Origin of the sequence: Nocardia nova, from assembly GCF_002933465.1 — a bacterium.
Taxonomy (GTDB): domain Bacteria; phylum Actinomycetota; class Actinomycetes; order Mycobacteriales; family Mycobacteriaceae; genus Nocardia; species Nocardia nova_B.
In genome coordinates this window covers 1-99980 of sequence record NZ_PSZE01000025.1, presented here as the reverse complement: position 1 = coordinate 99980, position 99980 = coordinate 1, and the positions used below count along the sequence as shown (strand labels likewise).

General features: G+C 67.1%; 92 protein-coding genes, 2 pseudogenes and 1 riboswitch. Of the genes and pseudogenes, 31 read left to right on the top strand and 63 right to left on the bottom strand.

The annotated features are described in order from the left end of the window. Positions 1 to 139: 139 nt before the first annotated feature. The 9 genes from C5E41_RS25170 to C5E41_RS34100 all read right to left on the bottom strand — a co-directional run bounded on the left by C5E41_RS25170 (position 140) and on the right by C5E41_RS34100 (position 13695). The gene (locus C5E41_RS25170) at positions 140 to 712 is read right to left on the bottom strand and encodes an HD domain-containing protein (RefSeq protein ID WP_219823240.1); all 573 of its coding nucleotides are present in this window, start codon (positions 710 to 712) and stop codon (positions 140 to 142) included. Further along, on the bottom strand, positions 705 to 1457 hold the full coding sequence (locus C5E41_RS25165; RefSeq protein WP_146097677.1) for a hypothetical protein: 753 nt from the start codon (positions 1455 to 1457) through the stop codon (positions 705 to 707). Before C5E41_RS25165 ends, C5E41_RS25170 begins: the two co-directional genes overlap by 8 nt. A gap of 5 nt (positions 1458 to 1462) precedes the next feature. Beyond that, positions 1463 to 9190 (bottom strand): toxin glutamine deamidase domain-containing protein, encoded by a 7728-nt coding sequence (locus C5E41_RS25155; protein ID WP_146097676.1) that lies wholly within the window; start codon positions 9188 to 9190, stop codon positions 1463 to 1465. Between the two features lie 15 nt (positions 9191 to 9205). Next, positions 9206 to 9532, bottom strand: a complete 327-nt coding sequence (locus C5E41_RS25150; RefSeq protein WP_104378210.1) for a WXG100 family type VII secretion target — start codon at positions 9530 to 9532, stop codon at positions 9206 to 9208. Positions 9533 to 9616: 84 nt separating this feature from the next. Further along, positions 9617 to 10051, bottom strand: coding sequence for a YbaB/EbfC family nucleoid-associated protein (locus C5E41_RS34110; RefSeq protein ID WP_181063411.1), 435 nt, complete (start codon positions 10049 to 10051; stop codon positions 9617 to 9619). A 59-nt stretch (positions 10052 to 10110) separates the two neighbouring features. Continuing rightward, a complete protein-coding gene (locus tag C5E41_RS34105) occupies positions 10111 to 10755 on the bottom strand; it encodes a hypothetical protein (protein WP_181063410.1) in 645 nt (214 codons plus the stop codon). 71 nt (positions 10756 to 10826) lie between these two features. Beyond that, positions 10827 to 11201 carry a hypothetical protein gene (locus C5E41_RS25140; RefSeq protein WP_104378208.1) on the bottom strand — a complete coding sequence of 125 codons (375 nt, stop codon included), beginning with the start codon at positions 11199 to 11201 and terminating at the stop codon, positions 10827 to 10829. Next, entirely contained in the window at positions 11198 to 13387 is a 2190-nt protein-coding gene (locus C5E41_RS25135; RefSeq protein ID WP_104378207.1) for a hypothetical protein, read from the bottom strand. Before C5E41_RS25135 ends, C5E41_RS25140 begins: the two co-directional genes overlap by 4 nt. Then, positions 13387 to 13695: a hypothetical protein gene (locus tag C5E41_RS34100; RefSeq protein WP_181063409.1), complete on the bottom strand. Its 309-nt coding sequence runs from the start codon at positions 13693 to 13695 to the stop codon at positions 13387 to 13389. The genes C5E41_RS25135 and C5E41_RS34100 overlap by 1 nt, the downstream gene beginning before the upstream one ends. 315 nt (positions 13696 to 14010) lie before the next feature. Here C5E41_RS34100 and C5E41_RS25130 point away from each other — a divergent pair, with 315 nt between their 5' ends. Beyond that, positions 14011 to 14991: an NAD(P)-dependent oxidoreductase gene (locus tag C5E41_RS25130; RefSeq protein WP_181063408.1), complete on the top strand. Its 981-nt coding sequence runs from the start codon at positions 14011 to 14013 to the stop codon at positions 14989 to 14991. 18 nt (positions 14992 to 15009) lie between these two features. Here the strand turns inward: C5E41_RS25130 and C5E41_RS25125 are convergent, their stop codons facing one another. Both C5E41_RS25125 and C5E41_RS25120 read right to left on the bottom strand, forming a co-directional pair. Next, positions 15010 to 15210: a DUF397 domain-containing protein gene (locus C5E41_RS25125; protein ID WP_439956548.1), complete on the bottom strand. Its 201-nt coding sequence runs from the start codon at positions 15208 to 15210 to the stop codon at positions 15010 to 15012. Next, positions 15210 to 16094 carry a helix-turn-helix domain-containing protein gene (locus tag C5E41_RS25120; protein ID WP_104378204.1) on the bottom strand — a complete coding sequence of 295 codons (885 nt, stop codon included), beginning with the start codon at positions 16092 to 16094 and terminating at the stop codon, positions 15210 to 15212. Before C5E41_RS25120 ends, C5E41_RS25125 begins: the two co-directional genes overlap by 1 nt. Before the next feature lie 217 nt (positions 16095 to 16311). Here C5E41_RS25120 and C5E41_RS25115 point away from each other — a divergent pair, with 217 nt between their 5' ends. The 5 genes from C5E41_RS25115 to C5E41_RS25095 all read left to right on the top strand — a co-directional run bounded on the left by C5E41_RS25115 (position 16312) and on the right by C5E41_RS25095 (position 20827). Continuing rightward, complete coding sequence (locus C5E41_RS25115; protein ID WP_146097674.1) at positions 16312 to 16680, top strand: hypothetical protein; 369 nt, start codon at positions 16312 to 16314, stop codon at positions 16678 to 16680. Continuing rightward, positions 16681 to 17310, top strand: coding sequence for a DUF3558 domain-containing protein (locus C5E41_RS25110; protein ID WP_104378202.1), 630 nt, complete (start codon positions 16681 to 16683; stop codon positions 17308 to 17310). A gap of 2 nt (positions 17311 to 17312) precedes the next feature. Further along, on the top strand, positions 17313 to 18650 hold the full coding sequence (locus tag C5E41_RS25105; protein WP_104378201.1) for a hypothetical protein: 1338 nt from the start codon (positions 17313 to 17315) through the stop codon (positions 18648 to 18650). Beyond that, entirely contained in the window at positions 18647 to 19375 is a 729-nt protein-coding gene (locus tag C5E41_RS25100; RefSeq protein ID WP_104378200.1) for an ESX secretion-associated protein EspG, read from the top strand. Before C5E41_RS25105 ends, C5E41_RS25100 begins: the two co-directional genes overlap by 4 nt. Before the next feature lie 75 nt (positions 19376 to 19450). Beyond that, positions 19451 to 20827, top strand: a complete 1377-nt coding sequence (locus C5E41_RS25095; RefSeq protein WP_258081243.1) for a serine/threonine-protein kinase — start codon at positions 19451 to 19453, stop codon at positions 20825 to 20827. Between the two features lie 87 nt (positions 20828 to 20914). Here C5E41_RS25095 and C5E41_RS25090 read toward each other — a convergent pair whose 3' ends face one another. The 4 genes from C5E41_RS25090 to C5E41_RS25075 all read right to left on the bottom strand — a co-directional run bounded on the left by C5E41_RS25090 (position 20915) and on the right by C5E41_RS25075 (position 24758). Further along, positions 20915 to 21538, bottom strand: coding sequence for a hypothetical protein (locus C5E41_RS25090; protein WP_181063407.1), 624 nt, complete (start codon positions 21536 to 21538; stop codon positions 20915 to 20917). A 97-nt stretch (positions 21539 to 21635) separates the two neighbouring features. Continuing rightward, on the bottom strand, positions 21636 to 22646 hold the full coding sequence (gene yhjD / locus C5E41_RS25085; protein WP_104378197.1) for an inner membrane protein YhjD: 1011 nt from the start codon (positions 22644 to 22646) through the stop codon (positions 21636 to 21638). A gap of 54 nt (positions 22647 to 22700) precedes the next feature. After that, positions 22701 to 23723, bottom strand: coding sequence for a tryptophan--tRNA ligase (trpS, locus tag C5E41_RS25080; protein WP_104378196.1), 1023 nt, complete (start codon positions 23721 to 23723; stop codon positions 22701 to 22703). Between the two features lie 102 nt (positions 23724 to 23825). Beyond that, positions 23826 to 24758 carry an oxygenase MpaB family protein gene (locus C5E41_RS25075; RefSeq protein ID WP_104378195.1) on the bottom strand — a complete coding sequence of 311 codons (933 nt, stop codon included), beginning with the start codon at positions 24756 to 24758 and terminating at the stop codon, positions 23826 to 23828. Positions 24759 to 24856: 98 nt separating this feature from the next. On the opposite strand from C5E41_RS25075, the gene C5E41_RS25070 reads away from it, so the two are divergent. After that, positions 24857 to 25546, top strand: a complete 690-nt coding sequence (locus C5E41_RS25070; RefSeq protein ID WP_258081242.1) for a TetR/AcrR family transcriptional regulator — start codon at positions 24857 to 24859, stop codon at positions 25544 to 25546. A 13-nt stretch (positions 25547 to 25559) separates the two neighbouring features. Here the strand turns inward: C5E41_RS25070 and C5E41_RS25065 are convergent, their stop codons facing one another. Beyond that, positions 25560 to 26084: a barstar family protein gene (locus C5E41_RS25065; protein WP_104378193.1), complete on the bottom strand. Its 525-nt coding sequence runs from the start codon at positions 26082 to 26084 to the stop codon at positions 25560 to 25562. Beyond that, on the bottom strand, positions 26084 to 26590 hold the full coding sequence (locus tag C5E41_RS25060; RefSeq protein WP_308706064.1) for a ribonuclease domain-containing protein: 507 nt from the start codon (positions 26588 to 26590) through the stop codon (positions 26084 to 26086). The genes C5E41_RS25065 and C5E41_RS25060 overlap by 1 nt, the downstream gene beginning before the upstream one ends. A 423-nt stretch (positions 26591 to 27013) precedes the next feature. Between C5E41_RS25060 and C5E41_RS25055 the strand changes: the two genes are divergently transcribed. Beyond that, on the top strand, positions 27014 to 27520 hold the full coding sequence (locus tag C5E41_RS25055) for a DUF5753 domain-containing protein (RefSeq protein WP_104378191.1): 507 nt from the start codon (positions 27014 to 27016) through the stop codon (positions 27518 to 27520). A gap of 101 nt (positions 27521 to 27621) precedes the next feature. Here C5E41_RS25055 and C5E41_RS25050 read toward each other — a convergent pair whose 3' ends face one another. Continuing rightward, a complete protein-coding gene (locus C5E41_RS25050; RefSeq protein WP_104378190.1) occupies positions 27622 to 28410 on the bottom strand; it encodes an exodeoxyribonuclease III in 789 nt (262 codons plus the stop codon). A gap of 14 nt (positions 28411 to 28424) precedes the next feature. Between C5E41_RS25050 and C5E41_RS25045 the strand changes: the two genes are divergently transcribed. Next, positions 28425 to 29357, top strand: a complete 933-nt coding sequence (locus C5E41_RS25045; protein ID WP_258081241.1) for an alpha/beta fold hydrolase — start codon at positions 28425 to 28427, stop codon at positions 29355 to 29357. A gap of 63 nt (positions 29358 to 29420) precedes the next feature. Here C5E41_RS25045 and C5E41_RS25040 read toward each other — a convergent pair whose 3' ends face one another. From C5E41_RS25040 to C5E41_RS25000, 9 genes and pseudogenes are all read right to left on the bottom strand, one after another. Continuing rightward, the gene (locus tag C5E41_RS25040; RefSeq protein ID WP_104378189.1) at positions 29421 to 30707 is read right to left on the bottom strand and encodes an acyl-CoA dehydrogenase family protein; all 1287 of its coding nucleotides are present in this window, start codon (positions 30705 to 30707) and stop codon (positions 29421 to 29423) included. Between the two features lie 18 nt (positions 30708 to 30725). Beyond that, positions 30726 to 31235: pseudogene (locus tag C5E41_RS25035) on the bottom strand (SDR family oxidoreductase); the annotation flags it as partial. A gap of 57 nt (positions 31236 to 31292) precedes the next feature. Further along, a complete protein-coding gene (locus tag C5E41_RS25030; RefSeq protein ID WP_104378188.1) occupies positions 31293 to 32174 on the bottom strand; it encodes a MaoC/PaaZ C-terminal domain-containing protein in 882 nt (293 codons plus the stop codon). A 10-nt stretch (positions 32175 to 32184) separates the two neighbouring features. Continuing rightward, the gene (locus C5E41_RS25025; RefSeq protein ID WP_104378187.1) at positions 32185 to 32619 is read right to left on the bottom strand and encodes a type II toxin-antitoxin system Rv0910 family toxin; all 435 of its coding nucleotides are present in this window, start codon (positions 32617 to 32619) and stop codon (positions 32185 to 32187) included. Between the two features lie 41 nt (positions 32620 to 32660). After that, positions 32661 to 33878, bottom strand: a complete 1218-nt coding sequence (locus C5E41_RS25020; protein WP_104378186.1) for a lipid-transfer protein — start codon at positions 33876 to 33878, stop codon at positions 32661 to 32663. Positions 33879 to 34135: 257 nt separating this feature from the next. Continuing rightward, positions 34136 to 34780 carry a TetR/AcrR family transcriptional regulator gene (locus C5E41_RS25015; RefSeq protein ID WP_104378185.1) on the bottom strand — a complete coding sequence of 215 codons (645 nt, stop codon included), beginning with the start codon at positions 34778 to 34780 and terminating at the stop codon, positions 34136 to 34138. Positions 34781 to 34819: 39 nt separating this feature from the next. Then, the gene (locus C5E41_RS25010; RefSeq protein ID WP_104378184.1) at positions 34820 to 35359 is read right to left on the bottom strand and encodes a potassium channel family protein; all 540 of its coding nucleotides are present in this window, start codon (positions 35357 to 35359) and stop codon (positions 34820 to 34822) included. Positions 35360 to 35452: 93 nt separating this feature from the next. Next, complete coding sequence (locus C5E41_RS25005) at positions 35453 to 36760, bottom strand: MFS transporter (RefSeq protein WP_258081240.1); 1308 nt, start codon at positions 36758 to 36760, stop codon at positions 35453 to 35455. A 288-nt stretch (positions 36761 to 37048) separates the two neighbouring features. After that, entirely contained in the window at positions 37049 to 38266 is a 1218-nt protein-coding gene (locus C5E41_RS25000; protein ID WP_063029381.1) for an NADP-dependent isocitrate dehydrogenase, read from the bottom strand. Between the two features lie 314 nt (positions 38267 to 38580). Continuing rightward, positions 38581 to 38692: riboswitch (SAM riboswitch) on the top strand. Between the two features lie 13 nt (positions 38693 to 38705). Here C5E41_RS25000 and C5E41_RS24995 point away from each other — a divergent pair. Beyond that, positions 38706 to 38990: a hypothetical protein gene (locus C5E41_RS24995; protein WP_146097673.1), complete on the top strand. Its 285-nt coding sequence runs from the start codon at positions 38706 to 38708 to the stop codon at positions 38988 to 38990. Beyond that, positions 38987 to 40153, top strand: coding sequence for a homoserine O-acetyltransferase MetX (metX, locus tag C5E41_RS24990; RefSeq protein ID WP_181063406.1), 1167 nt, complete (start codon positions 38987 to 38989; stop codon positions 40151 to 40153). The genes C5E41_RS24995 and metX overlap by 4 nt, the downstream gene beginning before the upstream one ends. A 2-nt stretch (positions 40154 to 40155) precedes the next feature. Here metX and C5E41_RS24985 read toward each other — a convergent pair whose 3' ends face one another. After that, positions 40156 to 40401: a DUF3017 domain-containing protein gene (locus C5E41_RS24985; RefSeq protein ID WP_104378224.1), complete on the bottom strand. Its 246-nt coding sequence runs from the start codon at positions 40399 to 40401 to the stop codon at positions 40156 to 40158. A 197-nt stretch (positions 40402 to 40598) separates the two neighbouring features. Here C5E41_RS24985 and C5E41_RS24980 point away from each other — a divergent pair, with 197 nt between their 5' ends. Beyond that, on the top strand, positions 40599 to 41063 hold the full coding sequence (locus C5E41_RS24980; protein ID WP_104378223.1) for a tRNA (cytidine(34)-2'-O)-methyltransferase: 465 nt from the start codon (positions 40599 to 40601) through the stop codon (positions 41061 to 41063). A 34-nt stretch (positions 41064 to 41097) separates the two neighbouring features. On the opposite strand, the gene C5E41_RS24975 is transcribed toward C5E41_RS24980, so the two are convergent. Further along, positions 41098 to 41328 carry a DUF167 domain-containing protein gene (locus tag C5E41_RS24975; protein ID WP_104378181.1) on the bottom strand — a complete coding sequence of 77 codons (231 nt, stop codon included), beginning with the start codon at positions 41326 to 41328 and terminating at the stop codon, positions 41098 to 41100. Between the two features lie 49 nt (positions 41329 to 41377). Next, complete coding sequence (locus C5E41_RS24970; protein ID WP_104378222.1) at positions 41378 to 44719, bottom strand: error-prone DNA polymerase; 3342 nt, start codon at positions 44717 to 44719, stop codon at positions 41378 to 41380. Positions 44720 to 45131: 412 nt separating this feature from the next. On the opposite strand from C5E41_RS24970, the gene C5E41_RS24965 reads away from it, so the two are divergent. Next, on the top strand, positions 45132 to 46481 hold the full coding sequence (locus tag C5E41_RS24965; protein ID WP_104378180.1) for an MFS transporter: 1350 nt from the start codon (positions 45132 to 45134) through the stop codon (positions 46479 to 46481). Positions 46482 to 46566: 85 nt separating this feature from the next. After that, on the top strand, positions 46567 to 47547 hold the full coding sequence (locus C5E41_RS24960; RefSeq protein WP_104378179.1) for an SDR family NAD(P)-dependent oxidoreductase: 981 nt from the start codon (positions 46567 to 46569) through the stop codon (positions 47545 to 47547). Between the two features lie 109 nt (positions 47548 to 47656). Here the strand turns inward: C5E41_RS24960 and C5E41_RS24955 are convergent, their stop codons facing one another. The 4 genes from C5E41_RS24955 to C5E41_RS24940 form a co-directional block, all read right to left on the bottom strand. Further along, positions 47657 to 48553 carry a sucrase ferredoxin gene (locus tag C5E41_RS24955; RefSeq protein ID WP_104378221.1) on the bottom strand — a complete coding sequence of 299 codons (897 nt, stop codon included), beginning with the start codon at positions 48551 to 48553 and terminating at the stop codon, positions 47657 to 47659. A 65-nt stretch (positions 48554 to 48618) separates the two neighbouring features. Next, positions 48619 to 49443: an alpha/beta fold hydrolase gene (locus tag C5E41_RS24950; RefSeq protein ID WP_104378178.1), complete on the bottom strand. Its 825-nt coding sequence runs from the start codon at positions 49441 to 49443 to the stop codon at positions 48619 to 48621. A gap of 34 nt (positions 49444 to 49477) precedes the next feature. Next, a complete protein-coding gene (locus C5E41_RS24945) occupies positions 49478 to 51082 on the bottom strand; it encodes a DNA polymerase Y family protein (protein WP_104378220.1) in 1605 nt (534 codons plus the stop codon). Continuing rightward, positions 51082 to 51813 (bottom strand): hypothetical protein, encoded by a 732-nt coding sequence (locus C5E41_RS24940; protein WP_104378219.1) that lies wholly within the window; start codon positions 51811 to 51813, stop codon positions 51082 to 51084. The genes C5E41_RS24945 and C5E41_RS24940 overlap by 1 nt, the downstream gene beginning before the upstream one ends. Positions 51814 to 52215: 402 nt before the next feature. On the opposite strand from C5E41_RS24940, the gene C5E41_RS24935 reads away from it, so the two are divergent. Continuing rightward, positions 52216 to 53361, top strand: coding sequence for a serine/threonine-protein kinase (locus tag C5E41_RS24935; RefSeq protein WP_104378177.1), 1146 nt, complete (start codon positions 52216 to 52218; stop codon positions 53359 to 53361). Between the two features lie 7 nt (positions 53362 to 53368). Here the strand turns inward: C5E41_RS24935 and C5E41_RS24930 are convergent, their stop codons facing one another. The 3 genes from C5E41_RS24930 to C5E41_RS24920 form a co-directional block, all read right to left on the bottom strand. Continuing rightward, positions 53369 to 54031, bottom strand: a complete 663-nt coding sequence (locus C5E41_RS24930; protein ID WP_036498325.1) for a response regulator — start codon at positions 54029 to 54031, stop codon at positions 53369 to 53371. Between the two features lie 166 nt (positions 54032 to 54197). After that, positions 54198 to 55697 (bottom strand): ATP-binding protein, encoded by a 1500-nt coding sequence (locus C5E41_RS24925; RefSeq protein ID WP_104378176.1) that lies wholly within the window; start codon positions 55695 to 55697, stop codon positions 54198 to 54200. A gap of 99 nt (positions 55698 to 55796) precedes the next feature. After that, positions 55797 to 56156, bottom strand: a complete 360-nt coding sequence (locus C5E41_RS24920) for a DUF6223 family protein (protein WP_104378175.1) — start codon at positions 56154 to 56156, stop codon at positions 55797 to 55799. A 238-nt stretch (positions 56157 to 56394) separates the two neighbouring features. On the opposite strand from C5E41_RS24920, the gene C5E41_RS24915 reads away from it, so the two are divergent. The 4 genes from C5E41_RS24915 (at position 56395) to C5E41_RS24900 (ending at position 60461) form a co-directional block, all read left to right on the top strand. Continuing rightward, positions 56395 to 57651, top strand: coding sequence for a sensor histidine kinase (locus C5E41_RS24915; protein WP_104378218.1), 1257 nt, complete (start codon positions 56395 to 56397; stop codon positions 57649 to 57651). Beyond that, a complete protein-coding gene (locus tag C5E41_RS24910) occupies positions 57648 to 58340 on the top strand; it encodes a response regulator (RefSeq protein WP_104378174.1) in 693 nt (230 codons plus the stop codon). Before C5E41_RS24915 ends, C5E41_RS24910 begins: the two co-directional genes overlap by 4 nt. Before the next feature lie 104 nt (positions 58341 to 58444). Further along, a complete protein-coding gene (locus tag C5E41_RS24905; protein ID WP_104378173.1) occupies positions 58445 to 60247 on the top strand; it encodes a PspC domain-containing protein in 1803 nt (600 codons plus the stop codon). Continuing rightward, on the top strand, positions 60240 to 60461 hold the full coding sequence (locus C5E41_RS24900) for a hypothetical protein (protein ID WP_104378172.1): 222 nt from the start codon (positions 60240 to 60242) through the stop codon (positions 60459 to 60461). The genes C5E41_RS24905 and C5E41_RS24900 overlap by 8 nt, the downstream gene beginning before the upstream one ends. An 88-nt stretch (positions 60462 to 60549) precedes the next feature. Here the strand turns inward: C5E41_RS24900 and guaA are convergent, their stop codons facing one another. Beyond that, on the bottom strand, positions 60550 to 62133 hold the full coding sequence (gene guaA, locus C5E41_RS24895) for a glutamine-hydrolyzing GMP synthase (protein ID WP_439956421.1): 1584 nt from the start codon (positions 62131 to 62133) through the stop codon (positions 60550 to 60552). A 216-nt stretch (positions 62134 to 62349) separates the two neighbouring features. Between guaA and C5E41_RS24890 the strand changes: the two genes are divergently transcribed. Beyond that, positions 62350 to 63147 carry an alpha/beta fold hydrolase gene (locus tag C5E41_RS24890; protein WP_104378217.1) on the top strand — a complete coding sequence of 266 codons (798 nt, stop codon included), beginning with the start codon at positions 62350 to 62352 and terminating at the stop codon, positions 63145 to 63147. Positions 63148 to 63159: 12 nt separating this feature from the next. On the opposite strand, the gene C5E41_RS24885 is transcribed toward C5E41_RS24890, so the two are convergent. Then, complete coding sequence (locus C5E41_RS24885) at positions 63160 to 64329, bottom strand: GuaB3 family IMP dehydrogenase-related protein (RefSeq protein ID WP_104378170.1); 1170 nt, start codon at positions 64327 to 64329, stop codon at positions 63160 to 63162. A 417-nt stretch (positions 64330 to 64746) separates the two neighbouring features. Beyond that, positions 64747 to 66291: an IMP dehydrogenase gene (gene guaB, locus C5E41_RS24880; protein WP_258081238.1), complete on the bottom strand. Its 1545-nt coding sequence runs from the start codon at positions 66289 to 66291 to the stop codon at positions 64747 to 64749. Positions 66292 to 66557: 266 nt separating this feature from the next. On the opposite strand from guaB, the gene C5E41_RS24875 reads away from it, so the two are divergent. Then, complete coding sequence (locus C5E41_RS24875) at positions 66558 to 66971, top strand: DUF5319 domain-containing protein (RefSeq protein WP_025347353.1); 414 nt, start codon at positions 66558 to 66560, stop codon at positions 66969 to 66971. Between the two features lie 171 nt (positions 66972 to 67142). Here the strand turns inward: C5E41_RS24875 and C5E41_RS24870 are convergent, their stop codons facing one another. The 3 genes from C5E41_RS24870 to C5E41_RS24860 all read right to left on the bottom strand — a co-directional run bounded on the left by C5E41_RS24870 (position 67143) and on the right by C5E41_RS24860 (position 69925). Next, positions 67143 to 68339 (bottom strand): anti-sigma-D factor RsdA, encoded by a 1197-nt coding sequence (locus tag C5E41_RS24870; protein ID WP_104378169.1) that lies wholly within the window; start codon positions 68337 to 68339, stop codon positions 67143 to 67145. Next, complete coding sequence (locus tag C5E41_RS24865; RefSeq protein ID WP_104378168.1) at positions 68332 to 68910, bottom strand: sigma-70 family RNA polymerase sigma factor; 579 nt, start codon at positions 68908 to 68910, stop codon at positions 68332 to 68334. The genes C5E41_RS24870 and C5E41_RS24865 overlap by 8 nt, the downstream gene beginning before the upstream one ends. 127 nt (positions 68911 to 69037) lie before the next feature. Then, the gene (locus C5E41_RS24860) at positions 69038 to 69925 is read right to left on the bottom strand and encodes a hypothetical protein (RefSeq protein ID WP_104378167.1); all 888 of its coding nucleotides are present in this window, start codon (positions 69923 to 69925) and stop codon (positions 69038 to 69040) included. Positions 69926 to 70571: 646 nt separating this feature from the next. On the opposite strand from C5E41_RS24860, the gene C5E41_RS24855 reads away from it, so the two are divergent. From C5E41_RS24855 to C5E41_RS24845, 3 genes are all read left to right on the top strand, one after another. Next, on the top strand, positions 70572 to 70865 hold the full coding sequence (locus tag C5E41_RS24855) for a WhiB family transcriptional regulator (RefSeq protein WP_030513510.1): 294 nt from the start codon (positions 70572 to 70574) through the stop codon (positions 70863 to 70865). A 420-nt stretch (positions 70866 to 71285) separates the two neighbouring features. Next, positions 71286 to 71861, top strand: a complete 576-nt coding sequence (locus C5E41_RS24850) for a sigma-70 family RNA polymerase sigma factor (protein ID WP_104378166.1) — start codon at positions 71286 to 71288, stop codon at positions 71859 to 71861. Position 71862: 1 nt separating this feature from the next. After that, positions 71863 to 72171, top strand: coding sequence for an RskA family anti-sigma factor (locus C5E41_RS24845; protein WP_258081237.1), 309 nt, complete (start codon positions 71863 to 71865; stop codon positions 72169 to 72171). Positions 72172 to 72409: 238 nt separating this feature from the next. Here C5E41_RS24845 and groL read toward each other — a convergent pair whose 3' ends face one another. Together groL and groES are read right to left on the bottom strand one after the other, a co-directional pair. Beyond that, the gene (gene groL / locus C5E41_RS24840; protein WP_104378165.1) at positions 72410 to 74017 is read right to left on the bottom strand and encodes a chaperonin GroEL; all 1608 of its coding nucleotides are present in this window, start codon (positions 74015 to 74017) and stop codon (positions 72410 to 72412) included. 184 nt (positions 74018 to 74201) lie between these two features. Further along, complete coding sequence (groES, locus tag C5E41_RS24835) at positions 74202 to 74504, bottom strand: co-chaperone GroES (protein WP_030513506.1); 303 nt, start codon at positions 74502 to 74504, stop codon at positions 74202 to 74204. Between the two features lie 688 nt (positions 74505 to 75192). Here groES and C5E41_RS24830 point away from each other — a divergent pair. Then, on the top strand, positions 75193 to 76776 hold the full coding sequence (locus C5E41_RS24830; RefSeq protein ID WP_146097672.1) for an Hsp70 family protein: 1584 nt from the start codon (positions 75193 to 75195) through the stop codon (positions 76774 to 76776). A 27-nt stretch (positions 76777 to 76803) separates the two neighbouring features. Here the strand turns inward: C5E41_RS24830 and tsaD are convergent, their stop codons facing one another. The 6 genes from tsaD to alr all read right to left on the bottom strand — a co-directional run bounded on the left by tsaD (position 76804) and on the right by alr (position 82073). Further along, the gene (gene tsaD, locus C5E41_RS24825; RefSeq protein ID WP_104378164.1) at positions 76804 to 77838 is read right to left on the bottom strand and encodes a tRNA (adenosine(37)-N6)-threonylcarbamoyltransferase complex transferase subunit TsaD; all 1035 of its coding nucleotides are present in this window, start codon (positions 77836 to 77838) and stop codon (positions 76804 to 76806) included. Continuing rightward, positions 77835 to 78368: a ribosomal protein S18-alanine N-acetyltransferase gene (gene rimI / locus C5E41_RS24820; protein WP_104378163.1), complete on the bottom strand. Its 534-nt coding sequence runs from the start codon at positions 78366 to 78368 to the stop codon at positions 77835 to 77837. The genes tsaD and rimI overlap by 4 nt, the downstream gene beginning before the upstream one ends. Beyond that, entirely contained in the window at positions 78365 to 79054 is a 690-nt protein-coding gene (gene tsaB, locus C5E41_RS24815) for a tRNA (adenosine(37)-N6)-threonylcarbamoyltransferase complex dimerization subunit type 1 TsaB (RefSeq protein ID WP_104378162.1), read from the bottom strand. The genes rimI and tsaB overlap by 4 nt, the downstream gene beginning before the upstream one ends. 268 nt (positions 79055 to 79322) lie before the next feature. Beyond that, positions 79323 to 79808: a tRNA (adenosine(37)-N6)-threonylcarbamoyltransferase complex ATPase subunit type 1 TsaE gene (gene tsaE / locus C5E41_RS24810; RefSeq protein ID WP_104378161.1), complete on the bottom strand. Its 486-nt coding sequence runs from the start codon at positions 79806 to 79808 to the stop codon at positions 79323 to 79325. Next, on the bottom strand, positions 79801 to 80931 hold the full coding sequence (locus tag C5E41_RS24805; protein ID WP_104378160.1) for an alpha/beta fold hydrolase: 1131 nt from the start codon (positions 80929 to 80931) through the stop codon (positions 79801 to 79803). Before C5E41_RS24805 ends, tsaE begins: the two co-directional genes overlap by 8 nt. Next, complete coding sequence (alr, locus tag C5E41_RS24800) at positions 80931 to 82073, bottom strand: alanine racemase (RefSeq protein ID WP_258081236.1); 1143 nt, start codon at positions 82071 to 82073, stop codon at positions 80931 to 80933. Before alr ends, C5E41_RS24805 begins: the two co-directional genes overlap by 1 nt. Positions 82074 to 82233: 160 nt before the next feature. Between alr and C5E41_RS24795 the strand changes: the two genes are divergently transcribed. Further along, entirely contained in the window at positions 82234 to 83052 is an 819-nt protein-coding gene (locus C5E41_RS24795) for an SDR family oxidoreductase (protein WP_104378158.1), read from the top strand. Positions 83053 to 83154: 102 nt separating this feature from the next. Here C5E41_RS24795 and C5E41_RS24790 read toward each other — a convergent pair whose 3' ends face one another. Beyond that, positions 83155 to 84654 carry an NAD(P)H-hydrate dehydratase gene (locus C5E41_RS24790; protein WP_258081235.1) on the bottom strand — a complete coding sequence of 500 codons (1500 nt, stop codon included), beginning with the start codon at positions 84652 to 84654 and terminating at the stop codon, positions 83155 to 83157. 175 nt (positions 84655 to 84829) lie between these two features. On the opposite strand from C5E41_RS24790, the gene C5E41_RS24785 reads away from it, so the two are divergent. After that, entirely contained in the window at positions 84830 to 85261 is a 432-nt protein-coding gene (locus C5E41_RS24785; protein WP_104378157.1) for a plastocyanin/azurin family copper-binding protein, read from the top strand. Here C5E41_RS24785 and C5E41_RS24780 read toward each other — a convergent pair. After that, entirely contained in the window at positions 85248 to 85739 is a 492-nt protein-coding gene (locus tag C5E41_RS24780) for a MarR family winged helix-turn-helix transcriptional regulator (protein ID WP_104378156.1), read from the bottom strand. The two genes, C5E41_RS24785 and C5E41_RS24780, sit on opposite strands and share 14 nt — an antisense overlap. Positions 85740 to 85875: 136 nt before the next feature. Here C5E41_RS24780 and C5E41_RS24775 point away from each other — a divergent pair, with 136 nt between their 5' ends. Then, the gene (locus C5E41_RS24775) at positions 85876 to 87066 is read left to right on the top strand and encodes an MFS transporter (protein WP_104378155.1); all 1191 of its coding nucleotides are present in this window, start codon (positions 85876 to 85878) and stop codon (positions 87064 to 87066) included. 15 nt (positions 87067 to 87081) lie between these two features. Here the strand turns inward: C5E41_RS24775 and glmS are convergent, their stop codons facing one another. Beyond that, positions 87082 to 88950, bottom strand: a complete 1869-nt coding sequence (gene glmS, locus C5E41_RS24770) for a glutamine--fructose-6-phosphate transaminase (isomerizing) (protein ID WP_104378154.1) — start codon at positions 88948 to 88950, stop codon at positions 87082 to 87084. A 130-nt stretch (positions 88951 to 89080) separates the two neighbouring features. On the opposite strand from glmS, the gene C5E41_RS24765 reads away from it, so the two are divergent. After that, entirely contained in the window at positions 89081 to 89947 is an 867-nt protein-coding gene (locus C5E41_RS24765) for a dienelactone hydrolase family protein (protein ID WP_104378153.1), read from the top strand. A gap of 537 nt (positions 89948 to 90484) precedes the next feature. Here the strand turns inward: C5E41_RS24765 and C5E41_RS24760 are convergent. Further along, the gene (locus C5E41_RS24760; protein WP_104378152.1) at positions 90485 to 90793 is read right to left on the bottom strand and encodes a DUF6802 family protein; all 309 of its coding nucleotides are present in this window, start codon (positions 90791 to 90793) and stop codon (positions 90485 to 90487) included. Positions 90794 to 90948: 155 nt separating this feature from the next. Further along, the gene (locus tag C5E41_RS24755; RefSeq protein ID WP_104378151.1) at positions 90949 to 91140 is read right to left on the bottom strand and encodes a PspC domain-containing protein; all 192 of its coding nucleotides are present in this window, start codon (positions 91138 to 91140) and stop codon (positions 90949 to 90951) included. Between the two features lie 147 nt (positions 91141 to 91287). Between C5E41_RS24755 and C5E41_RS24750 the strand changes: the two genes are divergently transcribed. Both C5E41_RS24750 and C5E41_RS24745 read left to right on the top strand, forming a co-directional pair. Beyond that, positions 91288 to 92949: an ABC-F family ATP-binding cassette domain-containing protein gene (locus tag C5E41_RS24750; protein ID WP_104378214.1), complete on the top strand. Its 1662-nt coding sequence runs from the start codon at positions 91288 to 91290 to the stop codon at positions 92947 to 92949. A 59-nt stretch (positions 92950 to 93008) separates the two neighbouring features. Then, positions 93009 to 93380 (top strand): hypothetical protein, encoded by a 372-nt coding sequence (locus C5E41_RS24745; RefSeq protein ID WP_439956420.1) that lies wholly within the window; start codon positions 93009 to 93011, stop codon positions 93378 to 93380. 77 nt (positions 93381 to 93457) lie between these two features. Here C5E41_RS24745 and C5E41_RS24740 read toward each other — a convergent pair whose 3' ends face one another. The 7 genes and pseudogenes from C5E41_RS24740 to C5E41_RS24710 form a co-directional block, all read right to left on the bottom strand. After that, positions 93458 to 94465, bottom strand: coding sequence for a hypothetical protein (locus C5E41_RS24740; protein WP_146097671.1), 1008 nt, complete (start codon positions 94463 to 94465; stop codon positions 93458 to 93460). Further along, positions 94452 to 95831, bottom strand: a complete 1380-nt coding sequence (locus C5E41_RS24735; protein ID WP_104378149.1) for a hypothetical protein — start codon at positions 95829 to 95831, stop codon at positions 94452 to 94454. The genes C5E41_RS24740 and C5E41_RS24735 overlap by 14 nt, the downstream gene beginning before the upstream one ends. Beyond that, positions 95828 to 96235 carry a hypothetical protein gene (locus C5E41_RS24730; protein ID WP_258081234.1) on the bottom strand — a complete coding sequence of 136 codons (408 nt, stop codon included), beginning with the start codon at positions 96233 to 96235 and terminating at the stop codon, positions 95828 to 95830. Before C5E41_RS24730 ends, C5E41_RS24735 begins: the two co-directional genes overlap by 4 nt. A gap of 302 nt (positions 96236 to 96537) precedes the next feature. Next, positions 96538 to 97905, bottom strand: a complete 1368-nt coding sequence (gene glmM, locus C5E41_RS24725) for a phosphoglucosamine mutase (RefSeq protein WP_104378148.1) — start codon at positions 97903 to 97905, stop codon at positions 96538 to 96540. A 206-nt stretch (positions 97906 to 98111) separates the two neighbouring features. After that, a complete protein-coding gene (rpsI, locus tag C5E41_RS24720; protein ID WP_030513474.1) occupies positions 98112 to 98624 on the bottom strand; it encodes a 30S ribosomal protein S9 in 513 nt (170 codons plus the stop codon). Next, a complete protein-coding gene (gene rplM, locus C5E41_RS24715; protein ID WP_030513473.1) occupies positions 98621 to 99064 on the bottom strand; it encodes a 50S ribosomal protein L13 in 444 nt (147 codons plus the stop codon). The genes rpsI and rplM overlap by 4 nt, the downstream gene beginning before the upstream one ends. 176 nt (positions 99065 to 99240) lie before the next feature. Further along, a pseudogene (locus tag C5E41_RS24710) lies at positions 99241 to 99980 on the bottom strand (hypothetical protein); the annotation flags it as partial.

The following is a 99980-nucleotide window of genomic DNA, read 5'->3' as shown; positions in this document are numbered from 1 at the left end:
CGTAGCAACGGGAATCTGCGCACGATCGGGATCATCGGCGGGTTGGGGTTGGCGATTGTGCTGGGGTTGTTCGGGTGGTCACGCATGGGGCGGGCGCGGCGGTAGATCGCGATCGTCACGCCTAACGGCATGCCCTAGGCTAGCTGCGATTCAGCCATTCGAAGTCGCGCTGCCAGTTGCTGAACCACTCGTCGAACCATGGATGCCGACGTGCAAGCGGCACGATCCATTGAACCGTTTCGGCGTAGTACCGGGCACGCTTTTCTGGACGTGGATGGGTGTCGAGGCGTTGAACATTGCTCAGTCGATCGGCGAGCTTCAACAACACGACATCAGATGGAGCATCCGCAAGCCGCGCGAGGTATGCCCTCTTATCTTCTTTCGGCCCCTTTGTGACCCAACCGACCAGGGCAGCAACAGAATCGCCGAATTCTTCGCGTATCTGGTCAATCGTCGTGTCAGTATCCTCGACGACGTCGTGCAGAGCTGCGGCCACAAGCAGATCTGCGTCCGTAATGCCGAGCCCGTCGACCAATACGGAAATCACTTCACGAAGGTGTTCGACATAGGGCTCACCCGCAGGGCGCCGTTGTGGACCGTGCGCACGCTCGGCGAACTGCAGCGCGCAAGACAAGCGGGGTTCGGTCTCCGACGACAACCGTAGCTTGCACTCCGGACCGAAGGTACGAAGGACAGATCGACGCTCAGTCACCGTCACTCCCTCGTGTTTGTTTGGCCACCACCTCGAACGACCTGGTCTTTCCCACCAACTTCAGTGCGCCTGATCTTGCGGTGTATATCGCCGTGACACTGTCGCCGCCGCGCTCCGCAGGGAGCACCAGATCGGAGTCATAGTGTTCTAGCCCTCCGACAGTCCAACCGGACCTTGACAATGAATCGGCAACCGCGGCCATCGTCGTCCCACCGTCCTCCGCACGGTGACGTATGGAAACCGTTGCGTCGCAACCATACGTTTCTCCCACAGCGCCGATACGAGCAGGACCCCGCCGCCGTACAGCGCTTTCTCGGGACACGGTTACATGGCCGGACGGAACGGCCTCGGCGGCAATAGTCAACAACTCGTCTCGAAGCTTTAGACCGGCGGATTCAGCTGCCGCAACAGTTTCGGGCAACGACGTTTCCGGTGTTTGCGGGGAGAAAACCGGCAACGTCGGCCTAGGCTTTCCGTCCGGCAGCTCGCGATCCCGCCACTCCGGCCAAGATGGCAACGAAAGGCGAGGGCTTCTCGCTACGATCGTTTCGTTCTCGACCTCGGCAATGATATGGGCCTTGCTCAACGCATCCGATGCTGCTGCGCGATCCGCGGACGCCGTCTCGCTGTCCGGATAGTCCCGGCCGTCGATGACGAACACTGCGGTCAGGTCGTCGTAGGCAGCCCCGATGTAGAACACGAATCGGTGGAACCTTCGACTCGCCTGCTCGGCTACGGCCATCATCTCCGTCACTCTCGTGTCTCTGCTTGATCCTGCGCGGCCGCCTCGGCCATCAGACGCAATATGAGATCCTCCTCGTACGATGATATCGAAACATAAGGCTTGTAGAAGGTATTGTGCTCGATATCCGCCGCAATAGATGCACGCTGCGTCGTCAACTGGAGTTCGAATGTATACGGCATACCGTTGACCTCGGATTTGATGATCATCGGAATTACGCGATACGAAGGCGCCTTAGATTTGGGGTGCGCATACATATTTTCTATTTCGAGTATCCGTCCGGCGTCTCCGGTTCCGAAGTGATTCTTCACACGCTCGAACACTGCGGCCAGCGCCTTCATATCGTGCACGGTGATTCGGCCACCTACTGCGTCGATGACGTCACCGACCTCGTAGTTCGGCCTTCCAGGGGCACCGGCTCGACCGAGCAGCATCCTCTGCACCTTGTCGAGCAATCCGTCGCCGTCCTTGCTACGCACGCTGACCGTCATATCACCGAATTCTTTGCGCAAATCCTCCGCAATAGCGTTCAACTCATTTTCGACCGACGGTTCTACCAGACCGGCGAGTCGATGTGCATATTCGTTGACGGCCGCTCGATCGGCTTCGGAAGGATTGCGGCCCACCGTCCGCGCTTCGTCTCGCAACTTCGCGGCCGCTACATACTCGTTCTTGCGGGAGCGACCATCGGCATCCATATTGATGTGCGGCTCGATCGATTCGAAAAGTGGGCCACGCCCTGGATTTTCCGACCGATACGCCTCCAGATCGTCACCGTATCGTGTGAGTTCCCGAAAGGAGGTCAGTCCGGCGACCAATTCGACAGTCCTGGCATGCATGTGCGGATCCCGCAGCGCCGAGGTGATCCCCAAGGGGTGCGGGTCTGCCACCAGCCGATTCAGAACCGAGGCCAGTGCCGAGGAGTGTTGACCGATGCTGTCTTGAATCGCCCGCTGAACCGACTCCAGCGGAAGTTCATGTGCGCCATTGTCTGCCGATGACTCCGGCATCACCCCATCGTCCGGCTGCCATTCGCCGGGCGCCTCGCCGTGACGCGCAAACGCCCCTGCATCATCCGGTACGGATCCAGAGTTCTCCCCGCGCTCCCCTAGCTCTCCCAGGTCCCCTCGGTCGGCCAGACTCCGTCCCGGCTGCTCCGCATCTCCGCCCAGGCTATGACGTTGTCCGCCATCGGCGCCGGCGGCTGGTACTGGAACGTGGTCTTGTCGATCGTCAGCTGATATTCGGCGTTCTCCTGCGGAGGATCGGTCAGTGAAAGGATCTGAACGTCGTATTGGATCGTTTCCGGAGTCTCGTCGATCCGTTTGATGCTCAGCCGCCATTGGCGCGGGTAGATTTGATACGCCGTCGGCGGGCGACCGGTCCGCTTCGCGTCCCGGAAGTCGTCCGCGATCATCATGCCGCTCCAACTCGGGTACTCGAATACCGTCCCGTTGTCCGCGTCGATCACCAGATTGGTCATGCCCACGTTCTGGCCCGTATCGATCTCCTGCTGGGTTGGGATCGACTGAACCAGCCAGCCGATCTCGAACGGATACAGGCGAAATCTGCGCTCGGGGTTGAAGATGCGGGCCAGGTACTCCTCCACCTGTTCCTGAGTGCGGTACTCCGCCATGTGTTCCTCCTCGCGGATCCGGGATGGGCGTAAACCACAAACGCAGTGAACCACCCGCCATGTGTTCCGGTGGGTGCGCCGACATCGTCCCTGCTTGCGGATCCCACCACACCGGTCCAGTCGCGTCGTGGGGGTAGACGATGACGGTCGCGTGGGTGCCACCCGGGGTAGGCGACCCGTCGCGCTCGTAAAGAAGCTCGCCCGTCATCAGGTCACGAGCGTGCCATTCGTTGACCACCAGCGCCGACGAACCGGGCCCCATCTGGTTAATCGTGTCGTGCAGAGCCACAAACTGTTCAGGCAGCGGGCGTCCGTCTGGGAACTGATACAGCCTGTCGCCGATCCAGTTCGCAGCTCTCTCCACGCCGTGGATCTCACCGCCGCGCCTGTCAATCGTGCTGTCGGGCAGCACATCCGGCCACCTCGGTGCTGCGACCTCCGGCCGTCCGTAAAATGAAGCCAACGCCGACAAGGAACAATCCAGACAGTTGTTGCCGCGCCCTTGAACCCGGGGGCCCCCATCGTTGATCAGACGGCCGTAACCATTGGTGCGCGGATCCGCGCCGACCTGGAACCGATCACCGTCACGGAGGGCATCCTCCACCATGGCCTGATACTCGGCGCGCTCGACCGGCCGCAGATTTCCGGTTCCGTAATTGCGATGTTGCGCCGGACTTTCGACCGCCGAGTTCGTATTCGCGTGAGCGATATCGTTACTCAGCTCACGCACACTGCCCGGCCCGAGGCCGAGATGCGATTCCGGTGAAAGCCCGAGTTGCTGGTGCAATTGTCGCGCGATCGCCTCGGGCGGGGTTCCCGGATGCCAGCTACCGGGCGAATCACTCACATGCATATGGATATTCGCTGCGTTGGGGTCGGCCGTATGGACCAGATCCACAAGCACCCGATCACCGGACAGCAGCCGCCAGCCAGTGTTGAAAGCTCGGTCGGTAGCGAATTGCGCGTTCTCCCACAGGCGCTGGACGTCATGAGGTGAGACGTGACCGTCATGCGTGACATTCACGCGCAGACTCACGACGGTTACCGGGCCACCAGGAGCATGCGGATAGCGTCGGACGTCGTAGGCGGGCCGTTGACTGTCGCGGTCTGTACGGACCGGCGTGATCCGATCACCCTCCGGCCGTTGGTTCCGATAGAACTCACGCTCGCGACGCGCTTGCCGGGCACGCTGCACCTCAGGGGAAAGGGGCCGCTGAGGCGGGTGACCCCCGTCGTTTCGGGGACCGTGCGGACTGTTGGCACTGTCCCGCGGCGCCGGCGCGGACCTCTGCCGCGGATCATGCGGCGGTGTGTGATTCGGCGGGGCCTCGCTCGACCGAGGAGCAGATCGCGGGGGCTCATGGTTCGGAATCGAGCGAGTCGGAGGCCGATCCACCGGGCGATGCGGCGGCGTCGGATTCGTATGCCCATGCTCGGTGAAGCCGCGCGTATTCGGCCTGTGCTGCATGGGCGACGGAGCTTCCGGGTGAGGACGCACAGGTCCCGGTGCCGGCCGAGGATGTTCTACAGGACGAGGCGGCGTGCTGTTGACCCATGGCGGGGTCGGACTCGATCCACGCCCGTAGTTGTGGTCGGGCGGATTCGACTCCGGTGCCCGATTATCCGGAAGCGGAGTGGGCGTGCGCGGTTCGGGCTGCCTGGGCGTATGCACGGGTTGGTGCGGGCCCGGTCCATCATGCAGCGGTGCGCGCGTTGCCGATTCGCCTGTGTGTGGTGCGCGGAGATGCTCCGGCGGGCGGTTGGACAAGGGCGCTCGGTCAAGCGTCGGGTCGACCGAGTGCGGCTCCTGTCGAGGTGTCGGCGCACCGTGACGCGGCTCGTGTGGCGGTATCGGCGAATCGGATTCGGGTGCGCGCGAGGACAACCACGGCTCGGACGGCCGATTCCGCGCCTGCACCGGTTCCGTTGGATTGTGTTGCGATGCAATAACTTCAGGTTCAGGGAGATTGTGTGTCTCGGCGAATCGCGGATTATCGAGATGCGTGAAATTCGGGTTGTAAATCGGTTCACCCACGGAGACCGATACCTGATTTCCGTCACGGTCGAGAATGAGCTCCCGTGGCCATATTCGATAGATCGTGTCGCCGGTGATGCCTCCGGGCGCGAGGATCTCAGCTTCCTGATGAGTGCCTGCGAAACCGTACTTCGATGAACTGTGTGCGGTCGCGTCATGGAACGTCGCGTCCACATCGATGCCGTACGGGTGATACAGCTCGTGCATGTAGCGGATCTGCCGGAAGTTGCCGTCAGGCAACTTCTCCAGGAGGCCCCGACCAGCGAGTTCCTCCATATCTCCGGTCATGCCCGGTTCCCGGCTGACAGTCCGCTCAGGACTGGTCGACAACGACAGCAACCCGTCCGGAACACCGCCGGCGGTGCCGACGTGCTTAGCGATATTCAGATTGTTCGGATCCCGCGAGGCAAATCCCGAAGAAAAGATCTCCGGACCTCGTGAGTCCATCCGGAACAGAGCATTCTTCGCGTCCAAGAACTCGGAATCGGCGCTGAGGTCCCGCCAAAGAGGAACGGCCCCATCACCGATTTGACCCACTATGAATCCGTTCGGGTCGACCGCTGCGACTGCTTGGTCCAACGCACCGACGGGCATATCACGGGTCAGATGGCGAGGGAGCTGGTCCGCCGGGCAGCCCGCATCGAAGACCGTAGGTTCGAGGCTGGCATACCGACGCTTGTTGCGTGGGTCGAAGATCCTCTGCTCGGCAACCTCGGTGAGGTATTCCTTTGTGAGAACTTCGGGGGTCTCGTAGACGGTCCGGTCGACAGCGATGTCGGAGCGGACCCGCTCGTAACCCCAGTTCCCGTAGACCACCCGCCCCTCGCGGATACCGCGAACGACCTCTTCGATCGTCCAGCCGTGTTCCCACGCGAATTTCCGGACGGCCTCTCTTTCCGTGAAATCCAGTCCGCTGAGATCTGGACCCGAAGTGGAATGACCGGGTTCAGGTACCGAGGTCGTCGGTTGGGCGAGAACCGGAGGCGAAAGTTCCGGAGGATCGCTCAGGCTTGAATCCCGCCCCCGCCCGGCCAGTTCGGGTCGTTCCCCTTCCGCGCCAGGATGCGTCCGGCCACCTTCGTCACCAGCGGGTCGTCCGCCGCCTTGACGGCCGGGCCGTTCTTCTCGATCACCAGCTCGCGGTTCAGTTCCGTCTCGCTGCTCCCGAACCGGTAGGTCACCTCGGTCTCGGTTTCCGCTGTCTTCCGGTAGAGCACGTACAGAACCATCTTTTTCTCCGGAACCCCGCTCGTTCTCGTCACCGCTCAGGAAGCGATCACTCCGTTGCTGGGCCACTGCTTCTCGCGTTTGGCCCGGAGCATGATCTGGCCCGCGGCCGATCGGAAGATCACGTCCTCCGGTTGGTCCGTGCGGGGCGTGTTGTTCGCCTTGTCGATCGTCAGGGTGCGATCCAGGGCTTCTCGCGTCTCCCCGAACCGGTACTCCACCTCGTCCGGGGTGTTCCTGATTTGGTTGTAGTAGATCAGTAGCGCCATCGTGTGACCCCCAGAATGTGTCGTACCGCTCGCCTGAGCGCGGGGCCGCGACCTCGGCCCAGTTGTGGTCAATATTGGCATGCGCATGCGCGTCCTGATACAGCGCGCCCGGGTGGTCGCGGTAGTGGTTGGCCTCCGCGAACTCGTGCTCCAGCAGTACGAGGTCCGCCGGATCAGGACGGCCCGACCGCAACCGGATCCAGGCCTCGGCAATGTCGGGGTCCGCGTCGTAGCGCCGGTGAACAACCTCACCGTCGTAGTCGCGTATCGGATGTTCCTCTCGGAACAGGTGGTCCTTGATCCGGCGAATATCTTCTCGCGAAAAATGACTACCGTCGGCGCGCGGATGATCAGCGAGAACCCGAGCCATGTGGTCGATATCGCTGTCGTCACTCCGGAAGCGTTCGTAGGCGTCGTCAGCCCATTCGAATGCGGCGAAATCGTCACGCGGCCTGATCACACCGCCGGCATTGACCTCCGGTGGGCTGTCGGGAACCCCTTCGTGCGAGGCAGTCTCGGCCGGCTTCGCGTTCGTGGGGCGATCGTCGACGGGACTGTGCACAGGCGGCGAAACGGCAACCGGGACCGGTTGCGCTTGCTGCGCGGCGGGGGTGCTGAGCGGATCGCCGATGATCTCGGGTCGCCCGTTCGGCTGGTGATCGCTGTGCGAAAGACCTTGCCGGGATTCATTTTCGGGAGCACCGTGCTGCGGTTCCGCAAGCGTGCTCCCGTGCCCGGAATTTCGAGGAGCCGAATCCCTTCCCGAATCCGGTGGAGCAGAAGTGACCGTTCGCGGTCCGCCCTCCGAGACATGCTGCGGCCCAGCGGTGTTGCGCGAGCTCGGCCCATCCGCCGTGCGGCCAGGGATGTCGGGTCGATGCTGACGCGGCGGCGCGCCCGAGGGCCGCTCGGCAACGGACGGTCGATGCGATGCCTCGGGAACCGGCCGGACGGCGGCATCGGGCCGAGCTGTATGGACCGGCCGGGCGGGTGTGGGCTCCGGACGCGAAGTGGGCCCGGCGGCCGGTGGCTCGGTAGTCCGGTGCACGGACGCATCGGCTGCCGGTGAGCGCGGAGGTTCCGGAGCCCGCTGGGGTGAGGCCCCGCGGTCCGCAGCCGGCCCCGGCGTATCCGGACGCGCCGGGACCTCGGATGTGGGACGTGCCGCAGGCACTGGTCGCTCGGCACCCGCAACGTTCGGGGCCTGCGAAGGAGAAGGCGCCGCACGATCCGAGGACCCCGCCGGCGCGGAGGCCGGCTGATTCGCCGGCCCGGGTTCGGGAGTTGTCTGCGACCCGGAGTTCACGCGCGCTTCGGACGGAGGTCTGGAGTCGCCGCTCTGGTGTGTGCTCGAATCAGGTTGGGCGGCAACGGATGTCTCATGCCCCGCAGCCACTGTGGCCGCGCGATCCGCGCCGGTTGCCGGAAGGGTTTCCGCCGGTACGGTACCCGGGTCCTGATGGGTGGTACTCGACGGATGTGTGCCGTCGGCGGCGGAGGGAGTTTCCGCGTCCGAAGGCGAAGGCCGCGAGGGCGGCTCGGCGTTCGGCGCGTGATCCGAGCTGCCGACGGCAGGCTTGTCCGGCGTCGACTCCGGGTGCGGGCCCGCCGAAGAATCACCATGGCCGGACGAGGCGTTGTGCTCGCCGGGCTTACTGGCCAGGCCACCTCCGGCGCCCTCCAACAAAGTGCCCGGATCGATCGAGTGATCGGGGTTGGTCGCCAACTGAGCGGCGGCATTGCCGACGACGTTGCCCGGGAGCTCGGCAACGTTCTGGTCGACGTACCGGCCGGCGAACGACGCCAACTTCCCAGGGTCGCCGTCTCTGGTAAGAGCGGCGGCAACTCCGTCGTCGAGTTTGCCGGACAGCAATCCACTCGCCGGCGCGGCGATCCCACCCGCGATCGCGCCCGAGGCCGCGGCTGTGCCCAGCGAGCCCCAGTCGAATCCGTCCTCCCGATGTCCTTCCATGAGCTCGATCGCTTGCGCGGCGGCATCTGTGCCCGCACCGAAAGCCGTGCCGACGACCGCGCCCACACCTACCTTGACAGCCACGCCTGCCATGCGCTCGCCGAGAAAGACCGCCCCTTTGGCGGCTATCTTGCCGATCAGCTGCTGAACCGCCTTTTGGATGGCGATTTTGGCGCCCACCACAGCCCCGGCCTCGGCGACCTGACCAACCCCCGGCACAAACGTCCACAGCAGACTTGCCAACATCGCCATCGCAGAGATGTAGATGGTGAGTTTGGCGTGCTCGGTATCGGTAGCCCCGTGTTCGAGCTGCTTCGCGAAGCTTTCGCAGTCGTTGATCAGTTTCTGCAGGTCACTGCCGTCGCCGCCGGCAATGTCCTGCCAATAACTCGACATGGCATCGTGTGCTTTGCCGTCGATCGCCGACAGCGTTTCGGCCATTGCCTGGCCGGCCGGGTGCTGCAGCTTCTTCAGCGCCTCGGCCATGTCGGACCAATGCTGGGCCGCACGCCGCATGGCGTCCTCGTCGCCCTCCGGCCAGTGCCCCAGAATGAAGTCCGACAAATAGGGAATCTGGGGCGGCTTCCACAACGTCACGCGACCGCTCCCCCGCTATACCTTGCGAATACCGTCGGCGCTGGCCTGATCCTGATTCTGAACGATCGCGGCAGTCCCGGTGATCTTGTCGCCAGTCGCCTTCAACGCCGCCGCCAACTTTGCCAATCCGTCCAGCGTCTGATTGACACCCCCGTCGCCGTCCTGCGGATAGTTCTTCTCGAACTCTTTACCCGGCCCGTCTCCACCCCAGCAGCGTCCCTCTGCAGCCAGCCCGGTCCGCAACTTCTCCAGGGCCGTTTCGACTTCCTCTCCCAGAGCCTCGAACTGAGGCGATATTGCCCGCAACCGCTCCGGGTCAGCAAAAAAGTCGACCACGACCACCCTCCCTCATCGCCCTACGCCGCCCTTCACTTCGACGTGGCAACCTCGGCATCGGTTCCACGAATCTTCCAGCACGCCAACGAGTTACTCGGTTCTGGTTCGAGACTCCGACAACCGTTCGCGCACTTCGCGCATGCTGGGCACGCCCGGCATGACCTCATCGATGTCGGCCATACCGTCGACTACCGATTGGATGGGTTCGAGGATCTTCGCCCGAGCCTGAGCGGCCGCCTCGACACCACCGCGAATGGCCGCGTTCAGATCCTCGGTCAACTGCCGCGGTGTGCTGCGCCGGAAAGCATCCTCGGCAATCGTGATCTCAGTGACGATTCCGGACCCGTCGACCGTCACCCGTGCGAGATCGTTCGGCGTCGTCGCCCGCACCCGCAACGCGGCGAGCTTTCCTTGGATCTTCTCCAGTTCGCCTATCTCACGCTCGAAATCGTCCTGCATCGAATTCAGGGTCGAGCGCAACCCGTCGTTGGCCGACCGAACCTGTTGACGCTCCCACTCATCCACCACCCCGCTCCTTCCCTGCGACGCAACGGAGCCACTGCATATCTCTACGCAGCCGACGATCACTCGGTGCCGGCATCGCGCCCATGACGATCGAGCCACTGCCGCCACAGGTCGAGGAGATCGGTTCCGGGAATTGTCATCACGGCCGCCTCGCCAGGATTCACGACCACGCTCATCCCCGGACGGGGGCATATGTCCTCGAGCAGTTGCATACCTGAAATTTCCCGGCGCAGCCAAGGATTCACATCCTTACGCAGCTGGGCGGCGGAGGAGTAGACCGTAATCTCTGGCTTACCATTCCACATCTCGATCGGCCAGCCTCGCTCACCGTTCGGATCGTCCTCGGGAAGGACCGTGATGAACTGCTGACGGCTGAACAACTCGATGAATCTTTCGAAGGTCTGATGTCCGCGAATAGTCCGCCACATGACCAGTTCGAACTCGTTGGTCAGCGGCTGAAACGCATACTCAGGACTCGGCACATAGTCCGGGTTCAGCCATGCCCGGTTGATCTCCCCGTTCTCGTCGGAGCCCCAACCACACACGTAGTCGTGCGGCCACCGTGCCTCACCCGGCTTGATGCCCGTCTCCGTGTAGTAACGGAACTTGCCGGGATTGGCGCGTGCCCACTCGCGATCCTCATCCGTCAGCGGTGGCATCGCAGACCACGGATCGCGGTCCACTTTTCCAGTCAGTTCCAGCATTTCCCTACCCCATGCATCGTCATCATCGAATCGCCCACAACCCCGTCCGCCGGAAGACTGCGCCGAAAACGCTACCGCAGCCAGGATTCCGGCGGACCGTAGCCCTCAGCCCGGGCTTCGTCCTCATCGGTCCAGTCCGAAGGCATGACGACCACGTCTCGGCCGACACTCTGCGGCTTGCGTCGTTCGGCCGCCCGCATCCTCGCGCGCTCCGCCGCCTCGGACAGCAGACGGTCACGCTCGGACCGTTCGTCTGCCGCCACCTCTCCCGGAGTTTCCGATCGCTCCTGCTGCTCATCTCGCAGTTTTTCCCGCAGCTCCGCGAACAGTTCCGCCCCACCGCTCGTAGTTCGCGCATCCACCTCCAGGAAGTGTTCCTGGACGCCACGTGAACCGGCCCGATAGTCGGCGAGGATTCGGTCGAATTCCGCTGCGTAATCAGTCATTTCGCGTCACCCGTGTCAATTTCGATCTTCACACCGGCAGTAGACGGCCGCGTCGCCGCCGAGTCCACGGTCGCGGCGACCTGGCTGGGCCCGGTAGGCGCCGATCGGACGCTCTCCAACGGACCCACCGTGGCCAATTCGGGACCGGCAGGGGGCGATTGCGACGCACCCCCCTCCAACGGACCTACCGTCGCCAGTTCGGGGCCTGGGCCGTCGGGCCCCGCCGGCCCGTCGGGTATCTGTCCGTCGCCACCGGGGACCGTTGTCCACAACGGCTTCGGAGGAACGATCCCGCTCGGCTGACGCTCGGAATCCGGCGCGGACTTGCCTCCGCCTCCCGGCGCGTGGGGCATTCCACTCATCGGCATACCGGGTGTTGCAGGGGCGTTCGTTCCCGCACCGGACCCCGTGCTCGGGTTCTCAGCTCGAGGCTCGACTGCATGTCCGGGCACCGAGCCCGGCGTAGCGGTTCCCGAGGGCGCCGGTGTCAACGACTGCGCCGAAGACCCCGCCGCAGAAGCACCGCCGGGCCCGGGGCCAGGGCCAGACGACCGCGCACCGCCCGGATGCGAACCCTTCTCGTCGGAAGGTCCGCCCGCGGCGGGATCTGCCGACTCGTCCGGCCCGGGCATCAAGAACGGCACACCATCCTTGATTCCCATCGAATACTCCTGCGACTTCCCGTCGGGCCCGGTAACTTTCGCTGTTATCGTGCCGTTCGGCGACTGCGTGAACGTGAGGTTTCCACCCAACGCGCTGAGATTGGCCAGCTCTTTCGAGCCGGGCAGATTCTTCACATCGGTCAGCTGCGAACCGACGCCGGACAGCTGAGACCCGAGGCCGGAGAGGTTGCTGCCCAGCGACCCCAAACCTTGCTGAGCGACGTTTTGGATCTGGCTGAGACCTTGCTGCAGGGTCTGGGTCAGCCCCTGCTGGACGGTTTGGCTTGCCTGGCTCGCGATTCCGGACAGGATCTGAGCTGGGTCGAACTGTGTAGCAGCAGGATTGGTTGCAGTCGGAGTGAGAGACGACGGCGTTGTCGGCAATGTCGGAGCGGCGGACGTGGGCGTAGTTGGCGCGCCCGGCCCCGTAACTGCCGAACCTGGCCCGGTATTGGACGGCTGATTCGGATTCTGCCCGCCGGGCGGTTGCGGGAACGGGGTTGTGTCGTGACTGTCGAGTAGGTCCATCACTGGTTTGTAAGCCTGGCGAATGTAGTAGTCAGCGAGCGCGCACTGATGCACCAGGGCGGTAAATGCCTCGCGGACTGCGTACGCGAAATGATCCTTTAGCCAGTTCTGGCAGGCAGTGCGGATTTTGTAATTATCATCGCCGCCCTTGCTCGCGCCCACTCCCTCGATATGAAATTGGGCGATCGCTACTTCGTTTTGCTTGCTGTGCAAATATCCCCAAGTCGTGCTTTCCGCTGCAACAGTGATTATCGTGCTTACGGGATCTTCAGCGCCATCCAACCGCATCGCGTGGCCCGCGACTGGACACTGGGGGCTGTCGAATGAGCGAACAAAGTTCGCTTTGTGCATGACAATCTCCCGCAAGACCTCCGGCAAACCCTCCAAGGCTGAGGCCACAGCCTCCAAGTACTGGGCTTGTTGGTCAGCATGTGCATGAAACCCTGCGAGATGATCCTTTGCTGCGTCTCCGCCTCGGCCCTCCCACACCTCCGGCACAGCGCCCGCAATACCGGCCAGATCAGCTGCGATATCTGCCGCCTTCGAGTGATCGCCATTACCGAACGCTGCCGCTTTTACCGCAGACGCCAGGTTCTGCAAGCCGGGGAGGTTCATATGACGCTGTTGGTCATACCACCTCCCCTGTAGTTCTAGCATCGAATTGTCCGGATCCGCCTCCGTATTGATCTCCCAGGCACCGATGGATTCGCCGCCAATGTTGAGCGGCGGGATGATAATCCGGTTGAAGCCTTCGTAACCCAATACGTCCCAGACGCGGTGATACCGAATCAAGGCGAGTCGGAACCACCCGAGCCCGAAGGCCCCGTTGTCCAGCAGGGCATTGACGTCTCCGGCAGTGACCGGAGGTTTGTCCGTCCAAATCTTCTTGGGGTCGAAGACGTTAGTGCCGTCATCAGTAAGGAAACGTGCGAGAGCGTTTTTGGCGTCATCACCGGCGCCCTGATACTGCTGCGCGTATTCTTGTGCCTTGGTCATCAGGACGTGGTCACACCTGTTGAGGCGTCGATCTGAGCACGGTTACCTTGGTCGGTCGCCACCGTCAGTTCCACAACTTGTCGCAATGCCCCTGCAGTCGCCTCCGATGCATCGGACCAGGACTGCAACATATTGACTAGCCCCTCGACTCCGGCCGAAATCTTCTTACCCTCGGCCTCATAGTCCTGCCCCGCATGCGACGGATCGAAGCCCACATTGGCGATGTTTGTCGCGTGTGCCTTCGTCGCACCGACGGCCGGATCCAACATCTGCGCCATACCCAGCACAGATTCGGGAACGAAACGCATGACCCCCTCCTGGTCTTCGATCTCGATGCATCGAGCGGCTCGCATCAGTCGAGCAGCCGCCGCTCGATCATCGCAGATCGAGCGGCGTGGTCGCCAGGTGGACGGTTCGAGCAAACGCGACGACCACCGGCCCAACCCACGCAAACATTCCGCCCCTTCCTGTCGCCCACCTGGCATGGTGGCCCGGTGAACCGTCCGACGCCTACTCACCCCCGAGTCCTCGTCATCGATCCCGCGCCGAGCGAGTTGGCAGTGGCTGAACTCGAAGGCTTGGCCCGGCTCGGTCTCGTCCCGACGGTCAACCTACGTCGAGTTGTGGATCGAACTGTTCGTTCCAGGATCGAACGGCGCTGGGATCGCACAGATTTCAATGGATTCAGCGCGGAAGAGATCCTGGCGGCCTTCGATCGTGGTGGCGGGTACGACGCGCTGAAATGTCGCGCAGGAATTCCGCTGAGCCGCACGGTCTTCGAGCAGATGACTACCGATCGGCACGAACAACCACTGCGCCTGGTCGCCAAGGCCGCCTCGGGGCTGGACAGTTTCGATCTCGATGCGGCCGACGAGTTGGGAGTCACGGTCTTGTCGACCCCCGGAGCCAACGCCGGTGCCGTCGCCGAACTGACGATCGGCCTCATGCTCGACGCGCTCCGCGGAATCAGCAGGCGGGACGCGGCTCTCCGGGCCGGCGACTGGGGCACTGCCGTCGACGGCATTCCCGTTCGGACTCTGTCGGATTCACGAGTGGGTCTCGTCGGCAGTGGCGCGATCGCACGGGCGGTAGCGGGCCGTCTCGTGCCGTTCGGGCCGGAGGTGTGGGTGCACGGGTCACCGCGATTCACTGCCGAACAGGCGGCGCACTGGCCCGCATACCGCGCCGAGAATCTCCGAGCCCTTCTGACCAGCTGCGACATTATCTCGGTGCATGTGCCGGCTACCGCCGCGACCGCCGGGCTCATCGGCGCGCGAGAACTGCGGTGGATGAAGCCGGGGTCGGTACTGGTCAACACTTCGCGGGCACAGGTCGTTCCGGAAGATGATCTCGACGCGGCATTGCGCGACCCGAGCTGCGGTCTCAGTCACGTCGCCGTCGACGTATTCGCGACGGAGGAAACGTCTTTCAGTTCGCGGTTGGCGTCCAACCCGCACGCGATGCTCAGCCCCCACGTGGGCGGTATGACGTCAGGGGCGATGAAAGCCAGTTCGGAGCTATTACTGACCGAGATCGCGCGCTTCTACGCGAACGCCGCTCTGCCTCCCCCGCCTTCGGCACTTCGGAAGATACCGCCTGACTGACATCAGGTATGGGAGCGATCAGCGATCGAGGTCACCACGAGCAGCCGAAGCGGTGAACGCCGACCACTCGGCACCGGTGAAGATCAACGCCGGACCGGCGACATCCTTCGAATCACGGACTCCTACAAGGCTGTCCGGAAGAAAGGCAACCTGTACACAGTTTTTGGATGCACCACTGCGACTGCTCTTGAACCACTGCGCGTCCGATAAATCGACCATCACGACGCATACTCCTTTGCCATCTGCCGGAGCATGGCCCGGCTGGCGACTGCATCCACGACGCTTCGCCGGAGATCCTCGTAAGCTCGATGATACCGCTCAACCGCACTTGGTTTTTCGAGATACAAATCGCCGATGAGACCTTCGACGTAGACCACCGTCGGCTCGAGCGCACGTCCGCTCCTGTCTTCTGTGCCGAAGTCGAGAATCACAAACGAACCGAGCGCATCGCCCATCGGAACACCGGCGCTGAACGGCAGGATGTGCACATTCACATTCGGCCGAGTACCGACATCGGCCAGATGTCGCAGCTGGGCAGCCATGACCTTCGGGCCACCAACCATGCACCGCAGCACGGATTCTCGAAGGATCACGTCGAGCTCGGCAGGCCGATGCTTCCGGGTGATGCGCGTCTGCCGACGCATCCTGAGCTGCACTCTCCGGGCGTGCTCGTCCACCGAATCGTTCGGATAGCCGATATGGAACAGGGCGCTCGCGTATGCCGGTGTCTGCAACAGTCCCGGGACGAGTTCCGGCTCATAGGTAGTGAGCCGGCATGCCGAGGCCTCCAGACCTACGTAGAAGTCGAAGTTCGCGGGCAGCAGATCGCCGTACTCACACCACCAACTCAGCTCATTGCCTTGCACTGCAAGTGCTTTCATGGCAGCCGTGTGCTCGTCGTCGAAGCCGTACATTCTGCACAGAGCATCGACATCCACCTCGCGGAGATGCGCCACCATCCCCCGCTCGATCCGCTGCAACGTACTCGCACTCCGCTGAATCAGCGCTGCCGCCTGATGCAGCGTCAACCCGCACTCCTCACGCCCGTTGCGCAGATACCGCCCGAGCTGCCGCCTGGGCAACGTGGACCCACACTCCGACATGCCTGCCTCCCTCCAGGTTCGCTTCGACCGTGGCAGCACATCACCACGCAATCCCCCACCGCCCCACCATCACGGAATCTCATTCGATCCCGGCATAATCCCAGCAAGGGTTGCATCTTTCAGAGCCTCCGGGAGGCAGATCGGACGGTCGAGGGAACCGCAGGCGCTCACCGAGCGTCCAGTAAGGTGAGTGGGACGCACGATGGGAGGGACGCCGATGGACGTGGGGCAGTCAACTGCCGACGCACTCTGGCAACAGGCGGTGGGTGGGACGTTCAAGATGGAGCCTGAGGCCGCACGGAGATGCGCACGCGTCTACGTCAGGTTCATCGAAAAGACCGTCAATCCACAGCTCAAGGCCGCACAGTTCCTGACACTGTTGTCAGGTTTCGGCGACTTCACATCGGCCACGGACCTCCAGACCGGATTTTCGTCCAAAGCCTCTCAGTTGGTCGATGCTTTGAACAGCGTGAAAACAGCGTCCCTCACGATGGCTGCAGCCCATTTAAGAGCGGCGCAATTGATAGACGACACCGAGTCCGCAAACGCACACGCGATCGAAACCGCGATAACCGGGGAGCATTAAATGGCAGCGGTTAGAAATTCCATCTTTGCAGCAATAATGGGCTCGATGGCGTTACTGCCCCTCGCCGCTTGCACTCACGACACCGAAGGTTCCACATCATCGAACAACTCGGACCAGCAGCATCCCGGTCCAACGTCGCCCCGTCCAACTCTGACCGATCCAAAACTGCAGCCTCCGACGCAAAGCTCGACCGAGTCAAGACCTGCGATCATCTTCGATCCGTGCACGTGGATCAGCGACGATACCGTCCGAAAATCTGGATTCGATCCGCGTACCCGCAAGCGCGGCCATGATCAAATCGCCGAAACCAGCTTCCTGACTTGCAGCTTCGATTCGGATTCCGGAGACACGATCAACTTCGACTCCCTATTGGTCAACTCCGGTAATGCACCATGGGACGAAGATCTTGCCAAAGTGCGCAACTACAGCCGGCCCGTGACAGTAAATGGCCGCGAAGCCATGTGGGTTCGGGACCCACAAGTGAAGAGTATGTGCCAGATCGACCTTCGTACCAAAGCCGGATTCGTTCAGGTCGCGGTCGCTACGAACGACCCTCAGAGCGAACGCCCCTGCGGCAACCTGATGAATATCGCCTCGAATATCGAAACCGAGATCGGCAAGGAAAACTGATCATGGGCAGTGACAATCAGCCCAACCCGCTTGCTGGATTGGGTCCGCTCCTTCCGGTCAACCCGCAAGAAGCCATTGACCGCGACTCCGCCAACAAAGCTCAGCGCGGCGCGGAGCAGACCCAGCAAAGCGTTCACCACCAAAGCACGGATCCTCCGTATATCAAGGATTTGGAACCCTGGGACACGCTCGGGCATGCCGACATCTACAAGATGGTCAACAGCATTAAACCAGATGTGATGCATGACCACGCAAAAGCCTGGTTGAATATCGGCGCAGCATTGGGCGGCGGACTGTTCGGACTGAACATATCGATTCAAAAGGAGTTGTCCGATGGATTCCACGGCCAGTTCGCCGGCGCGGCAGCGGATGCTGCCAAGAAGTTCGTGCAGCAAGCAACCGATGTCCAAGAGGTCATCAATGCAGTAGGCGCCCGGATTCATGCGGCGGCATATGGTGCGGAAGCCACCAAACTCGCTGTGCCGAGCCCTGATGGGAGCTCGGTCCCGGCGGTCGGAGGCACGGCGGCGCTGTTTCAGCGGCTCGGCGCGACCGCCCCTGGCCCAGCGATTCAAAACGACACACACCAAGAAGAGCTACGCCAACAGGCAATCGACGCCATGCGCAACAACTACGACCCCACCTACCGGCCCGCCGGTGAAGGCGTCCCTACCTTCGTTCCGGTCGAGAGCCCGGGCGGCGATGGCGCAAGCGTTCCCAACAATGGGCCGTCCATCAGTGCTAATGGGCCGAACAATTCCGGCAACCCGGACGGCACACATTCACCCGGTGAAACCAACCCGAACGACTCCACGGACAAATCCGACCCGAACGCCGCCCAACAGACCGATCCGGCCAGTGCGTCGCAGTCCGGGCAGGATTCGAGCCGAACCGGCAGCCGGAGCACCTCGAATCCCGCCACCTCGTCGGCCTCGGGCAGTGATACTCGCCCGTCGGGACTGGATTCCACGAATGCTGCGGGATATGGCGGTGGCGGTCCGGGTTCGGGTCTCGGCTCCTATGGGACGCACGGCGGTTCGGGCACTGCGCAGCCGGGCGGGCCGGGGCGGAGTGCGCCCGGGGTAACAAGCGGTGGAAACCCTGCTGCCACAGCCTCTTTCGGCACTCGGCCGGGACAGCCAGGACTCGGCGGTATGCCGGGCATGGGCGGGGCCGGTAAGAAGGACGAGACCGAACGTGAGCACAAAACGCCCGACTACTTGATCATGGATCGAGAAGAGGAATTGCTGGGTCTCCGGGACCGGACTCTGCCCGGCGCAATCGGTGCCGACATTCCATCGGCACAGTTTGGCTCGGACGATGAGGGACGCCGCCCGTGAAATGGGAGTTCACCCCCGACGAATTCATGCACGTCTGGAAAGAAACCGACAAAGATCGGTATCCCTACCCGATACAGCTGCGGTCGTCGGCGCAGTGGCAGAGCGAAGCCGAGCAGATGAGCTGGGAATTGCGGACACGGATGCCGAAGGGTTTCGATCCGGACCTGTCGGCCGCGTTGCGGGTGGTGGCGAATCCCGCAATCTCGTTGCTGCTCACGGGCGCTCGCAAGCGGCGGGTACGTATCTACGCCGCAGTCGACACCACTGTCGGTGTGGCCATGGTTCAAAGGCCTGGAGCTGCAGAGGAATACGGCGGAAATGTCGTCATCGAAGTGGGCACGCCCGCCATCGTGCCCAAGATCTTCGCCGCTGTTCTCGGCAACCTTCCGGCCGGCCGACAGCCCGGCTTGATCGAAAGCCTGGACCGTATCCGCACCGATCTCGATTCGTGGACCGGCACGAAGGAAACCACCACGGACCGGATGAAGAAGCTGCTCGGCGCGCCCCGCGCAGGTGCGGGGCATATCGAGGTCAAATGCGGCCTTCAGGACCCACGGCCCTATCCTCCGCAGTATCTGAGTTGGTTCGACGTCGAGGGCGACGGTCGCTATATCTATCGCCAGCAATACAACGACTTTCGCATCGACCCTGCCGCCACCGACACCATCTGCCGCGAAATCACCCGCATGATGCAAGTGCAGCAGGAGTTTTCGCGCGTCGACTGAGCCGGTGCGACGCTCCGGCAGCGGAACGACTCGTCCGGTAGGGTCAGTGCGAATGTCAGGGCGGGAGGTCACCGGGTGGGTCAGCAGTTGGGTCAGGGGCAGGTTTTCGCGGGCTACCGGATCGAACGCTTGCTCGGGGCCGGTGGGATGGGCGAGGTATACCTGGCGCGGGATCGGGACCTGCCGCGTTACACCGCGCTGAAGGTGCTCAATCCTGCCTTCGCCGGTGACGAGGAGGCCCGGAATCGGTTTCTGCGGGAGGCCGATACCGTTGCGCGCCTGGCGCATCCGAATATCGTCACCGTCTACGCCCGGGGACAGGAGGGCGACCGGCTGTGGATGGCGATGCAATACGTCGATGGCACCGACGTCGCGGCGGTCTTGCGGAACGGTCCGATGCATCCCGAGCATGCGGTCGCCGTAGTCGCCGAGGCAGCCAAGGCATTGGACTTCGCTCATCAGGCCGGCGTTCTGCATCGTGATGTCAAGCCCGCGAATATTCTTCTCGCACATGGCAATGCGGGCCAAGTGGTACTCGCCGATTTCGGGATCGCGAAGATCCTGGATCATACGAGTCAGCTGACCCAGACCGGACATGTGCACGCCAGCCTGGCCTACGCCGCCCCGGAGCAGATCGCCGGCACCGTTCCGATCGATGGTCGTGCCGATGTCTACGCCCTCGGCTGCACGCTCTTTCACATGCTCACGGGAGCGCCGCCGTTCGCCAATGCTTCTCCCGCCCAGCTCATCCACGCCCATCTCAATCTGCCGGTTCCTCCCCCCAGCAGGCAAAGCCAATGGTTGCCCGCGCGTCTCGACGATGTGATCGCACGCGCCACGGCGAAGAATCCATCGGACAGGTTCTCGAGCTGCGGTGAGCTCGCGGCGGCTGCGCGGCATGCGCTGTCCGGCAGCGGTTCTCCGGTGGCGAACTCTGTCACGTCCGGTCGGCGGGGGCGCCGGTGGGGTTGGCTCGCAGCCGTGATCGTGCTCGTTCTGGCTCTTCTGGGCGGCGGCGGGGCTGCGGCATTCGCCTGGTACGAGCACAAGTCCGACAGCGATGAACAACACTCGTCCAACGCGGCCCGCGATGCGGCATGTGCCTTCGGCCGGACGGTATCCACATACGATTACAACAATTTTCCCGCCTACCGGACTGCGGTTACCGATGCATCGACCGGCGCATTGAAGGACCACATGCAGTCGACGTTGCCTACCCTGGAATCCGTCATCACGCAATCGCAATCGCGATCCCACGCTACCGATGTCCAGTGCTTCGTAAAAACTGCTGACCGGGACCGCGCCGAGGTAGCAACGATCGTTTCCCAATCCGTGACCAACAGCACCACGACAGATCCGCGCGCCCAGCAACTGTCACTTCTGCTGACGATGGAGTTCATCGACGGTCGTTGGCTGGCGGCCAAGATGGATCAACTGACACCACCGAAATAGTTTCCTCGGAATCCGCACCGAGCCGCCCTGCACACCTATCCTCCGACACTCCGGATGCGGCGCCGCCCGACGGCGACGCCGCAGCGCTCACACCAATTCCGGCACCCGTAGATGTGCCAACGCCAATTCGAACTCCCGTACATCGATCGCCTCGACGCCCACCTGGCGGGCGGCGTCGACCCGCAGTGCGGCGGACTGTTCGCGATTGCGCTGCATAGCCTCGGCGCTGTCGAAGACGCCACAGGAGACCGCGCGGCCGGACGCGCGGTCGATCAGCAAACTCGCGCTGCAGAAGCCGTCGAGTTGTTCCATCCCGGGCAGGACGTAGTTGCGGTAGGCGTCGGTCGACATGTCGAGGCGGCTCGGATCGGTCTTGATCCAGGTCGCGCGGACGCAGGCGCCGGGCATCGAGCGATGGTCCCGGTGCAGGACGGCGATCTCCCATTCCGCCACTTGCGCGGCGGTGCCACGGAAGACCGTCACCGCTCGGTCGCGCGCCGCCATGAACCAGGATTCGCTGTCGTGCATGGCGGCCTCGGTTTCCCATCCGGTCGTGGCGATGCAGCGGCCGAAGGTGCGATCGACCAGGAGGGACAGGCCGGTACAGCCGGGGGTTTCTGCCAACATCGGCATGACTTCATCCCGCATGTGCGCAATCCCGGCGTCGATAGCGGAGGGTTGCGCCTGAATCGTGGTAGACCGTGCGAACACGATCCACCCCCTCTCTGCTCGGGGCAGCGCCCGGCGGCGCCACCGGTGCTGTTCACCCTCCTCCGTGACGGCCGCGCTGGCAATAGCCCGGGTCCGCTTACCGCTTGCGGAAGACAGCGAACAAGCCGCCCAGCGCCGCCCCCACGCCGAACAGGGCCAGACCCGTGCTCGCCGTCATGCCCGCGTTCATCCGCGGCTCGATCACCGCCGGTCCCGGCGCCGGGATCTCGGCCTCGACCTCGTTCTCCCGGGCCGTGGCCGCCCAGGCGGTGGCGAACAGGATGATGCGGGCGGTGATGTAGGCGAAGACCATGAGGCCGATGATCGAGCCGAAGGCGACGCCGGCGGGGCTGGTCAGCACCTTCTGCAGGTAGAACGAGGCCACCTGTTTCCAGATCTCGAAGGCGATCGCGGCGATGAACGCCGCGCGCACGGCGCTGGTGAAGGTCACCGGCTGGCGGGGCAGCCGGGCGATGATCCAGACGAACACCGCCCAGGACGCGAGGACCGCGAGGACCAGCGTGAGCAATCGCAACAGCCACGAGACACCGGGCGCCTTGTCGAGTCCCACACTTTCCAGCAACTGGCGGGCGAGCCCGCTGGACGACAGCGCCGACAAGCCCAGCGACACCACTATCGCGACCCCGAGTCCGGCCAGCGCCAGCAGGTCGGACAGTTTGGTCCTGAACCAATTGCCTTCCTGCGCGGGCTGTTCCCACTGTTCGGTCAGGGCGGCGCGCAGGTTGGCCATCCAGCCCAGTCCGCTGTAGGCGGCGATGAACAGACCGATGATGCCCACACTGGTCCGGGACTTGATGGCCTGATCGATGAGATCGTTGACCTGACCGCCGAAGGAGCCCGGGATGTTCTCCACGATCTTGTCGCGCAACTCGTCGAGCAGATGCGGATCGCGGGCGAGGACGAACCCGGCGACCGCGAAGGCGACCATCAGCAGCGGAAACAGCGACAGTACCGTGAAATACGTGATCCCGGCCGCGAAATAGTCGCCGCGCTGGCGCTGGTAGCTGCCGCCGGCGCGGACGGCGTGGTCCAGCCACGGCCGTGCTCGCACCTCACGTTGGATCCGCGCCTTGAGCTTGTCGAGCACCTGTCCTCCCGAACCTGTTCAACCGCATCGCACACGGCCTCGCGCGGGCGCAGATCAGCGGGGCAGGAAACCCACTCGGTCGTACACCTGCGCGAGGGTCTTACCGGCGATCTCGCGCGCCTGCTCGGCTCCGGTGGCGAGAATGCGATCGAGTTCGCCCTGATCGTCCAGATACTCTTGCACTTTCGCCTGCAGCGGTGTCACGAATTCCACCAGGGCGTCGGCGACATCGGCTTTGAGCTCGCCGTATCCCTTGCCCTCATAGCCTTTTTCGAGTGTCACGATGGGCGTGTCGGTGAGCGAGGATAGGATCACCAGCAGGTTGCTGACGCCCGGTTTGGTCTCCGGGTCGTAGCGAATCTCCCGCTCGGTATCGGTGACGGCCGAGCGGATCCTCTTCGCCGAAACCTTCGGATCGTCGAGCAGATTGATCAGGCCCGCGTCGCTGGCGGCGGACTTGCTCATCTTCGAGGTCGGATCCTGCAGGTCGTAGATCTTGGCCGTGCCGGTGACGATATGCGGCTCGGGGACCACGAAGGTCTTCTTGAAGCGAGTGTTGAAGCGCTGCGCCAGGTTTCGCGTCAATTCCAGGTGCTGGCGCTGATCCTCACCGACCGGTACCAGCTGCGCGCGGTACAGCAGGATGTCGGCGGCCATCAGGATCGGGTAGGTGAACAGGCCGACGGTGGCGTTGTCGGCCCCCTGTTTGGCCGACTTGTCCTTGAACTGAGTCATCCGGCTGGCCTCACCGAAGCCGGTGATGCAGCTCAGCACCCAGGTCAGCTCGGCGTGCTCGGGCACCTGGCTCTGCACGAACAGGGTGGACCGCTTGGGGTCGATACCCATCGCGAGCAACTGCGCGACGCTGCGTACGGTGCGGCTGCGCAGCTGCTTGGGGTCCTGGGACACCGTGATGGCGTGCAAGTCGGGAATGAAGTAGAGCGCCTCGTAGTCGTCCTGCAGCTGCACCCAATACTGCAGCGCACCAAGGTAGTTGCCGAGGTGGAAGGAGTCGCTGGTCGGCTGGATTCCGGACAGGACCCGCTGCTTGCGTTCGCTGGGGGCAGGACTGGACATGAACCGATCTTCCCATGCACGCCCAAGCGGTTTTCGCGAGGGAGCGCGGACGTGCGCCGCCCGCACCGCCGGCGCTCTCGGCCGCGGGCGGGGCGGCGGCGCTCAGACCGCGTGTCGTTGGGCGTAGTTGCGCGGGTCGACCCCCGGCATGCTGGACCTGCCACTGGCGACCAGGTCCTTCTCCCGCCGCGTGATCAGGCGATAGACCGGGGCGCTCGGGCCGGTCAGGGTGTCGCGGAGTACCGGCGGCGCCAGCGGCGGGCGCACGTGGGCGGTGCGCACGGCCTGCGCGAGCCCTCGATAGGCAAGCTCTTCACGCCGACCCCAGCGAATGTCGTACATCCGCCGGATCCGCGGCGGCAGCGAGCCCTGGACCAGTAGATGCGCCCCGCTGCTGGCCTGCTGGAACGGGCGCGGCAGCGGATGCGGCACCCGCTTACCCGCCAGATACGAGCCGACCAGCCGCGCCTCGTCGGTCAGATACAGCTCGTCCGAGGCGAGGTAGGCATCGAAAGATCGCCGGAAGGCCGGATAGTCGGCGGGCGCGGCCGAACGCGGCATGCCGAACAGCTCGCCCCAGCGCACGTAGTCCTGGTACAGGTCCTCCCGTTCGCCCGGCGTCAGTGTGCGCACCAGCACGTCGTGCATGACCTCGGCGGAATCGGCGGTGAACGCCATGGTCATGAACATCAGGTGCGGATCCAGTGCGGAGTAGTGCGACCCGGCCGGATGATGCGGCCCGGCATCCTCGGGCAGCACGCCCTCGACGGGAACGTGTCTTTTGTGGGTGAATGCCAGCGCGCGGTCGGCCTCGTCCTTGTCGCCGAGGAATACCGCCTCGAACAGGCGACCAGTGAGCGCGAGCCGCGTGTAGGGGCTGGCCCGGTGTGCGGTGTTCTCGGCGGTGCCGACGAACAGCAGCGGATGGACCGCGCCGATTACCAGCGCCCGCAGGCCGTACGTCAGTCCCACCGCGCGTTTGCGCATTACCCGGCGGATCATCGAATCGTCGGAGAAATATCCCGGACCAGGCATCGTCGCCCTCCTCGCATGGAATCTGGCAATAGCATCCACCAGAAACCCACTTCTGGCAACAGCCCATGCCAGAATTGCGACCGTGCCACAATCGGACCGTGACGGCACAGCGAACCTATGGCGGTATCTCGGCCGCCGAACGGCGCGCGAGCCGGCGTGCCGCGCTGCTCGACGCGGCACTCGAGATCATCGGCACCCAGGGCGTCGACAAGCTGACGGTCGCCGGGCTGAGCGCCCAGGCCGGGCTGAACGAGCGCTATTACTACGAACAGTTCACCGGCCGCGAGGCCGTGCTCACCGCGCTGTTCGACGGCATCGCCCAGGAACTCGCGAACGCCATCGTGCGTGCGCTGCAAGAGGTAGCGTCCGCGTCCGACGAAGGCGACAACTCCGCCGATACGTCCACGCGCCGCACCCAGCGCGATACGCGCGCGATGGCGCACGCGGCCGTCGCCGCCGGTATCCACGTGCTGACCGACGACCCGCGCAAGGCCCAGGTCGCGCTGGCGGTGAGCGCCTCCACGCCGGAGCTGCGCTCACGCACCCTGCAGACCATCGCATCGTTCGCGAATCTGGTCGCCGCGCGCGGCATCGACTTCTACGGCCTGGGCACGCCCACCCCCGACCCGGCGATCGGTTTCCGCGCGACCTACCTGGTGGGCGGGCTGGTACAGACGCTCACCAGCTGGTTGCAGGGCGATATCGATATGACCCGGGAACAGCTCATCGACGAGACCACCGACGTGTTCGTCCTCCTCGGTGAGGATCTCGCACAGCGGCTCCGCTGAGCTGCCCGCTACCTCACGCCGGGTCGGCCATGGTGAGCTCGACGGGCGACAGCACCGCCGGATGCTGTTGCAGCACCACCCGGAAGACCGTGCCCTTCGCGGCCCAGTATTCGGCCGCCTGGGTCATCGCGTCGGCGAACCATTCCAGATCCTCGCGCTGGTCGGCCAGCAGCCCGCTCGAATCACGGATCACGACAACATATCCCGGCGCTTCGCCGACGAATTCGTCCAGGTCGCGCAGACATTCGTCGAAGGCGTCGCGGTTGTCGCCGAAGTAGTAGGGAAACTGCAGGGCGGCGGCGAATTCGTCGAATACTCCCGCGGTGGTGCGCATTTTCGTGCCGCGGACCTCGCGGGCGATATACCCGTCGGGGACCTGAAATCGCACACCGCTGAACGGTCCGGCGCCCACGTCGAGGGCGCCGAGTACCGGGCCGGTGGCGGTCCGGCGGGAACGCGGCTCCACGCGCGCCGCAACCGCGTCGGAGCCGGCGTCCGGCGAGGCCAGGAACTGCGACAACGACATGGTTTCGGCCATCAGCGCATCCTCGTGAAGGTCTGGTAGTGGTCGCCGGTGTAATAGGCCGACCCGTCGCTGCCGGTCACGATGCGTTCGGCGTCGCGCGTCTGGCCGCGTTGCTTCGGGTTGACGTCCCATTCCTGGTAGGTGATCGCCTTACCGCTCGAGTCGGTCTTCGGCAGGGTTCCGGCGCGGTTCATCCACTGATCGCCGCCCTTGGTGCCCGGCGCGTTCGCCGAACCGGGCCAGCGTCCGGCGTCGATTTCGACGAGGGTGGCGTAGGCGCGATCGGGCACGCCCGGCGCCCGGGTCGCCGACGCTGCGGGTGTGGCGCCGTTACCGGGCGCGGGCTCGGCGGATCGGGTGGTGGTCTGCGCGGCCTTGGTGGAGTGCGCGGTCGCCGCCACCGAACTCGCGGTGTCGTGCGTGGCGGAACCGCCGCGCAGGCCCAGGACGCCGGCCACGATCGCCGCGATCACCAGGCCACCCAGAACCATCAGGATGCGAATTCTCTTGTCGGACATGTTCATCAATGCCTGTTCATCGGTGCTGCCGGACTTTGCGGAGTCCCGTCCACGCTGACGGGGAGAACGACGAGTCGGCTCGTCGCTTCGTCGGCCGGATGGTAGCGCGGCCCTCCTTCACGACAGATGAACCTACGTGACCACCTGGTGCCGCGTCAGAAAAGGTTGATGCCGTATCTCGGGTACGAGTTGTCATCGCCACTGTTGAGGGCCGGTCCCTCTACGCCGGCAACGGCTACTTGTCACTTCTCGGACGGATAGAAACCGGTATCACCCGTACCGATTGCCGGGGCCGGGATGTAGCGCGCTGCTGGCGACGGTCCACAACATAGATGCCGCGTATATGGAGTACCGGCGTCAGCACGCGGCGGGCTGGAGCGGGGACAGCAGAAGTCGGCCAGGCTCGCGGAGCGCTCAAAGCTGATGAGGATCTATCAGCCGGTCGTTGTTCCCGGCATTCTTCAGACTGCCGAGTACGCCGAAGCCATCCTGAGGCATTCAGTCGCTTTCTATAGCCTTCCTGACGACGTGGACGAGGCGGTCTCCAAGCGGCTGGGACGTCAGCAGTACCTGTACAAAGGTGAACGGCGCTTTCGCATCCTCATCGCTGAGCAAGCTTTATATACCTCGGTTGGCACCTACGCCGTAATGGTTGGGCAGCTGGACAGGCTGATGGCGGTGATCGGCCTCTCCCGGGTGCGGCTCGGAATCGTTCCGGCGCAAGCAGGCCCGCCGATGCAGACAACGAACTTCGTCATGTTCGACTCGCACATGGTCACGGTTGAGGGCATCACGGCGGAGTTGACGATTACGCAACCGCGAGAAATTGGGATCTACGCCCGAGCGTTCGATGTGCTGGCCGCTCAGTCCGCAACCGGTGAAGCCGCACGAGATCTAATCCGCAAGGCGCTCGACGCCCGCACGCCTTAACCGTGCCATGAGCCGCGGAGTTGTTGGATATAGACGATCGGTCGAATCGGGGCGAACTCCCTCCGGTGCGGACACGACGTCCGCACCGCGGTCGATCAGGGTCAGCGGTACTGCACCGTCACCGGAGCATGGTCCGACCAGCGCAGCGCGTATTCGGGCGCGCGTTCGACGACGGCCTGCTTCGCGCGCCCGGCGATCGCGCCGCGCGCGAGGTGGTAATCGATTCTCCACCCGGCGTCGTTGTCGTAGGCGCGGCCACGATAGGACCACCAACTGTAGGGGCCGGGCACGCCCGGATGGAGTTGGCGGACCACATCGACATAGCCCGCGGCCAGCATCTCGCCGATCCACGCCCGCTCCCCCGGCAGGAAGCCGGATTTCTTGACGTTGCCCTTCCAATTCTTGATGTCGAGTTCGGTGTGCGCGACGTTCCAGTCGCCACAGATCACGAAATCGCGGGTCTGCGCCTTCATATGCGCGCCCAGCTCGCCGAGGAAACGATATTTCTCGTCCTGCATGGGAGTGTCGGCCTCGCCGGTGTGCACGTACACGCTCGCGACGGTCACCTCGTCGAAATCGGCCTCCACGTAACGGCCGACGCCGTCGAATTCGGTGCTGCCAAAGCCGATTCGCACGCGAGTGGGCTCACGGCGCGACAGAATTCCCACCCCGGCGCGGCCCTTGGCGCCCGGCTCGGCGTGGGCGAGGAACCAACCGGCGTCCAGGACCGGCGCCAGCGCCTTACGGGTCTGCTCATCGGTTGCCCGGGTCTCCTGCAAGCAGATGATGTCGGCCTCGGTCGCTGCGAGCCATTCGAGCATCCCCTTCCCGGTCTTGCCGGTAGCTGCACGTATGCCATTGACGTTGACGGAACTGATGATGCTGGCCACGTATCGACCGTACAATGCGGGAATCAACCCGTCCTCGCGGACATCGCGGCCACGCCGAACAGGCCGCCGCCGATCCGGAAGGGGTGACGACGATGACGTCCGGCACCACCCAACCCGCCACCTCCCTTGCGCCGATGACAGCCCTGCACACCGGATCGGGTGACCCCCTGCTGCTGTTGCACGGTTTCCTGATGTCGCCGCACTGCTGGGAAGACGTTGCGTCCCGATTGTCCGCTACTTGCGAAGTGTTCGCTCCGGCCTTCGCCGGGCACTGGGGCGGCCCCGACCTCAGCGGCTGGTACATCGACGTGAATCTGCTCGCCGACCGGGTCGAGGAACAGCTCGACGAATTGGGTTGGCGCACCTGTCATATCGCGGGCAACTCACTCGGCGGCTGGGTCGGCTTCGAACTGGCCCGCCGCGGCCGGGCACGCACGCTCACCGCCATCGCACCCGCCGGTGGGTGGCACAACCCGTCGCTGGCGCAGTTGTGGGTGGGGCTGGAGTTCCTGACGCTGCTGCCGATCGTCGAAATCGGCAAGCGCTTGCCCGCTTCCATCCGGTTCAGCGCGCCCGTCCGGCGTGCCACCGCCATGCTGCTGAGCAAGAACGTCGCCGCGGCGCCCCGGCGCGGGGTGGAGGCGGCGATCATGTCGGCAACCCACTGCGCGGCCATGCTGCCGCTGATCGCCAGTGGTTTGCGGATGGCGGTTCTCGACGATCTGTCCACCGTGCGGACGCCGGTGCGGCTGCTGATGTGCGAATTCGATCGGATCATCCCGAACCGCATGTACGCCAAGCGTTTTCTGCGGGAACTGCCCGAGACGGCGGACCGCATCCTGGTGCACGGCGTGGGTCACGTCCCGATGCTGGAGGCTCCCGACCGCGTCGCGACCCTCATCGCCGAGCACGTCTATGCCAGCCGCACGCGTCTGCGGGCGGTGTGAGAAAGGCCGGCGGATCGGTTCGAACCCCTCGGCGCCGATCCGCCGGCCGCCATCACGTGACGATCATCGGCCCAGCAGGCCCTTCGCGATATGGGTCACCTGGATCTCGTTGCTGCCGGCGTAGATCATCAGCGACTTGGCGTCACGGGCGAGTTGTTCGACACGGTATTCCTGCATGTAGCCGTTGCCGCCGAACAGTTGCACAGCCTCCATCGCGACCTCGGTGGCCGTCTCCGAGCAGTACAGTTTGATCGCCGAGGCCTCGGCCAGGGTCGGCGGTTTGCCCGCGCGGCCGCGCTCGAGGGTGTTGAAGACCATGTTCTGCACGTTGATGCGGGCGATCTCCATCTTCGCGAGTTTGAGCTGCACCAGCTGGAAGCGGCCGATCTCCTGGCCCCACAGCACGCGGGTCTTGGCGTATTCCACGCAGAGCCGGTGACATTCGTTGATGATGCCCAGCGCCATGAAGCCCACGCCCACCCGCTCGGCGACGAAACTCGTTCGCGCGCTTTCTCGTCCGTCGCCGCCCTTGTGCTCCTCGGTCTCGCCGAGCAGCCGGTCCTTGCCCACTCGCACGTTGTCGAAGAACAATTCGCCGGTGGGTGAGGAGTGCAAACCCATCTTCTTGAACGGTTTGCCCTGGGTGAAGCCCTCCATGCCCTTGTCGAGGACGAAGGTGAGCACCTTGCGATCGCGTTTGTCGATCGGAGCGGAGCCTGCGGAGCGACCACCGGCACCGCCGTCACCCTCGTCGAGTTTGGCGTAGACGACCACCACATCGGCGTACGGACCGTTGGTGATGAAGGTCTTCTGGCCGTTGAGGATGTAGTCCTCACCATCGCGCTTGACCGAGGTCTTCATGCCGCCGAAGGCATCCGAACCCGAATCCGGTTCCGTGATGGCCCAGGCCGCGATCTTCTTCAAGGTCACGATATCGGCGAGCCAGCGTTCCTTCTGCGCGAGCGTGCCGCGCGACATGATGGTGGCCGCGCCGAGGCCGATGGAGACGCCCATCGCCGCGACCAAACCCATACTGACACCGGACAATTCGCTGATCAGCACCGCCATCAACGACTGCTGCTCACCGAACGGGTCACCGCCGGACCGGAGCTTCTTGTCGCGCTGCGCGGCGTCCGGCGCGGCCTCGGCGGCACGCTGTTTGGCGAGCAGCTTCTCGATCGCCTCGGCGCCCATAACGTCGATACCGAACTCGCCGAACAGTTTTCGCAGGATCGGATACGGCGGCATCGCACCGCTGTCGAGAGCATCCAGATTCGGCCGGATCTCCTTGTCGATGAAGGCGCGTACGGCGGCGCGGATCATCTCGTCGGTCTCGGACCATTCGAACATCGTCGTTCTCCTCCCGTGTCAGGGCAGCCGGGCTGCGATGTCGTCGATCAGCCAGGGGCCGTCGGTTTCGATGGTCTTCACGTCGTGCCAGCCGCCGAGTTCGGCGATGGCACCGCCCTGGACTGCGAAGACCTTGCCGGTGATCGGACATTTGTCGGTGGCCAGATAGGCGACCAGCGGCGAGATGTTGGCCGGGCTGAAGGCATCGAATTCCCCCTCGCCCACCTCGGCGGCGAAGATCGCGCCCATACCGGGTGTGGCCAGGGTCAAGCGGGTGCGCGCCATCGGGGCGATGGCGTTGACCCGCACGCCGTAGCGTTCCAGTTCCTCCGCCGCGACCAGCGTCAACGCGGCGATACCGGCCTTGGCCGCGCCGTAGTTCGCCTGGCCGGCGTTGGGCAGGGCGACGCCGGAGGCCGAGGCGGTGTTGGCGACGGCGGCATTGGGCTGCGCACCGGCCTTCGACTGGTCCTTCCAGTACGCCGCGGCATGGCGCAGTACGTTGAAGTGGCCCTTCAGATGCACGGCCGGCGCCGGTGATGACGGCGACCCGCCCATCCAATACACCCATGACAGTCTCCTCGGCTACGAGTTGTCGGCGACGACCGCCAGGCCGTCGGTCAGGACGAGATCGGTTCCGCGTGCGGTGCGGAACGCGTAGGTGGTATCGGAGCCGGTCGAGCCGACTTTCCAGATCCGCGTCTCCAGACCGTCGCCGGGGAACACCATCGTCGAGAAGCGCACCGCGAACCGCTTCAACCGGTGCACATCGGAACCGGCGACCTCGGTGAGGACCGCCCACGACGACATCGCCATCGTGCACAGACCGTGGGCGATGATGCCGGGCAGTCCGGCGTCCTTGGCCACCTGCTCGTCCAGGTGCAGCGGCACCGGATCGCCGGACGCGGGGGCGTAGCGGTAGGTCTGATCGTCGTCCACATGGGCGGCGACCCGGGCCAGGGGCGGCTGCGCCTCCAGTTCCGGGTCGAACTTGTGCGCCGGCGCGCTCTCACCGACCCTCTTGCCGACATCGATGTTGTGGAAGAAGGCGGTCAGGTACTGCTCGTTGACCAGCCCACCGTCGCTGTCCCGGCATTCGATGAGAATGGTGATGGTGGTGCCGTTCTCCCGCCCCTCGTAGCCGACGGCCTTGGCCCGCGAGACCAGCCGATCACCGGGCCGGATCGGTCGGTGGAAGTGAAAGTCCTGCTCGCCGTGCACGACTCGGCCGAAAATATCCATCGGGACGACGTCGATCACCGGCATCATCATCGCCTCGAAGACCGGGACAATGGCGAACACGGGCGAGGCGATATCGCCGGACAGGTGGGCCGGAATCGGGTCGTTGGTGGCCGCGGCGTACTCGGCGATCCGCTCCCGGGTGACCTCGAACCGCTCCTCATCGGACCAGACGTTCAGACCGGAATCGTCGAATTCGACAGGCCGGGGTGCTGTTTCGGTGGCCATACGCGCCTCGCTATGCCGTCGCCAGGGCGTCGAGCTGTTCGAGCGTGGTGTCCAGCTGCTTGGCGCCGTCCTTCTCCACCGCCTTGCCGAGCGCGCCCTTGATGAGCGCGCCCTCGAAATCGCCCGAGACCGAGAACGTGCTGCCGGCCCCCTCGGGCGTGATGTCGAAGGAGAACTTCACCGTCACACCGGCCATACCGGCGCCGCTGAGCACCAGGTTGTGCGGCGAATTCACCTCTTCGACAACCCATTCCATCTTGTTCGCCATGCCGAGCATCATGATCTTGGCGACCAGTTCGGAACCCGTGGTCAGTGTGGCCGGCGGTTCCTCCATCCAGCGCTCGTGAATGGTGAACCACTTGTCCCAGGTCTGCGGATCCGAGACCACCGCCCACAGCGCGTCCGGGGTGGCGTTGAGATTCTTGGTGGCTTCGATGTGACCCATGCTCGTACTCCTCGTCGAGTTCGCGTGTGGTGTAGTGGCTTTCAGCGCTCGGCGCGCTGGTAGGCGGTGACGACCGCGGCTCCGCCGAGGCCGATGTTGTGCTGCAGCGCGGCGGTGACGCCGTCCACCTGGCGCTTGTCGGCCTCGCCGCGCAGCTGCCAGGCGAGCTCGCTGCATTGCGCCAAACCCGTCGCGCCCAGCGGATGTCCCTTGGAGATGAGGCCGCCGGAAGGGTTGACCACCCACTGACCGCCGTACGTCGTCTGGTCGCCATCGATGAGGCTGCCCGCCTCACCCTCGCCGCACAGGCCCAGCGCCTCGTAGAGCAGCAGTTCGTTGGCGGAGAAGCAGTCGTGCAGTTCGATCACCTGGAAATCCCGTGGACCGAGCCCCGACTGCCGGTAAACCTGCTGCGCGGCTAGCACATTCATGTCGTAGCCGATGATGTTCTTCGCCGTGCCGTCGAAGGTGGAGGCGAAATCGGTGGTCATCGCCTGACCCACGAGCTCCACCGCGCGCCCGGCCAGCCCGTGCCGGTCGACGAAGTCCTCGGAGGCGAGCACCACCGCACCCGAGCCGTCCGAGGTCGGCGAGCACTGCAGCTTGGTGAGCGGGTCGTAGATCATCCGCGCGCCCAGGATGTCGTCGAGCGAATACTCGTCCTGAAACTGCGAATACGGGTTGTTCACCGAATGCTTGTGGTTCTTGTACCCGATCTTCGCGAAATGCTCCGCGGTGGTGCCGTACTGCTTCATATGTTCGCGGCCGGCGGCGCCGAACATCCACGGCGCCGGCGGGAACAGCACCTCGGAGATCTCGGCCAGCGCCATCATGTGCTTGGCCATCGGCTGCTCGCGGTCGTCCCAGGTGGAGCCGAGCGAACCGGGCTGCATCTTCTCGAAGCCCAGCGCCAGGGTGCAGTCGGCCAGCCCGCCCCGAATCGTCTGTGCCGCAAGGTAGAGCGCGGTGGATCCAGTGGAACAGTTGTTGTTCACGTTGATCACCGGGATACCGGTCATCCCCAGTTCGTAGACCGCGCGCTGGCCGGAGGTGGACTCGCCGTAGACGTAACCGACGTAGGCCTGCTGCACCTCGCGGTAGTCGAGCGCGGCGTCGGCCAGCGCCTTGGTGCCGGATTCGCGGGCCATATCCGGGTAGTCCCACGCGCGGGTGGTCCCGTCGGCCTCCTCGACCTGCCGCCGCCCCGGTTTCTCGAATTTCGTCATTCCGACGCCGACGACGTAGACCTTGTTCGTCATCGAACCACCCTTCTCCCAGTCGGCCGCCCCCGGCGAGCGGCAGTGGTCGATCGGTTCCGATCGAACTGAAAACAAACATACGAAGATGTATGTAAATACGCAATGGGATACGCGAAGTCGCTGCGAGATCAGCGGATATGCCGAGCCAGAAGGTTTGTATCGGTACGTACAGGTGGATCGGCAGCATGCTTATCGCTTGCGCTCCGATACAGGTGCGCCGACGTGGCAGTACGCGGTCACAGAGCCTTTCGACGCGCTCAGCCGCCGATACCCAGGCCCGGCAGTGCGGATTCGGCAGCCCGGCGCAGATGTGCGGAAGCTCGCCGCCAGCGGCGGTGGGCACGCTCCGGATCCGGGGATACGAAGTTGGAGACCAGAATTCCACGCAAGGTGTCCATCGCGGTATAGGCGAAGTCCCGAACTTCCTTGCGCCGCAATTCGTCCGGGACCAGCCGCGAAACCGCCATCAGGACGGCGTTGTTGACGAACGGCTCGACCTTCTCGGCCTCGGCGGCCAGCACCGGATCGGTGCGCCCGGCCACCCAGAGCTCCATGGCCGCGATGAACAGCGGCCCCTGATGCAACTCCCACATCGCGTCGAGGGTGGCGCCGATCGGATCGTCACCGGCGCGCAACCGGCCCAGCTCCTTCATCGCGGCCTCGGTGCGCCGCTGCGCCAGATGGGAGATGGCGGCTACGACGAGATCGGTTTTGGAACCGAAGTGGTGCACCTGGGCACCGCGGGTAACCCCGGCGCGCTCGGCGACGCGCGGCGTCGTGGTGCCCGCATAGCCGTATTCGACCAGGCAGTCGATAGTCGCATCGAGCAGCCGCACCCGCATCTCACTGCTGCGCTGCTCCTGCGTACGACGCGGCGGCTTACCGACGACAGATCTGGCCATTCCGAGAATCCTACACTTACATACAGACGTGCATGAAACTCACTTCGGTTCGCGCGCCTCTCGCCCGCGCTGTATCGCGGCCAGCAGCACACGCACCCCGGCCCCGATGAGTCCCAGGTCGGCCAGGATCTGCACCGTCACGACGACGCGCGCGGACTGCGAGGTCGCGGCGATGTCGCCGAAACCGACCGTCCCCAGCACGGTCACCGTGAAATAGAGGGCGTCGACCCGGGTCAGCGGGGTCGTGAAACTGCCCGGCGCGGCATCCGACATGAGGACATACGTTGTGGCGAAGACGAGGATGAACGCCACCGCGATGAGGGCCAAGGCTTCGGCGCCGCGCAGTCCGGGGTAGGGCGCGGCGACGATGCGCGTGGCCTGCCGGACGATGAGCACGACGACGAGCACCAGACCACCACACAGCCCCAGGAGCGGACCCAACGTGTCCAGATGATGAAAGGGCAGGACGAAATACAGCGCGACGAGCACGATCGTCGTCACCGCGGTCCGTGCGGCGGCATACAGCGCCGCCCGCCGCCGCGCGCCGTCACCGCCGCTCCATTGTTCCTGCGGATCCATCCTGACCTCCCGGTCGAGTTCTGCCGCGTTCTCCGGATCACTCAACCACGCCCGATGGCGCCGCCGCGGCAGGTTGCCCCGCGCCCGTCCTGTTCAGCCGCGATCGACGGCAACCGGTTCGCGGCGTGGGGCCGTGCGGCGGGCCGACCATACGGTGAGGGTGAACAGCACGACGCCCGCGACGGCGAGTCCGGCCCCGACGACGGCCGGTGCGGTATATCCGAGGTCCGCGGCGATCACGAGGCCGCCCAGCCAGGCGCCCGCCGCATTGGCGATGTTCAGCGCGGCGTGGTTGAGAGCGGCGGCGAGAGTTTGCGCGTCGTGGGCGACGTCCATCAGGCGGGTCTGCAGGCCGGGTGCCAGTGCGGCTCCGGAGGCGCCGACCAGGAAGGCGCCCGCAGCGGCGGTGAACGGATTATGCGCTGCCGCAACGAAGCCCGCGAGAACCACGACCATCGCGATCAGCGCGACGAACACCGAGCGGTCCACGCCGCGATCGGCGAGAACGCCGCCACCGATATTGCCCGCGACCATGCCCAGGCCGAACAGTGCCAGCACGATCGGGACGAGACCCTGACCCATGCCGGCGACATCGGTCAGGGTCGAGGTGATGTAGGTGTACACCGCGAACATGCCGCCGAAGCCGACCGCGCCGACCAGCAGGGTCAGCAGGACTTGGGGGCGGCGCAGGGCGGTCAGTTCGGTGCGCGGGTCGGTCACCCGCACGCCGTGCAGATCGGGCACGAAGCGGGTGATCGCGCAGACTGTGGCGAGCCCGATGACGGCGACGACCACGTAGGCGTCACGCCAGCCGAGTCCCTGCCCGAGCCAGGTGGCCGCGGGGACGCCCACTACATTGGCGGCACTCAGGCCCAGCATCACCGCGGCGACAGCTTTGGCCCGCTGCCCCACCGGCGCCAGCGAGGCGGCGGCCAGCGAGGCGACACCGAAGTAGGCACCGTGCGGCAGACCGGCGACGAAACGCGCGGCGACCAATGCCGGGAAGGCCGGGGCCAGTACCGAGGCGATATTGCCCACGGTAAAGGCGATCATCAGGGCGATCAGCAGGCGCTTGCGCGGCATGCGGGCGCACAGTGCCGCGATCACCGGCGCCCCGACCACCACTCCCAGCGCGTATGCCGAGACCGCGTGGCCGGCGGTGGGCTCCGAAACATGCAGATCCGCGGCGATGTCGGGCAGCAGTCCCATGGTGACGAATTCGGTGGTGCCGATCCCGAAACCGCCGAGTGCCAGCGCGAGCATCGCCGGAATATGCCATCCGGTGCGGGCGGAAGTCTCCGGCGCCGAGCCGAGCGCCGCACGGGACGACGCGTCACTCGCAGGTGACCCCGATGGGAAGTCGACGGGAGGTGCGGTGCGCACGGGAGCTGAGTCGGCCATGGGTGTGCCCAACACGCACGGTCGCCGCGGCGATACCGGCGGCCGGGGTGATTCGACTCACCGAACCCCGGCTCCCGCCCGTCGACGCCTACGGCGAGCACCGGCATCGTTGCCGGACAACGGCTCTCGCCGCGCCGGGGGCAGCGTCCGGCGCGCTGTCGGATACCTCACACGACACGTGATCGGGTGCGGAAGACAATTCGGGCACCCGCGGCCACCGGAGTCGGTGGGGGCGGGTGCCCGGATATATCCAGTCGACCGCGCCGGATACCGGCCGGTCGCGAGCGCTCAGCTCAGTTCGCGCGCCAGGTTGGCGTCGAGCACACCCAGGAATTCCTCGGTGGTCAGGTAACCCTGGTTGCCGCCGACCAGCAGCGCCAGATCCTTGGTCATCTGACCGCTCTCGACGGTCTTGATCACGACGTCCTCGAGGGTCTGCGCGAAGCCGATGACCTCGGGGGTGTTGTCCAGCTTGCCGCGATGCGCCAGACCCCGCGTCCACGCGAAGATCGAGGCGATCGGGTTCGTGGAGGTGGGCTTGCCCTGCTGGTGCTGCCGGAAGTGGCGGGTCACCGTGCCGTGCGCGGCCTCGGCCTCACAGGTGCGGCCGTCCGGGGTGAGCAGCACCGAGGTCATCAGGCCCAGCGAGCCGAAGCCCTGCGCCACGGTGTCGGACTGGACGTCGCCGTCGTAGTTCTTGCAGGCCCAGACGTAGCCGCCTTCCCACTTGAGCGCGGAGGCGACCATATCGTCGATCAGCCGGTGCTCGTAGGTCAGTCCGGCGGCGTCGAACTCTTCCTTGAACTCGGTCTCGAAGATCTCCTGGAAGGTGTCCTTGAACATGCCGTCGTAGGCCTTCAGGATGGTGTTCTTCGTCGACATGTAGACCGGGTAGTTCTGCTGCAGGCCGTAGTTCAGCGACGCCCGCGCGAAGTCCTCGATCGACTTCTTGAAGTTGTACATACCCATGACGACGCCGCCGTCCTCGGGCATCTTCACCACTTCGTGGACGATCGGCTCGGAGCCGTCCTCCGGGGTGAACTGGATCGTGACGGTGCCGGCCTGGTGCACCTTGAAGTCGGTGGCGCGGTACTGGTCACCGAACGCGTGACGACCGATGATGATCGGCTTGGTCCAGCCGGGAACCAGACGCGGAACATTGGAGATGATGATCGGCGCGCGGAAAATGGTGCCGCCGAGGATGTTACGAATCGTGCCGTTCGGCGAACGCCACATCTTCTTGAGACCGAATTCCTCGACGCGGGCCTCATCGGGGGTGATGGTGGCGCATTTGACGCCGACGCCGTGTTTCTTGATGGCGTTGGCCGCGTCGACGGTGACCTGGTCATCGGTTTTGTCCCGAGTTTCGATGCCGAGGTCGTAATACTCGAGGTTCACATCGAGGTACGGATGGATCAGCTTGTCCTTGATGAACTGCCAGATGATCCGGGTCATCTCGTCGCCGTCCAGTTCGACGACAGTCCCTTCAACCTTGATCTTGGACATGGATCTTCGTGTCCTCCTAAGGAAGGTGTGCTCCCATTGCACGGCCAGGCGAGCACGCTTGTGAGCGGACCCCAGCTGTTCAACAGACAACGTATACGCCCCGCGTTGTCCACGAGACGCCTGGTGCTAAACAAGACAAGCGTACTGGTGCGCTGGGTCTCACTGACAGGCGCGGTCCCATTGAGAGCTACTCACGTCACGCCGGCCCGATGGCCAGCCGGCAGGGAAACGGACATAACGCCGCGAATGTCCGCCTCGAATCGAGCGAGCCCAACCCTCGCCTCCGTCATGACCGATTGTTACCATCCACGGCAGGTCATGAGTGCCAGCGCCAAGCCCCGGCTCGCTGGCCGGCAACCCTCCAGTCGCGGTGGGGTGCTCCGGGTGATTGACCGGGCTCTCGAAAGCCGAGGGCAAGCGCGACTGTCAGGAGCAACAAGTGAGTGAGTCCACCGTGCCCACCGTCGACAAGTGTGTGGAGGCGACGGAGCGGCGCAGGCGTATCGCTACCATCGGGGATGTGTGTGCCCCAACCCTCCGTACCGCCTCGACCACGCGTGCGCTCTCGCCGTGCGCCGACCCGGCGGCCTCCGGCGCCGTGTTCCGGCAGGTCCGCGGGCCGATGCGGACCATGGGACTCGACGGCCTGGGAGTAGACGGCCTGGGACTCGACGGCCTGGGAGTAGACGGCCTGGCCCAGCTCGACGTGGTGACGGCACGGTGACCGTGAGTATCGAATCGAGCACGTCACGCCCGGGCGCAACGACACTGCTACCGCCGCCGGACGGCACGGTGGGCGTCATCGGCATCGGCGATGTCCGGCTCGAGAACGGGGCGGTCGTCCCCGGTGTCGAACTGGCCGTGCAGCGCTGGGGCGAACTGGCCCCCGGCCTGGACAACATAGTGCTGGTCGAGCACGCGCTGACCGGTGATTCACACGTCTGCGGACAGCCCGACGAACTGCACGCCCTGCCGGGCTGGTGGGACGGACTGGTCGGACCGGGCGCCGCACTGGATACCGATCACTGGTGCGTGATCGCGACCAACGTTCTGGGCGGTTGCCAGGGCAGCACCGGTCCCTCGTCCCTCGCGCCGGACGGAAAGCCTTGGGGCGCACGCTTTCCGGAGATTTCGATTCGTGACCAGGTGAGCGCCGAAGTGGTGCTGCTGGACCTGCTCGGCATCTCCCGCATCGCCGCGGTGGTCGGCGGTTCGATGGGTGGCATGCGAGTGCTGGAATGGATGGTCGGCTATCCCGATCGCGTCGACGCGGCCCTGGTGCTGGCGGTCGGCGCCCGCGCCACCGCGGATCAGATCGGCACCCAGACCACCCAGATCGCCGCGATCACCTCGGATCCGGACTGGCAGGACGGCAATTATCACGGCACCGGCCGCCGCCCGCAGGCCGGGCTGGGCATCGCACGCCGGATCGCGCATCTGACCTACCGCACCGAATTCGAACTCGACCATCGGTTCGCCAACACCGCTCAGGGTGACGAAAATCCCTGGGACGGTGGCCGTTACGCGGTGCAGAGTTATCTGGAGCATCAGGCCGACAAGCTGGTCGCGCGGTTCGACGCGGCGACCTACGTGCTGTTGACCGAGGCCATGAACCGGCACGACGTCGGCCGCGGCCGCGGCGGTATCGAGGCCGCGCTGGCCGCCACCCCGGTGCCGTGTGTGGTCGGCGGCGTGGACTCGGACCGGTTGTATCCGTTGCGGACCCAGCAGGAACTGGCCGATCTGCTCCCCGGTTGCAAGGGCCTGGAAGTCGTGCATTCGCGCGACGGCCACGACGGTTTCCTCACCGAGATCGAGGCGATCGGCAAATTGCTGGAGCAGACGATGGAGTTGGCGCGCGCCACGCAGGACGCCCGCGCGTCCTGAGTTCAGCCGACGCCGAGGCTGCTGATGGTGGCCGCCAGCACGATGATCGCGCCGCCCAGCACGGTGTAGGCGCCGATGTCGAACGGGCGGCTACGCACCGCCAGCAGCCCCACCCGGGCCGTCGGCAGGCACATCCGGAACACCGCCGCCAGCAGCGTCGCCCCGCCGATGAAGAACGCACCACGCCGCCACCGGTCCTGGGCCACGAAGACCACCGCGACCAGCAGTACCACCACGACCAGCAGCATCGGCAGATAAACCTGGAAGAAGCGGCTCGCCGGGCTGGAATGCTGCGGGTGGGTGGTCGGCACGTCGGTCACGGCTGCGATTCTCGCATGTCGGCACTGCCGGCGGATCGGTGGCGGGTGCCGGCGCTTCCCCCGCCGGCGCCCGGTCCGGCATGGTCCGCGGCCGGTCCCGCACCGGCGGACGGTACCGTCTCGGTGTGCTCAAGCTGGTGTTCTTCGAACCGCGTATCCCCCCGAATACGGGCAATGCGATCCGTTTGGCGGCCGGCACGGGATGCGAACTGCATCTGATCGAGCCGCTCGGATTCGATCTGTCGGAGCCGAAGCTGCGCCGCGCCGGACTGGACTACCACGATCTCGCGGTGGTCACCGTGCACGAAAACCTCTCCACCGCATGGAAATCCCTGCGTCCCGAGCGCGTCTTCGCCTTCACCACGCACGCCACCACGTACAACACCGATATCTCCTACCGGGCCGGAGACGTCCTGCTGTTCGGTCCGGAACCGACCGGGTTGCCGGCCGACGTACTGGCCGACCCCCACATCACCGGCCAGCTGCGCATCCCCATGCTGCCCGGCCGCCGGTCGATGAACCTGTCCAACGCCGCGGCGGTCGCGGTGTACGAGGCGTGGCGGCAGCTGGGATTCCCGGGGGCCGTGTAGACGCCCCCGAGGCCCACCGGCCGAACGGCACGCCTCAGATGTCGATCGCGAAGCGTTTGAAGCGGGAGGTGGCGCCCGCGGTGAGGTGGACGGCCGACTTGGGTACGCCGTAGTGCAGGGCGAGAAGTTCGATCGCGGCCTTGTTGGCCTTGCCTTCTACCGCGGGGGCGCGCACGTACAGCTGCAGGGTGCCGTCGTCGAGGGTTTCGACGAGAGGGCCCTTGCGGCTGTTGGGTTTGATGGTCGCGCGGACCACGGTCGCCACGTGCTACTCCTCGAGGTTCGGTCGGTGGGACGAGCGTAGCCGCGACCGTTCAGCGGAAATCGCGCGACTTCGAGTCCATGCGCAGGTCCATGCGCTGCAGATGTTCCGCCACCACACTCACCACGCCCTCGGCGTTCTGCACCCGCCCCCGGATCAGCAGCGCGGGAGCGCCCTGGGCGATGCGCCGATAACGGCGCCACAGCCCCACCGAACACACCACGTTCACCATGCCGGTCTCGTCCTCCAGATTGATGAAGGTGACCCCGGACGCGGTGGCCGGTCGCTGCCGGTGCGTCACCGCACCGCCGATCAGCACCTTCGACCCGTCGGGCACGGCGAGCAGCCGATCGGCGGCGACCACGCCGAGTTCGTCCAGCCGTGGGCGCAGGAATTCGGTGGGATAACGACCGGGCGACACACCGGTCGCCCACACATCGGCGGCCGCCATTTCCAGTTCGCTCATCCCGGGCAGCGCCGGTGCGTCGGTGACCGCCCCGGTCCCCGGCAGCCGATCCGCCCGCTCCCCCGCCGCCGCACCGGCCGCCCACAGCGCCTGCCGGCGGTCGAGCCCGCGTCCGGATGCGGACTCGATGCTGCCGAGCGCACCCGCGGTGGCCAGGGCCTCGGCCTGCGGCACCGTCAACTCGACCCGCCCGGTCAGATCCAGAAACGATCGATAGGGACCGCAAGACCGTGCGGCGACGATCTTTTCGGCCAATTCGTCACCGATGTGCCGGACCGCGGACAAGCCCAGCCGCACCTGGGTTCCGCGCTGCTCGAGCGTCGCTCCGGCCAGGCTGTGATTGATATCCGGCCCGTGCACCACCACCCCGTGCCGGCGGGCGTCGGCCACCAGCGACTGCGGAGAGTAGAAACCCATCGGCTGCGCGTTCAGCAGCCCCGCGCAGAATGCCGCGGGATGATGCAGTTTGAACCAGGCCGAATAGAACACCAGCGCGGCGAAACTCTGCGAATGACTTTCCGGGAAACCGAAATTCGCGAAGGCGTAGATCTTCTCGTAGATGCGATCGGCCAACTCTCCGGTGATTCCGTGCAGATCGCGCATGCCCTGATAGAAGCGGCCGCGCAGCCGCTCCATGCGCTGCGGTGACCGTTTCGATCCCATCGCGCGGCGCAACTGGTCCGCCTCTGCGGCTGTGAAACCCGCGATATCGATCGCCATCTGCATGAGTTGTTCCTGGAACAGCGGAATTCCGAGGGTGCGGGCCAGCGAACTCTCGAGCGCCGGATGGTCGAGCGTCACCTCCTCACGGCCGTTGCGCCGGCGGATATAGGGATGCACGGAACCGCCCTGAATGGGACCGGGCCGGATCAGCGCGACCTCCACGACGAGATCGTAGAAGGCACGCGGGCGCAGCCGCGGCAGTGTCGCCATCTGGGCGCGCGACTCGACCTGGAACACTCCCACCGAATCCGCGCGCGCCAGCATCTCGTAGACGGCGGATTCGGTGAGATCGAGGGCGTGCAATTCGACGATCTCACCTTTGTGCTCGCGCACCAGATCGATCATGTAGTGCAGGGCCGAGAGCATGCCCAGACCGAGCAGATCGAATTTCACCAGACCCGCTGCGGCACAATCGTCCTTGTCCCACTGCAGCACACTGCGGCCCGGCATGCGCGCCCACTCCACCGGGCAGACGTCGGCGATCGGCCGATCGCAGATCACCATGCCGCCGGAGTGAATACCGAGATGTCGCGGCAGGCCCTCGATCTCGCCCGCCAGTTCCAGGACCCGGTCCGGAATATCGGTATGTGTTTCGGATGCCACCCCGGTCCATCGGCTCACCTGCTTGCTGAACGCGTCCTGCTGTCCGGGCGAGAACCCCAGCGCGCGAGCGGCATCGCGCACCGCGGACTTGCCGCGATAGGTGATCACATTGGCCACCTGAGCGGCGTATTCGCGACCGTACTTGCGGTAGACGTGCTGGATCGCCTCCTCCCGGCGATCGGATTCGATATCGAGATCGATATCGGGCGGGCCGTCGCGTTCGGGCGCCAGGAAACGTTCGAACAGCAGATCGTTGGCGACCGGATCCACATTGGTGATGCCGATCGCGTAGCAGACCGCGGAATTGGCCGCCGACCCCCTGCCCTGGCACAGAATGTCGTTCTGCTTGCAGAAGTGGACGATATCGTGTACGACAAGGAAGTAGCCGGGGAAATTCAGTTCGGTGATGATCCGTAGTTCGTGTTCGATCTGCCGGTACGCCTCGAGATTTCCCTCCGGCGGGCCGTAACGATCCCGCGCTCCGGCGAGGGTGAGTTCACGCAGCCAGGAATTCTCGTCGTGGCCGGGCGGCACGTCGAACGGCGGTAATTCGGGGGCGATCAAGCGCAGATCGAAGGCGCATGCGCGAGCCAGATCGACCGCCCCGGCCACCGCCTGCGGGTATTCGGCGAAGAGCCGGGCCATTTCCGCACCCGACCGCAGATGCGCGCCACCGGTGGGTGGCAGCCAGCCGTCGATGTCGTCCAGACTGCACCGCGCCCGGATCGCCGCCAGCGCCATCGCCCGGCGCCCCTGGGCCGGGGTGGCGAAATGCGCTGCGGTCGTGGCGATCACCGGCACGCCCAACCGGGTGGCGAGGGCGGTCAACCGGGCATTGCGTTCGTCGTCGTCGGGCACTCCGTGGTGAGTGAGTTCGACGCTCACCCGGTCGCGGCCGAACAGATCCATCAGCCGGCGCAGCGCCGCCTCCGCTTCGGCGTCACCCCGCTCCAGCGCCCGGCGCACATGGCCTTTGCGGCAGCCGGTGAGAATATGCCAGTGCCCGTCCGCGGCGGCGGCGAGCCGATCCAGGTCGTAGCGCAGGATTCCCTTCTCACCGGCCACCATATGTGCCGCCGACATTTCCCGCGACAGCCGCCGATATCCCTCCTGCCCGCGCGCCAGCACCAGCAGATGTGGTCCGGACGGGTCCGGTTCCCCCGTGCGCGGTTGCGAATCGTCCATCGGAGCGGAGCCGAATATCGTTGCCGCCTCGCGGGTTTCACCCAGCGACAATTCGGCGCCGAACACCGTCGGCAGCCCCCATTCCACGGCGGCCTCGGCGAACCGCACCACACCGTAGAAGCCGTTGTGATCGGTGATCGCCAGCGCCTCGAGCCCCAGCCGCACCGCCTCCTCCACCAACTCCTCGGGTTGGCAGGCGCCGTCGAGAAAGCTGTAGGCCGAATGCGTATGCAATTCCGCATACGGCACCAGCGGACCGCTCGGCTCCGGCCGCGCCCCCGCCCGGTATTCGCCGCGCGTATGCGACCACGCCGGGCTGTCCCCGCCGTCACCCGGCGGGGTGGCCCCGCGCCCGGGCAGACCGGAGAGCACCCGCTCCATTTCCGCCCAGGTGGGCGGGCCGTTTCCCCAGCCCATATCCGCACGCACCTTCGTCTGTTCGAACGTATATTCGATACTGATGCTAACTCGCGGGCACAGCGTTCGGGAAGGTGGCCCCGCCGCGATCAGCGGGTCCGGACGAATATCCCGCCGACCACCGCGGGCGAGGAGCAGTACGAGGACGGCGATCACCAGCGACGTCCGCAGGTCGTCGAGGAAGTCACCGGCCACCAGCGTGCCGAATACCGCGACCCCGACCGCGCCGGCGGCAGCTCCGCCCTGGGCATCCACCGTCGCCGGCTGACCAGGCGAAAGACCCTCGACCGCGGACCGGAACGGACCGCCGCGATACTCGCCGCTGGAATCTCGCTGATTCGAATCCTTTTCGCGGAGATCGGCTCGCCCTACTGTCACGGGGCGAATCGACGGCGGGAAGGAAAGGGACCCCATGTCTGTACTGGAGTCCGCGCCGGCGAGTACGCGCGCCGCAGGGCAGCATGAGGTTCATTCGGAGCATCTCGGCTTTGCCGAAACCCGGACCGCGGTGGCGGCGAGCCTGATCGGCACCACGGTGGAGTGGTACGACTTCTTCCTCTATTCCACCGCCGCGGGCATCGTGTTCAACAAACTGTTCTTCCCGGATACGAGCGCGTTCGTCGGAACCATGTTGTCGTTCGCGACATTCGCGGTCGGTTTCGTGATGCGCCCGATCGGCGGATTGGTTTTCGGCCATATCGGCGACCGCATCGGGCGGAAACGAACTCTCGCACTGACCATGGCGATCATGGGCGGATCGACCGCGCTGATGGGCGTGTTGCCGACCAGCGCCGCAATCGGCATCGCGGCGCCGATTCTGTTGCTGGCGTTGCGAATTCTGCAGGGTTTCGCACTCGGCGGGGAATGGGCCGGTGCGGTACTGCTGGCCGTGGAACACAGTCCCCTCACGAAGGTCGGCCGGTTCGGCAGCTATCCGCAGATCGGCTTGGCGCTCGGCCTCGCGCTCGGCACCGGTGTCTTCGCCCTGCTGCGTTCGGTCCTGACCGAACAGGCATTTCTCGACTACGGCTGGCGAATCGCCTTCGGCGCCAGTGTGGTTCTCGTGGTTATCGGCCTGGTGGTGCGGCTGAAGATCGACGAGACGCCGGCCTTCCGGGAAATCGACCGGCTCAATCGAATCTCGAAAGTGCCTGTGGTCGAACTGTTCCGGAACGCGCGCACCCGGCGCAACACCGTACTCGGCCTGCTCTCGCGGTGGGGCGAGGGCGCGGCGTTCAACACCTGGGGCGTCTTCGCGATCAGTTTCGCGACCGGGCATCTCGGTTTCGAACAGGTCCCGGTACTGCTCGCGGTCACCATAGCCGCGGTCGTGATGGCCGCACTCATTCCGGTATCCGGGAATCTGACCGACACATTCGGTCCGCGCCGGGTCTATATCGCCGGTATCGCCGCGTACGGCGTGCTGGTGTATCCGGTATTCGCACTGTTCGAGGCCGGCAATATCGTCGTCTTCACGATCGCGATCACCGCGGTGTTCGGTGTCGCGCACGCCCTGTTCTACGGTGCGCAGGGCACGTTGTACGCGGGGCTGTACCCGCCCGAGGTGCGCTACACCGGACTCTCGTTCGTTTATCAGGTCTCGGGGATCTACGCCTCGGGCATCACCCCCATGATCGTCACCGCGCTGATCGCGGCGGGCGGCACAACCCCGTGGCTCGCATGCGGTTATCTGGTGGCGACCGCGGTGATCAGCGTCGTCGCGACCCTGTTCATCAGTGAGGACGACCGGCTCACCGCCTGAGCCCCCGCCGATGCACACCGGCCCCTTGGCAGCCGAACTTACTTTGGAGTAAGTTCGAGGGAAATCGACCTGCAAGGGAGCAGCGATGTCGGATATCCACGCGGCCGAACACGGCTATCTGGCCCGTCGGCGGGCACGCCGGGATCTCGCCGGGAAACATGTCGTCATCACGGGCGCCTCCTCCGGGATCGGGCGGGCGGCGGCGACTGCGATCGCCGCCAAGGGCGCCGTGGTGCTGCTGCTCGCGCGGCGCGGCGCGGAACTGAACGCCGTGGTCGAGGAGATCACCGCCGCGGGCGGGCGGGCCTACGCCTACCAGTGCGACGTCACCGATTCCGATTCGGTGGACCGGACCGTGCAAGCGATTCTCGACACCCACGGCCACGTCGACATGCTGGTCAACAATGCCGGCCGCTCCATCCGGCGCGCCGTGCACCGATCCACCGACCGGCTGCACGATTTCGAACGGACCATGGCGGTCAACTACTTCGGTGCGGTGCGGATGACGCTGGCACTGCTGCCCCAGATGCGGGAGCGCAAATCCGGCCACATCGTGAACATCTCGAGTGCGGGTGTTCAGATCGCCACACCGCGGTTCGCCGCCTATCTCGCCAGCAAGGCCGCCCTGGACAAGTTCGCGGAGGTCACGGCGGCCGAGATGCTCTCCGACAACATCACTTTCACGACCATTCACATGCCGCTGGTGCGGACGCCGATGATCGCGCCCAGCGGTAAGCAGGGGCCCTCGGAATCTCCCGAATGGGCGGCGGCCACCATCGTGCGTGCGCTGAGCGAGCGGCCGCGGCGTATCGATGTGCCGGTGGGCACCCTGGCCGAATACGGGACGCTGTTCGCGCCGGGGATCAAGGATCGGGTCATGCACCGGTACTACCGGGCGCTGCCGGACTCCCCCGCCGCGAAGGGCGAGTTGCCGGTCGAGGACGAGCCGGAGTCGGAAGCGCCCGCGCTGCGGGCGAAACCACAGCGCATGCCGTCGGCGGCGGGACGGGTCACGCGCACGACGTTGCGCCGCGCCGCCCGGCTGGTTCCCGGCACCTACTGGTGAACGCGGCGGCGGCGGTCGCGCTCTCGCATACCGGAATCCGGTGTCCGGCTCCGCTGCTCCTCGGCACCCTGCCGGTCACCGGCACGTAGCCGGGTGCGACGGCGAAATATCAAGCGCGCTGGCGGATTTCGTCGGCAACGATCGCCGATGCTGATTTCGGGGCGGCACCGCAGCCGGCCTGGCGGGGCGGATAGCCGACGGTCCGCGTGGTGACCAGCCACCGGCGGCCATCGGCGTGGACCACTTCCGCGGCGCCGGCAAAGGTCGCCGGATCCGAGGCGGGGATTTCCGGCTCGACAGCCGTCACCGTCAGTTGGTCGAGGGCGGCCGGCACCCGTTCCCGCACCGCGATCTCCGCCACCTGCTCGACCGGCGAAAGGCCGCTTCGTCCGCGAAACCCCGTCAGCGACAGGTGGTTACGCCGCACCTGCGCCACCGCTCGGACCGCGTCCTCGCCCTCGACCCGGCCGTAGGTCAACCCCTCGGGCAGGATCACCATCGCGGGCGCGAACCGGTGCCCGCCGGTATGCGAACACTCCCAGACCTGATCCGGATATTCGGCCGCCAGCCGGGCCGCGATCGGACGGCCGAGCCTGGCACAACACTGATCGCGCTTACCGTGGGCGCACACCAGGGTCACCGGATCGGTGACGCGTTCACCGATTCCCGGCGCGGGACCGTTCAGCACGTGCAGGTCGATATCGAGAAGTTGCTTCGGATCGGTGACGGTCAGACGCTCACACCACGATCCGTGCGGCCGGGAGGCGGCGAGCAGAACCGTTCGCACACCGGTGAATTCGCCGCGTCCAGGACGCCGGATGAGGGTGGGACGGACGCGGGCGGCCTTGGTGCGGGCGGCCAGTTCGGCGGTGAGCTCGGCACCGAGGACCGCGTCGCCGATCACATCGCGGCCCCAGGCGCCGGGGTGTTCGATGCACAGCCAGCCGCTCACCCGGGTCGCGCTGCCCGGCAGGGGAATATCGGCCGCCGCCACCGCACACGGCAGCCCGTCGAAATTGCTCGCGGGCGCCTGCGACCTCGGTGGTGCGGAACGGGAATCGGCCCCCACGTTCAGTGCTCCAGGAACGGCAGCACCACCGAAGCGAACTCCCGATACCGGTCGCGATGGATGCTGTGCCCGCAGGTGAAGACCTCGACCCGGCAGTCCGGCACGCTGGTGCGGAAGATCTCCAACTTCTCCGGATCGACCATGCCGCCGGGACCGCCGCGCAACATCACCGTGGCCGCGGTGATATCCGCCAGCCGCTCCCACCATTCCGGATGCGGTTTGCGGAACTGCTCGAGCGCCGGAGTGGTCATCGACCGGTCGAAGGCCAGAACCGCACGCGGGTGACGCAGCAGACTGGTGGTGGCATGCCACAGTTCCGGCACGGACGGCAGCCGCCGAGTGAGGGTGAGTTGTTCGTCACCGGAGCGCAGCGGCAGCGGCTGTTCCTCGAGGACCAGCCGCCGGACCAGCGCCGGGCGTTCGATGGCCACCCACGAGCAGGCGTATCCGCCGAGCGAATGCCCGACCAGATCGACGGTGGTCAGTTCCAGACGATCGCACAGGCGCAGCAGATCCGCGCCGAAATCCTCGAACCGGTAGGAGGCGGTGTGCTCGCTGCGGCCGTGTCCGCGCAGATCGGGAATGATCACCCGGCGTCCGGATCGGATCAGCGCGGTGGCGAAGCGATCCCAGGTGTGGCCGTCGCCACCCATCCCGTGCACCAGCACCACCGGGACCTCCGAGAGCGGATGCGGCGTCGCCGCGCTGCCCGAATCCCGATAGGCGATCTGCACCCCCGCCAGGGGCACCCGGATGACGTTCGACTCCACGATCAGCCAGGGTACGTCGCCGCGGGCGCCGTCGCCGCAGCCTGTGGGGTGTTCCATAGCCCGCGCCCTGGGGCACCGGCGGCGCCGGCCACTATTCGTAGAGTCCCTCCACGTGCCAGATGTGGTCGTAGCCGAGCAACAGGAGGGCACGCTCCTCGGTGTCGAGCAGGATCTGCGCGCGGACGGCGCCTCCGGAATCGCCGGTGGCCCACCAGCGTTCGTCCAGCAGCCAGGGGCCGGCCCAGCCCGCGACCCGCCACGACTTGCTACCCCAGTGCAATTCGGCCGGTTCGGCGGTGAACATGCCGCGGTCGGTGAGCCAGATCGGGCTGCCGTCGCCGGACTCCAGCCGAACCTCGGGATGGTTGACCAGCACCACCGCGGGGGCCGGTTGCGGCAGCCGGCCCGGCCACGGCAGGCTGGGATCGGCGGCGGGAACCAATTCCTCACCGAAGGTGATCAAGGTGACGCGCTCGACGGGACCGCGGCCGCCGCTGAGGACACCGATCCGCACCGCCTCACCGCCCAGCAGACCCTGCACCCGAGTCAAGGCACGACGAGCGCGTTGATCCTCCTCGCCGACCCCACCCCAGAGTCCGAGCTGCAGCGCACCGGCCGCCACCACCTCGACCGGTTCCAGGCGCAGCAGCGTGATCGGAGCGGACGGTGGCGGTTCGGAATCGCCCGCCCGTCCGCGTTTTCCGTGGATCAGGGCGCGATGGGTCAGCCAGCCGTCCAGCTGCCAGCGCACCCGGTCCGCGGTGGTTTCCGGGGTGAGCGGCTGCGCGCAGCGCCAGATTCTCGACAGCTGCTCCCCGCCCGCGGTTTCGGCGTGGACCGCCAGCCGGGTGCACGCCACCGAGGCCGCCGCCAGGCGCTCGTGTAACCGGATGGCGAGCATGCGGCCGGCGAAGGCGGCGGCATCGACCCGCTCGATCGGCGGATCGCACCGGTACTCCACCACCAGATCCGGGGCGGCCGGGGCCGCCGAGGGCGGACGCTCCGGTTCGGCGCGGGCACACCGGTGCGCCCGGATCGCGTCGGCGCCGAAACGGGAGGTGACCTCGGCGGGGGTGAGGGCCGCGAAATCGCCGATGCGGCGTAAACCCAAGCGGTGCAACAGATCCACCAGTTCGGCACGTTCCGGCGGAGCCAGGCTCGGCTCGACGGCCAACTCGCCTACCGGCAGCGGCGCGAGGAAATTCGCGGCGGCGCCGGGCGCGACGATCTGCGCCCGGCGCGCGGCTATCACCGCGGCCGACAGTTCGTCGGCGATGCCGATCCGGCATTCCACACCGAGTGCGGCGACCGCGTCGACCAGGCGTTCGGCGGCCTCCTCCTCGGAACCGAAGTAGCGAGCGGCGCCGCGGGCGGCGAGTACCAGCAGGCCGGGACGCAAGACCTCTACTCCCGGCACCGTCGCGTCCACGGCCGTCGCAACCGGTTCGAACAGACGCGCGTCGCGGTCCGGATCCGCCTGCGCCACATGAAGATCCGGGCATCGCGCCTGCGCCTCGCGCCTGGTCAGACCGCGCCGCACCCCCGCGTCGCGAGCCACCGCCGAACAGGCCACCACCCGATTCGCGTGCAGCACCACCACCGGCCGCAGCGGTGAGAGGTCGGCCACGGCGGCCGCCGCCGCGGCGGGCCAGTCCGGGCACCACACCGCCAGGACACGAAACCCGGGGCGCTTCATCACGCCCCCACTGCCGACAGCGCAGTAGGCGGCGAATCCGATTCCGGTACAAGCCATTCGACCCGGCCGTCGCGCGGGCACAGGTCGAGCGTGCCGGTGCGCTCCGGTGCGGACCGGCCGCGCACGCAGACGTTCAAGCGCACCGATCGCAACCGGCCGCGGCCACGCCCCAGGCCCGAATAGCCCGCGACCCGGGTGTCGATTCGCAGCGTCGGACCGCTCCAGGCGCCACCGGTCACCACGAGCGTGGCCCCTTTGCTGCGGGCGCGGGCGGCGAGAATTCGAGTTCGGCTGGGTGGCACCGACATACCGGCCAGGCCGACCACCACCAGATCCAGACCATCCAGCAACACTGCGGCGACCTCCACCGGATCCGGGCCGGGTTCGGTCACCACGGCCAGCCGGCCCAGATCGGCACCCATCTCCGCGGCGGCGAGCAGTCCGAGCCGAGGCAAGCCGACGGCCGCGGCGTAGCCCCCGCCGCCGGTCACCGCGGCCAGCAGGCCGGTCAACAGCGAACCCGCGCCCGAGTAGGCCACCACCGCCCCCTTCGGCATCCCACCCTCGGGCAGGAGCCCGGCCAGCGCGGGCGGTATGGGAAGAAGCTCTCTGCGCAGTTCAGCGCTTGTCGGCGGGCGCTCCACGACCTCGACCCCACGGGCCGGAACCGCGGCCATCCGCCGCCGCAGCTCCGCCAGCTGCACGGCCCGCGCATCCCCAGCCGAACCCATCTCGCCGACCACCTATCTCTCACCGAATGGACTCCACCGCACCCGATGCACCGCACCGCCACATCGACTACATTCCGCTCCTCCTCTGCCTCGCCCACCGGCGGAGACCGCATCCCTCGACAACGTCAGAAGCTCCGTCGAGTGGATCAGCACCGATTCAGCTATCGATCATAATCGAATATACGTTCGATCCGGTGACAGTAGAACCTTCCGACCGGTCTCCGTCAAGCCGCACCGGCCCACGTGTCACATCAGCCCCAGTGCGACTGTTCCGTCACCGGTCGCGGCTGTTGTCCACACCACCCCTCGGGGGCAGCCGACGGGCCGCCCGCCGGGCTGTGACCGCCGCCAACCCTGGTCCGAAGCAGGCCGGTCGCCCTGGTTTTCAGCTATTCTCGCGCCGTGACCGAACGCGCCCGCCCCATCGTCGGCCCCGACTATCTCGTCGCCGGCCGTTACCGCCTGCAGTCCAAACTCGGAGGCGGCGGTATGGGTGCGGTATGGCTCGCCACCGATCGGCTGCTCAACCGCGAGGTCGCCATCAAACAGGTGCTCACCACCGCCGGACTCAGCGAGGCCGAGGCGACCGAGGTACGCAATCGGATCGTGCACGAGGGCCGGGTCGCGGCCAAGCTCTCACACGAGCACGCGATCGCCGTCTACGACGTGGTGCTCGAGGCGGGCGAACCGTGGCTGGTGATGGAATATCTGCCCTCGCGCAGCATCGCCAAGGCGCTCGCGCTGGCCGACACCCTCTCCCCCATCGAGGTCGCGCAGATCGGCGCGCAGGTGGCCGATGCGCTGGCCGCCGCCCATGCCGCCGGAATCGTGCATCGCGATATCAAACCGGGCAACATCCTCGTCGCCGATCGGGGCTCCGAGGTGGGGATGGCCAAACTCAGCGACTTCGGTATCTCCAGTGCCGGTGAGGCTTTCGACGAACCGGAGGACGTAATCACCGGCACCCCGTCCTATCTGCCGCCGGAGGTGGCGCGCGGTGCTCAGCCGGGCCCGGCCAGCGACGTATTCTCCCTCGGCGCAACGCTCTACACCGCGATCGAAGGACATCCGCCGTACGGATTCGACGACGACAACGACGTCATCGTCACGCGCGCGGCGATGGCACAGATCATTCCGCCCACTCGCAGCGGGCCGCTCACCCAGGTGCTGCTGCACATGATGGAACCGGCGCCGCAGCGTCGCCCCACCATGGCCGAAGCCCGCGAGGAAATCCTCACCGCCGCATTCGGTCCCGGCACCGGGCCTTATATTCTCGGCGCTCCGATCCGCACCGAGGACGGCACCATTCCGGCCTGGGCGGCCCGCAATTCGGCCGCCGGACTGCGCAGTCCGCATTCCGCCCCGCTGCCCCGCCCGCCGCGGGTCGCCGCGGCCGGTGCCGTTGCGCAGCAACCGAAATTGGGGAAATCGAAGCTCGTCGACATCGACTTCACGAAGTTCGGACCCAATGCGGCGCCGCTCGCGATCGCGGCGGGCCTGCTGATCGGACTGCTCATCCTGATCGCGATCCTCGTCGCCGCGATGTAGGCGCGACTCAGTCGATGCGGCGGCGGTGCGCCCAGCGAGTCAGCGCATTGCGGTTGGACTGCTGGGTTTTTCGCAACACGTTGGAGGCGTGGGTTTCCACGGTCTTCACCGAGATGAACAGGGTTTCGGCGATTTCGCGATAGGTGTAGCCGCGCGCCAGCAGGCGCAGCACCTCCAGTTCGCGCGGGGTCAGCGAATCCAGTTCCGGGTCCAGCGGGGGTTCGGGAGCCGGTGAGCGTCCGGTGAACGAGTCCAGCACGAAACCGGCCAGCCGCGGACTGAACACCGCGTCGCCACCCGCGACGCGCCGAATGCCTTCGGCCAGTTCGGAACCGGAGATGGTCTTGGTGACGTAGCCGCGCGCGCCCGCGCGAATCACCGCGATCACATCCTCGGCGGCGTCGGAGACGCTCAGCGCCAGGCATACCGGGCCGTTCCCCGATGCCGAACCGTTCGGACGATCGTCGATGCCCTGCAGGACCGCGACACCTCCGCCGTCGGGCATGTGCACATCCAGCAACACCACATCGGGCCGCGCGGCGTCGATTCCGGCCACGGCCTCGGCCACGGTGCCCGCCTCGCCGACGACATCCATATCGGCTTCGCGGCTCAACTCCGCCCGCACCCCGGACCGGAACACGGCGTGGTCGTCGACCAGAAAAACCCGGATCGTCACAGTTCTCCTCACCTCGAGCCGACCCGCTGCCGGGCACGGCAGCGCCGAACTCCTCATCGGTACCACATCGGTGGTCGGGGTGCTCGAAACCGGCATCGAGGGGGCGGAGCCGGTACCGCTGCCGGGGTGCATGCCTCCCCATCTCCGCACGCTCCGTCCGCTACCGCGACCTGCCCGGGGCGGGGCCGGTATCCGCGGTTTCCCCTCGCGGCTCGGTCGTCTCGGCGCTGCGCGAATCACCGGCGCGGCTCGCGTCGGCGGTCTCGCCCGCCGTGCCGGAACGGTGCGCCTCCGAACGCGCGGACTCGGCATCCCCGCACTCGGCACGGTCGGCGCGGGCGGCGGCGGATTCTTCCTGCCCCTCGGAATCCTTGCGAGGCATGATGATTCGCACCTCGGTGCCGCGGCCGGGTGCGGTCTGAACCTCGACGGTGCCGCCGCGGCGTTCGATCCGGGCGTGAACGGATTTCGCCAGGCCCTGCCGGTCAGCCGGCACCGCGGCCGGATCGAAACCGGTGCCGCGATCGCGCACGAAGATACTGACCTGATGCGGTTCCACCTCGGCGAAGACGTCGATGGTCGGCACACCGGCATGTTTGGCGGCGTTGACCAGCGCCTCCCGGGTGGCGCCGAGCAGGGCCGTGAAATGTTCCTTCGGCAGGCCGTATCCGGTATCGCCGACATCCATCGAGACGTCGCCGACGGTCACCGGAGTCACCTGCACTCCGTGCTGGTCCTCCACCTCACCGGCGATCGTGCGCAGCGCGGCGGCCAGACTCGACTGCGCGGGCATGGAATCCTCGAACAGCCATTTCCGCAGTTCTCGCTCCTGGCTGCGGGCCAGCCGGGCGACCTCCTGCGGGTCGTCGGCCTGCCGCTGGATCAGCGCCAGCGTCTGCAGGACCGAATCGTGCAGATGTGAGGCGATCTCCTCACGTTCCTCGTTGCGGATGCGGGCCGCTCGTTCGGCATTGAGGGCGCGCATCATGCGCAACCACAGCGGCACCGTCAGCAGGCCGACGCCGATCAAGGTGACCGCGACCGCGATGAGCGCCGAACCCAGGGAACTCAGATCGATGCGGGCCAGCACCACCACACCCAGCCCGACCACGATCAGCGTCGCCCCGGCCAGGATGCGCGTCCAGGTGAGCACGGTCGGCCGGGCGGGCAGGCCGAGGATGGAACGCGGTCCCTCGGCATCGAATTCGCGCCACACCAGCGCCGCACCGACGGCGACCACGATGATCGGCGCGACCACCCGCGCCGCGGTCCCGTTGAACAGCCACGCCATCGATACCGACAGCGCCAGTCCGAGCAGCACCAGCCCGACCGCCTGCCGCCGCTCGGAAGCCGTGGGCGGTGGCCCGTCCGCACCGGAGGACGTGAAGATCCACAGCAGCCCGTAGGCCACGATCCCCGCCCCCATCAAGGCCGACAGCAAGACGAACGCCATCCGCACCTTGAAGACGTCGACCCCCAGGTGGTCGGCGATACCGCCCGCGACCCCGCCGACGACCCGGCCACCGGATCGCCGCAGCAACCGCGGCTGTTCGAACACCGGATCGGCGCCCCGGCCGTCCGGCCCGAGACCGTCCACACCGGCACGAGGTTCGAACCCCACGCGACCGTCGAACCCCGAACGCGCGTCGAATGCGGGCATGGAGGGGTACACGCCTTCGATACTGGCACGTCACTCCGACAACCGACCATCGGGAAATACCCGGATTCCCGATCTCGGTGTGACTGCCGCCCACAGTTGTCACTCGACGCGGACGCGCATCAGACCGAAGCCGCCGAGAACCACCCCGCACAGGCCGAGGACCACCGCGAAGATCGCACCGGCCAAGCCGTTGCCGGTGCCGAGGCCGCCGGCGGCGTTGGCGCCGTGAATTCCGCCGACGATCGCGCCGGCGAGTCCCAGGAGCACCGCGGTCACGGCCCGCGCGCGGCCGGCACCGCCGCGGCGGGATCGGACCGCCAGGCCACCGGCGATCACACTGATCAACCCCACGACCGCCGCGGTGCTGGGAACTGTTCGCCCGACACCGAGTTCATAACCGGCGGCGACAACGGATATGGGGGCGGTCCCGGGCACGGTGAACACCTCGAGCACAGACATCGCGGATCCTTCCGGTCTGACGACGGGTCGCACGGCCCGGCGTCGGTTGTGGACACAGACGATCCTCGCGCGCGGAAATCGCCGATGCGTCCGTCCGCGAGCGGCAGTGACCACGCCGTACGGCCACAACGACCACGCCGTACGGCGTAGACGATCAGCGGACGACCGCGCCCTTCGACGTACGGAGTCGCGCGATCGGCCCGACGTGGTTCCGGGCCGAGCCTCCTATGATCGCCACATGCCGGACCGCGTCGCACCGCTGCGCCTGCCTGCTTGGTCTCAGGATCTGCTGCTGGCGGTATTCATCACCGTGATGCAGGTCCAGGGCACGGTGGTTCGCAACAGTGCCCGACCCGAATCGGTACTGCGCCCACTGTCCGATTTCGGATATCTCGGCTATGTCCTGCTGATCACCGCGGGTGCCGTTCTGGTCGTGCGGCGACAACGGCCGGTCGCCGTATTCGCCGTCACCGCGCTCACCAGCGCGGTCTACTATGCCCTCGACTTTCCGGACGGGCCCGGATGGCTGGCTCTGTTCGTGGCGATCTACACCGTCACCGCGCACGGAGACGGGCGTCACTCGCTGGTGGTGGCCGGAGTGGGCATCGCGGCCCTGACCGCGGTCTGGCTGCCCGCCGCGTCGGACGTCGAACCGCCGGCCGCGATCGGCTGGGTCTATTTCCGGATAGGTGCGGCCGTGATGAGCGCCGCGCTCGGCGAGAGTGTCCGGTCGCGGAAATACATTGCGGCACAAGCCGTGGAACGCGCCGAACTGGCGGAACGTACACGGGAGGAGGAGGCCCGCGCGCGGGTCGACGCGGAACGTCTCAGGATCGCCCGCGAAGTGCACGATACGGTTGCCCATGCCATCGCCGTCATCAACGTCCAATCCGGCGTCACCGCGCACGTGCTGGACAAACGTCCCGAACAAGCGCGCGAGACCCTGAAAATCATCGAGCGGACCAGCTCCCGGGCGTTGACGGAAATGCGGGCCATCCTCGGCGTCCTTCGTGACGACAACGACGAGCGCGCCCCGCATCCGGGCCTCGCGCAGCTCGGCGAACTCACCGCCGTGGCCCGCGACGCCGGGCTCGAGGTCGAATTCGACACGCTCCCACCACCTCCCGAGATACCCAGCGCAGTCGGCGCCGCGGTGTACCGCATAGTGCAGGAATCGATCACCAATGTGATTCGCCATGCCGGGCCGACGCGGATCGCGGTCGAGTTGGATTACCGTGCCGGCGAGGTGGAGGTCCGGGTGACCGACGAGGGACGGCGACCGGCCGCCAAGACGACCGGCGCGGTAGACCTTACGACGCACCTTACGACGCACGAAACGATCAGCGGAGCGCGAACCGACGGGCGTGGCATCCTCGGCATGCGCGAGCGATGCCGGCTCCTCGGTGGTGACCTCGACGCGGGCCCGCTCCCACACGGAGGATTCGCGGTCACAGCCCGGCTCCCCTTGGCCACGAGGGGAACGGTGCCCCTGTGAGCACCGCGGCAGACGCATCGGGCGGCGGCACTCCGATCAAGGTTCTCCTCGTCGACGACGAGCAGTTGGTGCGATCGGGCTTTCGGCTCCTGCTCGATATCGAGGATGACATCACGGTCGTCGGGGAGGCCGCGAACGGCAGCGAAGCCGTGCGGAAAGCTCGTGCGCTGCGCCCGGATGTCGTACTGATGGATATCCGCATGCCGACGATGGACGGCATTCAGGCCACCCGGGAAATCGCCGCCACCACAGGGCTGCGCGATGTACGCATTCTCATCCTGACGACCTACGACACCGATGCCTATGTGTTCGAGGGGTTGCAGGCCGGCGCCGGCGGCTTCCTGCTCAAAGATGCCGGTCCGGCCGAGTTGCTGCACGGTATTCGCGTGGTCGCCGCCGGTGACGCGCTGCTCGCTCCGCGCATCACTCGCCGTCTGATCGCCCAGTTCACGGCTCGGCACACCGCCGACCGCGCCGCCGAACAGCGGCTCGCGGTACTCACCCAACGTGAACGGGAGGTTCTGGCACTGGTCGGCCAGGGCATGAGCAATGCCGAGATCGGCGCCGAACTGTTCCTCAGTCCGGCCACCGCCCGCACCCACGTCAGCCGGGCGATGGCCAAACTCGGCGCTCGCGACCGCGCCCAACTCGTCGTCATCGCCTATCGAACAGGGCTCGTGTCGCCGTAGACGAGCTCGTCCGGGCCGGATGACGTCGGTCCCGCAGTAGTTCAGGTTCGTTTTCAGGGTGAACCCCGATGCCATTCCATACTGCTCACGGCCACCATTGAGCTATGACCACAGCGAGCGGCGGGACCGGCGGCACGAGCCGGACGGGATTCAGCGAACAGCTCCAGCACCTGTGGCGGACGCGTCCGACACGGCTGCCGGGACAGAGCCCGGTCGCCGGCGTGGCGTCCGGATTCGGCCGTCGCTACGGCGTGGACCCGGTGCTGATCCGGGTCGCGTTCGTGGTGTCGACGATCTTCGGTGGTGCGGGCATCGTGTTGTATCTGGCGGCATGGTTACTGCTCCCCTCCGCGGGTGATGCGGTATCACCGGCGGAGGGCCTGATCAGCCGCGGGCGGAGTTCGCAGTCGTCCACCAAGACCATCGTGCTGATCGTCGCCCTGGCGATCGCGGTCACCACCATGGGCCCGGTGGGCGTCGGGCTCGGTGGCTCGGGGGTGATCAGTTTCGCGCTGATGGTGGCCGGCTGGTGGTTGCTGTACATGCGGCAACCGGAACCGCCGTTCGACGGCTCGTATCCGCCGATGGCTGAGGGTGGTATCGCGGCGACGGGATATCCGGGGGCGAGTTTCCCGGGCGGGTCGCCGTGGAGCGGAAGTCAGTACGGTCCGTTCACCCGACTGCCCGACCACTACGAACCGGACCCGAATACCCCTGCGGGAGGGCAGGTTCCGACCGCGTCGGCACCGGCCTCGAACGCCGATGTTCCGGCGACGACCGAACCGATCGTCGACTCCGCCGCGACTGCCCCGCTGCGGGTCGACCCGGCCTCGGGGACGACGGAAGGCCGTCCGGACGAGGCCCGTGCCGATTCGCCGGGCGATGCGAGCGTAACGACCGGAATCATTGCGGCCGAAGATGATTCGACCGAAGGTCCGTCGAGCCGAGCCGCGGGTTCAGCTGTCACGGCCGATCCCGGCGGCACATCCGAACACTCTGTCGCCGAGGCGGATTCGCCCTCCGGCGAGGTGCCGGCCGCCGATGATCGCCCCACAGTCGCGCTGACTCGGCCGCTCACCGTCGATTCCGGCTCGGCGCCGACCGGCACCTCCGCGACCGAGGACGAGTCCGGCCCGGACGATACCGCCGGTCCCGGCGGGAGCGCCCGTCCCGGTCCGACACTTCCTCCCGCACCTCGGCCCAACGGCACTCGTCCGATCCCGGACCCGGCGCATGTCGGCCCCACCCCGGCCGGCTGGGATCCGCTCGGCGTGGCGCCGATGGCCTGGGACCTGCCCGCCCCCACCCCGCAACGCCCGGTCGCGGTCGTCCCTGCGCCGCGTCCGCGTTCCCGGCTCACTCCCGTAGTGATCGGTCTCGCCGTACTGGCGGCAGCGGCCGCGGGAGCGGTGGCCGCGGCCGGGGCGGACTGGATGACGCCCGCTCGGATCGGGGCAGTGGCACTCGCCGTCGTGGGCCTGGGCCTGATCGCCGGGGCCTTCCTGCGACGCGGATACGGGCTGATGGTGGTGCTGGCGCCGCTGGCGGGATTCGTCATCCTCGCCTCGATGGTGGGCCCCGTCGAATTCGACCGCGGGGCCATGGGCGACCACGTCTGGACCCCGGCCACAGCCGCCGATCTGGCCTCGGAATACCGGATCACCATGGGATCGGGCACACTCGACCTGCGCCAACTGCCTCTCACCGAGAATCGCACGGTCCACGTGAACGTCCAGATGGGCGACTTCCGGGTGCTGGTGCCCGACTCGATGCGCCTGCACACCACCTGCAACGCCAGCATGGGCGATGTGACCTGCCCGCAGGGGCCCACCGGACCGCCCGACGGGCCGATCCTCACTCTCGACGTCGATGTCCACGCCGGAAACGCGGAGGTGAAACGTGGCTGACAACGAAACGGCCGACACCCGGACCGAAAGCGGGCGCGGACCGTCGTTCTCGCTGCTGCTGGCCGGGATACTCGCCCTGCTGGTCAGCGTCTGGGCCTTCATCGGTCCCACGTCCTGGCCCTTCCACAGTGCGGTGCCGGTGGGCTGGATCGTGGTGGGTGTGGCGGTGGTCGTGGGCATCGCTCTGGTGATCTCGCCGCGAAGGAAGAAATAGCCTCGGGAAGAGGGCGCACAACCAGAAAGAAGGGGCCTTCCAGCCGATGCTGGAAGGCCCCTTCTCCGCTATCGGTAGAGACAGCCGCTCATTCCCATTCGATGGTGCCCGGCGGCTTGCTGGTCACATCGAGCACCACGCGATTGACCTCGGCCACCTCGTTGGTTATACGGGTGGAGATGCGTTCGAGCACCTCGTAGGGCAGGCGGGTCCAGTCCGCGGTCATGGCGTCCTCACTCGACACCGGCCGCAGCACGATCGGATGTCCGTAGGTGCGGCCGTCGCCTTGCACGCCGACACTGCGCACATCGGCCAGCAGGACCACCGGGCACTGCCAGATCTGCGCGTCCAGACCCGCGGCGGTCAGTTCCTCGCGGGCGATCGCGTCGGCCTGCCGCAGGGTTTCCAGCCGGTCCGGGGTGACCTCGCCGATGATCCGGATCGCCAGGCCCGGCCCCGGGAAGGGCTGGCGCGCAACGATTTCCTCGGGCAGCCCGACCTCGCGGCCGACCGCGCGAACCTCGTCCTTGAACAGCAGCCGCAGCGGTTCGACCAGCTCGAATTCCAGATCCTCGGGCAACCCGCCGACGTTGTGGTGGCTCTTGATGTTGGCGGTGCCGGAGCCGCCACCGGATTCGACCACATCCGGGTACAGGGTGCCCTGCACCAGATATTCGACCGCGGGTCCGCCACCGTCGGCCTCGGTGCCGGTGGACTTCACGACCTCGGCGACCGCATCCTCGAAGGACCGGATGAACTCCCGGCCGATGATCTTGCGCTTCTCCTCCGGATCGGTGACGCCCTTCAGTTCACCGAGGAACTTCTCCACCGCGTCGACCGTCACCAGTTTGGCCCCGGTGGCGGCGACGAAGTCGCGCTGCACCTGTTCGCGCTCACCGGCCCGCAGCAGGCCGTGATCGACGAAGACACAGGTCAGCCGGTCTCCGATGGCCCGCTGCACCAAGGCGGCCGCCACGGCGGAGTCCACTCCGCCGGACAGGCCGCAGATCGCGTGCCCGTCGCCGATCTGCCCGCGCACCTGCTCGACCAGCGCGTCGGCGATATTGGCCGCGGTCCAGGACGCAGGGATACCGGCGAGTTCGTGCAGGAACCGGCTCAGCACCTGCTGACCGTGCGGCGAATGCAGAACCTCCGGGTGGTACTGCACACCGGCCAGCCGCCGGCCGCGATCTTCGAACGCCGCGACCGGCGCACCGGCCGTCGTCCCCGTGACCTCGAAGCCGGCCGGCGCGTCGGTGACCGCGTCGCCGTGGCTCATCCACACGGGGTGCACCGTCGGCAGTCCGCCGTGCAGCACGCCGCCGTCGATGTTCAGCTCGGTGCGGCCGTACTCACGGGTGCCGGTGTGCGCCACCGTGCCGCCGAGGGCCTGCGCCATCGCCTGGAATCCGTAGCAGATACCGAAGACCGGAATGTCGAGGTCGAACAACCGCGGATCGAGCTGCGGCGCGCCCTCGGCGTACACGCTGGACGGGCCGCCGGACAGGATCACCGCCAGCGGCCGCCGATCGGCGATCTCCTCCACGGTCGCGGTATGCGGTACCACCTCCGAGTAGACGCTGGATTCGCGCACGCGCCGCGCGATCAACTGCGCGTACTGCGCCCCGAAGTCGACGACGAGAACTGGTCGCTGGGTTTCTGCCACCCGCACAGTTTAGTGAGCGCATCAGCGCACCTCGAGAGCGGGCAAGTCTGCCACGCGCGGCCGTGACCGCCCCCACTCCGCCGGTTCGACGCCGGGCATATCGGCCGGTGCCGGCGGCGTTCCGAAACGGCCTATCCGCCAACGCATATCCACCCCCGCCTTCCCTGACGACTGATCGCGAAGGCGGAGCAGCAGCTGTCGGCGACCGCTATCCTCGTGCTCGTGCCATTCGCCCGTGCGATCGATGCCGAGATCCATTACGAGGATTCCGGTGGCCGTGGTCCGGTGGTGCTGCTGGGGCACGAATTCTTCATGGACCGAACGATGTTCGCATCGCAGGCGGCCGCACTGGCACCGGAGTTCCGCATCGTCACCTGGGATGCGCGCGGACACGGCCGCACCCGCGACGAGGGGCTGCCCTTCACCTATTGGACGGCGGCCCGCGACGCACTGACCGTGCTGGATCAGCTCGGCGTCGAACGCGCGGTGGTCGGCGGCACCTCGCAGGGCGGGTTCAGCGCCATGCGCACCGCCCTGCTCGCTCCCGAACGGGTGGCCGCGCTGATCTTGATCTCGACCGAGGCGCACAGCCCGACCCCGCAGGAACTCGCGACCTCACGCCGCTTCCTGGATCACTGGCGGGAGCCGAATATCCGGCACGCCCTCGCCGAGCACATGGCGCACTGGCTGATCGGAGACGACGCCTGGTACCGGGGGGTCTGGACCAAGCGGTGGCTGGCACGCGATCCGCACGAACTCGAGGCCGCGGCCGGATGTCTGCTGGCCCGGGACTCGATTCTGGACCGGCTGGGCGAAATCACCTGTCCCGCACTGGTCATCCATCCCACCCAGGCCGGAATCCCACGCGCGCACGCACTGGAAATGGCGCGCCGGCTGGTCAAATCACGCTTCTGCGAAATAGCGGACGCCCGTCAAGCGGTCAACATGACCCACCCCGCGCAGGTCAACGCCGCGATTCGCGACTTCCTGCGCGGGGATGTGCTGACCCGGCTCACCTGACTGCGCGAAATCTCAGGCCCGCACGCTGAGACCGACCCGCTGGAATTCCTTCAGATCGCAGTATCCGGCCTTGGCCATCGAACGACGCAGGCCACCAACGAGATTCACCGACCCCCACGGATCGCTGGACGGGCCGTACAGCACCTTCTCCAGCGCGGGCTGCTCGTCCGGCTCGGCGAACTGCAGCAGCGCGCCGCGCGGCACCGACGGATGCGCGGCCGCCGAGGGCCAGTACCAGCCGCGGCCGGGCGCCTCCTGCGCCAGCGCGAGCGGCACACCCAGCATCGCCGCGTCGGCACCGCAGGCGATGGCCTTGGCCAGCTGACCGGAGGAGACGATGTCGCCGTCGGCGATCACGTGGACGTAGCGACCACCGGTCTCGTCGAGGTAGTCGCGGCGGGCCGCGGCGGCATCGGCGATCGCGGTCGCCATCGGGACACCGATACCGAGCACCTCACCGGTGGTGGTGGCGCCGGGCATCGAGCCGTAACCGACGATCACGCCGGCGGCGCCGGTGCGCATCAGATGCAGGGCGGTGCGGTGATCGCTGACGCCGCCGGCCACGACCGGCACATCCAGTTCGGCGATGAAGGTTTTGAGGTTCAGCGGTTCCACCGACGAGCCGGAATCTCCGGCCGGCACCGCGCTCGCGCCGCCGACGTGTTCGGCGGAGATGATGGTGCCGTGGACGACCAGCAGGTCGATCCCGGCCTGCACCAGACCCGGGGTCAGGGCGCGCGCGTTCTGCGGGCTCACCCGCACCGCGACCGTCACTCCGGCGGCGCGCACCTGCGCGACCGCGGCGGCCAGCAGGTCGGGCTGCATCGGCGCGGCGTGCAGTTCCTGCAGCAGTTCGACCGCGGCCTCGGGCCCCTTGTGCTCGGCCACCTCGACCAGCTGCTCGATGCGAGCGCTCACATCGGCGTGCCGCGCCCACAGTCCCTCGCCGTTGATGACGCCCAGTCCGCCGAGGCGGCCCAGTTCGATCGCGAATTCCGGCGACACCAGGGCATCGGTCGGATGCGCGACCACGGGGATGTCGAATCGGTAGGCATCCAGCTGCCATGCCAACGACACCTGCTTCGACGACCGGGTGCGCCGCGAGGGGACGATGTCGACATCGTCCAGCTCATAGGTACGCCGGGCGGTCCGACCCATCCCGATCTCGACCATGTCCCGCACTGATGTCTCTCCTTAGTGTGTTCTGCCACGCCGGTGTGTGCGACGAACTCGCGCGCCGGCGCCACGACGTCGCGGCGATCTCATGCCGACGCGCGTCCATCCTCCCAGCTCCCGGCGTACGCCATACGCCGGGGGCGGTCCGTGTCGGACCTGGCGCAGCGAGACGGGCCGAGCGCGGTCACGCATCGACACGACAGACCGGTATCCCAGAGACCCCCTTGGGGCGACGCGTCGCGATGACACACCTTGTCCCGGAAGCACTTCCGTCACCCGTGACACAGCGGCGGGCTTTCCGATCCGGAAGGCCGCCTTGCGGGCCCGGACCACGGGGCCGGCCCCCTCGCCTCGTTCGGCAAGCGCCGCCGCGGCGACCGTGGGGCCGTCGCAAGGACTTCGTCGTCGCCCTCGCCCCGGCTGCTACTTGCCGCGGCCGGTGTAGTTCGGGGCCTCGACCGTCATGGTGATGTCGTGCGGGTGACTCTCCTTGAGACCCGCCGCGGTGATCTGCACGAACTGCGCCTGCTGCAGGTCGGCGATCGACTGGGAACCGGTGTACCCCATGGCCGCGCGCAGACCGCCCACCAACTGGTGGATGACCTGGTTCACCGGACCGCGGAAGGGCACCCGCCCTTCGATGCCCTCGGGGACCAGCTTGTCCTCGGCGAGCACGTCGTCCTGGAAGTAGCGATCCTTGGAGTACGACTTGCCCTGTCCGCGTCCCTGCATGGCGCCCAGCGAACCCATGCCGCGGTAGCTCTTGAACTGCTTGCCGCCCACCAGAATCAGTTCGCCCGGGGATTCGGCGGTACCGGCGAGCAGCGAGCCGAGCATGACCGTCGACGCACCGGCGGCGATGGCCTTGGCGACGTCACCGGAGAACTGGATACCGCCGTCGGCGATCACCGGCACGTCGGCCGCGCGGCATGCGGCCACGGCCTCGAGAATCGCGGTGATCTGCGGGGCGCCGACGCCGGCGACCACGCGGGTGGTACAGATCGAGCCGGGACCGACACCCACCTTGACCGCGTCGGCGCCGGCCTCGACCAGCGCCGCCGCACCCTCGCGGGTGGCGACATTGCCGCCGACGACCTGGATGCGGTCGCCGACCTCGTTCTTGACCTTGGCGACCATCTGCAGCACCTGGGCCTGATGGCCATGGGCGGTATCGACGATCAGCACGTCGACCCCGGCATCGGCCAAGCTCATCGCGCGCGACCAGGAGTCCTCGCCGACACCCACCGCGGCGCCGACCAGCAGACGGCCGTCGCGATCCTTGGTCGCGTTGGGGTACTGGTCGGTCTTGACGAAGTCCTTGACGGTGATCAGCCCGCGCAGCCGGCCGTTGCCATCGACGATCGGCAGCTTCTCGATCTTGTGCCGGCGCAGCAGGCCCAGCGCGGCCTCGGCGGTGACGCCCTCCTGGGCGGTGATCAGCGGCGCCTTGGTCATCACGTCGGCGACCCGGCGGTTCTGGTCGACCTCGAAACGCATGTCCCGGTTGGTGATGATGCCGACCAGCGCACCGGTCTCGTCCACCACGGGCAGACCCGAGATCCGGAACCGCGCGCACATGGCGTCGACCTCGGCGAGGGTGTCGGTCGGGCGGCAGGTGACCGGGTCGGTGACCATTCCGGCCTCGGACCGCTTCACCGTCTCCACCTGGGCGGCCTGATCGGCAGCGGAGAGATTGCGGTGCAATACGCCCATACCGCCGGCGCGGGCCATGGCGATCGCCATCCGCGCCTCGGTGACGGTATCCATCGCCGAACTCACCAGCGGGGTGCGCAGCGTGATCTCGCGGGTCAGCCGGCTCGAGGTCTCGACCGAGCTGGGGATCAGATCGGAAGCGGCCGGCAGCAACAGCACGTCGTCGAACGTGAGGCCGAGCATGGCGATCTTGTTCGGATCGTCACCACCCGTATGCGGGCGGACGGCTCGTTCGCCCATCACGGGACTACTCATCTGATCGACCCCTCCTGGACCTCGAAAGCACCGATACGGCACTCCGGCCCGGCATTCCGGGACCTCGGTACCGATCGAGAACAGCTGATGGATGGTGGAGCCGAAGCGTGCTACCCGGCGCCTGTGTACCCATGGTATCGGCCGCCTGCGGGGGCGACCTCGTCGCCTCCGACACAGTGGTGGGCGAGGGTGACAGCCGCGCAACAAGCGCGTCAAAATGCCTTCAGCGCTGGCGCGGAGGGGGTGGTTCTGCGTACCGTGGGGTTGTGCGTGACCATCTACCACCTGGCCTGCCGCCGGACCCCTTCGCCGGAGATCCCTCCGACCCGTCGGCCGCGCTCGATGCCATTGAGCCTGGGGAGCCGCTGGACCCCCATGAGCGCCTAGCGGTCGAAGAGGATCTCGCCGATCTCGCGGTGTACGAGGCGCTGCTGTCCCACCGGGGCATCCGCGGTCTCGTGGTGAGCTGTGAGGATTGCCGGCAGGACCACTACCACGATTGGGACATGCTGCGCGCCAACCTGCTGCAACTGCTGGTCGACGGCACGGTCCGCCCGCACGAGCCCGCTTACGATCCGACGCCGGAGGCCTACGTGACGTGGGACTACTGCCGCGGATATGCGGATGCCTCGATGAACGAAGCCCTGCACGGCGACGGATTCGACGGTTTCGACGCCTGACGCCTTCGCCGCGTAGCGCTCGGTTCGGCACAGCCGCGCGCACGTTCGGGGTGTGAATTTCACACCTCTGCCGCGGACGTCCTGCGCGCACTTCTCCCTGAATACACGAATCTGAATACACGAATCCGACCGCCAGGATCGGCGATCGGTTCTCGTATCGGATATGTCGTTCTAGTTGATGCCGGTGTGCAATCCTCCACCGGCCGGCGGCACGACCACCGTCGGCGCCGAGGGCACCGACGGATGGACCGGGGCCACGGTCTGCTGCGGCTGCGCCGGCGGGACCACCGCCCCTCCGCCGATGGTGGTCGGCGGATTGGCGGTGGGCTGGTTCGTCGGCGGCTGTTCGTGCGTGGGCGGCTGCTCGTTGGTCGGCGGCTGCTGCTGAGTCGGCGGCTGGTTCGTCGGCGGCTCGGCAGTCGTCGGCGGTTGCTGTTGCTGCGTCGGCGGCTTGGATCCACTACCCGGCTCGGTGCCCGGCGTTCCCGGCCCGGAACCGCTCGCACCGGTTTCCGGCGCGGTCTGGCTGCGCATGATCTCCGGGCCCGGGGTGCTCGGCTTGGAGCCGGTGCTCTCGCGCTGCCCTGGATTGGCAGACTGTCCCGGCGTCGTCGGCGCGACCACTGTCGGGGTGGTCGGCGTCGTATTCGCCTTCGGCTCCAGCGACTCCAGTGCGGCGGCCACCTCGGGTGCGGTGGTCTTCAGCTGATCCAGCAGATGCTGCCAGCGCACCTGCAGATCCTGCTTGCGCGAATTGTCGTCAACCTGCGTCGTGTTGGTGGAAGCGCTCTCCAACAGTGCCTTGGCCTGTTCGGGGTGTCCCTGATCGATCAGCGTCTGCGCCTTGGTCATATCGTCGTCGGCGCGCTGGGCGATCGTGGTCTGCGCCTGCTGGCTGAACACGACCTCCTTCACCCGCCACAACGGGTCACCCGGCTGCGCGCCGTAGGAGAAGGCCGTCGTCCCGCCCGCGATCACCGCGACCGCGGCCGCGGCGCCCATCAGCGGACGTACCAATCGCAATCTGCCGCGGCGATGGGCGTTGACCCTCGCCTCCCGCGCTCCGATCTCCTGGTTGACGGCCGCTACCACGGCGTCCAGATCGGGACCGGCCGGCATCGGAGTGTCGACGATATCGGCTCGCCAATTCGCGAGCAGGCTCGCGAGTTGATACTCCTCAGCACTGTCGGTCGCTACGGGACCGTCGCCCGCGATGGCGTCGATCAGCGCATCGTCGCGTCGGACCGCTGCGATATCCACCGGCCCGGAGTCACCGGACTCCCCGGATGCCTCGGCATAGGGACCGCTGTTCGGCGATCCAAGCCGCGCCTTCCAGTCGCCCCGACCGCGCTCGCCATCCCTAGCCATACATTTCACCTGCCCTCGCCACTTGTGACTTGAGTTTCGCGAGCGCCCGATGCTGAGCCACTCGTATAGCTCCCGCCGTACTGCCCACGGCGACAGCAGTTTCTTCTGCTGACAAACCCATGACCAAACGCAGGATCAGGATCTCTCGATGCTTCTCCGGTAGCGTGGCCAGCAGACTGTTCATCTGCCGGCTCGTTTCGGATTCGAGAGCGCGCTGCTCCGGCCCCTGGTCGGTGGATATGACATCTGGTACTTCGGCCATCGCGTCCGCCTTGTTACGGGCGGCGTTGCGATGTGCGTCGGCGACCTTGTGCGAGGCGATTCCGTACACGAAAGCCATGAACGGCCGCCCCTGGTCCTGGTAACGCGGCAGGGCGGTCATCACAGCCAAACAGACCTCCTGCGCCACGTCGTCCGCGGAGAGCTGCCCACGCTCCGCGGAACCGATCCGCGCCCGGCAATAGCGAACTACCAGCGGGCGGATGATTTCCAGTACCTGGGCTAAAGCCGAACGGTCGCCTCGAGCTGCAGCAGCTACGGCGGCGTCCAACTCCTCGCCCGAGTGCGTCATCGTCAGAGATATTCCTGGCGTTACAAGTGGCACGGCCGGATTTCGACCGGTGCTTCCACCGATCGGTGGAACGGAACCAACAATAGCGGCTCAGCTATGTGAGTCGGACAACATGGGGGATCGCTGCTCACCCGATTTCCGGCCCGACCCGCAGCCGACCGCCCCGACCAGCCAGAACCCGCGCGTACACACCGGCTTCGGCCGCCGCGCGGCGGGCCTCGGCCGGCTCGCACACCCCCGACCGCAACATCGCGGCGGCCCAGCGCAGCGGCAGCAATCCGTGTGCGGCGCAGAGGGAATCGACCAGCTCGGCAACGGCGCGGCTGCGATCGATGTCACCGTCGCCCGCGGCCGCGGCGGCCTGCAGTAGCCGCGACTTCACTTGATGCCGAACCGATCCCATCCGCTCGGCCGCGGCCACCGCCGCCTCGGCGTGCGTCGACGCAGGCTCGGCGACCAGTCCCATACCGGGTGCGGCAAGGGCGGTTTCGGCGCTGACCCAGTGCCAGCGCACCAGCGTCCGCAGGTCCACGGGCGCTCGATCCAGTTCGCCGCGACAGCGCCGAAGCAACCGCGCGGACACTTGCGGCTGCCCGGTACCGAGCGCGTCCGCGGCCAATCCGGTCAGCGCGTCGCAGACCGCCGCGGCGCGCATGGGATCGGCCGCACTCGCCACCGGCAGGTTCGCCACCAGCGCCGCTGCCCGTCCGTCCTGGATCGCGGCGCGTGCGTGCCAACCGAGCTGACGAAGCAGCGACGCCTCGGTGGAGGCCACGAGCGAGCCGAGTGCAGGATCCCTGGTCAGGCGGGCGGCCCGGAGCAATTCGGTGCGGGCGGCCGCGTACCACCCTCGACCACCGAGGACGATTGCCCGCAACCAGGTTCCGGCGGGATCGGCGGCGACGGGCAGATCCGCGAGCGCGATGCCGGGGCGGCCGCCGAACGCCGCGTCGGCCAGTACCGCGGCGGGCCCGGAGTCCAGCAACCCGTCGACTCGCGGGGACAAATCCAACACCAGCGCACCTTATCCGGAGGCGGCACGCGCCCCGCACCGCATGCGGGCTATTTCTCAGCGAAAATCGAGGGCGCCGTGTTTCCATCAGGTAAATCTGCAACGAGCTAACCGCCGGCGCACCGAAGGGAAATTCGCACGCTTTTCGGATTATTAACCTGCCCGCCCCGACGCGGCCATCCGGACTTCTTCCGCACGCGCGAGCCCAGTGTGCCACATCACATATCACACTCCTCAGCGTTGGCAAGCGCAACAGATCTTTTCTTCCGCTAAACACCGCTTGAACTGGGAAAACGCGAGAATCTACGGACGCGTCGCAATACGAGCGAAACAAGTCAACCGGTCAGTATCGCTTTCCCGGCCCGGAAAGTAAACAGTATGCAGGTTAAATCTGAGATCTGTCGGAATTGCGATCACTGTCGACGTATCTATTGACGTGATTTCACTGCGCGACCTAACGTACTTCATCGCCGTCGTCGGCGCCGCGCGAAATTGCGGCGACCGCGTACTGCGATCGCCGGAGATCGGCGATACGGTCCGAGCCCGATCTCGGCGAGGTCACTGTCGCCCCCGCCCAGGGTCCGGACAGACCGCTGCTGACAAGCACCGCTCGACAACGCCGACGAGCTCGCACCATGAGGAGTTCACCATGCCCATGCCCACCCACCTTCCCGGTCCCAACGCCGACATCTGGGATTGGCAGATGCGCGGCTCGTGCCGCGGTGTGGACTCCTCCGTCTTCTTCCATCCCGACGGCGAGCGCGGACGCGCGCGCACCCAGCGGGAGTTGCGCGCCAAGGAGATCTGCCGGACCTGCCCGGTGCTCATGCAGTGCCGCAGCCACGCCCTGAAGGTCAGCGAGCCGTACGGCATCTGGGGTGGCATGTCGGAGACCGAACGCGAGCTCCACGCCCGGCGCAACCGCCGCCGCATGGCCGTCTGACCGGCGCTCGCGAAATTCGGTCGCACCCGACCGATCCGAACCAGCTGGGGCGCCGAATACCTAGCAAACACCCGGCCACTGAACGTGGCCGGCGACACCGGTACAGGCGCAGGTTCTCGGCCACCGCCGATTCGCCTGCCGCATGTTGACCAACAGCCGCACCCAAGCCTCAGCGTTTCGTGAAAGTCATCGGCGTGTCACGGCGTGTCTCCATACACTCCTCGGCGTGTCGTCTTTTGCGCGAAATCCGCTGGGCCACAGGTGCGTTGCCGACGCACCCCACCCGAAAGGAGGTCATAGCGGCGCGCTACGGTAGTGGCCGATGACACAGAATGGAGCGTTGTGACAACGCGGCCGCCGGCCGCAGAGGACGACTCGTTCCAAGGATCCATCGGGGACGGTCGAGTGGCCACACCGAGTGTGGACTCTGCGATCACGGCACGCGCAAGCGAAAGTATCGAGCTGGCGGCACTTCTGGAGCGCTGCGGCCGGTCCGATCAGCAGGCATTCGCCGAGCTGTACGACCGCACGTGCGCCCGGGTATTCGGACTGGTGCTGCGTGTCCTCCACGATTCCGGTTACGCGGAGGAGACGACTCAGGAGGTCTACCTCCAGATCTGGCGCACCGCAGCCAATTTCGACCCGGCCAAGGGTTCGGCGGTGACCTGGCTGATGACGCTCGCGCATCGGCGTGCCGTCGACCGCGTCCGGGCCGAACAGGCGCACGCCCAGCGTGAGGTCACCTACGGCGCCGCGACCCTCGGCAACGAATTCGACGAGGTCACCGAGGAAGTCGGCCGCCGACTCGAACAACAGGCCGTACGCGAGAGCCTCGCCACCCTCACCGAAACCCAGCGCGAGGCCATCTCGCTGGCGTATTTCGGCGGCCGGACGTATGCCGAGGTGGCTACCTACCTCGGCATAGGGTTACCGACCGTCAAGTCCCGGATCCGGGACGGATTGACACGACTGAAAAAGAGTTTGGGAGTGACGTGAGATGAACGAGAGCCAGATCGATCTCGCGCATACGGTCGCGCTCGGATCGATCGGCGACGAGGACCAGCGCGCGGCGCGGGAGCTGTGGGACTCCGGCGATCCGGTACTGCGCGCGGACTTCGACACGGAAGTGCAACTGACCAGAGAAGCTCTTGCCCTGTTAGCCTCGGCGTCGGCCGTCCAGCCACCCGCCACCCTCCGCACCCGGCTCCTGACCGCGATCGCCGACGATCACGCCACCGCCGCACGACACATTCGTCCCCCCGCTCACCGCAACGGTGAGGAAGCCGGTCCCACCTCTCTCAACTGAGCTCCAGCCTCAACGTGAGCCGCGACGTCGCACCGCCCCAGCGGGTATCCACTCGCGGTCTCATCACGAAAACGCCAACGGCCCGTTCACGTTTCGAACGTGAACGGGCCGTTGCTGTGAGACAGGCACCCGTCACCGAGACTTCGGTCCACCCAACCCCAACGGGTCGACGGGCCCTAGTAGGGGGCCACCGCGGCGGAGCCGCGAATCCGACACAGCCCCGCCGCCCGCTTCGATTTCAGTGCGCGTGGCCGTGGTGGTCGTCGGCCGCTTCCTCGGCCGGCTTGTCGACCACGGCGCTCTCGGTGGTGAGCACCATGCGCGCCACGGAGGTGGCGTTGAGGACCGCGGAGCGGGTGACCTTGACCGGGTCGATGACGCCGTCGGTGATCAGATCGCCGTAGGTCAGGGTGGCGGCGTTGAAGCCGTCCTTGCCCTCGCTGACCTTGCTGACCACGACCGCGCCGTCGACACCGGCGTTGGTGGCGATCCAGTACAGCGGCGCCCGCAGCGCCTGCCGCACGACCTCGACGCCGATGGCCTGGTCCCCGGTCAGCGAGTCGCGCAGTTCGACCAGTTTGGTCGCTGCGTGCACCAGCGCGGTACCACCACCGGAGACGATGCCCTCCTCGACCGCGGCCTTGGCCGCGCTGACCGCGTCCTCGACCCGGTACTTGCGCTCCTTGAGCGCGGTTTCGGTGGCCGCACCGACCTTGATGACCGCGACGCCGCCGGACAGCTTGGCCAGCCGCTCCTCCAGCTTCTCGCGGTCCCAGTCGGAGTCGGTGGCCTCGATCTCGCCGCGCAGCTGCGCGACGCGAGCGTCGATGGCCTCCTGGGTGCCGGCGCCGTCGACGATGGTGGTCTCGTCCTTGGTGACGACCACGCGGCGGGCGTGGCCGAGCAGGTCCAGACCGGCCTCGCGCAGGCTGATGCCCAGGTCGGGGTTGATCACGGTGCCACCGGTGACAACGGCCAGGTCGTCGAGGAACGCCTTGCGACGGTCACCGAAGAAGGGCGCCTTGACCGCGACGACCTTGAGGGTCTTGCGGATGGAGTTGACGACCAAGGTCGACAACGCCTCGCCCTCGATGTCCTCGGCGATGATCAGCACCGGCTTGCCGGATTCGGCGATCTTCTCGAGCAGCGGCAGGAAGTCGGGCAGCGAGCTGATCTTCTCCCGGTGCAGCAGCACCTGGACGTCCTCGAGGACGGCTTCCTGCTTGTCGGGGTCGGTGACGAAGTAGCCCGACAGGTAGCCCTTGTCGAACTGCACGCCCTCGGTGATCTCCAGGTCGGTGCTGACCGTAGAGGATTCCTCGACGGTGACGACGCCGTCCTTGCCGACGGTGGTCAGCGCCTTGCCGACCATCTCGCCGATTTCCTCGTCGCGCGAGGAGACGGTGGCGACCTGGGCGATGGCCTTCTCGCCGGAGACCGGCTTCGCGGCGGCCAGCAGCGCCTCCGACACGGCGTCGGCGGCCTTGCTCATGCCGGCGCCGAGGCCGATCGGGTTGGCGCCGGCGGCGAGGTTCTTGAGACCGCCCTTGATGAGGGCCTGGGCCAGCACGGTGGCGGTGGTGGTGCCGTCGCCGGCGACGTCGTTGGTCTTGGTGGCGACGCTTTTGACCAGCTGCGCGCCGAGGTTCTCGAACGGATCCTCGAGGTCGATGTCGCGCGCGATGGTGACGCCGTCGTTGGTGACGGTGGGGCCGCCGAACGCCTTGGCCAGCACCACGTGCCGGCCGCGCGGGCCGAGGGTGACCTTGACGGCGTCGGCCAGCTTGTCGACGCCGCGTTCCATTGCCCGACGAGCCTTCTCGTCGAACTCGATCTGCTTTGCCATGGTTGAGATGTCCTTGGGGTCGGAGTAGTGGACGGGCCTGCGACGACCCGCGGCCGGAAGCAGCGACCACGACGATCCAGGGCCACGACGATCACTGCCCCGGCGCCCATGCGTGGGACACCGGGGCAGTGATCGTTACGGTGCGATCCGGATCGCGACGGCCGCGTGGGTCATCGGTCGGTCATCACTTGTCGACGACGGCCAGCAGGTCGCGCGCCGACAGGATCAGGTACTCCTCGCCGTTGTACTTGATCTCGGTGCCGCCGTACTTGCTGTAGATGACGACGTCGCCTTCCTTGACATCCAGCGGAATGCGCTTCTCGCCGTCCTCGTCCCACCGGCCGGGTCCTACGGCGACGACGGTGCCCTCCTGGGGCTTCTCCTTCGCCGTGTCGGGGATGACCAGGCCGGAGGCGGTCGTCGTCTCGGCCTCGTTGGCCTGGACGAGGATCTTGTCCTCGAGCGGCTTGATGTTCACGCTCGCCACGTTGAGCCCTCCACTTTCAGGGGATTCGGTCGTCCGGGGCTGTTCCCCGGACTCACGGTTTGGTCACGGTGTTGATGCGGCGTTCGTGGAGCCTTACCACTACCGCCGTGCCGACCCTGCGCACAGCCCCGTCGTCGCGGGTGCCGGGACCCTTGCCCAAAGTCGAGCTGGCACCTGAGCACAACCAGTGCCGACTAGCACTCTATACATGAGAGTGCCAGCGCTCAAGGGCGGGCAGTGCTGACATCGCGACACACCCGAGGGCGTGGCAATTGATCCGAAAAATCTGTAACGTTCGGATAACGGATTGTGACAGTATGTAAGACGGTTCCGTGATCGGTCATGTCGTACGACAGTTGTGTCGTTACGTCGCGTCCACAGGACGTAGCCGTCACGCGATCCGTTGAGTACCACTGCTTCACCCACTCGCGCGACGACCTCGCGCACACCTGAGACGAGAACAAGACCGCACGTGATCGACGGCCGGTCCCGACCCTGAAACGGATCGCACCTGATGGGACCGACAGCCTGACGGAATGGCGCCTCACCGGACCGCCCCCGACGGAGGAAGACCCGCCCCGATCCGCGCGCGGAGTATTCGCCGCACAGCGGATGCCCGTGATGTCCGTTCGAGATGGTCGGTTCCACCAAGGCCGTCCGCTCGACCAGCTCGAGAAGGGAGGTGAACATGCGAACATCCCTCGGTATCTCCGCCGGGAACGAGGTCGTCTGCTCGGCCGTCGTCACCACCGCGCCCAACGGTGCCCAGAGCTTCGATTACCGCGTCGTGTCGGCGGATGTGGCACATTCCGATCCGGGTGATCTGGTCGCCTCGTCGATCGAGCTGATGACCACGCGGATACCCCGCGACTACCTGCACCGGGTCGGCACGCACACGCCCGGCGCCTCGGCGCCGCAGACCCAGCCCGTCCCGGCCGGGGCCATCGCGGTCGCCTACCGCGATCGTGAACAGGCGATGGCGATTCGCGCCGCGATCGGGAGGCAGCGCCGGGATGTGCAGCTCATCCCCGAAAGTATTGCGGCACTCACCTATTTGCGCGATACCGGCCTCCTCGACCGCTACGAGACGGTGGCCGTGATCGACCTCGGCGCCTCCGGTACGACGATCACCGTGGCCGATCTGGCCGACGACACCGTGCTGCGTTCGGAGCGCACCGAGACGATCAGTGGCGCCGCGGTGGACGAGCTGATCTACCAGCATCTGCTGGACTGCCATTTTGCCCGCAGGGGCACCCGGCCCAATCGGACCATGCTGATCAACCGCAGCCGGGCCGCCAAGGAGCATCTGTCCATCGCGCCGACGGTGACCATCGATCACGTCGCCGGGCAGCCGCTGAAGTTGACGCGCGCCGATTTCGGTGAACTGATCGCCGATTTGCTGCACGATGCGGCCGACTACGCCCGCGCGGTCTTCGCACGAGCGCCGAAATCCCCCGAGGCGGTGGCGATCATCGGCGGCGGCGCCAATATCGCCTCGCTGATCGAGGGACTCGATGCACTGCTCGACATTCCGGTCGTCTCGGTTCCGGAGCCGGAGGCGGTGACCGCGAAAGGTGCCGCGCTGGTGGCCGATTCGGCCCAGCCCTCGGCCTTCTCCCCGATCGCGCTCGGAAGCGACGGGTCGGCCGGAACCTTCACCAAATTGATCGGTACCCTTGTCGGTGCGGTAGTGGTGGTCGGTCTCGTGGTCGGCTACGGCGTCAAGGAGCTTGTGCCGACCGCCCACCAGGATGTGACCCCGGCAGGCACGACCGGTACTCAGCTGACCCCACCCGCGTCGCCCCCGATGCCCACGGGTACATCGACGGACCGCACCGGGCAGAGCCGGACCGAGCATCCGCCGGCGAGTCCCACCCAGCCGGGCAGTTCGGCACCCGGCACGTCGCCGGGTAGCTCGCTGCCGACCACCCATGCCGATCAGGTGCCGCCGGTCACGCCGACGACCAGCGCGCCGGCCCTACGGCCGGATCCGAATCTGCCACAGATCCCGCTGCCCAACCTGCCGCATCTGCTCGGCCCGCTGCTGGGAACCACCACGCCGCAACCGGTTACGCCCGATACGAGCACACCGACCGGTCCCGCCCGGGGAGCGGCGCCGACCAAGCCGGGCAGCACCCGAATTCCGGTGCCGTCGCACTCGAGTTCCGGGTCCGCGGATCCGGACACGGCCCAGCCGGTCGAGCCGGGCGAATCCACCCCCTCGGGGCCGTCGGCAGCGCCCAGCACGACCACCGTGCAGCCCCAGGACTGAATCGGCGGAATCCTTTTCGGAACGGCCTCAGTGAATCTGGCTGGTGGACACCGAAAGACCCGGATCGGTCGCGACCGTCAACGGAGACGGTTCGGCGCCGCCCGCGATCACGTGGGCGCCCAGGGTGGCGATCATCACGCCGTTGTCGGTACACAAGCGCGGCTTCGGCACCCGCAGGGTCAGACCGGCGGCCACACACCGCTCTTCGGCCATCGACCGGATCCGGGAGTTGGCGGTCGCGCCGCCACCGAGCACGAGCGTGTCCACGCCGACATCGCGCGCCGCGCGTACGGCCTTCATGGTCAGCACGTCGGCCACCGCCTCCTGGAACGAGGCCGCGATATCGGGGATCGGCAGTTCGGTTTCGTTGCGCTGGGCCGCCTCGACGTAGCGGGCGACGGCGGTCTTGAGACCGGAGAAGGAGAAGTCGTACCGCGGATCACGTGGCCCGGTCATCCCGCGCGGGAATGCGATCGCCGCCGGATCACCGTGGACCGCGGCGGCATCGAGCGCCGGACCGCCCGGGAAGCCGAGGTCCAACAGCCGGGCCACCTTGTCGAATGCCTCGCCGGCGGCATCGTCGACGGTGCTGCCGAGTTCGACGATCGGCTCGGCCAGATCGGTCACGCGCAGCAGATGGGTGTGCCCGCCGGAGACCAGCAGGGCCACGCACGGCGGCATCGGACCGTGTTCGAGCGTGTCGACGGCGACGTGCCCGCCGAGGTGGTTCAACGCGTACAGGGGGATATCCCAGGCCGCCGCATAGGCTTTCGCGGCCGCCACTCCCACCAGCAGCGCACCGGCCAGTCCCGGTCCGATGGTGACTGCCAGCGCATCCGGCTTGGCGATGCCCGCCGTCGACAGCGCACGCCGCATGGCGGGCACGATGGCCTCGAGATGGGCGCGTGAGGCGATCTCGGGAACCACGCCACCGAACCGCGCGTGCTGATCGACGCTGGAGGCGACCTCGTCGGCGAGTAGTTCACAGGTGCCGTCAGGATGGCGGCGCACGATGCCGACACCGGTTTCGTCACAGGAACTTTCGACACCTAGGACGATCATGACAGGACCTCGGAATCGTGGGCGCGCTCGGCGCCCGGGTGCGGGAATCCGGTCATCGCCGGGCGGCGCATGGTGAAGGCGTCGGCGCCGCTGGGCTGGTAGTAGCTCTTGCGCAAGCCGATGATGTGGAAGCCGTGCTTCTCGTAGAGCGCGATGGCCGGGGCGTTGTCGGTCCGCACCTCGAGGAAGACCGGCCCACCGCGCCGCCCGGCCTCGGCCAGCAACGCGCGCAACAGGGCGGTCCCGACTCCACCGCGGTGCACGTCCGGATCGACACCGATGGTGTGGATCTCGGCCTCGGGATGCTCGAGCGTACCCAGCAGTGCGATGCCCGCGTACCCGAGCATGCGCCCCGCGTCGTCACGCGCCACCAGATAGCGATTGTGCGAACCGGCCAGCTCCGAGCGGAAGGCCACGTCCTGCCAGGGGTCGTCCTCCGGGAACAGCAGCAGTTCCAATTCGACGCAGCGCGCGATATCGGCCGGGCCCATCGGTTCGATATGGACCAACGGCGAGGATTCGGTACTCATCGCACCGCCTGATAGCTGCGTTCGACCGCATCGGGACGGCGCAGATACAGCGGGACCAGCGGCTGCGGCGTCGCGCGCGCGAGGATGTCGTGGGCGGCACACCGCACCAGCCCCGCCGGCGACGGGGTCTCCGCCGGCAGCACCGGAAGATCGAAAAAGTCCACGTGCGAGGGTGATCCGGCGATCGCGGTCGCATCCCCGGAATCCAGATCGACCGGTTTGCACACGCCGGGACCGTCGACGCGGCCGCTGCGGCGATACCGCGCCCAGTACACCTCGCGGCGGCGGGCGTCGGTCACTACGAGCAATTCGGCACCGGAACTCTCGTCCTGCCCGGCCGGCACCTCGGGCCATGCCTCCGCGGCGATGGCGTCGAGACTGCAGACGCCGTGCACCGGCAGGCCCAGGGCGTCGCCGAAGGCGGCGGCGGTCGCCATCCCCACCCGCAGGCCGGTGAACGGGCCGGGGCCGATACCCACCACGACCGCCCCGATATCGGTGCGCGTTCGGTCGGCCTCGGCGAGGCAGGCCAGAATCTGCGGGGTGAGCACCTCGTTGTGGGCGCGCGCGTCCACGGTTACCCGGGAGGCGAGAGTGCGGACCAGCGGCTGTGTGGCGGCCTGCTCCAAATCCACCAGTCCTGCTGTAACGGCAGGCGTCGCGGTGTCGACAGCAAGTACAAGCATGATTGCCTCAACGATACCGGTTGGTCACCTCCTGTATGCCATCAGCGCCGTCGGCGTATCCGCATGTCGCAACCGCGGGGCAAACCGCTGCCGGCCGGATGCGCGCACGTCGTGACGAGGCGGCCGCGTGGCGCTCGTCAACGACCAAGTGCCGCAACAACTGCCGGGTGCCGATGCGGTGATCTGCGATCCGGGCCAGGCGGCCGGGCCGGATTCCGCGGTGCCGCGTATTCGCCCGAGGCGCATCGGTGGCGAGCATCACAACCGATCAGTACCGACCGACCCACTCCCAGGTGGCGGTGCGAGTCTCCGATTCCGCTTCCCGATGCAACCGCACCCGCAGATGACGGTCCGCGAGATGTTCGACGACGCCGAGGCCCCATTCGACCACCACAACCGATTCGTGCAGATCGGCATCGAGATCCAGGGCTTCCAGCTCGTCGAGATCACCGCCCAGCCGGTAGGCGTCGACATGCACCAGCGGGATCGATCCCGGCGCCGCGCCCGCGCGATGCTGCCGCGCGATGATGAAGGTCGGCGAGCTGACCCGTCCCTCGACCCCGAGCCCGGCCGCGATCCCCCGGGTCAGTGCGGTCTTCCCCGCGCCCAGCGGGCCGTCGAGCACCACCAGATCGCCGGGGCGCAGCTCGGCGGCCAGCTCCCGGCCCAGTGCCTCGGTATCGGCGACCGTGGGCAGTTCCCGGCTCTCGGTCTCGCCCTGTTCTTCCGGGGCTTGCTCGCGGTGCTCAGCCATTGCTCGCCTCCCGGCCCACACCGCATTCGACGGACGCGCCACCGAATACGCCCGTGCGCAACAGCAATCGTTCCAGCGCGGCGTTGATCAGCTCGGGATACTGCAGATGCACCATATGCGCGGCGTCGGTGACCCGGATCAGATCGGCGTCCGGCAGCCGGGCGGCGAGTTCGCGCGAATTGCGGAACGGGATGATCAGGTCGTGGTCGCCGCCGACGACCAATGCCGGCCGCGGCGCGAGCACCGGCAGCGCTGCCGATTCGTCGTGCGCCTGCAGGGCTTCGAGAAATTTCACGATGGTCTCGACCGGTGTGCGATCGATCATCGAGGTGGTGAATCGCGACAGTGTGGGACTGACGTCGCCATGGAACGAACTGACGTGCAGCACCGGAGTGATCAGGTGACGTGCCGTGACCCGTCCCGCCTGCACCAGCGCCGGGGAGGTGTGGACGAGCACTCGGAACCCGTCGATCGCCGGACTGCGCAACAGCTGTGCAGCACCGGCGCGGGTCACCCCGGCCGCGGTGGTGGACAGCAGTGCAGAGGCCAGCACGCGGCGCTCGAACAATTGCGGATCCCGGGCGGCCGCCGCGAGAATCGCCATTCCACCCATGGAATGCCCCACGAGCACCAGCGGCCCGTCGGGGGCACAATCCTCGATCACCCGCAGCAGGTCGCGTCCCAGCTGTGCGACCGTGCAACTCGCACTGCTCGGTATGCCGGAACTGCCGTGCCCGCGCAGATCGAAGAACACCATGCGGACCTGCGGGCCCCACTGCCGCGCCAGATCGCGGCGCTGAAAATGGAACGAGTGCATGCTGTTACAGAATCCGTGCACGAAAACGACGGTGGCAGCAGGGTTCTCGGCGCCGACGACGCGCGTGGCCAGCGGTACGCCGTCGTCGGCCACCACCCGGCGCGCGGGATCGCGGTCCAGCAGCGTGAAATCCTCGTCGCGCAAATCGTCACCGCGAGCCGGCCAGGCGACCGCGGCGCCCATTCGCCGCAGGGCCTGCGCACCGGCCAGCGCGCCCAGCACACTCGCCGACGCCACCCCGCCACGCAGCAGTGTGGACCGTAACCCCCGCGCGCTCCGAAACTGATGTGCCCGTTCGGGTTCCATCACACCATCCCTGCCTGTCCGGTATAGCCTCGCACGACACGGCCGCGCGGGGAACACACGATCTCGTAATCGATGGTGTTCATCAGTTCCGCCCACCGCTGTGCGCGCGGATCGCCCGGGGCCCCGCCGAACAGCACCGCGCGATCCCCCTCCTGCACTCCCTGCCGGTTCTCACCCAGGTCCACGACCAGCTGATCCATACACACCCGGCCGATATTCGGATACTCCGCATCCCCGATCCGCACCGCGATCCGACCGCCCAGGCCGCGCGGCACGCCGTCGGCGTAGCCGGCCGGAATCAGCGCCACCGTGGTGTCGTGCGGCGCGATCCACTCGTGTCCGTAGGACACGCCCTCGCCCTGCGCCACCCGTTTGACCAGGGCGACCCGGGCTCGGAAGGTCATGGCCGGATGCAGGCCGAAGTCGGAGATCTCCGGAATCGGACTCAGGCCGTAGACGGCGATACCGGGCCGCACCATGTCGAACGCCAGATCGGGCCGGGTGAGGGTCGCCGCGGAGTTGGCCAGGTGCACCAGCTCGGGCTGCAGCCCGTAATCCTTGGCGAGGGCGATGGCCTCGACGAATCTGTCCCGCTGCACGTCGATGATCGGATGCTGCGGCTGGTCGGCGTGGGCGAGGTGGGAGAACATCGCCCGCAGATGCACCACCCGCTCGGCGACCAGCTCCTGCAGTAGGGTCAGCACGTGCGGATACTCCGCGGTGGACACGCCGTTGCGGTTCAGGCCGGTATCGAGCTTCAGCGTGACGGTCGCTGTGGTTCCGCTCGCCCGCGCCGCGCGCTCCACCGCCCGCAGATGGGCGGTCGAGGAGACTCCGATCTCGATATCGGCGGCGATCGCGCCGGCGTAATCCCCATCGGAGGTGTTGAGCCAGCTGAGGATGGGCGCGGTGATACCGGCCGCGCGCAACTCCAACGCCTCGGGGATGGTGGTCACACCGAGTTCGGCCGCGCCCGCGGCCAGCGCCGCCCGGCCGACCTGCACCGCCCCGTGGTTGTAGGCGTCGGCCTTCACCACCACCATCACCGCGGCATCGCCTGCGTGCTCGCGCACTATCCGCACATTGTGTGCGATGGCATCCAGATCGACGACGGTCTCCACCTGCGGATCAGCGCTACTCACGGCTACCGATCCTGCCACGCGACGCGCCGCGCCCACCCGGCGCGCCCGGGTGACATCGGATCGAGCCGAAATCAACCCTTGCTTGGAGTGCACTCCAGCTGACTAGCGTGGTTCACGCGGGCATTCGCCGCCCGCCACCACCATCCACCAGAGGGGTTTCATGAGCAAGGTTTGGTTCATCACCGGCGTCTCGCGCGGATTCGGCCGCGAATGGGCTCTGGCGGCCCTCGAGCGCGGCGATCGGGTCGCCGGAACCGCGCGCAAGCTGGAGACACTCGACGACATCGTCGCCGCCTACCCCGACACCTTCCTGCCGCTGCAGTTGGACGTCACCGACCGCGCGGGCGATTTCGCGGCGGTCGCCGAGGCCGCCCGGCGGTTCGGCCGCCTGGACGTCGTGGTCAACAACGCCGGTTACGGCCATTTCGGCATGATCGAAGAACTCACCGAGGGCGAGATCCGCGCTCAGCTCGAGACCAATGTCTTCGGGGCGCTGTGGGTCACCCAGGCGGCGCTGCCGATTCTGCGCGAGCAGGGCAGCGGGCACATCATCCAGGTGTCGAGCATCGGCGGCATCAGCGCCTTCGCTAATCTCGGCGCCTATCACGCGTCGAAGTGGGCGCTCGAGGGGCTCTCGCAGTCGCTGGCGCAGGAGGTCGCCGGTTTCGGCATCCACGTCACATTGATCGAGCCGGGCGGGTTCAGCACCGACTGGGCCGGCCCGTCGTCGGTACACAGCACGGAGAACCCCGCCTACGACGACGTGCGGGCGGCGCGCAACCGGACCCGTTCGGCCTCGCAGCCCGGCGAGCCGACGGCCACGCGGGCGGCGATCCTGGCCGTGGTCGACGCCGACAAACCGCCCTTGCGGCTGTTCCTGGGTACCGCCCCGCTGCAGATCGCGACCGCCGATTACGAGTCGCGACTGTCGACCTGGCGCGAATGGGAGTCGGTCACGCTGGCCGCCCAGGGCGACTGACCGGGAACGAACCGGGAGGGCCGGAGCTGCCGGCGGTGTGAACCGGCGCTTCGGCCCTGCACCCGTCCACCGGATTTCCACCGCGTGGCGCGGATTGCGCGGTCAGAACGGATCGGCCGGCAGTCCGTCCGCGGCATCGGCGAGACTGCGCAGAATCCGCACTGCGTCTCGTAGGCGATGCAACAGCGGAGTAGCCGAAATGGGCGCTGCCGCATCACTCTCCGCATGGGCGGCCAGATTGGCGGCGAGGGCGTGGACACGCGCGGCGGCGGCCGCCGCCCACCCCGGGTCCCTTCCCGCAGCCAGCAGGGCGCCGATGACTCCGGACAGTACGTCCCCGGCGCCCGCGGTCGCCGCCCAGGAACCGCCCGCCTCGTTGACCAGCGTCGGCTCGCCAGGGGTGGCAACCAACGTGGACCGCCCCTTCAACAGGACTGTGACCTGCCACTTCTCGGCGAGTTCGCGCACCGCCGCCACCCGGTCGGGGCCGGGTTCACGGCCGGTCAGACGCGCGAATTCGCCTGCGTGCGGGGTCAATACGGTCGGCGCGCCGCGACCGGTGGCCAGCTCCGGCGTGGCGGCCAGCAGGGTCAACCCGTCGGCGTCGACCACCACGGGCAGATCGGTGGCCAGGACTTCCGCCAGGCGCTCGCGCGCCGCGTCGTCGGTGCCCGCCCCCGGCCCGAACACCCAGGACTGCACCCGCCCCGTTTCAGGAATACTCTCGGCCGCGATGACTTCCGGGAGATGCGCGAGAACCTGCGCGGCCGCGGTTCCGGCGTAGCGGACCATGCCCGAGGTGGCGGCCACCGCCGCGCCGGTACACAACACCGCGGCACCAGGATAGGTATCACTGCCGGCGTGGATGCCGGTCACACCCTGCGTGTATTTGTCGTCGTGCGGTCCGGGCACCGGCCAGTCGCGACCGATCGACACCGGATCCAACGCGGCCAGCTGCGGCTCGGGCAGCCGTAAACCGATGGGGACCAACTGAATTCGCCCACACCACGGCGCGGCCAGCGCATGCACCGGTTTGTACGAACCGAATGTCACCGTCACCGCGGCCCGCACCGCCGGGCCGTCCACCGCACCGGTATTCGGATCGACACCGCTCGGCAGGTCGGCGGCGACGATCGGCGCCTCGACCGCCGCTACCAACTCGGCGGCCCGCGGTCGCAGCGCACCCCGGCCGGAGATTCCGATGATGCCGTCGACCACCAGGTCCGGCGTGCCGAGCAGTTCGGGGACCGATCCAGCGCCGGCCGCACGAATCCGGCCGCCCGCCCGGCGCAGGGCCGCGAGCCCTTCCGTGTGCGCTCGCTCGGGCGACAACAGCACGGCCGTCACCGCCGCCCCGCGCCGGCGCAGCGCGGCGCCCGCCCAGAGCGCATCGCCGCCGTTGTCTCCCGACCCGACGAGCAGTGTCACGGACCGCCCGGTGACGCCTCCGGTTCGTTCCCGCAGTTCGGCCGCAACCACATTCGCCAATCCGTACGCGGCGCGGCGCATCGGCACCCCCGCGGCGACCCGCTCGAACAGTTCAGCTTCGGCCGCTCGCACCTCGTCGACGGTGAAATATCCCCGCAGGGCCGGTGCCATCATTCGCCTCCTCGTAGGGATCGCGGTAAGGATCGCGCTCGAATCGGAACCTCCAGCAGATTACGCCCGAGATCTCAGGTTTCCCGCATGCCCGCGACCCTGTCACCGATGCGACGCGGCCGGAATCACCCGAGGGTGCGGCGAAGCGGATGCCACCATCCGGACTAGGCTCGCGATCATGGCCCACAGCACCGTACGCAGCCGCGCGGCGCGTCTCCTCCCGATCACCGGAGCGCTGGTGGCTGCCGTGCTGATCGCCGGATGTGGTTCGAACACAACGACATCCACTCCGTCGACCACGACCGCGGCCGCGCCGCCGAGTACCGCGGCAGCCTCGCCGACCTCGGTCCGACCGGCCTCGGTCACCGTGCGCGTCGAGGATATGAAGTTCTCCCCCGAGGCCGTGACCGTTCAGGCCGGCGACACCGTCACCTGGAAATTCTCCGACAAGGTGCCGCATGCCATACAGGGCATCGGCGATGCGGCGATGGGCATCAACAGCCCGATTTTCACCGGCGGCGAGTGGAGCCATACCTTCGCCGTGCCCGGCGTCTACCGCTACCTGTGCCCGCTGCATCCCGAAATGCGCGGGACCGTCACGGTGCGGTAGTCGCGACGTCGTCTCCCGCCCGCACCTCGCGCCGGTTCAACGCCTCCACGGCCGTCACCAGCGGGGCGAGTTCGGGATCGGCCGCGGCCTCGCCGAGCGCCTGCGACAGGGCGGCGTCGTTGGTCGGCCGCGCCTGTTCGAGGAGGGCGAGACCCGCGGGCGTGACGTCGGTGTAGATGCCCCGGCGGTCGTCCGGGCACAGGTAGCGCTGCAGAAGACCGCGGTCCTCGAGCCGGGTCACCAGCCGCGTAGTCGCGCTCTGACTCAGCGCCACCGAGTCGGCGACCTGGTTCATCCGCAGATGACCGCCGGGCCCGTCGTGTTGCCGGCTCAGCACGGTGAGCAGTGAGTATTCGCGCACGCTGAGCTCGTGACCGGTCTGCAGGGCGCGTTCGATCCGCGCCTCGATCCGGTCGTGCAGCACCGAGAGCGCATACCAACCATCCGCCAATCCGGTCAGCGCGGCTTCCGCGGTCATCGGCCCTCCTCGTGTCGTCGCCGTCCCCCAGGATAACGCGCTCCCGCAATAGCAGGCGCTTGCAATTAGCACGCGTATGCAATTATTGTCGACGCCTGTAACACCCGTCTACAACTCTGTGTGGAGGCCCGCACCGATGCCACTCGCACTTCTCGCCCTCACCCTCGGCGCATTCGCCATCGGGACGACCGAATTCATCGTGGTCGGATTGCTGCCCGGGGTCGCGGACAGTTACGCGGTCTCGATCCCGACCGCCGGTTGGCTGGTCACCGGCTACGCCCTCGGCGTGCTCGTCGGCGCGCCGATGATGACCGGACTCGGCACGCGCGTGTCCCGCAAGCGCATGCTGCTGATCAGCCTGCTGCTGCTGATCGCCGGCAACGCATTGTCCGCTGCCGCACCGACTTTCGGCCTGATGCTGACCGGCCGCATCATCGCCTCACTGGCGCACGGTGCGTTCTTCGGCATCGGCGCGGTGGTCGCCGGATCGCTCGTCGCCCCGGACCGCCGCGCCGGTGCGATCGCCATGATGTTCACCGGGCTCACCGTCGCGACCGTGGTCGGCGTTCCGCTGAGCACTCTGCTGGGCCAGCACTTCGGATGGCGGCTCGCCTTCGCGCTGGTCGCCGTCGTCGGCGCGCTCGCCTTCGCCGGAGTGCTGGCGCTGGTACCCGATCGGCCCGCACCGCGAGATGCCCGGTTCACCCGGGAACTGGCGGTCCTGCGCAATCCGCAGGTACTACTGGCGATGGCGATGACCGTGCTCGGCTTCGGCGGTGTCTTCGCCGCCGTCACCTACCTCGCGCCGATGATGACCGAGGTCACCGGATTCGCGGAAACCTCGGTCACCTGGATCATGGTGTTGTTCGGCCTCGGATTCCTGATCGGCAACCTGGTCGGCGGCCGCTACGCCGATCGCCACCTGCTGCCGATGCTCTACATCACGCTGGCGGCGCTGGCCGTCGTCCTGGCTCTGTTCACGCTCACCGCCCACAACAAGATCGCGGCGGCGATCACCGTCGTCCTGATCGGAGCGCTGGGCTTCGCCACCGTGCCGCCGCTGCAAAAGCGGGTCCTCGATCAGGCCGCGACGGCGCCGACACTGGCCTCCGCGCTGAATATCGGGGCTTTCAATCTGGGCAACGCGCTCGCCGCATGGCTCGGCGGATCGGTCATCGCCGCGGGTTTCGGCTACACCAGCCCGAGTTGGGTCGGCGTGGTCCTGGCCACGAGCGCCCTGGGTCTGGCCCTCTGGTCGGGGGCGCTGGAACGTCGCGAGGGACGACCCGGCGCGGCAACCGAAGAGCTTGTCGCCGTGGGAGATTGACCGGAGCGCCCGCGGCTATTCGACGGTGACCGACTTCGCGAGGTTGCGCGGTTTGTCGATGTCGTAGCCGCGGGTCTGCGCCACCTCGGCGGCGAAGATCTGCAGCGGCACGGTCGACAGCAGCGGCTGGAAGAGAGTCGGAGCGGCCGGGATCTCGATCAGATGATCGGCGAACGGGCGGACCGTATCGTCGCCCTCCTCCGCGATCACGATGGTGCGGGCGCCGCGGGCCTGGATCTCCCGAATGTTGCTGAGCAACTTCGAATGCAGCACCGCGCGTCCCTTCGGGGAGGGCATCACCACGATGACGGGCAGGCCATCCTCGATCAGCGCGATCGGGCCGTGCTTGAGCTCACCGGCGGCGAAACCCTCGGCGTGCATATAGGCGAGCTCTTTGAGTTTGAGCGCACCCTCCAGCGCGACCGGGTAGCCGACATGGCGGCCGAGGAACAGCACCGTCGACTGATGCGCGAACCGGCGGGCGATCTCGCGCACCTGCGGCGCGGTCTCGAGCACGCGCTCCACCAGCTTCGGCATGGCCTCCAGCTCGCCGAATTCGCGGGCCACCTCGTCCGGGTACTTGGTGCCGCGTGCCTGCGCGAGGGCAAGGCCCACAAGGTAATTCGCGGTGATCTGGGCGAGGAATGCCTTGGTCGAGGCGACCCCGATCTCCGGGCCGGTGCGGGTGTAGACCACGGCATCGGATTCACGCGGAATCTGAGCGCCGTTGGTGTTGCAGATGGCGAGCACCCGCGCCTTCTGCTCCTTGGCGTGACGCACCGCCTCCAGCGTGTCGGCGGTCTCACCGGACTGCGAGATCGCGACCACCAGCGTGGACCGGTCGAGGACCGGGTCGCGGTAGCGGAATTCGCTGGCCAACTCCACCTCGACCGGAACCCGGGTCCAATGTTCGATCGCGTACTTGGCCAGCAATCCGGCGTGATACGAACTGCCGCAGGCCACCACGAACACCTTGTCGAATTCGCGAAGTTCCTGGTCGGCGAGGCGCTGCTCGTCCAGCACGATGCGGCCGTTGTCGAAATGGCCCATCAGCGTCTCGGCCACCCCGGCGGGCTGCTCCTCGATCTCCTTGAGCATGAAGTAGTCGTGGCCGCCCTTCTCGGCGGCGGCCAGATCCCAGTCGATGGTGAACGGCCGGGTCCGCACGCCCTCGGTGGCGCCGGCGAAGTCGGTGACCACGTAGCTGTCCGCGGTGATCACCACGGCCTGGTCCTGACCGAGCTCGACCGCTTCGCGAGTGTGCTCGATGAACGCTGTCACATCCGAGGCGATGAACATCTCCCCCTTGCCCACACCGACCACCAGAGGTGTCGAGCGGCGCGCGGCCACGATCGTGCCCGGATGATCGGCATGCGTGAACACCAGCGTGAACGCACCCTCGAGCCGACGCAGGACGGCCAGTGCGCTGCCGACGAAATCACCGGTCGTGGGTCCGGCCGCATAGGCCTGGGCGACCAGATGCACGGCGACCTCGGTGTCGGTATCGCTGCGCAGTTCGACCCCGGCCTCCTCAAGTTCGCGCCGCAGCGGGGCGAAGTTCTCGATGATGCCGTTGTGCACGACCGCGACCCGGCCCGCGAGGTCGCGGTGCGGGTGCGCATTGCGGTCGGTGGGCGCGCCGTGCGTGGCCCACCGCGTATGTCCCATACCGGTCGTACCGGCGAACACGGCGGCGCCGGCCTCGGCCAGCTCGGCCTCCAGGTTGGCCAGCCGACCGGCCTTGCGCTCCACCGCGATACCGCCCGCGCCGTCCAGGATCGCCACGCCCGCGGAGTCGTAGCCCCGGTACTCCATGCGGCGCAGTGCGTCCACGACGACGCCGAGCGCGTCCCGGTACCCGACGTAGCCAACGATTCCGCACATGGTGTCCCAGCCTACTTGGGCCGCGTGGACACGCGAATCGGCCTGCTATCGCAGCAGGTGGCGGCGTGTCCGGGCCGCTCCGCTCGCGACAGTGCCGCATTCCGGGCGACTCTCGGTAGAGTTCACCCCCGTGTCGGTGTCTGTGAAATCGCTTCTGAGCATTCTGACCAGCCCTGGTCCGCACCGGGTGATGCGCGGCAACCTCGGCATCGCCGGGCAGCCCGGCGTGGTGTACACGCCCGAAGAGGGCCACAACCTGCCCGCGGTCGCCTTCGGACACGGCTGGCTCGCCGGCGCCGGCAACTATCGCAGGCTGCTCGAACACCTCGCATCCTGGGGTTTCGTCGCCGCCGCACCCGACACCGAACGCGGCCCGCTGCCCTCGCATCTCAATCTCGCCACCGACCTGCTGACCACCCTCGACATCTGCGCGGGTGTGCGGCTGGGCAGCGGCACGATCAGCGTGCACCCGGACAAGCTAGCCCTGGCAGGGCACGGGATGGGCGCGGGCGCTGCCGTCATCGCCGCCTCGCAGCGCAAGGTCGGCGCCGTGGCGGCCCTCTATCCGGCACCCACCGCCCCGAGCGCGGAAGCACTCGCCCCCCAGATCGACACTCCTGCCCTCATCGTCGCCGGCGGTGTCGACATCTCCACCGGCAATTGCACCGCGCAGGCCCTCGGCACCGCCTGGGGCGGGCCGATGTCGTTGCGCACCGTCGACAAGGCCACCCACAACGGCATCGTCGAGGGCCGCCGCGCCCTGGCCGCCCTCGGCGCCGCCAAGTACGAACCCAAGACCGAACGCATCACCCGAGCCCTCCTGGTCGGCTACCTCAACTACCAACTCCTGGGCGACAAGAAATATCAGCCCTTCGCCGACCCGGAAGCCGACATCCCGCACACATCGGCCGTCGACCCCGAAGCCACCGAAGAGCCCGAGCCCGAACACGTTTCGCCACTGCAGCTCGTGCAGGTGGCCCGCGCCCTGCGCAAGTAGAGCCGGAGCGCACGAGAACGGCGGGAACCGATCGTCGCCGGGCCGCATCGGAGATGTCGACGGCTGGTTTCGACGGAGGGGTGGAGACCTTCGTCCACAATCTTTCCGCGCAGGCGTCGGTAGAAACGTTGAGAGTCACCAGGATTCACCACCACGGGTGCGATGTGCACGGCATCGGGAGCACATCGGACGCGCGCCGCGCCGGGCGTTGTCGGGTTCAGATTCACGCCTGTCGCGTTGAACTTCTCGACGTTGGAGTCATCGACCGTCGAGTAGGTGTTGGCACTGGTGCTCACCATCCCCCATCTTCGCGATCGCCGTTTGCCGATTCTTCAACCAGGTGGTCAGGTTCCCCAGCGAGCGATTGATCTTGACACCGCTCCCTCGCTGCACCTGCGGCCGACGCGACAGCCTTCCGTATTCTCTTCGACGTGCCCGGACAGCGGCCGGTTCCATCACGTACCGACGATCGCGTCCGGGCGCACACCCAGCGAATCTACTTGCCGGGCCGACGGCCGAAAACCGAAGCCACGCCGCTCACTTGCCCATTTTGCCCTTGTCCACCTGGACCCATTCGGTGCGGCCGTCGGGATAGTGGTGGAACTCCCAGGCGGAGTAGTCGCCGCCGTCGTCGACGACGCTGACATGGTCGGCGTAGCCGTCGTGGTCCATATCGGACCAGACTTCCATCGAGTGGTCGCTGTGGAAGGTTTCGGTGTCCAGGATGCCGTCGACGTCGATGTCCTGGGACGGGTGGTTCAGCTCCACGGCGCCGATGCCACCGAGGTCGGAGTGTGCGTCGACTTCCGGCAGGTCCAGGCCCGGCAGATCGCCCGAATGGATCATGTATGTGCTCCTCGAGGGACGTGCGGGAATTTGTTCCATCCTGGCATCCGGAAGCGGTGCCGCGCATCCCAGGGCAGAGCATGTTGTGGATAACTTACCGGCATCGAGGTGGGCCGAGGGTTTGCCTGTGGATAACTACCGTCTCATCACACCCGCTACTGCTTCGGGATGACGATCCACAGCACCAAGTAGACGATGAACTGCGGACCGGGCAGCAGGCAGGACAGGACGAAAAGCAGGCGGATCACATTGGCGTTCCAGCCGAAGTACTCGGCGAGGCCACCGCAGACGCCGCCGATCCACTTGTCGGAGCTCGATCGGGTGAGGCGGCGGGTGGGGGCGGTCATGACGCTCTCCTTCTGTCACGGTCGTGCGTGGTGATTCCACTGTGCGGTGCGGCACCCCTCGTGCGCATCGGGCGCGAGACCCATCCCGACCCTGATTTCCACGGCCCGGGCTCAGGGTGGTACCCCGAACCCGGCAGACTCGTGGGCGTGAGTACGACTCTGCATGCGCACGGCCTGTCGGCGGGGCACGGAGACCGGGTGCTGTTCGAGGACCTGGATCTGGTGCTGGCGCCCGGCGATGTGATCGGCCTGGTGGGGATGAACGGAGCGGGCAAGTCGACGCTGTTGCGGATGCTGGCCGGTCACACGCCGCAGACGGGCCGGATCACGCTGAGCCCGCCGGATGCGACGATCGGCTACCTAGCCCAGGAGCCGGAACGCCTGGCCGGCGAGACGGTGGCTCAATTCCTGGCCCGCCGGACCGGAGTGGCGGCGGCGCAGCGGGCGATGGACGCCGCGGCGGAGCGGCTGGCGACCGACGAGACCGTCGCCGAAGACTATTCGGCCGCCCTGGAACGCTGGCTCGCACTGGGTGGCGCCGACCTGGAACCGCGAGCCGCCGAGGTGGCCGCCGAACTGGGACTCACCGAAAGCTTGCCGCAGGGCCTCGACACGCCCATGACCGTGCTCTCGGGTGGGCAGGCGGCGCGGGCCGGTCTGGCCTCGGTTCTGTTGTCGCGCTTCGACATTCTGCTGTTGGACGAGCCTACGAATGATCTCGACCTGGAGGGCCTGACCCGGCTGGAGAATTTCGTGACCGGCGTGCGGACGCCGTTGATGGTGATCAGTCACGATCGGGAGTTTCTGGCGCGCACCGTCAACCGGATCGTCGAACTCGATCTCGCCCAGCAGCAGGTCGGCAGTTACGACGGCGGTTACGACTCGTATCTGGCCGAACGCGAGATCGCCCGTCGGCACGCGCGTGAGGCCTACGAGGAGTACGCCGATACCAAGGCCGGGCTGGAGGCGCGGCAGGTGATGCAACGAAACTGGCTCGAACACGGCGTGCGCAATGCGCGCCGCAAGGCTCGCGATCCGCGAAAGGTGGACTCCGACAAGGCCGGTCGGAAGATGCGGGCCGAATCCACCGAGAAACAGGCCTCGAAGGTGCGCCAGACCCAGCGCCGCATCGAACGGCTCGAGGTTGTGGAGGAGCCGCGCAAGGAATGGGAGCTACGGATGTCGATCGCATCCGCACCGCGCAGTGGATCCGTGGTGGCAACGCTCTCCGATGCGGTCGTGTCGCGCGGTGAGTTCGCTCTGGGTCCGGTCACCACGCAGGTCGACTGGGGTGATCGGATCGTCCTGACCGGTCCCAACGGTTCCGGCAAATCCACGCTGCTGGCGCTGCTGCTGGGCAAGGTGGCGCCGGATTCCGGAACCGCCTCGCTGGGTTCGGGGGTGGCGATCGGCGAGGTCGATCAGGTGCGTGGCCTGTTCCGTGGAACGGCCTCGCTCGCCGATACCTTCGGCGCCGAGGTACCCGACTGGCCGGAGGCGGAGATCCGCACGCTGCTGGCCAAATTCGGGCTGCGCGGCCCACACGTGCTGCGCGCCAACGACACCCTGTCGCCGGGTGAGCGCACGCGCGCCGCGCTGGCGCTGCTGCAGGCGCGCGGGGTCAATCTGCTCGTACTCGACGAGCCGACCAACCATCTGGATCTGCCCGCGATCGAGCAGCTCGAGCAGGCCGTCGAGTCCTTCGACGGCACGCTGCTGCTGGTCACCCACGATCGCCGCATGCTCGATACGGTGCGCACGACCCGGCGCTGGCACATGTCCGCCGGGCAACTCTCCGAAGACTGTTGAATAAGAACCTGCTCGGCGTTGCGATCGCGAGGCCGCACGCGACCGCCCAGGAGATTCGGATGGACCGGATACAGCTCGGTGTGGACACCCGGATCACCCTCCTGATCTCCGGCCTTCTCGTCGTCTGGGCACTGCCGCTGGGCGTGTGGAAGTACCACGGGATGCGGACCTCACCGGACGGACATGCGCACCCCTACGTCGATATCGCGCATCGGGCGGCCCTGATGTACAGCTTCGCCGCGCTATCGCTCGCGGTCTTCGTGGAGCTGTCGGACCGGCCGACTGCGGTGAATCTCGTTGCGGCGCTGATCGTTCTCGGCTTCTTCGCCGGCGCCATCGCCTCATACTGCCGGCACGGGCTGCGACGGGACACGACGAACCAATTCCGCGGCGACATCGGGCTGCCGCTGCGATCGGCCATGTACGCGTAGATCGTCTGCGAGATCGGAAGCTTCCTCGTGCCGTGCACCGGATTCGTGCACGCTCGATTCTGAACCTTCGGTGTGGCTCAGCCGGCCGCGATGCCGGTGATCAGCGTGCGGCCCGATTCCGCACGGGTGCTGATTATTTGGGTGAAGGCATGCGGCTGCTCATCCGGCTTTTGCTGGGTGAGACGGACCTCCCACTGCCCCTCGTCGCCGGTGCGGGTGATCTGCACGCAGTAGCGGGTGCCGACCGGCACCTGATTGATACCGCGCTGAATCTGGTCGGCCGGCGGCACCGACGAGTCGTCGGCGACGACGGCGCGCGCGGCATACCCCGAACGCTGAACGTAGTACGCCCGCTCGAAAGCCAGAATCGCGTCCGGGCCGCTCGCGGTGCCGCCGGGGTCGGTGCCGGAGACCACTTCCGCGGTGCGCTGCTGCTCGCAGCCGTCGGTGGCGATCGTCGAGGACGCCGCCGCCGTGGTCGAGGGCGGCAACGGGGTTGTGCTCGCCGAGGTGTGCACCGGCACCGCCGCGACCATCGGCGGTTTGGTCGCGGCCGGCTGCGACCGCTTCCCGGTGTGGATGACGGTCAGCACCACCGAGACGACGACGATCCCCACACCTATCACAGTGAGTGCCGCCAGCAGCTTTTCACCACGCCGATGATCGCGGCGCGGCCCGGCCTGGCGTGGGCGCGGACGTCGCAGCGCAGGACCGGGATTACCGCCCGAGCGGTCGACGATGTGCGGAACCAGCGTCGACTTGTCGACCAGGTCGGGATCGGTCAGCGACCCTCCGACCGGGATGCGCCGCGGTTCCGGTTCCGTCGCGGGCTCGGGTTCGGGCGTTGTCCGCTGCGCGGGTTCGAGCCACTGTTCCCACTCCCCCGACGGATAGACCGACGGCTCCGGGCCGGGCCGGGCCGGCGGCGCGGCGACGGCGCCACGAGTGGCCGTCGCCGCCGGCCGGTTCGGGTTTCGCCGGCCCGGCCGCCGCTTGCGGCCCTGCTTGCCGACGGGAGTCCGGACCATCGGCAAGCCGAGGTCGAAAGGATTGTCCTGCTGCGGGTCCGGCTCAGACCGTGTCATCGCCGAAGTCGCCGATCACGGCGGCGGGAACCGTTGTCTCGGCCGCCGGCACGGTGACACCGAGCTGGCCGTCGCGAGGTTTGTGGTCCTGTCCGTTACCGGCCGGCGGCGGCAAGGCCATACCTCCGGCCACCCCGCCCGGATGCGGCGGCTCCGGAGCCGGCGCGGGTGGGGGTGGGGGTGCGGGTGCCGGTGGTTTCGGCATCGGTGCCGGGTCCGCAGGTGGCGGAATGATGGACGACGGTGACGGCGGTGGCGGATCGGATTTGTCGGCCGGGGTCTTGTCGGCCGGCACCTTGTCCGGCGCTGCGGCGCCCGGAATGATCGAGCCCGGCCCGGTCGTTCCGGGGGTCGCCTTGCCGGGGCCGAAGTCGAACAGCTTCGCCGAATCTCCGGAATTACCCGCCGGATTGGTCTTGTCGGCGGTGGCGTGGTCCGGGTTGATCAGCTGCGGTATCGCCTGGTCGACCGAGGAGGCCACCGTGTCGATGGTGTGTGTGCCCACCTCGGCGATCTTGTCGATCAGGTGGGTACCGATATCCACACCGGCATTGATGGCCGAGGTGCCGACCTGCACACCGGCCTGCACGAGCAGCTGCTGCAGTTGCAGCTGCGCGAGCTGAGCGGGATCGATCGGCTGCCCGGGCGCCATCCCGTATTGCGCTGGGACCGTGCCGTATTGGCCCGGAATCGCGCCGTAGGCGCTGGGCAGCACCGTATCGGGGGTATCTCCCCACGACCGCGAGGAGTTCAGTCCGGCGGGCGTGGTGACCGTCAGGGGACCCATCTCGTCCAATCGGCGCGAGTGGTCGTCCATTTCGGTACGTGCGGAGGTGACGGTGGTGATCGCATCGCGCAGCGCCTGGGTGGCCCGGTTGATCACCGCATCGGTATCCGGGGCGGCGGTGGCGTTGCCGAGGATGGTTCGGGCGTCGCGCCGGAAATCGGCGATGATCCGGTCCATTCGGCCGGCCGCCCGTGCGCTGGTCGCGTGGGCGTCGGCCAGAACGCCCAGATAGGCCGGGCCCCGATCGGAGATGTCACCGATCTGAGTTTGGGTGGTGCGCAAGGCCGGAACGGCCGCGTCGGAGCCCGGCCCCGTCCAGGTGGATTCCAGCGCGTGGACGCCGTCGCGATGTGGTCCCTCGGTGTCGGCGGCCTGTGTGGACGCGCTGGACAGCGCACCGGTGATGGCCGAAGAAGGCGTCGCGACACCGGTGCCCAGCGAGGCGCGCAGGTCCAGCAGCGGCTGGACCAATGTCGCGACGATCGGCGGATCTTCGGACGGATCGGATGTCGTTGCGGGCGATGTGGTGTCGTTGCGGGCGGCGGTGGGCCGGCGCCGCAATCCGATCGGACGCCTCATGACCGCGGCTCCGTCCGGGTGATCGCGAAGGCCGACTCCTCGTCGGTACCCTGCACACCCGCGGTGTAGGTGTGCAGCCCCTGCCCGTAGGCCGAGACCAATTTTCCCGCGGTGGACAGCGCCTGCGCATGTTCGGACACCGCGGCCGCGAATTTGGCGGCGAAATCCGCTCCCACGAGCCCGAGGTCGGTTGCCAGCTGCTGCGGGTCGACCGCGCCGGCCGCCACGGAAGCCGCCGAAGCGAGCTGTTGGGAAACGGTGTTCGCGATGGATGTGTACGCAGCCATCGCCGCGGGATCGACCCGCATCACCGTATCCGGAGCAAGTGCGGTGGCGGCCGCCGGCGGCGCCGGATTCGCGGAGTCGTCGACCGTCGGAGACTTATCAAGCTTCAGCGGTTCCACTGTTCCCCCTCACGGAAATCAAGCTTCGCTGTCGCGTCATGATGTGCGTCCCACCATACTTCCCGGAGCCGACAGTCGCGCCCCCATCGCCGGGACCGTCAGCGCGCCAACACCCTTCACGCGACCTGGCGAGGACCCGCCGCCGGACATCGATACCGACTGTGAGCAGGTCATATTCGCCGATCGAGCGCGGGTGCGGTCTTCGTGGCCGAGGCGCCGGCCCTCGGCAACGGCCTATACAGCCGCACCCCTACGCGGCGTACGCACCCCGTCCGTCGCGCCACGCGACGTGTCCGCGGAAGTCAGACCGCGGCGACACACTTGGCGAGATCGTCGGCGAGTTGTTTGGCGCGATGCGAATCGGTCGCCTCGACCATGACCCGGATCAGCTGTTCGGTCCCGCTCGGGCGCAACAGGACCCGGCCGGTGTCGCCGAGGGCGCGCTCGGCCTCGGCCACCGCCTCGCGAACCTCCGGCGCGGCCGCGACCGCGGCTTTGTCGGCGACGGGGACATTGACCAGCACCTGCGGCACGGTTGTCATAACGCTCGCCAGATCGGCCAGGCTACGCCCGGTTTCCACCATCCGCGCCATCAGTTTCAGACCCGTCAGCACTCCGTCACCCGTCGTGCCGTATCGCGGGAAGACCAGATGTCCGGACTGCTCGCCGCCCAGGCTGTAGCCACCGCGACGCAACTCCTCCAGCACGTAGCGATCGCCGACGGCGGTGGTGCGCACGGTGATACCGGCATCGCGCAGCGCGATGTGCAGCCCCAGATTGCTCATCACGGTGGCCACCAGGGTGTCCTGTACCAGCTCGCCCGATTCGTGCATCGCCAGGGCGAGAATCGCCATGATCGCGTCGCCGTCGACCACGGCGCCGGAGGCATCGACGGCGAGGCAGCGGTCGGCGTCACCGTCGTGGGCCAGGCCCAGATCGGCGCCGTGCTCGAGCACCGCACGCTGGACGTTCTCGAGATGTGTGGATCCGCACCGTTCGTTGATGTTGAGCCCGTTCGGCTCGGCGTTGATCGCCACCACGCGCGCGCCCGCCTCGCGGTACGCGGCCGGGCCGACGTCGGAGGCCGCGCCGTGCGCGCAGTCGACGACCACGGTGATGCCGGACAGATCGCGGCCGGTGGCCTCCACCAGATGTTCGACGTAGCGTTCATGGGTGCCGGCGAGGCTGTAATGGTCCTCGACCCGACCGTCGACGCCGGAGAGGCTGAGCACCCGGCCGATGCCCGCACCGGTCGGACGCACGAACCCCTTCGCGCGGACCAGTTCCTCGATCTTGTCCTCGATGCCGTCGTCGAGTTTGTGACCGCCCGCGGCGAAGATCTTGATGCCGTTGTCCGGCATGGCGTTGTGCGAGGCGGAGATCATCACACCCAGGCAGGCGTCGTAGGCGGCAGTCAGATACGCGACCGCCGGGGTCGGCAGGACCCCGACCGAGAGCACACTCATTCCGGCGGCGGTCAGACCGGCGGTCACCGCGGCCTCGAGCATCTCGCCGCTGGCGCGTGGATCGCGGCCGACCACCGCCACCGCGCGCGATCTGCCCCGGCCCAGCACCTGTGCCGCGGCCGCCGAAATCTGCAGTGCCAGTTCCGGACTCAGCGAGTCGTTGGCAAGGCCGCGGACTCCGTCGGTACCGAACAAACGCCCCATCTATCTCGCCCCTCGAAGTTGAATTGCGGTGAGCGCGGAGACCCTGCGTCGCGGACGCAGGCTGCCCGCCCCGGCCTACCGTCGATCGATACAGCACGAGAGCAGGCGCCCTGGAGTGGGCGCCTGCTCTCGTACGGGGTCGCGTCGGCCGTGCTCCCACCAGCACACCGTGCGGGTGCGAGTGGGAGCGGCCGCGCGCTGCAAGATCAGCGCTTCGAGTACTGCGGAGCCTTGCGGGCCTTCTTGAGGCCGTACTTCTTACGCTCGGTGGCACGCGGGTCACGCGTCAGGAAGCCGGCCCGCTTCAGGGCGGGACGGTCGTCCGGGGTGACCTCGATCAGCGCGCGGGCGATGGCGAGACGCAGCGCGCCGGCCTGACCCGACGGGCCGCCGCCGACCAGGCGGGCGTGCACATCGAAGGTTTCGGTGCGCTCGACCGTGACCAGCGGGGACTTCACCAGCTGCTGGTGCACCTTGTTCGGGAAGTAGTCCTCGATGGTGCGGCCGTTGAGCACGAACTGGCCGGAACCCGGGACCAGGCGAACACGGACCACGGCCTCCTTGCGGCGACCGACGGTCTGCACCGGGCGGTCGATCACGACCGGCGCGGCGAAGCCCTCGGACTCGGTGTACTCGGCGTCGTAGCCGGCACCCTCGTCGACGACCTCCACGGCGGCGTCTTCGACGTATTCCTCGTTGAATTCCTCAGGAGCGGTCACTGGGCCACCTGCTTGATCTCGAACGGAACGGGCTGCTGGGCCGCGTGCGGATGCGACGGGCCACCGTAGACCTTCAACTTGCGTGCGATCTGGTTGCCCAGCTTGTTCTTCGGGATCATGCCCTTGACGGCACGCTCCACGACGCGCTCCGGCCGAGTGTCGAGCAACTGCCCGACAGACCGGGACTTCAGGCCACCGGGGTGCCCGGAGTGGGTGTAGAGGAGCTTGTCCTCACGCTTGTTGCCGGAGACGGCAACCTTGTCGGCGTTGATGATGATGACGAAGTCGCCACCATCGACGTTGGGGGCGTAGGTCGGCTTGTTCTTGCCACGCAGCAGATTCGCTGCCTGCACGGCAAGGCGGCCGAGCACTACGTCAGTGGCGTCGATGACGTACCACTGCCGGGTCACGTCACCCGCCTTCGGGCTGTACGTAGGCACAGTGCTTCCCTGTCTGTCGTTGATGTTCTGCCAGCCAGGCGAACGGTCGAGTGATCCCGGCGGCCGGTGGAGACCCGGGGCTCGTGGGACGGCACGGACGAATCCGCGACGTACCGCACGCCGAACGACGACGATACCAGGATCGGTTCGAGGTCCCGAAATCGCCTCCGGACTCGTCAGATGTGAATCGGCGGGCCCGAGTCGAACGCACCGGAGACGGTCGGAACGACGTAGTGCAGATTGTCGACCGCCAGATGCGCGCAGGGATGGTCGGCGACCGTCCGCATACCCGGGCCCGGACGCTCGACGGCGTTCGGCGTGACCGAACAGGCCGGGCTGGGCTCGGGCGCCCGTGAGACCTTGTCCACGGCCGGCCACGAGCCGAAGTCGGATTCCGCGCCGACTTCGGCCGACGATCGCGCATCGACGAGCGCCGCGCCGCCGGTACGCGCGTCGGAGACCCCGGATACCGCCGCCGCGATGTGGTCGGGAAGCGGCCGCGCCATGTGATCCGGTTTACCGTCGGCGTGGATCGCGAGCGCCGCCAGCGCTACCGCGCCGACGATCGTCGGCGCGCCGAACAGATTGTCCTTGACCTTGTTCCACAACGTGCCCTTGTGGGCGTGTTCCTCGTGTTCCGGTTGTTCCCCGGCCGATGACCGACCACCGGATTCGGTGGTCCGCTGATCATCGACCGGGCCGGCCGGGGGGCGGGTGAACCTGCTTTCCACCTGGCCGCTCTCCTGGGTTATCCGGGTGGTCGGTTCGCCGGTCAGCCGGGGCTGCGGACCCGAGCCGGGCCCGGCATCGCGCGCCGCGTGCTTGCCCTCGGCGATCCTCTGCGGATTGGGCGGCTCCGGGCGACGTGGCGGTTCGACGGCCGGGGCCGCCCAATCCGCAGAGGATCGCCGAGGGC

Excerpts from the sequence above, each read along its gene's own strand:
- C5E41_RS25030 (WP_104378188.1), bottom strand. The coding sequence starts at position 32,174 with ATGGCCACCGAAACAGCACCCCGGCCTGTCGAATTCGACGATTCCGGT.
- C5E41_RS24925 (WP_104378176.1), bottom strand. The coding sequence starts at position 55,697 with ATGCCCGCATTCGACGCGCGTTCGGGGTTCGACGGTCGCGTGGGGTTC.
- C5E41_RS24940 (WP_104378219.1), bottom strand. The coding sequence starts at position 51,813 with ATGGGTTCGGCTGGGGATGCGCGGGCCGTGCAGCTGGCGGAGCTGCGG.
- C5E41_RS25120 (WP_104378204.1), bottom strand. The coding sequence starts at position 16,094 with ATGTCGGAGTGTGGGTCCACGTTGCCCAGGCGGCAGCTCGGGCGGTAT.
- C5E41_RS24790 (WP_258081235.1), bottom strand. The coding sequence starts at position 84,654 with ATGATGGCACCGGCCCTGCGGGGATATTTCACCGTCGACGAGGTGCGA.
- C5E41_RS24905 (WP_104378173.1), top strand. The coding sequence starts at position 58,445 with ATGACCACAGCGAGCGGCGGGACCGGCGGCACGAGCCGGACGGGATTC.
- C5E41_RS24745 (WP_439956420.1), top strand. The coding sequence starts at position 93,009 with ATGGACCGGATACAGCTCGGTGTGGACACCCGGATCACCCTCCTGATC.
- C5E41_RS25140 (WP_104378208.1), bottom strand. The coding sequence starts at position 11,201 with ATGACTGATTACGCAGCGGAATTCGACCGAATCCTCGCCGACTATCGG.
- C5E41_RS25015 (WP_104378185.1), bottom strand. The coding sequence starts at position 34,780 with ATGGCCAGATCTGTCGTCGGTAAGCCGCCGCGTCGTACGCAGGAGCAG.
- C5E41_RS24775 (WP_104378155.1), top strand. The coding sequence starts at position 85,876 with ATGCCACTCGCACTTCTCGCCCTCACCCTCGGCGCATTCGCCATCGGG.
- C5E41_RS24950 (WP_104378178.1), bottom strand. The coding sequence starts at position 49,443 with ATGGAACACCCCACAGGCTGCGGCGACGGCGCCCGCGGCGACGTACCC.
- C5E41_RS25125 (WP_439956548.1), bottom strand. The coding sequence starts at position 15,210 with ATGGTCGATTTATCGGACGCGCAGTGGTTCAAGAGCAGTCGCAGTGGT.
- C5E41_RS25040 (WP_104378189.1), bottom strand. The coding sequence starts at position 30,707 with ATGTTCGAATGGTCCGAGACCGACGAGATGATCCGCGCCGCCGTACGC.
- C5E41_RS24760 (WP_104378152.1), bottom strand. The coding sequence starts at position 90,793 with ATGATCCATTCGGGCGATCTGCCGGGCCTGGACCTGCCGGAAGTCGAC.
- C5E41_RS25010 (WP_104378184.1), bottom strand. The coding sequence starts at position 35,359 with ATGGATCCGCAGGAACAATGGAGCGGCGGTGACGGCGCGCGGCGGCGG.
- C5E41_RS24920 (WP_104378175.1), bottom strand. The coding sequence starts at position 56,156 with ATGTCTGTGCTCGAGGTGTTCACCGTGCCCGGGACCGCCCCCATATCC.
- C5E41_RS24785 (WP_104378157.1), top strand. The coding sequence starts at position 84,830 with ATGGCCCACAGCACCGTACGCAGCCGCGCGGCGCGTCTCCTCCCGATC.
- rimI (WP_104378163.1), bottom strand. The coding sequence starts at position 78,368 with ATGAGTACCGAATCCTCGCCGTTGGTCCATATCGAACCGATGGGCCCG.
- tsaB (WP_104378162.1), bottom strand. The coding sequence starts at position 79,054 with ATGCTTGTACTTGCTGTCGACACCGCGACGCCTGCCGTTACAGCAGGA.
- groL (WP_104378165.1), bottom strand. The coding sequence starts at position 74,017 with ATGGCAAAGCAGATCGAGTTCGACGAGAAGGCTCGTCGGGCAATGGAA.
- C5E41_RS25005 (WP_258081240.1), bottom strand. The coding sequence starts at position 36,760 with ATGGCCGACTCAGCTCCCGTGCGCACCGCACCTCCCGTCGACTTCCCA.
- C5E41_RS24915 (WP_104378218.1), top strand. The coding sequence starts at position 56,395 with ATGCCGGACCGCGTCGCACCGCTGCGCCTGCCTGCTTGGTCTCAGGAT.
- guaB (WP_258081238.1), bottom strand. The coding sequence starts at position 66,291 with ATGAGTAGTCCCGTGATGGGCGAACGAGCCGTCCGCCCGCATACGGGT.
- C5E41_RS24965 (WP_104378180.1), top strand. The coding sequence starts at position 45,132 with ATGTCTGTACTGGAGTCCGCGCCGGCGAGTACGCGCGCCGCAGGGCAG.
- C5E41_RS25115 (WP_146097674.1), top strand. The coding sequence starts at position 16,312 with ATGGACGTGGGGCAGTCAACTGCCGACGCACTCTGGCAACAGGCGGTG.
- C5E41_RS24735 (WP_104378149.1), bottom strand. The coding sequence starts at position 95,831 with ATGAGGCGTCCGATCGGATTGCGGCGCCGGCCCACCGCCGCCCGCAAC.
- C5E41_RS24845 (WP_258081237.1), top strand. The coding sequence starts at position 71,863 with ATGAACGAGAGCCAGATCGATCTCGCGCATACGGTCGCGCTCGGATCG.
- C5E41_RS25000 (WP_063029381.1), bottom strand. The coding sequence starts at position 38,266 with ATGTCCAAGATCAAGGTTGAAGGGACTGTCGTCGAACTGGACGGCGAC.
- trpS (WP_104378196.1), bottom strand. The coding sequence starts at position 23,723 with ATGTCCAGTCCTGCCCCCAGCGAACGCAAGCAGCGGGTCCTGTCCGGA.
- C5E41_RS25135 (WP_104378207.1), bottom strand. The coding sequence starts at position 13,387 with ATGACCAAGGCACAAGAATACGCGCAGCAGTATCAGGGCGCCGGTGAT.
- glmM (WP_104378148.1), bottom strand. The coding sequence starts at position 97,905 with ATGGGGCGTTTGTTCGGTACCGACGGAGTCCGCGGCCTTGCCAACGAC.
- C5E41_RS25060 (WP_308706064.1), bottom strand. The coding sequence starts at position 26,590 with ATGTCCGACAAGAGAATTCGCATCCTGATGGTTCTGGGTGGCCTGGTG.
- C5E41_RS24805 (WP_104378160.1), bottom strand. The coding sequence starts at position 80,931 with ATGGAACCCGAACGGGCACATCAGTTTCGGAGCGCGCGGGGGTTACGG.
- C5E41_RS24970 (WP_104378222.1), bottom strand. The coding sequence starts at position 44,719 with ATGGGCTGGGGAAACGGCCCGCCCACCTGGGCGGAAATGGAGCGGGTG.
- C5E41_RS24740 (WP_146097671.1), bottom strand. The coding sequence starts at position 94,465 with ATGACACGGTCTGAGCCGGACCCGCAGCAGGACAATCCTTTCGACCTC.
- C5E41_RS24855 (WP_030513510.1), top strand. The coding sequence starts at position 70,572 with ATGCCCATGCCCACCCACCTTCCCGGTCCCAACGCCGACATCTGGGAT.
- C5E41_RS24830 (WP_146097672.1), top strand. The coding sequence starts at position 75,193 with ATGCGAACATCCCTCGGTATCTCCGCCGGGAACGAGGTCGTCTGCTCG.
- C5E41_RS24870 (WP_104378169.1), bottom strand. The coding sequence starts at position 68,339 with ATGGCTAGGGATGGCGAGCGCGGTCGGGGCGACTGGAAGGCGCGGCTT.
- C5E41_RS25020 (WP_104378186.1), bottom strand. The coding sequence starts at position 33,878 with ATGACGAACAAGGTCTACGTCGTCGGCGTCGGAATGACGAAATTCGAG.
- tsaE (WP_104378161.1), bottom strand. The coding sequence starts at position 79,808 with ATGGCTGAGCACCGCGAGCAAGCCCCGGAAGAACAGGGCGAGACCGAG.
- C5E41_RS25055 (WP_104378191.1), top strand. The coding sequence starts at position 27,014 with ATGAGGATCTATCAGCCGGTCGTTGTTCCCGGCATTCTTCAGACTGCC.
- C5E41_RS25025 (WP_104378187.1), bottom strand. The coding sequence starts at position 32,619 with ATGGGTCACATCGAAGCCACCAAGAATCTCAACGCCACCCCGGACGCG.
- C5E41_RS34100 (WP_181063409.1), bottom strand. The coding sequence starts at position 13,695 with ATGCGTTTCGTTCCCGAATCTGTGCTGGGTATGGCGCAGATGTTGGAT.
- C5E41_RS24755 (WP_104378151.1), bottom strand. The coding sequence starts at position 91,140 with ATGACCGCCCCCACCCGCCGCCTCACCCGATCGAGCTCCGACAAGTGG.
- C5E41_RS24865 (WP_104378168.1), bottom strand. The coding sequence starts at position 68,910 with ATGACGCACTCGGGCGAGGAGTTGGACGCCGCCGTAGCTGCTGCAGCT.
- C5E41_RS24985 (WP_104378224.1), bottom strand. The coding sequence starts at position 40,401 with ATGCTGCTGGTCGTGGTGGTACTGCTGGTCGCGGTGGTCTTCGTGGCC.
- C5E41_RS25045 (WP_258081241.1), top strand. The coding sequence starts at position 28,425 with ATGCGGGAATCAACCCGTCCTCGCGGACATCGCGGCCACGCCGAACAG.
- C5E41_RS25065 (WP_104378193.1), bottom strand. The coding sequence starts at position 26,084 with ATGGCCGAAACCATGTCGTTGTCGCAGTTCCTGGCCTCGCCGGACGCC.
- C5E41_RS25165 (WP_146097677.1), bottom strand. The coding sequence starts at position 1,457 with ATGATGGCCGTAGCCGAGCAGGCGAGTCGAAGGTTCCACCGATTCGTG.
- C5E41_RS25110 (WP_104378202.1), top strand. The coding sequence starts at position 16,681 with ATGGCAGCGGTTAGAAATTCCATCTTTGCAGCAATAATGGGCTCGATG.
- C5E41_RS24945 (WP_104378220.1), bottom strand. The coding sequence starts at position 51,082 with ATGAAGCGCCCCGGGTTTCGTGTCCTGGCGGTGTGGTGCCCGGACTGG.
- glmS (WP_104378154.1), bottom strand. The coding sequence starts at position 88,950 with ATGTGCGGAATCGTTGGCTACGTCGGGTACCGGGACGCGCTCGGCGTC.
- C5E41_RS25105 (WP_104378201.1), top strand. The coding sequence starts at position 17,313 with ATGGGCAGTGACAATCAGCCCAACCCGCTTGCTGGATTGGGTCCGCTC.
- C5E41_RS25075 (WP_104378195.1), bottom strand. The coding sequence starts at position 24,758 with ATGCCTGGTCCGGGATATTTCTCCGACGATTCGATGATCCGCCGGGTA.
- C5E41_RS24780 (WP_104378156.1), bottom strand. The coding sequence starts at position 85,739 with ATGACCGCGGAAGCCGCGCTGACCGGATTGGCGGATGGTTGGTATGCG.
- C5E41_RS24960 (WP_104378179.1), top strand. The coding sequence starts at position 46,567 with ATGTCGGATATCCACGCGGCCGAACACGGCTATCTGGCCCGTCGGCGG.
- C5E41_RS34105 (WP_181063410.1), bottom strand. The coding sequence starts at position 10,755 with ATGCTGGAACTGACTGGAAAAGTGGACCGCGATCCGTGGTCTGCGATG.
- tsaD (WP_104378164.1), bottom strand. The coding sequence starts at position 77,838 with ATGATCGTCCTAGGTGTCGAAAGTTCCTGTGACGAAACCGGTGTCGGC.
- C5E41_RS24795 (WP_104378158.1), top strand. The coding sequence starts at position 82,234 with ATGAGCAAGGTTTGGTTCATCACCGGCGTCTCGCGCGGATTCGGCCGC.